This is a genomic window from Mycolicibacterium parafortuitum, from assembly GCF_010725485.1.
Classification (GTDB): Bacteria; Actinomycetota; Actinomycetes; order Mycobacteriales; family Mycobacteriaceae; genus Mycobacterium.
On record NZ_AP022598.1, the window covers coordinates 2460236 to 2572907 of the forward strand.

Genomic DNA, 112672 nt, shown 5'->3' on the forward strand with positions numbered 1-112672 from the left:
GGTCAACGTGTTCGAGAAGCTGCCGACGCCGTACGGCCTGGTCCGGGCCGGCGTCGCACCCGATCACCAGGCCACCAAACGCGTCACGCGACTGTTCGACAGGATCGCAGCCCGGCCCGGGTTCACCTTCTATCTGAACACCGAGGTCGGTGCGCACCTTAGCCACGGCGAACTGCTCGAGCATCACCACGCCGTGCTGTACGCCGTCGGTGCGCCCGACGACCGCCGGCTCGACATCGACGGCATCGGCCTGCCCGGCACCGCGACCGCCACCGAGGTGGTCGCCTGGTACAACGGGCACCCTGAATTCGCCGGTCTGCCCGTCGATCTCAGCGGTGAGCGGGTGGTGATCGTCGGCAACGGCAACGTCGCACTCGACGTCGCCCGGATCCTGACCACAGACCCGGATGCGCTGGCGCGCACCGACATCGCCGACCATGCGCTGGCCGCGCTGCGGCACTCCGCGGTGCGGGAAGTGGTGGTCGCCGCCCGCCGCGGTCCCGCCGCGTCGGCGTTCACCCTGCCCGAGCTGATCGGGCTGACCGCCGCCTGCGACGTCGTGCTCGACCCCGCCGACCACGACCGCGTCCAGGCCGACCTCACCGAGACCGACGGGGCCGCGGATCCGCTGACCCGCGCCAAGCTCGAAGTCCTGGCCAAGCTCGGCAGCTCCGACGCGCCGAGCACCAGGCCCCGGATCCGGCTGGCCTACCAGCTGACGCCGAACAGCGTGCTGGGCGACACACAGGCCGAGGCAGTGGCGTTCACCGTCACCGGATCCGGCGAACGGGTGGAGATCGAGGCCGGGCTCGTGCTGACCTCGATCGGCTACCACGGCAAGGAGATTCGCGGGCTGCCGTTCGATCCCGACGCGGGTGTGGTCCCCAACCGCGGGGGCCGGGTCGTCGACGACGGGGGTGCGCCGGTGCCGGGCAGCTACGTGGCCGGCTGGATCAAACGCGGACCGACCGGGTTCATCGGCACCAACAAATCCTGTGCCGCCGAAACCGTGCACACCCTGGTTGCCGACTACAACGACGGCCGTCTGCCCGAGCCCGTACACGGCACCTCTGCGCTGCACCGGTTCGTGCGCGCCCGGCAGCCCGAGCTGGTCGACGCCGCGGGCTGGAAGGCGATCGACGACGCCGAGGTGGCGCGCGGCGACGGCGTGCGGCCCCGCGACAAGTTCACTTCGGTGACCGAGATGGTCGGCGTCGCGACGAACCTGCCCGCGCCGCCGATGCGTCAACGGCTGTTCGCCGCGTTACGCCGCTGACGATCACTCGGTCGCCCAGTACTGCAGGACATGTTCGAACGCGGTCGGATGCACCGACAGTGCACCCACGTACGGATGCTCGAGCGCGAAGATCAGGTACAACACGAACGCCAGTAGTGCCGCGGTCAGCCCGACGGCCAACGAGTGCACCAGCACATCGCGCGTGCCGAACAGGAACGTGAACGCCATCATCACGCCGCCACCGCCGATCAGCAGCACCCATAGTTCACCGGGCACGTAGGCCTCGCTGCTACTCACCCGCATCTTGCGGGCGGCGCCGAGATCGTTCAGGCGGACGATGGCGTGATCGAAGAACGCGATCTCGTTGCGCGTCTGCGGCTCTACCGCCAGATATGCCAGCCACACGTCGTGGAGTTCGTCGGACTGCTCGGGGACGTACTCACCGCGGTCCATCCGGGGGAATTCCTCGTCGATGACGAACCGCGTGTAATGGATGAGGCTGGCTTCGACCGCAGGCCGTGACACGGCGGGCAACGCTTCGGAGTCACGAAGCAGATCGGCCACCGCGGCCGCCTCCATCCCGCTGGCGTCCTCGGCGTCGGAGAACTGTTCCCACACCACCACGACGACGAACCCGACCAGCACCGCGTACAGTACGCCGCCGAGTTGGAACACCGAACCGGATACGGCGTTGTTGTTCTCCAACCTGCTGTGCGACACCGCTTTACGGAACAGGAAGAGACCACCGACGGACAGGCCGACGACTCCGGTGACCCACAGTGGCACGAGGATCATCGGGGGGATCTGGAGAAGCCACAGCACAGATCAATACCTCGTGTCTGGTGCCGACCGCCGCGGCGCAGTCCGGCAATTATGACCAGAAGGACGTGCTGAGGTCCGGCAAATGCACGGGTTTTGGTCAATTTCCCCACCGCGCTGTCCGACAGAGGTAAGCACAGAACCATGAATTCTGCGCAGTTCGTCGGACGGGTCGGCGGTCTCGCGGTGGCGCTCGGCGTCGGAGCTGCCGCGCTCACCGGGGCCGGGGTGGCATGGGCGGAGGAGGGTTCGGATGCATCCGCGGCCTCCGCGGGCTCCTCGGCTGAATCATCCACTGGGCGAACATCATCAGCCGAAAAACGCGCTGAGGGCCCGATCAAGCCGAGCCGGGACCGCAGTACCGGCCGGGGTGCCGACGGGGAGGGCTCTGCCGTCGCGGATCGCGACACCGACGATGACGGACAGGACACGGCGGACTCCGGGGACCCTGCCGCCGCTGCGACAGGCGCCGACTCCGGCGACCAACCGGTGCGGGCACGCAAACCCCGCCTCACGGTCCGGGCCGGGCAGGATTCGCCGGAAACCGAGAGCGACACCGGATCAGCGGCAGGGTCGCAAGCCGACACGGACCGTGACCCCGCCGCACCCGCCGCAGGCGGAATCGAATCCGCCGCGCGGGACACCACGGCACCCGAAACCCCCGCCGCGAGCACCGCGAGCACCGCGGTCGTGGACCCGCCCCGGGTACCGTCCTGGCGGGCCTACCCGACCGCCCACGATCCCGGCACGGTGGTGACCTGGGCGGTGGACCTGGTGCACAGCTTCTTCGAGGCGGTACTGCAGCCGTTCGCCGCGGGAGCGCCCCGCCCGCCCGCCGATCCGTCGGTCTGGGGGCTGCTGGCCTGGGTGCGCCGGGAGTTGTTCAACGCCTCGCCGACCGCGACCGCCAACCCGCTGCCGTACACCCAGAGCCTCGTCGACGGCGACGTGCTGATCACCGGCAACGTCGGCGTCGTCGACCCCGACGACGACCCGTTGACCTACACGGTGATCGGACGTCCGCACAACGGTGGGACCGTCACCGTCGACGCGGACGGCAACTTCGTCTACCGGGCGATGAACGCGATGGCCGCGGTGGGCGGCACCGACGTGTTCACCGTCGCGGTCAGCGATGAGGCGGCAGGGCTGCACGTGCACGGTCTGGCAGGCCTGCTGCAATTCGTGCCGATCCTGGGCAACTTCCTCAAACCCGGGGGAGGGCACGGCATCACGCGCACGATCACGGTCACGGTGACGCCCGTCGACGGCATCGACCTGTCCCTGCCCGACGACTTCCGCTGGGGCGTCGCCCATTCCGGGTTCCAGGCCGAAGGCGGACCCGGCGTCCCGATCGACACCCGGTCGGACTGGTACCGGTGGGTGCACGACCCGCTCAACCGGCTGCTCGGTCTGGTCAAGGGAGTACCCGAGGACGGGCCGGGGGCGTATCTGACCTACGACGACGATGCCCGGTTGGCGCGCGAAGAACTCGGCATGAACACCTTCCGGATGGGTATCGAGTGGAGCCGAATCTTCCCGAACTCGACTGCGGCCATTGACATCTCCGATGAGGGTGGCGCGCTGAGCCTCGACGACCTCCAAGCGCTCGACGCGCTGGCCGACGCCGGCGCGGTGGCCCACTACCGCGACGTGTTCGCCGCGTTGCGCGCCCACGGCCTGGAACCGCTGGTCACCGTCAACCACTTCACCCTGCCGGTGTGGGTGCACGACCCCGTCGTGGCGCGTCCGCTGATCCAGCTCGGGTTGCCCGTCGACGCCGCGGGCTGGCTGTCGCCGAAAACCGCCGCCGAGTTCGAGAAGTACGCGGGCTACCTCGCGTGGAAGTTCGGAGATCAGGTCGACAACTGGGCGACCGTCAACGAGCCGTTCCCGCCGGTGCTGACCGAATTCCTGGCGATCCCGGGCGTGGTGCCGAACTGGCCGCCGGGGGTGCTACGGCCCGACCTCGCCTCGACGTTCGTGGTCAACCAGGCGATCGGGCACGTCGCGGCCTACGACGCGATCCACGCCTGGGACACCACCGCCGCGAGCGAGGGCGGTCCCGCGGCGTTCGTCGGTTTCACCCACAACATGATCCCGGCGCGGCCGGCCAACCCGGTCAACCCGCTCGACGTCGCGGCCGCCGACGCATGGAACCACTACTACAACACCTGGTTCCCGAACGCGGTGATCGACGGATGGGTGGACGTGAACTTCGACGGCATCAAGTCCGCCGACGAGATCCGTCCCGACATGGCCGACAAGGTCGACTTCCTCGGCGTGCAGTACTACGGCTCGCAACCCATGGTCGGCTTCGGCGTCGCCCCGGTGCCCGGCTTCCCGTTCCTGCGCGGCTTTCCGATCCGGTGCTCGGCCGAGGAGTCGACGTGCAGCGACTTCAACCAGCCCACCGACCCGGGCGGCTTCCGGGAGGTGCTCGAGCTCGCCGCGTCGTACGGGAAACCGTTGTGGATCACCGAGAACGGCATCGCCGACGCCGACGATTCCAAGCGGCCGTCCTACATCGTCAACCACATCGCGGTGGTGCAGGACCTGGTGACCCACGGAACCGACATCCGCGGCTACACCTACTGGTCCTTCGTCGACAACCTGGAGTGGGCGGAGGGCTACGACCTGAAGTTCGGCCTCTACGGCTCCGACCCGGACACCCCTGAGCTCGAACGCATCCCGAAGCCGGCCAGCATCGCCGCGCTGGCCGGGATCACCACCGCCAACGGGCTTCCCGCGGCGCTGCTGCAGGCCTACCTACCGCGCTAGCCCGCGCCGCCCATCTGCGCCATCACGTCGTTCATGTCGACCTCGCGCACGGTCTCGGCCAGCGACCACTGGTGGCCGAACGGATCCCGCACCACGCCGTAACGGTCACCCCAGAACTGATCCTCCAAGGGGTTCACCACGGTGGCGCCGGCATCCAGCGCCCGCTGGAAGCGCCCTTCCACATCGGGGCCGTGCAGGTGGATGGTCACCGAGGAGCCGCCGAGAGCGACCGGTGTGCTCGAGCGGCCGTCGCAGAACTCGGGGAAGTCGTCGTTGAGGAAGACCATCGCGCCGTTGATCTGGAACGCCGCGTGCATGATCTTGCCCTCGGGGCCGGGCAGCCGCGCCATCTCGACCGCACCGAACGCCTTGGCGTAGAAGTCGAGTGCCGCCGCGGCGTCGCCGACGACGAGGTGCGGGACGAGCATGGGCGTGTTGGCTTCAGCGGGAACCGCCATCTGAATTCTCCTGACCGGGTAGGGGTGGGACGCCAGTGCAGACCAGCGGCCGCGGCAAAACTCATCGCGGCCCACACCACCACCCTCAGACCACGGAGAACCCGGCGGGCAGCCCGGTGCGGCCGGTCAACGCGAGCAGCAGCGTCGGCCCGGTGCCGAGCGCGACGCCGATCCGCGCGGCCAGCGCCGCGGCGTCGGCGAGTACCTCGACGGGTGGGGTCACGTCGAGCCCCACCGCCCTGGCGATGTCCAGACCGTGCACCGCCAGCTCGAAGGTGCGCGTCGGCAGGTAGCTGCTCAACCGGATGCCCTGCCCGCCGATCACCTCGATCAGCGGGTCGTCGTCGACGGCGTCGAGCTCGCCCAGCACCGTTGCCACCAGCGCGTCGATCTTCCCGACAGGATCGGCCCCCAGGTCGCGCGCCGCCTGCCTGCCCCGTTCGACGATGGCCGCGGCATCGGCGCCGGCCATGTAGTCCTGCACCCAGACGTAGTAGCCGACGGCGTCGGCGACATCCTCGCGCGGTGCCGGGGCCCGCAGGTAAGTGCTCACCGTGACCAGGGAACGGGAGGTGTGGCCGACGAGGTCGCGCACGCTCCATTCACCGAGGCCGGGATCGTCCCAGCGGGCAGCCGGGATCTGGCGCACCAATGCCGCGAAACCGTGTGCCGCCGAAGCGAACACGTCACGCGCCGGCGTCACCGTCATTGCCCGGCGAGTGTGTCCCAGCCCTCGACCGATTCGGGGCTGCGGGGCTCGGGGCCGACGTAGATCGCCGACGGCCGGACCAGCTTGCCCAGCCGCTTCTGCTCGAGGATGTGCGCGCACCATCCCGCGGTGCGGCCACAGGTGAACATCGCGGGCATCATCTTCGGCGGGACCTGCGCGAAGTCCAGGATCACCGCCGCCCAGAACTCGACGTTGGTCTCGATCGCCCGGTCGGGCCTGCGCTCCCGCAGCTCGGCGAGCGCGGCCTGCTCCAGCGCCGCGGCCACCTCGTAGCGCGGTGCCTGGAGACGCTGCGCCGTCGCGCGCAGCACCCGCGCCCGCGGATCCTCGGCGCGGTAGACGCGGTGCCCGAAGCCCATCAGCTTCTCGTTGCGGTCCAAGATGCCCTTGACCACCGCGCGGGCGTCGCCGGTGCGCTCGGCCTCCTCGATCATCGGGATCACCCGCGCCGGGGCGCCGCCGTGCAGCGGGCCGCTCATGGCGCCGATCGCCCCGGACAGCGCCGCGGCGACGTCGGCGCCGGTCGACGCGATCACCCGGGCGGTGAAGGTGGAGGCGTTCATGCCGTGCTCGGCGGCGCTGACCCAGTACGCGTCGATCGCCTCGACATGTCGCGGATCGGGCTCACCCTGCCAGCGGGTCATGAAACGGGCTGTGACGGTGTCGCATTCGTCGACGCGGCGCTGCGGCACCGCAGGCTGGTAGATACCGCGGGCCGACTGCGCGACGTAGGACAACGCCATCACCGATGCGCGGGCCAGCTGATCGCGCGCGGTCTCGTCGTCGATGTCCAGCAGCGGCGGATAACCCCAGATCGGGGCCAGCATCGCCAGGCCGGCCTGCACGTCGACCCGGACGTCGCCGCTGTGGATCGGCAGCGGGAACGGCTCGGCGGGCGGCAAGCTCCGGCCGAACTTCCCGTCGACCAGCAGCGCCCACACGTCGCCGAACGTGACCCGGTGCGCAACCAGGTCCTCGATGTCGACGCCGCGGTAGCGCAGCGCGCCGCCGTCCTTGTCCGGTTCGGCGATCTCGGTCTCGAACGCCACAACGCCCGCCAAACCCGGGTTGAAGTCCTTCGGCACCGCAGTCGTCATGCGCAGATTGTCGCACCCGCGTCGGCGGGCCGACCTGCCAGCTCCGCGGGCGTAGCGTTTGTCGCGTGGGCACTTCTGATCACCTGGCGCGGATGCGCGTCGAATACGGGTCGGCGGAGAAGGACGGCAGCGGCGATCTGGACGCCGACTGGCTCGGAATCGGCTGGGTCGCACTACTGGAGAAGTGGATGACCGAGGCCGGCGAGGCCGGGGTCGCCGAACCCAACGCGATGGTCGTCGGCACCGTCGACGCCGAGGGTAGGCCGGTCACCCGGACGGTGCTGTGCAAGAGCGTCGACGAGTCGGGGATCTCGTTCTACACCAACTACGACTCCGACAAAGGGCAGCAGTTGGCGATACACCCGTACGCGTCGGCGACGTTCCCGTGGTACCCGCTGGGTCGGCAGGTGCATGTGCGCGGCCCGGTCACCAAGGTCACCTCAGAGGAGACGGCCGACTACTGGCGCAAGCGGCCGCGCGGATCGCAGCTGGGGGCGTGGGCGTCGCAGCAGAGCCGCCCGATCGAGTCCCGCGACGCGTTGATGCGCCAGCTGGCCGAGGTCACCGAACGCTTCGCCGGTGTCGACGAGGTCCCGGTTCCCCCGCATTGGGGCGGCTACCTGATCGCGCCCGAGGTGGTGGAGTTCTGGCAGGGCCGGGAGAACCGGGTGCACAACCGGATCCGGGTGCGCGGGGGCCGCGTGGAACGCCTGCAGCCCTGAGTGCGGGCGGGCGAACAACGCCGGGCGAGGCCAATTGGCGTGAGGTGACAAATACCCCTCGGGGGCGGCTGTGTGCGGGTTAGCATCCGACCGTGGCTGAGTCCAGGGGGGAGCCGATCCTCGGCTTGCGGGAACGCAAGAAGCGTCGCACCCGCGCCACCCTGATCGACGCGGCGGTGGGGCTCTGCGTCCGGCAGGGCTTCGACGCGACCACTGTCGACCAGATCGCGGCCATCGCCGACGTATCGCCGCGGACCTTCAGCCGCTACTTCGCCACCAAGGACGCGATCGCGCTCGCGCTCATCGACGAGGTGCTCGACGTCGCGGCCGTCGAACTGGCCCGGCAGCCGCGCGAGATCCCGAACTTCGAGGCTTTGCGGCGCGCGTACGTCGCAATGGCCCGCAACACCGGGTTGGCCGCCGACGGCGAGCTGACCTCGGATCGGCTGTTGCAGATCCTGCGGATCGTGACGACCTCGGCCACTCTGCGGCAGGTGGTGCTCGAGTACCGGGCGACCGATGTCGACAAGGCGATGGCCGAGCGGATGTCCACCACCGTCGACGACCGCCGGGTCAAATTGATGGCCGCCGTCTGGGGTGCGGTGCTGATCACCGCGACGGCTGATCTGGCGGCCAGGGCCGAGACCGGGATCGACATCGATGCCGTCGTCACGGCGTTCGAGGACACCTACCGCGAGTTCACGGGCGAAATCGTGGGTATAGGACAGCCCGTCTGACGTCGTACCTGCCCCCCGCAGGGCACGACTCCCGGAATGGGACTACCTTCTGTAGTGCAGACTCCGCGACTTGAGCGACATACCCGACAGACCTGAAGGGATCCCAGTGGCCGATAACGCCGAAGCCGGGCAGGAGCACGCCAAGCTGGTCTACCCCGGCGGCGAGCTCGAACTCGACATCGTCAAAGCAACCGAAGGCGCAGACGGCATCGCGCTCGGTTCGCTACTGGCCAAGAGCGGCTATACGACGTTCGACGGCGGGTTCGTCAACACCGCGTCGACCAAGAGCGCCATCACCTACATCGACGGTGACGCCGGCATCCTGCGCTACCGCGGCTACCCGATCGAGCAGCTGGCGGAGAAGTCGAACTTCATCGAGGTCAGCTACCTGCTGATCTACGGCGAGCTTCCGACGGCCGAGCAGCTGGAGGACTTCACCACCCGGATCCAGCGGCACACCCTGCTGCACGAGGATCTCAAGCGGTTCTTCGACGGTTTCCCGCGCGACGCGCACCCGATGCCGGTGCTCTCCAGCACGGTCAACGCGCTGAGCGCCTACTACCAGGATTCGCTGGACCCGTTCAACCCGCACCAGGTCGAGCTGTCGACGATCCGGTTGCTGGCCAAGCTGCCGACGATCGCGGCGTATGCGTACAAGAAGTCCGAGGGGCAGCCGTTCCTGTACCCGGACAACTCGCTGACGCTGGTGGAGAACTTTCTGCGGATGACGTTCGGCTTCCCGGCCGAGCCCTACGAGGTCGACCCCGAGATCGTGCGCGCGCTGGACATGCTGTTCATCCTGCACGCCGACCACGAGCAGAACTGCTCGACGTCGACGGTCCGGTTGGTGGGTTCCTCCCAGGCCAACCTGTTCACGTCGATCTCCGGCGGCATCAATGCGCTGTGGGGTCCGCTGCACGGCGGCGCCAACCAGGCGGTGCTGGAGATGCTGTCGAAGATCCGGGACGGCGACGACGACGTCGCGACCTTCGTCAAGAAGGTCAAGAACCGCGAGGACAACGTGAAGCTGATGGGCTTCGGTCACCGCGTGTACAAGAACTACGATCCGCGCGCCCGCATCGTCAAGGAGCAGGCCGACAAGATCCTCGGCAAGATCGGCGTGCAGGATCCGCTGCTCGACATCGCCAAGGAGCTGGAGGAGATCGCGCTGACCGACGACTTCTTCGTCGAGCGCAAGCTCTACCCGAACGTCGACTACTACACCGGCGTGATCTACCGCGCGATGGGCTTCCCGACCCGGATGTTCACGGTGCTGTTCGCGCTCGGCCGGCTGCCGGGCTGGATCGCGCACTGGCGTGAGATGCACGGCGAGCCGAACAAGATCGGCCGCCCGCGGCAGATCTACACCGGCTACACCGAACGCGACTACAACGGCATCGACACCCGCTCGTAGCCCGTACCCGGCACTGGCACCGCGAGCGCCCGTGTCTGCACGCAGGCACGCCGCCACCGGTGGCACCCGACGTCCGCTCGCGCCCGGGCGAACGTCACACCACGGTCACTTGCCCGCCGTTCAGTTGTAGTTCCACAATAGTTGTGTGAATACAACTGTCGGTGCGATGACACCCAGGCGCAAGGCCGTCATCCTGGTCTCCTGCTGCCTGAGCCTGCTCATCGTGTCGATGGACGCGACCATCGTCAACGTCGCGATCCCGTCGATCCGCACCGACCTGTCGGCGTCGTCGGCCCAGATGCAGTGGGTCGTCGACATCTACACGTTGGTGCTCGCGTCGCTGCTGATGCTGTCCGGGGCCACGGGGGACCGGTTCGGCAGGCGGCGGGTGTTCCAGATCGGGCTCACGATCTTCGCGCTCGGCTCGCTCGCCTGCAGCCTGGCGCCCACCATCGACACGCTGATCGGCGCCCGCTTCCTGCAGGGTATCGGTGGCTCGATGCTCAATCCCGTTGCGCTGTCCATCATCTCGCAGATCTTCAGCAAGCCCGTCGAGCGGGCACGAGCGCTGGGCATCTGGGGTGGCGTCACCGGCATCTCGATGGCGGCGGGCCCGATCGTCGGCGGTCTGCTCATCGAGACCGTCGGCTGGCGGTCGGTGTTCTGGATCAACCTGCCGATCTGCGCCGCCGCGATCATCCTGACCGCGGTGTTCGTTCCCGAATCGAAGTCCGCGACGATGCGCAACGTCGACCCGATCGGACAGACGCTGGGCGTGCTGTTCCTGTTCGGCATCGTCTTCACCCTGATCGAGGGCCCGGCGCTGGGCTGGACGAACCCGCGAGTGCTCGGCATCGCCGCGGCGGCCGCGGTCGCGCTGGTGGCATTCCTGCGCTACGAGTCCCGGCGCCACGACCCGTTCCTGGACCTGCGGTTCTTCCGGTCCATCCCGTTCACCACCGCGACGGTCAACGCGATCAGTGCGTTCGCCGCATGGGGCGCGTTCCTGTTCATGATGTCGCTGTACCTGCAGGGTGAGCGGGGTTTCTCCGCGATGCACACCGGGCTGATCTACCTGCCGATCGCGATCGGCGCGCTGGTCTTCTCGCCGCTGTCGGGACGCCTGGTCGGGCGCTACGGTGCCCGCCCCTCCCTGGTCACCGCGGGCCTGATGATCACCGCGGCGGCAGTGATGCTGACGTTCCTGACCGCGACGACGCCGGTGTGGTGGCTGCTGGTGGTGTTCGCCGTCTTCGGTATCGGGTTCTCGATGGTCAACGCGCCGATCACGAACGCCGCCGTGAGTGGGATGCCGCTCGACCGGGCGGGTGCCGCGTCGGCGGTGACGTCGACCAGCCGCCAGGTCGGTGTCAGCATCGGGGTGGCGCTGTGCGGTTCGGTGGCCGGTCCGGCGATGGCCGGCGTCGCCACCGACTTCGCGACCGCGGCAAGGCCGTTGTGGTTCATGTGCATCGGCCTGGGCCTGTTGATCCTCGGGCTCGGGCTGTTCTCGACGTCGCAGCGCGCGATGCGTTCGGCCGAGCGGCTCGCCCCGCTGGTCGCCGGAACCCCGGTCGGAGGTGCCCATGTCCGGTGAATCCCTGGCCGACGAGGTCTGGCGGGACCTGGCCGCATTCGTCCACGATCACCGCGACAGCTGGAAGAAGGCGGTGGTGGAACGTACGGGACTGCCGTTCAGCAGGGTGCGGATCCTGATGCGGCTGAGCCGCGCACCGATGACGGTCAAGCAGATCGCGGCCGCGGCCACGGTCGACGCGCCGGCGGCCACCGTCGCGGTCAACGATCTCGAAGATCGCGGGCTGGTGGTGCGTCGGGTCGATCCGTCGAACCGCCGCTGCAAGACGGTGTCGCTGACCGACGCCGGCCGCGCGATGGTCCGCGAGATCGACGCGGTCCACGATCCGGCGCCGGTCGGGGTGGCCGACCTGGCACCCGACGAGCTGGCCGTCTTGCGGCGGCTCGTCGACCGGTTGAAGGGCTAGCGGCCCAGCACGGCCATCGCCGCGTTGTGCCCGCCGATCCCCGACACCGCACCGCCACGGCGAGAACCTGAGCCGCACAACAACACCCGGTCGTGCGCGGTGGCGACGCCCCAGCGCTGGGCGGGCGTCTGCAGCGGTTCGTCGTCCTCGGCGAAGGGCCAGTCCAGCGCGCCGTGGAAAATGTTGCCTCCGGTCATTCCCAGTGTGTCCTGCAGATCGGCCGTCGTCTTGGCTTCGATGCACGGCCGGCCGGCGGCGTCGGTCAGTATCACGTCTTGAACAGGTTCGGCCAGAACAGAATTGAGTGAGTCCAGCACCGCGGCGGTCAGGATGTGGCGAATCTGGTCCGGCGGCGTGCCCACCGTCAGCGTGTGCGGGGTGTGCAGGCCGAACACCGTCAGGGTGTGTGCCCCGCCCTCGCGCAGGGTCGGCGACAGGATGGACGGGTCGGCCAGTGAGTGGCAGTAGATCTCGCACGGCAGCGGCTCGGGCACCGATCCGCCGACCGCCTGCCGGTAGGCGTTCGCGAGCTGGCTGTAGTTCTCGTTGATGTGGAATGTTCCGCCGAAAGCCTGTTCCGCGGTGACACTTTGATCGCGCAGCCGGGGCAGACGCCGCAGCATCAGGTTCACCTTGATCTGTGACCCCGGTGCGATGTCGGGTTCGTCCTCGCCGAGCAGACGTGCCAGCACGGCCGGGGTGACATTGGCCAGCACCCGCTCGGCGGCGACTCGATGGTCGCCGTCGCCGTCGCGGTAACTCACCTCGCCGTCCGGGGTGATCGCGTAAACGTCTGCGCCGGTGCGGATCTGCGCACCGAAGCGCGTCGCGGCCGCCGCGAGCGCGCCGGTGACCGCGCCCATACCGCCGATCGGCACGTCCCATTCGCCGGTGCCCCCGCCGATCAGGTGGTACAGGAAGCACCGGTTCTGGATCAGCGTGTCGTCGTCGAGCCCGGCGAACGTGCCGATCAGCGCGTCGGTCGCCATCACGCCGCGGACCAGGTCGCTGGACACCGCCGCGGTGATGGCCTCGCCGACGGGCTGATCGATCACGTCGTGCCAGGCCCGCTGCGCCTCCGGTCCGCCGTCGGCCGCCACCGCGGTGCGCAACTCCGATCGTGTGCGCAGTGGCTCGGTCAACGTCGGCCACATCCGTGCGGTGACGGTCGCGCAGCGGCGGTAGAACTCGGTGAACCCGGCCTCGTCGGCGGCGGCACCCACGGCGCCGAATGTCGAGGACGGTCCGACCAGCAGGCCGGTGCGCCCGCCGGTGGCGGGGTCGGGCGTGTAGGACGAATACCGCCGGCGGGCCAGCCGGACCTGCGCGCCGAGGTCGTCGACGATGCGCGGCGGCAGCAGGCTGACCAGATACGAGTAGCGGGACAGCCGCGCGTCGACGCCGTCGAACGGATGCGCCGACACCGCCGCACCTCCGACCTGGGCGAGGCGTTCGAGCACCAGGACGCGCCGGCCTGCCTGGGCCAGATAGCCGGCCGCGACCAGGCCGTTGTGCCCGCCTCCGACGATGACGGCATCCCAGTGCGAGGTCTCCATGAAGCCCTTCACGCCTTGGTGCCCGCCCGTGCGCAGGCCATCTGCGCTGCTTCGGTGTGGCTGTTCAATTCGGTTGCGGCGTTGTTGAACCGGTCGACGTCGACGCGCAGACCCATCAGCAGAAGCAGCTTCACCGCGCCCATCGACCACGTCCGCATCGGCGCGGCGACATCGGGCTGCAGCCCGGGCACCCGCGACGCTTCCACTGCCAGAGACGCAGCCTCACGCAACCCGGCACGCCCGTAGGCGTTGTTCTGCGCGACGATCGGGTCGAGATAGTCGGGGTTCTTCTCTCCGATTGCGAGCACGTTGGCGAACTCGCCGTAGCTCAGCGCGGCGGTGTCGAGCGCCCGGGCGAACTGCCGGCACGCGGCGACGGCCTCCGGCGCGGCGTCGACCGGCTCGGGCGGCATCGCGTCGACGGGGGCGGCCGGAAGGGCGGCGACATCGTCGGGTGCCGGGGGTGGCGGGGCGGGCTGGGCTACCCCGACGGGAACCCAGGTCAGCGCCACGACGCACGCCACCGTGCTCGCGGCCAGGATTCGCACCGTCGACGTGATGGCGAACCTCCCCAGATGCGGTGTGGGCCGGGCATTTCGCTCGCGTTTGCGAGCCGAAGCCCTGACCGGCAACGCCGCGTGCATTAAAGTCACTCCGTACAGTCCCCGGGCGTTTGCTGTCGAGAAACCCCGGGGCTCGATCATTCTAGCGATGTCGATTCTGGGGGAAGGCACTCCTGCATGCGTTTTCGGGCCGTTGCGGCGACCTGCTCGGTGCTGGTCGCAGTGCTGGGGGTGACCCCACCGGCGGTGGCCCAGCCGGTGCCGCCGCCGGATCCCGTGGCGCCGGCCTCCGAATCTCTTCCGCTGTCACCCGACGTCGTCGCCTCCGCGCCGTCGGGCCGTCTGACGACCCCGGACGGCTGGGAGTTGACGGTCGGAGCCAAGGACGAGACCCAGGTCGCAGTGGCGCCGCTGACCACGGCGCTGACGTCGCGTGAGTACGTCGTCGGCGGCACGTTCACCGCAACGGTGACCGGGACGGGTGCGACGAAGCTCAGCGGGGGTTCGCTGGTCGTCGGCTACCGGATCGGGTGCGGCATCGTCGGTGGTCCGGTGGAGGTGTTCGCCACCACCGGGGCGACCCCGCGGTTCGGTATCGACGCGGTGCTGGGCGAGGTGATCGTCCCGTTCAACAACCAGATCAAAATCAACCTGCGGCCCGGAACCGTGACGTTGGTTCCGGTGGGGGAGAAACAGTTCAAAGGCTCCGACGCCCGGGTGACGGTCACCGGGTTCCGGATCAAGACCGACGGGTGCGTCGGGCAGTCGTTCATCCAGTCGTACGCGACGCTGACCGTGAACACCACGGACACCTCGGACATCGTCACGTACGCCGGCCAGGTCAAGGTGGTCTGACGTGAGGACGGCACAGGTGTGGGGCGCGCTGGCGACGGCGGCTCTGCTGTGGGCGCCGATACCGGTCACGTCCGCGCAGCCCGCCGACCCGGAGGTGCAACCGGTGGCCGAACTCGCCCCGCCGCCCGACGGCGCGGTGCCGTCCGGTCCGCCCGGCACGGTCGTGACACCGGACGGTTGGGAACTGTCTGTATCGGCTCGCGACGAAACCCAGATCGCGGTCGCACCGCTGACCACCGCGCTGTCGTCGCGCGAGTACCTGGTGGCCGCGACGTTCGAGGGCAGCGTGTCCGGTGACGGCAGCATCCCGACGACCGGCGGAACGCTGGAGGTCGGCTACCAGATCGGTTGCGGCATCACCCTCAACGTCGTCAAGCTCAACGGCTCCGCGGGGATCACGGCGCGACTGCACCCGCTCACCAGCTCGGTCGACTTCCCGGTGACCGCGCAGATCGAGGTGTTCCCGCAGCCGGGTGAGGTCACCACCGTCCAGCTGACCCAGAAGTCGTTCGAGGGCACCCGCCCCCGGGTCACGGTCAAGGACGTCCGCATCAAGGTCGACGGCTGCGTCGGACAGTCGTTCCTGCGGTCGTACGCGGTGCTGACCAGCTCCACCGACGCGGCCGACGACATCGTCGCCTACTACGGCGTCACGAAGGCGGTCTGAGATGCGTTGGCGTGCGGCGGTATCTGTCGGGATGCTGGGTGCCGGCCTGATGCTCGCCCCTTGCGTGGGTGCGCAGCCGGCACCGGCGCCGGCACCGCCGCCTGCCGATCCGCGGTTCCCGCTGGCGCAGAGCGATGCGCCCGCCCAGATCGCGGGCGGACTGCCCGCGCTGCCCGACCTGTCCGGGCAGACCCCGAACGAGTTCCTGCTCGGTCAGCACGCCGCGCCCGCGCCGCCGGGCCAGGCGCCGGTCGCACCGATCAACCTGAACCCGTTCAACAACACCTATCTGCTGCCGCAGCACCTCGTGCCGTCGGCGCCCGGGCAGGGCGAACTCTTCGGTATCCCGCCCGGTCAGGAACTCGCCGATGCAAATGGGATGGAATTCCTGAAGCGGCTCTACGACACTTATCGGGCGGGCGGTCTCGAGGGTGGGCTGCTCGGCCAACGGGGGCTGGACTCATTGAACAAGCCGCTGCCCGTCGAACCACCACCGCACCCGTGAGGACTGGGATGAAGATCAACAGGTTGGGGCGTTCGTCGGTGGCCGCGGTGTCGGCGGTGTGCCTGGTGGTCCCGGCGGTGACGTTCGAGGTGGCGCCGAGGGCGGCAGAGGCCGTCACCGAGCACGTCGTACCGGCGTTGGCCTCGCTCGTCGCGCCGCGGGACCAGTTCACGGTCGCACCGTTTCCCGGCTCGGGCATCTCGGATCTCGGCGGCACACCGGCGCCGAAGGTGGTCGTCGAACCCGTGCCCGCGGCGTCGGTGGACGGCTCATCGCGACCCGTGCTGGAGCCGTACGTCCTGGTGCAGGAGACCGGTGTCGAACTCGTCGACCCCCGCAGCGGCCACCGGGCCTCGGCCGCGGCGCTGACGCCGGCGGATTTCCTCAACGCGATGACCGCGGCGGGTTACCTGGTGGTGGCGGTGCCGTCGCTGTTCGTGACGATCCCGTTCCAGCTTCTCACCGGGCAGAGAGCGGCGATCACGAAGTCACTCAACCAGATCATCCAGGCCGCCAACGCGATACTGAAACTGGTCAACAAACAGATTCCGCCGATTCCGGTGCCGCCGACCCCTCAGACCGCAGGATTGGCGTCAGGGCCGGCAGCTCTCGATGAGGTACCGGACCGTGAGCCGGTCGGCCAGAACGAATCCGATAGCGGTGACCAACCCGACCGTGGTATCGACCGCGCGGAGGCGCCCGCGCCTGGCGGGGCGGCAGCGGCATCCTCCGGGGAGGCCGGACGCGTCCCCGTGCAGCCGGGACCTGCGGCCGAATCGGACGACAGCGACGACGCGGCCGCGGATGAGCAGGACGTCGCCGAGGACCGCGATTCGGCCGAGGATCGTGATGTGGCGGAGTCGGCGCCCGTGACGAAGGACGGCGACAGCGACGGCGACACCGAGACCGACCGTGACGACGATGCCGGGCGCACGCCCGGCAAGCCGGCCACCGACCGCGAATCGGCGAAAGCCGGGACATCCGGCTCGCCCGGCGAGTGATATGTGAGGGTGAGAAGAACCGTTCGCTCGGAGAGGAGCGCCATGGCGCGCATATGGGCGGCCGCCGCGGCCGCCACAGGCATGATCACCGCAGTCGCCGTCGCACCGATCGCGGTCGCGCAGCCGTCACTGCCGCAGGCCGGAAACGAGACCCCGGGCGCGACGATCAGGCAGCTGACCCAGGCCGGCTACGACGTCGAGGTCAACTGGGTCGCCGGGGAACCGTCGAACATCCCGCTGTCGCAGTGCACCGTCACCCGCATCGACACGTCGGCGCCGCCGACGGCCTGGGTCTCGGTCAACTGCCCGCCGGACGGTTCGCAGTAGCCCTCAGTTGAGGTAGCCCTCGACCTCGCCCTCAGGCCGCACCGACGCGCTGTCGGGATCGCCGCCGCTGTCGCGCAGCGCGCGGCGCTGACGCAGCAGATCCCAGCACTGGTCGAGTTGCGTCTCGACCGATTTGAGCCGGGCGTGTTCCTCGCTCGCGTCGATCTCGCGGTGCTGCAACCGGTCGCGCAGTTCACGCTCCTCGGCGACGAGCTCGTTGACGTATTTCAGGATGTCTTGGTCACTGGCCACCATCCCAGTGTGCAGTGCTTTCCAGGACCCGGCTGCGGTCTAGGGTGAGCGAATGGCTACCAAACCAGAGATCGAGTTCCCCGACGGCCCGGCACCCACCGAGTTGGTGATCGAAGACCTCGTCGTCGGCGACGGTGCGGAAGCCGTGCCGGGTGCCAACGTCGAGGTGCACTATGTCGGCGTCGAATACGACACCGGCGAGGAGTTCGACAGCTCGTGGAACCGGGGCGAATCCATCGAGTTCCCGCTGCGCGGACTCATCCAGGGATGGCAGGACGGCATCCCCGGGATGAAGGTCGGCGGCCGCCGGAAGCTGACGATCCCGCCGGAGCAGGCCTACGGACCCGCGGGCGGCGGGCACCGGCTGTCCGGAAAGACGCTGATCTTCGTCATCGACCTGCTCGGCACCCGCTGACCGGACCCGCGAAATTGCATTCCGGCAGGGCCTCACTCGCAATAGTTCTGCCGGGACGCAGTTTCGGGGGCAGCTAGCTCGGCGGCGGCAGGCACAGCAGCAGCCGCGCGCCGCCGAGCGGGCTGGCCTGCAACGAGGCGGTGCCGCCGTGCAATTCGGCCTGCTGGGCGACCAGCGCCAGGCCGAGGCCGGACCCGGAGTGCGATGCCGTCGACCCGCGCGAGAATCTTTCGAACACCACGCGGCGTTCCTCTTCGGGCACACCGATCCCGTCGTCGTCGATCGCGATCTCGACGCCGTCCCTGGAGCTGACCGCCGACAGCTGCACCCGGGTGGCGCCACCGTGTTTGACCGCGTTGGCGATCGCGTTGTCCACCGCCAACCGCAACCCGGTCGGCAGCCCGACGATGATGACCGTCGGCGCGGGCACCAGTGACACCTCGAGATCGGGGTAGACGCGCATCGCGTCGTGCGCGGCGCGGTCGAGCAGCTCGGTGATGTCGACAGGGACATGGTCGTCCTCGGTGGACAACTCACCCTGGGCCAGCCGCTCCAGCGCGCCGAGGGTCGCCTCGATCCGCGACTGGGTGCGGATCACGTCGCCGAGCACTTCCTGGCGGCCGTCCTCGGTGAGTTCCAGCGTCGCGAGCACCTCGAGGTTGGTGCGCATCGCGGTCAGCGGGGTGCGCAGCTCGTGTGCCGACACCGACGCGAAGTCGCGCGCCGACGTCAGCGCCGCCTTGGTGCGGTCCTGCTCCCGCCACACACGCTGCACCAGTCCCTTGATCGCCTCGGCGATCTCGACGGCCTCGGTGGCCCCGCGGACGTCGATGTCGGGATCCTCGTCGCCCGCGTCGATCGCGCTGGTCTGCCGGGCCAGCTGCTTGAACGGACGCACAGCGAACGCGGCCAGCACCCATCCGCTGACAGCCGCGGCGCCGATCGCGAGTGTGCAGATGATCAGCACCCGACGATGCAGGTTGTTGATGTCGGCGATGGTCGCGTCGTAGGTGGCGCCGACGGCCAGCGACATCGGTTGCGGTCCCGCCAGCGCCACCGTGCGTACCCGGTACCGCACCCCGTCGACATAGGTGTCGGCGTAGCCGGGCTCGAGTTCGGGCAGGACCACTTCCGAATTGGACGCCGTCTGGCCGTCGCGGCGCACGGTGATCACGACGTCCTGGTCGTTGGGTGACGGCGGGATCTGGTCGAGGCCGCGCGGCAGGAACGGGACGACGAAGCCGGCGGCCTCGTCGAGGCGACGGTCCAGCCGTTCGTTCCACGCGTCGGTGATGCCGAACCACACCACCGCCCCGGCGATGACGACGACGATCGCGCCGGCGATCGCGCTGGTGAACGCGACCCGCTGCCGCAGCGACGGGGTGCGCCGGAAGAACCGCGACAGCGCGACCACGCGGCTGCCTACTGCTGCCGCAGGACGAATCCCACGCCGCGGACCGTGTGCAGCAGCCGCGGCGCACCGTTGGCCTCCAGCTTGCGCCGCAGATACCCGATGAACACGTCGACGACGTTGGTGTCGGCGGCGAAGTCGTAACCCCACACCAGCTCGAGCAGCTGTGCGCGTGAGAGCACCGCGGTCTTGTGTTCGGCCAGCACGGCGAGCAGGTCGAACTCGCGCTTGGTCAGGTCGACGTCGACGCCGTCGACGCGGGCGCGCCGGCCCGGGATGTCGACCTCCAGCGGTCCGACGGTGATGGTCTCCGACGAGAACGTCGCGGTCGACCCGCGCCGCCGCAGCAGCGCCTTGACCCGCGCGACCAGCTCGGCCAGCACGAACGGTTTGACCAGGTAGTCGTCGGCGCCTGCCTCCAGCCCGGCGACCCGGTCGTCGACCGAGGACCGCGCCGAGAGCACGCAGACCGGTACGTCGTTGTCCATCGCCCGCAGCGCGGTCACCACCGACACCCCGTCGAGGACCGGCATGTTGATGTCGAGGACGATCGCGTCCGGCCGGGTTTCGGTGGCGCTGCGCAGCGCCTCCGCACCGTCGACGGCGGTGAAGACGTCGAAGCCGGACAGTCGCAGGCCGCGCTCGAGCGAGGCGAGGACGTCGGGATCGTCGTCGACCACGAGAACCCGGGGTGAGCCCGAACCACTGTCCATGGACGCAATCTTGCCCGATGAATCGACGCCCTCGTGGGAGGCGGTGCCCGCGGATTGCGGGGAACTGATTGGCGAATGCGCCATTCGGCCCTCGACGTTTGCTCAACACTGATCTTCAACCTGTTCATCGGGATCGTCCTCAACGCGATGGAGGAGGCGCGGATCAGGGATCGTGAAGAGCACGAGACCCGCGATCTGCTCGCCCGCCTGCGCGGTGCGCGAGAGGCGTTGGAGGACGCCGAACGGGAACTGCAGAAAGCGCCGCGCACGATCACCTGACCAGCTGGGAAGCCGTTGACCTCAATGTTTGTTGAGGTTCTACGGTGATTACATGAGCTTGGAAACGGTTGCCCGGCAGAGCCTCTACCGGCAGACCCATGCGCGCTCCGGTGACCTGCACGCGCTGACCGATCGTCGGCTGCTGCGCCGTATCTGGCGGTTCGCGGCACGCCATCACCGCCGGCTGAGGGTGTTCCTCGCGGTCAGTGTGGCGGGTGCGGTGCTCACGGTGGCGACCCCGCTGCTGGCGGGCCGCGTCGTCGACGAGATCACCGGCGCGGGCAGCGCAAGCGTCGTCGTGCTGCTCGCCGCGGTCATCGCCGCGGTCGCCCTGGCCGAGGCCGCGGTGGCGCTGCTGACGCGGTGGCTGTCGGCGACGATCGGTGAGGGTCTGATCCTGGATCTGCGCACCGCGGTCTTCGACCATGTGCAGCGGATGCCGGTCGCGTTCTTCACCCGCACCCGCACCGGTGCGCTGGTCAGCCGGCTCGGCAACGACGTGATGGGTGCGCAACGCGCGTTCTCCGACACGCTGTCCGGCGTCGTGTCGAACATCGTCACGCTGACGTTGACGCTGGCGGTGATGCTGAGCATCTCGTGGCAGATCACCGTCGCGTCGCTCGCCGTGCTTCCCCTGTTCCTGATCCCGGCGCGGCGAATCGGGTCGGCGATGGCCCGGCTGTCCCGGGAGGCCGCCGCGCACAACGCCACGATGAACACCCAGATGACGGAGCGCTTCTCGGCGCCCGGGGCGACGCTGGTGAAGCTGTTCGGTGACCCCGCCGCGGAGTCCCGCGAGTTCGGGCTGCGCGCCGGGCGGGTGCGCGACATCGGGGTGCGCACCGCAATGCTGCAGTCGACCTTCATGAACTCGCTGACGCTGATGTCCGCACTGGCGCTGGCGCTGGTGTACGGGCTGGGCGGCGCGCTGGCGATCGGCGGGCACCTGCAGGCCGGCGCGATCGTGTCGCTGGCGCTGCTGCTGACCCGGTTGTACGCGCCGTTGACGGCGCTGGCCAACGCGCGGGTCGAGATCGCGACGGCGCTCGTCAGCTTCGAGCGGGTCTTCGAGGTCCTCGACCTCGTGCCGCTGATCCGGGAACGGCCCGGCGCCGTCGAGGTGCCGCGCGGCCCGGACGGGGATGGCGTCGCCGTCGAATTCGATGACGTGCACTTCTCCTATCCCGCCGCCGACCGGGTGTCGCTCGCCTCGCTGGAAGAGGTCGCCGAACTCGACGACCGCGGCGGCGAGGAGGTGCTGCACGGCATCTCGTTCACCGCCGAGCCCGGACAGGTGGTCGCGCTGGTCGGGCCGTCGGGCGCGGGGAAGTCGACGATCGCGGCGCTGCTGGCGCGCCTGTATGACGTTCAGTCCGGTGCCATCCGGCTCAACGGCACAGACGTCCGCGACCTGACGTTCGCGTCGTTGAAGGCGACCGTCGGAATGGTCACCCAGGACGGCCACCTGTTCCACGAGTCGATCCGGTCGAACCTGCTGCTGGCGGCCCCGGATGCGACCGATGACGAAATCTGGGAGGCGCTGCGCCGGGCCCGGCTGGACGACGTCGTCGCCGCGATGCCCGACGGGCTGGACACTGTGGTCGGTGAGCGCGGCTACCGCCTCTCCGGTGGGCAGCGGCAGCGGCTCACCATCGCGCGGGTGCTGTTGGCCGCCCCGCAGGTGGTCATCCTCGACGAGGCGACCGCATCGCTGGACTCCGAGTCCGAGGCCGCGGTGCAGCAGGCCCTCGCCGAGGCGCTGGCCGGGCGGACATCGCTGGTGATCGCCCACCGGCTCTCGACCGTGCGGGCCGCCGACGTGATCCTGGTGGTCGAGGACGGCCGCATCGTCGAGCGCGGCAGTCACGACGACCTGCTCGCGCGCGGCGGCCGCTATGCCGATCTGTACCGCACCCAGTTCGGCCGCACCGCCCGGCGCACCGGCCCGCATCCGAGTTTCTGCGCCAGGAGCGCGTTGTCGGCAGGCGAGTTAACCGCTTGCGGGCAATGGGAAGATGTTCTAAGTGGCTGACTCCCGAACCGACACCTTGCACGCGACGCCCGCGATCGGGCCGCCGCCGGCCGAGGTGAAGCCCAGCTCGGATCTGTGGCGAATGCTGCCGTACCTGTTGCCCTACCGCGGCCGCTGGATCGCGATGATCGTGATCGCGCTCGCGAGCCTGGCCGCCACGATCTCGATCCCGTTGATGACCAAGGCGGTGATCGACGGTCCGGTGCGCCACCAGGACGAGCAGGGTCTGTGGCTGCTCGGCGCCGCGGCGGTCGGGATCGGGATCACCGAGGCCGTGCTGTGGTTCATCCGGCGCTGGCTGGCCGCCCGCGCGACGATGGGTGTCGAGGCCGACATCCGCAACCAGCTCTACGCGCGGCTGCAGATCCTGCCGATGTCCTTCCACGGCCGGTGGCAGTCCGGGCAGCTGTTGTCGCGGATCATGAACGACCTGAGCACGATTCGGCGCTTCATGTCGTTCGGCCTGATCTTCTTGATGCTCAACGTCCTGCAGATCACCGTGGTCACCGCGATCCTGCTGGCGATGTACTGGCCGCTCGGGGTGGTCGTGCTGATCTCGATCGTGCCGATCACGCTGACGGTGCTGCACTTCCAGCAGGAGTATACCCGGCTGTCGCGGCTGGCGCAGGATCAGGCCGGCCACGTCGCCACGCACGTCGAGGAGTCCGCGCTCGGGCTGCGCGTGGTGAAGTCGTTCGGCCGGGAGGACTACGTCTACGAGCGGTTCGACGAGCAGCTGACCGACCTGTACGACACCCAGGTCGCCCGCGTGTCGGTGTCGGCGAAGTTCTGGACGCTGCTGGAGGTGATCCCGAACCTGACGCTGATCGTGGTGCTCGGATTCGGCGCGTACGCCGCCGGACACGGTCAGGTCACCATGGGCACGCTGGTCGCGTTCATCACGATGATGCTGTCGCTGGTGTGGCCGATCGCGTCGCTGGGTTTCCTGCTGTCGATGACCCAGGAGTCGTTCACCGCGGCCAACCGGATCGCCGAGATCTTCGACGCGCCACGGGAGATCACCGACGGCCCGCGCGACCGGACCCCCGAGGGCGGGCGGCTGGAGCTCGTCGACGTCGGGTTCAAGTTCCCCGACGCCGGGGACTGGGCTCTGCGTCACCTCACCGTCACCGTGGAACCGGGGGAGACGCTGGCGTTGGTCGGTGCGACCGGTTCGGGCAAGTCCGTTCTGGTCGGGTTGTTGTCACGGCTCTACGACGTCACCGAGGGTGAGATCCGCATCGACGGCCGGGACATTCGTGAACTGTCGTTGTCGGCGCTGCGCCGGGCGGTGGCCACCGCGTTCGAGGACCCCACGCTGTTCTCGATGTCGGTCGAGGAGAACCTGAAACTCGGCCGCCCGGACGCGACGGACGACGAGGTGCGCCAGGCCGTCGAGATCGCCGCCGCACAGTTCGTCTACGACCTGCCGTTCGGGTTGGACACCCGGATCGGTGAGCAGGGGATGAGCCTGTCCGGCGGTCAGCGCCAACGGCTTTCGCTGGCCCGGGCGATCCTGGCCCAGCCCAGGATCCTGGTGCTCGACGACACGCTCTCGGCGCTCGATGTGCACACCGAGGCGGTCGTCGAGGAGGCGCTGCGGCGCATTCTGCACGAGGTCACCGGGATCGTCGTCGCCCACCGCGCGTCGACGGTGCTGCTGGCCGACCGGGTCGCGCTGCTGCAGAACGGCACCGTCACCCACGTCGGCACCCACGCGCAGCTGCTCGCCGAGGTCCCCGAATACCGGTACCTGCTGGCCGCCGACGACGAGCTCGACGACGGCAGCGAGCGCGAATGTGATTGGGAGAGCGACGAAGAACGGGCCCGGCTGGATCGCGAGGTGCTCGAGGGCGACGTGCGGGAGCGAGAGATGCTGGAGCGCCGGTCATGAGTGGAGGTACCGACTGGCGCGGCAAGTTCGACGAGAGCGCGGACCTGCCGATCGACGAGAGCGTGCCGAGGCGGCGGGAGGCCCGTGCGCTGCTCGGCTCGCTGCTGCGGCCGTACCGCTGGGTGCTGGTGGTGCTCGCCGTCGTCGTCGTGGTGGAGAACCTGGCCCGGCTGTCGGTTCCGATCCTGGTGCAGAAGGGAATCGACGACGGCATCCCACCGCTGCTGGAGGGCGGGTCGGCGGCCACGCTGCTGACGATCGTCGCAGCGCTGTGCGGGGTCGTCGTGGTGCAGGCCTGCGGCCGGATGTACTTCCTGCGCCGGTCCGGCCGGATCGGGCAGAAGGTTCTGCTCGAACTGCGGCGGCGGGTGTTCCGGCATTTCGGCCGGCTGGACCTCGCCTTTCACGACCGCTACACGTCCGGCCGGGTGGTCAGCCGGTCCACCAACGACGTCGAAGCGATCCAGGACATGCTGGAGACGGGCTTCGACAGCCTGATCACCGCGGTGCTGACGATGGTGGGCACCGCGGTGCTGTTGGTGGTGCTCGACGCGAAGCTGGGCTTGATGTGCCTGGCCGCGTTTCCGGTTCTGGTGCTGCTGATCTGGTGGTTTCACCGGGAGTCGTCGAAAACCTACCGCGAGGTCCGCGAGATCTCGGCGTTGGTGATCGTCCAGTTCGTCGAGACGATGACGGGCATCAAGGCCGTCCAGGCCTACCGCCGCGAGCCCCGCAATCAGGAGATCTTCGAAGACGTCGCCGACCGCTACCGGGTGATCAACGAGCGCACCTTCCAGCTGCTGGCGGTGTTCATGCCGGGGGTGAAGCTGGTCGGCAACCTGACCACCGGAGTCGTGTTGCTCTACGGCGGATTGCGGGTGCTCAACGGGGAGATGACGATCGGGACCCTGGCGGCGTTCCTGCTGTATCTGCGGATGTTCTTCGAACCCATGCAGGAGATCTCCCAGTTCTTCAACACCTTCCAGTCCGCGTCCTCGGCGCTGGAGAAGCTCGCGGGCGTGCTCGCCGAGAAACCCGGCATCGGTGATCCGGCCGAACCGGCCGACATCACCGACGTGCGTGGCGAGATCGCGCTGCGCGACGTGGAATTCGAGTACGTGCCCGGCAGGCCGGTGCTGCCCGGGCTCGATCTGGTGATCCCCGCGGGCCAGACGGTCGCGCTGGTCGGCACCACCGGTGCGGGCAAGACCACGATCGCGAAGCTGATCACCCGGTTCTACGACCCGGGCTCGGGTTCGGTGACCCTCGACGGCACCGACCTGAAGGACATCGCGCAGGCCGAACTGCGCCGTCACGTCGTGATGGTCACGCAGGAGAACTTCATGTTCGGCGGCACCATCGCCGACAACATCAGGTTCGGCCGCCCCGACGCCACCGATGCGCAGGTGCGCGGGGCTGCCGAGGCGGTGGGTGCGCACACGTTCATCGAAGCACTGCCCGACGGTTACGACACCGACGTCGCCAAGCGCGGCGGACGGCTGTCGGCGGGTCAGCGGCAGCTCGTCGCGTTCGCGCGGGCGTTCCTCGCCGATCCGGCGGTGCTGATCCTCGACGAGGCGACCTCGTCACTGGACATTCCCAGTGAGCGCCTGGTGCAGCGGGCGCTGGAGACCGTGCTGGCCGACCGGACCGCGGTGGTGATCGCCCACCGGCTCTCGACGGTGCAGATCGCCGACCGGGTGCTGGTGCTCGAGCACGGCCGCATCATCGAGGACGGCCCTCCCGACGAGCTGATCTCGCGCGAGGGCGGCCACTACGCGGCGCTGCACCGCTCCTGGGTCCAGTCCCTGGCCTAGCACCCCGCTCTCTGCGCCCCGCCCGTTCGCGAGAGTGCCCTCACGGTCGTGAAATCCGCGTAGGCACTACCGTGAGCGCACTCTCGCGAGACCGCTCACCGGAACTCGGCGAAGAACGCGCTCACGTCGTCGACGAACAGCTCGGGCTGCTCGAACGCCGCGAAATGTCCGCCGCGCGGCATCGTCGTCCACCGGGTGATGGTGTAGTTGTCCTCGCACCAGTGCCTCGGCGAGCGCAGGATCTCTTTCGGGAACGACGCCACCCCGGTCGGCAGCGTGACCGCCGCACCGCCGCTGAACGCGTTGAAGCTCTCCCAGTACAGCCGCGCCGACGACGCACCGCTGCCGGTGATCCAGTACAGCATCACGTTGTCGAGCAGCTCGTCTCTGCTCAGCACGTTCTCCGGGTGCCCGTCGCAGTCCATCCACGACCAGAACTTCTCGACGATCCAGGCCATCTGCGCGACCGGTGAGTCGACCAACCCGTAGCCCAGCGTCTGCGGCCGCGTCGACTGCTGCTTGGAGTAGCCGGAGTCCCACTTCTGGTAGTAGCCAAGCCTTTCCAGCGCGGCCTGCTCGTCGGGGCTGGGGTCCGACAACCCGCGCGGCGGACGCCCGAACGGCATGTTGGTGTGGATCGCGACGCAATGCCCGACGTTGCGGCCGATCTGCGTCGTGACCGCCGCACCCCAGTCGCCGCCTTGCGCGCCGTAGCGCTGGTAGCCCAGCCGCACCATCAACTCATCCCATGCGGCGGCGATGTGTTCCACACCCCAGCCGGTGGCGGTGGGTTTCCCGGAGAACCCGTAGCCGGGCAGCGACGGGCAGACGACGTGGAACCCGGCCTCGTTCAGCGGCTCTATCACCTTCGTGAACTCGACCACCGAACCGGGCCAGCCGTGGGTGATGACCAGCGGGAACGCATCCTCGCGCGGCGACCGGCTGTGGATGAAATGGATGTCCAGCCCGTCGATCTCGGTGGTGAACTGGTCGAACCGATTGAGTGCGGCTTCCCTTGCGCGCCAGTCGTATTCGTTGAACCAGTAGTCGGTGAGCTGTTGGGTGTAGGCCAGCGGGATGCCCTGGCTCCAGTCGTCGACGCACTCGGGTTCCGGCCAGCGGGTGCGGTGCAGGCGATCTCGAAGGTCGGTCAGGGCCGAGTCGGGGACGTCGATGCGGAATGGCTGAATGTGGGCCATGCCACATCCTGACATCCGGATAATCGGCAGGTGTGGGGACCCCGGCGCTCATCCTGATCGCGGCCGCGACGCTGGCCATCTGTGTCACGCTCGGCGGTGCGCTCTACGAGGTGCTGGTCGTCGACCCGGCCTGGCCGAAGCGTCCCGGCATCATCCAGGCGCACAACGGCGGCATCTCACGCGTGCGGTTCTGGGTCCCCGCACCGGTGATCTTCGAGGTGCTGCTGGTGCTGACCTTGATCGTCACCTGGGGCACGCCCCGGGTCGGCCCCGCGCTGCTGGTGGCGCTGCTCAGTCATTCGGCGATGCGGTTGTGGACGTTGCTCGACCTGCTGCCCAGGGGAGTCGAGTTCGAGCGGAAGGATCCCGCCGACGTCGACGAGGCCGCGGCGGTGCGCTGGACCAGACGCAACATGGCCCGCATCCCGCTGTTGCTGGTGACCTCCGGCGCGATGCTGGCCGCGCTCGCCGTGGCGTGACGCTCAGGGTTCCAGCTCGCCGAGCATCCGGCTCTCGATGGCCGCCCGAGCCGGCGCGGGCAGCACGATTAGCCCCGCCAGCTCTTTCTGCGCCCGCCCGTACGCGCTCTGGCGCTCCTGCGGCGTCGCGCCGTCGTCGGCAGCCAGCCGTAGCAGATGCTGGGCACGGGACAGTCGCTCCTGGTCTTCGACCGAGAAATCGCTGCGACGTTTCCGGATCGCCTCGGTCTCGGCGGCGTCGAACGCGGCGACGTAGTCGCTGACGGCGTCGCGATAGGCGAGCTGGGCGTCGCGATCGTCGAGGATGTCGTCGATGGTATTGGGACGCAACAGGTCCGCTCGGCTCTTGGCGCGGTGAAAGTCGAGTGTCAGCGGTTCGCGCATATCCGTCATGGCCGGGAAATCGAGGAGTTTGGCGACGTCCACCTCGTAGGACAGCCAGCGTTGGTCGGTGGCGTCGTGGCGGTGCAGGACCTTGGCGATCTCCCGCCTGTTTGTTTCGGTACGTGCCTGATTCGTCGCGCTCGCGTTAGCCAGGGCGATCTTCGTCTGCTGTTTGATGCGATATCGCTCCAGGCGGCGCTGTGCACGACGTTCGCCGGCGGCGGCGATTCCCTTCACCGCGCCGGCGATGGTGCCGCCGAACACGAAGATCAGCCACCAGAAGTTCCCCACCAGCTCGACGAGCGTGTGCACATCCCCAGAATGCCACCGGCGCGTGTGGTGGGATTGGCTGGTGGCAGACGCAGCAGCCCAGGAACCCGCGATCGCCGCGCGGGCGATCACGAAGCGGGGCCCGTCGGGGCCGGTCTACGGCCCGGTCGATCTCGACATCGTCGCGGGCGGACTGACGGTCCTGGTAGCAGCTCCTGGCGTGGGCCGCGACGCGTTGCTGCTGACGTTGGCCGGACGGATGCGGCCCGATGCGGGCACGTTGCTCGTCCTGGGCCGGAGCCGGATCCGGGACATCTTCGACGGAGCCGCGCTGGCCGCGATCGACGGTGTCGACGAGCTCGCCGAAACCGCGACCGTCGGGGATCTGATCACCGAGAAGCTGCGCTGGGATGCTCACTGGTACAAAGTCGTTCGGCGGGCCGACGCGCGCGCACTGACCCGGGTGTGCGGGCCGGTGTTCGGGGATCTGCCGCTGCCGCCGCTGTCGGAGGCCGCCGGGGAACTCAGCGAGCTCGACGCGATGCTGCTGCGGATCGCGCTGGCGAACACGCGCCGTCCCCCGCTCCTGGTGGCCGGCGACATCGAGCAGGTCACCACCGACCGCGACCGCGAGCAGTTGATCGGCCGCCTCGTCGCGCTCGGCGAACACCAGACCGTCGTCACCGCCAGTGCCAACGGCGTGACCACCGCGGGGGTGCGAAACATCGTCGTCGAGGACCGATCTCGGCACGCGGCGGCGACTCAGCAGGAAGGGCAGGCCTGATGGCGCTCGCAGGAATGTCGATGGGTACCGACATCAAGCGGTACTTCCGGGGCACGCTGCCGCGGATCGCGCTGATCACGGTCATCGTGATGCCGCTGTTGTACGGCGCGATGTACCTGTGGGCGTTCTGGAATCCGTTCGCCGAGGTGAACAAGGTTCCGGTGGCGCTGGTCAACGAGGACCGCGGCGCGTCGGCCCAGGGGCAGCAGCTGCGGGCCGGTGACGAGGTCGCGCAGGCGCTGATCGATTCCGGCCAGCTGGATCTGACTCAGATGTCCGCGCAGGATGCTGCCGACGGGGTGGCGCGCGGCGACTACTACTTCTCGATCACGCTGCCGGAGGATTTCAGCGATGCCGTCGGATCGCCGTCGGGCGGTGACCCGCGGCAGGCCCAGATCCGGTTCACCTTCAACGACGCCAACAACTACCTGGCGTCGATCATCGGCCAGAACACGTCGCGCGAGGTCGTCAACCAGATCAACGCCAAGATCGGCGAGCGCACCGTCGGCACGGTGCTGACCGGGCTGACCGACGCCGGCCAAGGGCTCGGCCAGGCCGCCGACGGGGCCCAGCAACTCGCGACGGGCCTGGACGCCGCCAACGACGGAGCCAAGCGACTCGCCGGTGGCGCGGACACGCTGGCCTCGGGTCTGAACAGTGCGAAGTCCGGATCGGCCCAATTAGCTTCGGGAACAAGGCAACTCGCGGGCTCTGTCGACCAGGTCGCTGGACCTCTGCTGGAGACCCTCGACCGGGTCGGAGGGCTGGGCCTGAACCCCGATGACGTCGCGATCGCCGCCCAGCACCTGTCCTCGGCGGTCCGTTCCACCACCGACCGGCTCGCCGCGCTGAACATCAACAGCGCCCAGGCCGCCGCGATCGTCGACCAGGCCGTGGGGTTCCTGCAGGCCAACCCCGATCCCGCGGTGCGCGATGCCGGGCACGCCCTCGCCGGCGCGCAGCGTCTGCTGCGGGCGCAAGGTATCGACCCGACCACCGATGAGGGGCTGATCCGGCTGCGCGACAGCGCGTCCCGGCTGGAGAACGAGCTCGGCGATCCCAACAGTAAGTTGCGGGTTTTCCTGACCCGGGCGCTGGACGGGGGACTGCGCGCCGACGTCGCGAAACTCCGTGACGGGGTCGACGAGCTGAACGCGGGCGCTCAGCGCCTCAGTGCGGGCCTGGTGCAGTTGGCCGATGGTGGGCACCAGCTCTCCGGTGGGGCACATCAACTCGCCGACGGTACGGAGAAGCTGCAGTCCGGCGGCCAGGAGCTGGCCACCAAGCTGCGCGAGGGCAGCACCCAGGTCCCTTCGTGGACGCCAGAGCAGCGCACCGAGGTCGCCCAGACGCTGGCGGCTCCGGTGACCGCGGACCTGGTGACCCATAACCCCGCACCCACCTTCGGTACCGGCTTCGCCCCGTTCTTCATGCCGCTGGCGCTGTTCATCGGTGCGTTGATCGTGTGGATGTTGCTGTCGCCGTTGCAGTCCCGGCCGATCGCCAACGGCCTCGGGGCGTTGCGGGTGGTGCTGGCGTCGTACTGGCCCGCGCTGATGATCGTGGTCTGCCAGGTCGTGGTGATGTACGCGGTGGTGCACTTCGGCGTCGGACTCCAGGCCGTGCACCCGCTGGGGACGGTCGGGTTCCTCGTTCTGATCGGTGGGGCGTTCCTGGCGCTGATCCAGGCCTTCAACGCGCTGTTCGGCGTCGCGGTCGGCCGCGTGGTGACGCTGGCGTTCCTGATGCTGCAGCTGGTGTCGGCGGGCGGCATCTATCCGGTCGAGACGACCGCGAAACCGTTCCAGATCATCCATCCGTTCGACCCGATGACCTACGCGGTCAATGGGCTGCGTCAGCTCACCGTCGGTGGCATCGACACGCGGCTGTGGGTCGCGGTCGCGGTGCTGACGGGGTTGACCGCCGCCTCGATGGCCGCCAGTGCGTGGGCGGCCCGACGCAACCGCCGCTACACGATGGACCGACTGCGACCACCGATCGAGGTCTGACCCTTGGGGGTCTCGCCCCGCTGATGACTTTGCTGGCGTTGGGTGTCATGGCGCTGTGACGTACCCGCAGGCCCGACCGGCCGTTGTGGCGAGGCTTCCTGGCGTGATCGGCCGCTTCGATGTTCAGCTAACTGTCTGTGGCCGTGAACTCGCCGCCGGCGAAGGGGCGCCGCCATGTTCCGACACAGATTTGCCACGTCAGACGCCTGATGTCGCAACCGTCAAATTTGTCAGTTCGGTATAGACCAAAAACTTACTCAGTAGTCAGAAAATGCTTGAAAATGCGAACATCAAAACTTACTTCGGAGTAATGTCCCCGTGGCCTTGATCAGATCGACAAATGGGAGCCATATGTACACCACCCTCCGCCCCTACGCGACCGCCGGTATCGCGTTGCTCGGCGCGAGTGCCATCGCCGTCGCCCCCGTGGTGGCAACCCCCCAGCTGACCGACGTCCGGGTGGCAGCCCCCGGCGTGGCGCTCAGCGCCGCGATCGATCCGCTGACCCCGCTGCTCGACCTCTTCAACACCTCGGAGACCAACTTCGCGGGTCTGGTCAATGCATGGCTGGAGGCGCCGGCGCCGGTGCTGCAGCAGATCATCGCCAACCAGATCAGCTACGTGGGTCAGCTCCCCGACATCGGCGCGATCCTGGAACAGATGGGCGCCAACGTGGTGGCCGCGGCACAGGCGCCGTTCGCCGAAGACCTGAGCTCGATGGCGGAGATGCACCAGGTCATCTACGACATGATCCTCAACGGTATCCCGGGGGCGATCGAGCCCGCGCCGCCGCAACTGGTGCCGCTGCTGAAGTTCACCACCACCTACCTCAGCGGTGCGCTCGTCGGGTTGGCGGGCCTGGTGATGAACCCGGTGCTGGCGTTGGGCGGCGGCATCCACTCCGTCTTCGCGAGCCTCACCGGCGAGAACCCGGACATCGCCGCCGCGATCAACACGCTGATCAACATTCCGACCGCAATGGTCGACGCGTTCCTCAACGGCGGGCAGACGATGAACGTCACGCCGCTGCTGACCGCGCTCGGGATGGAGCTGCCGATCCCCGGTATGGAGGTCGATCTGGCCTTCGGCGGTCTGTTGAGCGCCGGCGGTTCGATGTTCAACAGCCTCAACCTGGTCTTCGGACCCGGCGACGTGGTTCCCGGCCAGGGCGCGGGCTTCATCGGGTCACTGATCGCGCTGACGAAGGTCATCGCGCAGGCCATCGGCTGGGACGGACAGGGCAATCCGCTGGCTCCACCGCTGAACACCTCGACGCTGCGTCAGGCCGCCGACACGTCGTTGATCGCCGGCGACACCGTGACGCTGCCGGTCGCCGCAGACGTCGTCGAAGAGGCGGCGCCGGGCGGTCAAGGTCTCGAATTCTCCACGCAGCCCGTGGTTTCGGTGGAGGAGGAGCCGGCCGTCGACGAGACCGCGGTCATCGGTGACGACGCACCCGCCGAGGAACCGCCGGTCGACGAGGCGCCGGTCGAAGAGGATGCACCGCTCGACGAGGATCTGACCGACGAGGACGTCACCGACGAGAAGGACGCCGACGAGGATGCCGCTGACACGGACTCCGGCGCGGACGACTCTGCTTCGGACGACTCCGCCTCTGACGACTCGGGTTCGGACGACTCGGGTTCTGAGACCGGTGGATCGGCCGACTCGGGTTCGGGCGCTGGCGGATCCGACGACTGATCTGCGCTGAGGTCGGCGTGGTCTTCGGTATCCCCCGCCGAAGACCACGCCGGCCTTTCGGCTTTCAGGCCAGGCCGATGCGGCGGTACCGCTCCAACCTGGCGGCCAGCCGCTCGCCGTCCGGCACCGAGCGCAGCAGGTGCAACTCCCCGGCGATGGTCGCCGACAGGCGTTCGATGAACGCGCGGGGTTCGTCGGCGGCGTCGGGATGTTCGGGGACCACCGCGTCGACGATCCCGTCGCCCAGCAGGTCAACCGACCGGATACCCTGTGCCGCAGCAAGTTCCGGCGCGTGGTCGACATCGCGGAAGACGATCGCGCTGGCCCCCTCGGGTGGTAGCGGCGCCAGCCAGCCGTGCAGTGCGGCGAGCACCCGGTCGGCGGGCACCATCGCCAGCGCCGGGCCGCCGCTGCCCTGGCCGAGCAGCACCGACACCGTCGGGGTGTCCAGCGTGACCAGTTCGGCGAGACAGCGGGCGATCTCACCGGCCAGCCCGCCCTCCTCGGCCTCCGTCGACAGCGCGGGGCCCGCGGTGTCGATGACCAGAACCAGCGGCAACCTCAGGCTCGCCGCCAGCGCCATGCCGCGCCGCGCCTCCCGCAGCGCCGCCGGCCCGACCAGCCCGCCGACCACACGCTGCTGGCCGAGCACCACCGCGGGCTGTCCGCCGAAGCGGGCCAGCGCCAGCATCATCGTCGCCGACTCGCCCTGCCCGGTGCCCGACAGCAGCACCCGCTCGGTGGCGCCGTGGCGCAGCAGGGCGCTGACACCGGGCCGGTCGGGGCGGCGCGAGATCTCCACCGAGTCCCAGGCGGGGATGTCGGGGAGGACCTCGGGGGCGGGTACGGCGGGCGGCGCACCGGGCGGGTCGGCGACCACCTTCAGCGTGCGGTCGATCGTGGCGCGCAGCACCTCCAGGGACACGACCGCGTCGATGACGCCGTGGCGCTGCAGATTCTCCGCTGTCTGCACGCCGGACGGGAACGGCTCACCGTAGAGGTGTTCGTAGACCCGCGGGCCGAGGAACCCGATCAACGCGCCCGGTTCGGCCGCGGTGACATGCCCGAGCGAACCCCACGACGCGAACACCCCGCCGGTGGTCGGATGACGCAGATAGACCAGGTACGGCAGGTGCGCCCGCTTGTGCAGTTCGACGGCCGCGGCGATCTTGACCATCTGCAGGAACGCGACGGTGCCCTCCTGCATCCGGGTGCCACCCGAACTCGGCGACGCCAGCAGCGGCAGCCCCTCGGCGGTGGCGCGTCGCACCGCGGCGGTGATCCGCTCGGCGGCCGCCACCCCGATCGATCCGGCCAGGAAATCGAACTCGCAGGCCACCAGCGCCACGCGGCGGCCGAACACCGTGCCCTCCCCGGTCACGACGGACTCGTCGAGGCCGGTGGCCTCGGCCGCGGCGGCCAGTTCGTCGCGGTACTCGGCGGACGTCACGATCGGCACCGGGGCCGAGTCCCAGCTGACGAAGGAGCTCTCGTCGAGGACGGCGTCGCGCAGGGCGAGGGCTCCGATCCGGCTCATTCGAGAAGGCTAACTACTCTGGGCCCATGATTGGAGTGACCCGAGACGGCCACGTGCTGACGTTGGAGTTGCAGCGCCCCGAGCGCCGGAACGCCCTCAACGTCGAGATCGTGGAAGGTCTGCGCGAAGCGATCGAGAAAGCCGCCACCGAGGACGTCCGCGCGATCGTCCTGACCGGGGCGGGGCACGTGTTCAGCTCGGGGGCCGACCTGTCCGGTGGCCAGGGCGTCGCCGACGAGTTGCCCGAGAAGGCCAAGGCCCTGAATGTGGCGATCGACAAGGCGCCCGTGCCGGTGATCGGCGCGATCAACGGTCCGGCGATCGGCGCCGGGGTGATCCTGTCGATGATCTGCGACCTGCGGGTGGTGGCCCCGGACGCATACTTCCAGTTCCCGGTCGCGAAATACGGTATCGCGCTGGACAACTGGAGCATCCGGCGGCTGACATCGCTGGTCGGCGCCGGCCGGGCCCGCGGAATGCTGCTGGCCGCCGAACGGCTGACCGCCGACGTCGCGCTGCAGACCGGCATGGCCAACCGGATCGGCACGCTCGCCGACGCGCAGGCCTGGGCGCAGGAGATCGCCGGGTTCGCGCCGCTGGCGCTGCAGCACGCCAAGCGGGTGCTCAACGACGACGGCGCCTACGAGGAGCCCTGGCCCGCCCACAAAGAGCTCTACGACCGGGCGTGGGGCAGTCACGACATCATCGAGGCCCAGGTGGCGCGCATCGAGAAGCGCCCGCCGAAGTTCAAGGGCGCCTGATGGTGGCGCGGTCGGCTCTGCGCTACGGCTTCGGGACGGCGTCGCTGTTCGCCGGCGGATGGGTGCTGCGGGCTCTGCAGGGCACGCCGGCCGCGCTGGGGGCGACGCCCGCCGAGATCGCCCCGGGGGCGCGGCGCTCACCGCACTACAGGGTCGGCAAGTTCGTCAACCTGGAGGCGTCGTCGTCGGGGCTGCCGATGGACCGGGAACTGCAGCGCAAGCTGCTGCGCGACCTGGCCAACGCCGGATCGGCCGGTAAACCGCCCGCACCGATCCCGCTCAAGGATCCGCCGACGCCCGAACCGGCCGCGGCCGACGCCGCGGCCAGCTGGTACGGCCACTCCAGCGCGCTGATCGAGGTCGACGGTTACCGCGTGCTGGTCGACCCGGTCTGGAGCCAACGGTGCTCGCCGTCGCGCACCGTCGGACCGCAGCGGTTGCACGACGTCCCGCTGCAGCTGGAGGCGCTTCCCGCCGTCGACGCGGTGGTGATCAGCCACGACCACTACGACCACCTCGACATCGACACGATCATCGCGCTGACCCACACCCAGCGGGCGCCGTTCGTGGTGCCGCTCGGGATCGGCGCGCACCTGCGCAAATGGGGGATCCCGGCGGGCCGGATCGTCGAACTGGACTGGAACGAGGGGCACCGGATCGGCGACCTGACGGTGGTCTGCACTCCTGCCAGGCACTTCTCCGGGCGGCTGTTCTCCCGCGACACGACGCTGTGGGCGTCGTGGGTGATCGCCGGGCCGACGCACAAGGCGTTCTTCGGCGGCGACACCGGTTACACCAAGAGCTTCGCCGACATCGGCGCCGAACACGGTCCGTTCGACCTGACGCTGCTGCCCATCGGCGCGTACCACCCGGCGTTCGCCGACATCCACATGAACCCCGAGGAGGCGGTCCGCGCCCACCTCGACCTCACCGACCCGCACACCAGCGTGCTGGTGCCGGTGCATTGGGCGACGTTCCGGCTCGCGCCGCATCCGTGGGCCGAGCCGGTCGAACGCCTGGTGGCCGCCGCCGAACTCGACGAGGTGCGGCTGGCGGTGCCGATCCCCGGTGAGCGCGTGGTTCCCGGCTCGACATTCGAGCCGTGGTGGCGGCTGTAAGCCGCGGCGACCCAGTACCGTGCTGATCATGAATCCACTGGCTGGGCTTAATGGCTCCTCGCGCAAGCGCTCGTCGGTGTTAGGCGCGCTCGCCGCCGTCGCACTGCTGGCCGGATGCACCGCGGGCAGCGAGGCACCCGCCCCCACGAGCACCGCGGCGCCCGACCGGGCCCTCTCGGACGTACCGCCCCCGCTGGTTCCGGCGCTGCCGTTGCCCGAGAACGCCGTCGCCGATGCGGTCGCGAAGCTCGACGGGCTGGCCGAGGAACTGATGACGAAGTCCGGTATCCCCGGTATGGCGGTGGCCGTCGTGCACGGCGGAGAAACGGTGTACGCCAAGGGTTTCGGAGTCAAGAACAACACCCTGTCGGACGGCCCGGACAACAAGGTCGACGCCGACACCGTGTTCCAGCTCGCGTCGCTGTCCAAACCGCTCAGCGCGACGGTGGTGGCGGCCCTGGTCGGACGCGGCGACGTCGGCTGGGACACTCCGATCGCGTCCCGGCTGCCATGGTTCGCACTCTCCGATCCCGCGGTCACCCCGATGGTCACGGTCGGCGACATGTTCTCGCATCGGTCCGGGCTGCCCGACCACGCCGGAGACCTACTCGAAGACCTCGGATACGACCGGCGCCAGGTGCTGGAACGGCTGCGCGACCTGCCGCTGCGCCCGTTCCGGACCTCCTACGCCTACACCAATTTCGGGCTGACGGCCGGCGCCGAGGCGGTCGCGGCCGGGGCGGGGAAGAGCTGGGAGGACCTGGCCGCGGAGACGCTGCTGCGCCCGCTGGGCATGGAGTCGACCAGCTATCAGTTCGCCGACTACGCCGGTCGCCGGGATCGGGCGGTCGGGCACATCCGCATCGACGACGAATACCAGCCGCGCTACGTGCGGGACGCGCAGGCGCAGTCGCCGGCAGGCGGAGCCAGTTCGTCGGTGACCGACATGACCCGGTGGATGGCGATGGTGCTCGCGCAGGGCAATCACGCCGGCAACCAGTTGATCGACCCGAACGCGCTGCTGCCCGCGATCACCCCGCAGGTCACGTCGTCACCGGCCACCGAACCGGCGATGCGCGCGGGCTTCTACGGGTACGGCTTCAACGTGGGCACCACCTCGGCGGCTCGGACCCAGCTCAGCCATTCCGGCGGGTTCGAGCTCGGCGCGGCCACCAACGTACTGTTCCTGCCGTCTGCCGACGTCGCAATCGTCGCGCTGACCAACGCGACCCCGACCGGCATCCCGGAGACACTCACCGCGCAGTTCGCCGATCTCGTCCAGTTCGGGGAGATCCGCCAAGACTGGTATGCCCTGTACGACAAGGCTTTCGCCGACATGAGCAAGCCACTCGGATCGCTGGTGGGCCAGCAGCGCCCTGCCGATGCGCAGACCCACGGCCCGCTGGACGCCTACACCGGGGTCTATCAGAACGCGTACTGGGGACCGGCGACGGTCACCGAACGTGACGGCGCCCTGGAGCTGGCGCTGGGTCCGCGCGGCGTATTCGACCTGCAGCCGTGGAACGACAACGTCTTCACGTTCGCGATCTCGTCCGAGAACGCGCCTCCCGGAACGGTTTCGACGGCGACCTTCGAGGGCGGCGCGCTGCGGCTGGAGTACTTCGACGAGGAAGGCAACGGGGTGTTCGTCAAATGAGTGCCGCTCCGGCACCGAAATCCACCTTTTGCAGACGAAGTGCGAGTAACCGTCTGCAAAAGGTGGATTTAGGGACGATTGATCCGCCACCGGCCGGACGATCACGATGAGCGCGCCCAGCGACAGCCGGATCACCGGGCTCTCCGACGACGAGGTCGCCGCCCGCGTCGCAGAGGGCAAGACCAACGACGTCCCGACCCGTGCCGCGCGCAGCGTCTCGGAGATCGTCAGGGGCAACGTCTTCACCCGCATCAACGCGATTCTCGGCGTGCTGTTCGTGATCGTGCTCTCGACCGGGTCGGTGATCAACGGCGCGTTCGGTCTGCTGATCATCGCCAACAGCGCGATCGGCATCATCCAGGAGTTGCGCGCCAAGCGCACACTGGACAAGCTCGCCATCGTCGGGCAGGCGAAGCCGTTGGTTCGCCGGCAATCCGGGACACAGCCGCGTCCGCCCAGCGAGGTCGTGCTCGACGACGTCATCGAGTTGGGTCCCGGCGACCAGATCGTCGTCGACGGCGTGATCCTGGAGGAGGCGAACCTCGAGGTCGACGAATCGCTGCTGACCGGTGAGGCCGATGCGATCGCCAAGGACGCCGGCGATCACGTGATGTCGGGCAGTTTCGTCGTCGCGGGCACCGGCGCCTACCGCGCCACCAAGGTGGGCCGGGAAGCGTACGCGGCCAAGCTCGCCGAGGAGGCCAGCAAGTTCACGCTGGTGAAATCCGAACTGCGCAACGGCATCAACCAGATCCTGCGGTTCATCACCTATCTACTGGTGCCCGCCGGTGCGCTGATCATCTACACCCAACTGTTCACCACCGGCGCGGGCTGGCGGGATTCGGTGCTGCGCATGGTCGGCGCGCTGGTGCCGATGGTGCCCGAAGGTCTGGTGCTGATGACCTCGATCGCGTTCGCGGTCGGCGTGATCCGGTTGGGACGCCGGCAATGTCTGGTCAACGAGTTGCCCGCCATCGAAGGGTTGGCGCGGGTCGACGTGGTGTGCGCGGACAAGACCGGGACGCTGACCGAGAACGGCATGCGGGTCAGTGATGTGAAGAAGCTCGACGGTGCCGAGGTGGCGGATGTGCTGGCGCAGTTGGCCGCCGATGATCCCCGGCCCAATGCGAGCATGGCCGCGATCGCCGAGGCCTACGCGATGCCGCCGGGCTGGACCGCGACGGCCACCGCACCGTTCAAGTCGGCGACCAAGTGGAGCGGAACGTCCTACGCCGAACACGGCAACTGGGTCATCGGGGCCCCCGACGTACTGCTCGATCCGGGATCCCCGGTGGCGGAGGAGGCGGAACAGATCGGCGCGCAGGGCCTGCGGGTGCTGCTGCTCGGGTCCAGTGACCGGCCGGTCGACGCGCCCGACGCCCCCGGCGTCGTCACCCCGGCCGCGCTCGTGGTGCTGGAGCAGCGGGTCCGGCCCGACGCCCGCCACACCCTGGATTACTTTGCCTCACAGCACGTGTCGATCAAGGTGATCTCCGGGGACAACGCCGTGTCGGTGGGGGCGGTGGCCGGATCGCTCGGGCTGCAGGGCGAGACGATGGACGCCCGCAAACTGCCCGACCAGCCGGAGGCGCTGGCCGACACGCTGGAGGAGTGCACGACGTTCGGCCGGGTACGGCCCGACCAGAAACGCGCGATGGTGCACGCGCTGCAATCCCACGGGCACACGGTGGCGATGACCGGTGACGGCGTCAATGACGTGCTCGCGCTCAAGGACGCCGACATCGGTGTCGCGATGGGGTCGGGCAGCTCCGCGTCCCGCGCGGTCGCGCAGATCGTGTTGCTCGACAACAAGTTCGCCACCCTGCCGTATGTCGTCGGCGAGGGTCGTCGGGTGATCGGCAACATCGAACGCGTCTCGAACCTGTTCCTGACCAAGACCGTCTACTCGGTGCTGCTCGCGGTGCTCGTCGGATTGGCCGGTTTGTCGTCCGCGATCTTCGACACCGATCCACTGCTGTTCCCGTTCCAGCCGATCCACGTCACGATCGCGGCGTGGTTCACCATCGGGATCCCGGCGTTCATCCTGTCGCTGGCGCCGAACAACGAGCGCGCCCATCCCGGGTTCGTGCGCCGCGTGATGACGTCGGCGCTGCCGTCCGGGCTCGTCGTCGGGATAGCGACGTTCACGTCCTACCTGCTGGCCTACCAGGGCCGGGCGGCCAGCGAGACCGAGCAGACGCAGGCGTCGACGGCCGCGCTGATCACGCTGCTGGTGTCGGCGATCTGGGTGTTGGCAGTCGTCGCGCGGCCGTACGAGTGGTGGCGGGTGCTGCTCGTGGCGGTGTCCGCGCTGGCCTATGTCGCGATCTTCAGCATTCCGTTCGCCAGGGAACTGTTCATCCTCGATCCGTCGAATGTGGCGACGACGTCCACGGCCCTGGCCATCGGTGTCGCCGGCGCCGCCGCGATCGAGGTGATCTGGTGGGCGCAGGGCCGTGTACTGGGCGAACGGCGCAGATTGTGGCGCGCCGCCGATGGGTAAAGTTCTTCCATGGGATTTTTGGATAAGGCCAAGGATCTTCTGTCGAAGAACGCCGACAAGGTCGACACGGTGATCGACAAGGCCGGCGATCTCGTCGACAAGAAGACCCAGGGCAAGTACGCGTCCACCGTCGACAAAGTGCAGGACGCCGCCAAGAAGGCGGTGGCCGACAAAGCCGGTCAGTGGCCCGGCCAGGGGCACACCGAGGGGCAGGCGCCGCCACCCGCCCCACCTCCGGCGTCTCCGCCTCCGCCTCCGCAGCAGCCCCCGACCGCACCGCCCACGTCGTAGGCAGATGGCAAAACTCTCGGTTTCGGTCGACGTACCGCTACCGCCGGAGAAGGCGTGGGATGCGGCCTCGGATCTGTCCCGGTACAAGGAGTGGCTGTCCATCCACCGGGTGTGGCGGTCGAAGCTGCCCGAGGTCATCGAGAAGGGCACGCAGCTCGACTCGATCGTCGAGGTCAAGGGCATGCCGAACCGTATGCGCTGGACTGTCGTGCACTTCCGGCCGCCGGAGGCGATGACGCTCAACGGTGACGGCAAGGGCGGCGTCAAGGTGAAGTTGATGGGCAAGATCAAGCCCAGCGCGCAGGATGCGGATTCGTCGACCGTCACGTTCGACATCCACCTGGGCGGGCCCGCACTGTTCGGCCCGATCGGGATGGTCGTCGCCGGTGCCCTCAAGGGGGACATCCAGGAGTCGCTGAACCGGTTCAAGACCGTGTTCGGCTGACCGCGAGCAGACGCGAACTCGCACGCTTCGGCGTCTGAACACGCGATTTTGTGTCTGCTCGCGGAACGGACCCGGGGCGCTCAGCTCGCCTGCGACGCGACAGACGCGATGGCGGCCTCGATGTCGGTGTCGCCGGAGATCAGTTCGAACGTCTTACCCGCGGTGTCCGGGGCATCGAGCACCGCGACGAGTACCGCGGCCACGTCGGCGCGCGGGATCTTGCCGCGTCCGGTGTTCTCGGCGATCGACACCTTGCCGTTCGCCGGATCGTCGGTGAGCTGACCCGGACGGACGATCGTGCTCAGAAGTGCTGTGCGAGAACGGATCATGTCGTCGGCGGCCCCTTTGGCCCGTAGATAGGCGACGAAGACCTCGTCGGCAGCGTCGTCGGGGGTGTTCACATCGGCGCCCATCGCGGAGATCATCACGTAGCGCGGCACTCCGGCGGCTTCGGCGGCATCGGCGAGCAGGATCGCCGCATCGCGGTCGACGGTCTCCTTGCGGGCGACGCCGCTGCCCGGGCCCGCGCCGGCGGCGAAGATCACCGCGTCGGCGCCGCGCAGGTGCGACGTCACCACGCCGTTGGTGGTGTTCTCCAGGTCGACGACGATCGGCTCGGCGCCGGCCCCCCGCAGATCGTCCTGATGGGCGGGGTTGCGGATGAAGCCGGTGACCGAGTCACCCCGCGCGGACAGGAGTTTTGCCGTGATCAGCGCGATCTTGCCGTGCCCGCCCGCGATGACGACTCGCATGTCCTACCTCCGAGGTGAGGGACGGCCCGGCGCCGCCCCGACGTGCTCTACGTACCCACCCGGGCACCTTTGCCCGCGAGCAGACACAAACTCGCACGATTTTGGGCTGAACCGTGCGAGTTTGTGTCTGCTCGCGGTCAACGGAGCTGTCGGCGCACCAGCTTGCCGAATTCGACGGCCGAGCGGCGCACCGATGCGAACTCCAGCGACACCAGCAGGGTGTCCACCATCGCGAACGGCAGCGTGGTGGCGACCACGCCCCGCCCGTACTCCAGATGCCAGGAGCCGGGGTGGATCGTCAGACCGCGTGCGTGGCCGCGTTCCAGGCAGGTGTGTCCGCCCGGCAGCAGCGGGGGCAGCGGGGTGGTGGCGTCGGACTCCACATCGTAGGAGTCGATCTGCCCGGCCAGCAGGAACTTGTGGATGTCGATGTGTTTGTAGCGGCCGGAGAAGCCCTGGGTGCCGGTGGGGGATCCGAAGATGACCAGGTATTCGCGCGGGCTGAAGTACAGGAACCGCACCTTGCCCAGCACCCCGCCGGCCTTGCTGGCCACCCACCTACCGGGTGTCGGATCGATCAGCCCGGGGTAGTTCTCGGCGAGCAATTCGATTGTGCGGGTGATCAGTTCACCGTTGTACAGGGGTAGTCCCACCGCACCCTTGGTCACCTGGTGCAGCACGACGGGGTCGATGCGGTAGGTCATCGGTCGGACTCCATGGGCAGGGTTGTGGTCGCCGGCAGCCCCACATCGAACACGCTGGCGGCGGCGGTCATGGCACGTTTGTCGCGAGCAGGGTCAGGGGCAGACCGAGCACCGACAGGTCGATCTCGTCGAGATAGGTTCCGTCGCCGGAGAATTGCTGCCGGAACCGGGTGACTCCGCCGTAGCGGTCGGTGACCTTCTCGCCCTCGGCAGCGTCGGGGATACGCAGCACTACGGTGTAGACGCCGTCGCCGTGGCGGTCGAGGAACTGGGTGACCGAGGCAGCCACAGTCGCGTCGGAGCCGGCGATCGGGCTGATCAGCTCGATGCCGCGGTCCCAGTCGAGCTGGACCCGGATGCCGAGTTCGGTGAGTTCGGCGGCGTTGAACCGGAATCCGAGGTCGGTGAACATCGCCGTGGCGTGCTGCCAGCGCTGCGGGTCGACGGCGAACACGACGTGGTGCAGGCCAGGCTCGGCGGTCATGAGCGGACCAGCCCGCGGGGCCGGATCAGGCCGAGGTCGAGGTGGGTGAGCCAGCCCGGCGGCCCGTCGCAGACATCGGGGATCGCGTTGACGGCGCCCATCGCGGTCCAGTCGTAGCCGGGGTGGGTCATGGTGCCGTCGGGCTGCCGCACCCCTTTGAGGGTCAGCCCGGTCGGCGGGTCACCGTCGATGACGATCTCGTAGCGTGTCTCACCCCAGTCCCATGCGGGTTCGAGCAGGTCGGGGCCGGCGGTGACGTAGATGGCGTGGAAGACGATCAGCGGCTTGCCGTCCACCCACGCGGTCCACTCGTGGCGCTGCGCGGCGACCGTCCCCTTCGGGATCGCCCCGTCGGGGTGCGGGATGTCGGCCGCGGCGGTCGCGACGTCGATATCGGCGGCGGTCACCTCGTCGATGGTCACGCCGAGCCCGTCGGCGATCATGTGCATGGACTGGGCGAAGAACGGGACTGCGAGGCCCAGGATGGTCGGCTCGGACAGGAACCGTTCTTTGTCCTTGCCGAATCCCATCCAGTCGATGTGGTCCATCGGCGCGTCCTTGAGCACGTCGACGACCTCGTAGACGTTGACGGTGTCGACACGGCTCATCACGCGGGCCAGGGTCAGCGGCAGCAGGTCACCGGCGTAGCCGGGGTGGATGCCGCCGCCGTGGAACGACGTGCCGCCGTCGTCGCACGCCGCGCGGATCTGCTCGGCAGGGTCCCGGAAATCGTTGCCGGGGTAGAAGAACCCCGCCGTGGTGACCACATTCTTTCCGGAACGCAGCAGCCGGCACACCGTGTCGACATCCATGATGACCGGGGTGTAGAAGACGCAGTCGGCGTCCGTCGCGATCATCGCGTCGATGTCGTCGGTGGCGGTCACACCGGTCGGGCCGATCCCGGCGATCTCACCGGCGTCCTTGCCCACCTTGTCCTTGCTGTGCACCAGCACGCCGGCCAGTTCGAACACGGGGGACGCCGCGAAGTGCCGGATGCCGACCTGTCCGACGTCGCCGGTCATCCACTGGATCACCCGGTAGGTCTTGTCTGGCATCTGTGTTCTCCTAGTACGATCCGGTCAGCGGGACACTATGGTCGTTCATCGCGACCGCTCAGAGGCGGTGAACACGACTGGTACCGAACGGAATCCGCGGGTTACCGAGTTACCGTGGAATTTCGCCTGCCGGTCCGGGGCGAGGATGAAATCGGGCATGCGGGTCAGCACGCGTTCCAGGCCGACCTGGAACTCCAGCCGCGCCAGGTTCGATCCGAGGCACCGGTGCACCCCGGCGCCGAAGCCGAGGTGACGGTTTTCGCGGCGGTCGAGGATGCACCGGTCGGCGTCGGGAAACTGCTGTTCGTCGCGGTTGGCCGACGCGTAGTTGACGATCATCGATTCGCCGGGCGCGAATTGGCAGCCGCTCACCTCGACGTCCTTGGCCACGGTGCGCGGGATGCCGTGGATAGAGCCGGCGAAGCGGATGAATTCCTCGACGGCGCGGGGGAGCAGGTCGGGTTCGGCGATCAAGCGGTCCCGCTCGGCCGGGTTGGTGGCCAGGTAGTGATACGCGAACGACATCGCGCTCGCTGTGGTTTCCAGGCCGGCCTGCACCAACAGCATCGCGTTCGACACCACGTCGCCGAAAGCCAGCTTCTCGCCGTCGATCTCGGCGGCCAGCAGCACGTCGATCATGTCGTCGCGGGGTGGCTGGTCCAGTCTCGCGGTCACCGCATCGTGTAGATGCCGATACAGCCCGCCCCAAGCGGTCATCCGGTCTTGCTCGGTGGCGCCGTTGAGCGCGGTGTCGGTGAGCTCGACGCACAGCGGGACATCGTCGACCGGCATACCCAGCAGAAACTTGAAGAACACGATGCCGGGCTGCCGCCACGCCACCTCGGCGAGGTCGCCCGCTCCGTCTTCGATGAATTCGTCGATCAGCCGGTCGGTTTCGGTGCCGATCTCAGGGCGCAGGGCCTTCATCCGGGCGGGGGAGAAGTACGGGTTGAGCACCTTGCGGAACTTCTGCTGCCGCGGCGGGTCGAGGGTGATCACCAGATCGCCTGTGAGCCGCTCGGCCCCCTCCGGGGTCGGGTTGCTGGAGAAGTGCTCCCAGTCCTGCAGGATCTGCACGCATTCGGCGTACCCCACCGCAACCCAGGCGCCCTCGGGGTTGGACGGTAGGAACGGCTTGTCGGTGCGCGCGAACGGACCGTTGCCGCGCATCACCGAGTACACGTCGTACAGGAAATCGTTGTCGTTGAAGTCCGCGTGCCGCAGATCCCAGTTCTCGGCGTGCTTTTCGGGTGTCCCGGTCACGGCGCCCCCTGTCCGGCGGCCTGACGCGCCGCTTCTCGTTCCTCGTGAATCCGCACCAGTTCCCGGAATCCGATCCGGTGGTACTTCGGGACCGGCTGGATCCCCCACTCGTCCTGGGCGGTGTCCTTGCCCTCCGCGCCTTCGGGCGGTCCGAGCGGCGGATAGGGCACCTGGCATTCGAGCTTGTCGTCGGAGTAGCGCACCTTGAGCAGCTCGCTGCAGATCTCGGTGAGGCTCAGCGTCGGGTAGCCGTAGTAGACCGCCATGAACGGCAGCGTGAACGCGCCTTCGATGACCAAGGCGACCAGGCAGACGAGCACCGCGCGTTTGATCCACTTGTGCATCCGCGCGTAGTACGGGGTGGTGCCCGGGGGGAGGTCCGGGGTCTTCTCCTCGGTGTTCTCCACAGAAGTCGTCACAGTTGAACTCCTTTAGTCCGAGAAGATCTCGCGGTTGACCGTGTGCAGATACGGGATGGCCAGGAACGGGGTGATGTAGAAGATGTCGTAGAGCCACCAGCCGATGACCGGGAACACGACGCCGGCGTAGCGCACGTCGGCGTACATGGTCATGTTGAACACGTAGAGGCACCAGATGAGCACGCCCATCCAGCAGGTGATGATCATCCACTGGTGACCCCAGCGCTTCATCTGCAGGAAGCCGATCGCCGCGGCGCAGCGCATCGCGAAGACGGTCAGGATCATGCCGAACACCATCGACTTCTCACCCGGTGCGGCGGCGCCGCCGATCCAGGCTTCGTTGTAGTGCCAGAAGTAGCCCGCGTCGAACATCGCGCCCCATCCGACCATCAGCACCCGGTTGATCAGGGTGTGGTTGGCGACCAGATCCAATGCCCACCCGAGGCTGTTGAGCATCCCGTCGATGAGCACCAGATACCCGATGAGCGTGACGATCATCGGCCGCACCGACAGTCCGGCCCGCAGCGCCTGACGCTGCAGCCACACTCCGCGCATGAAGATCGGAAGCCCGATCAGCCCCGGCGCCCACATCCCCATCAGCGCGGCGCCGGCGATCATCCACTTGTCGGCGCGGCGCTGGGCCTGACGTGACTCCTCGTGGTGCTCTTCGAGGTTCACCGACCCGGTGACTGGAACGGACGCGGTGACCTTCGGGGCCGACTTGCGGTTGAGCAGTGGGATGTTCACAGATCCCACCAGCCGCGGGTGAACGACATGTACAGCTGGATCAAGAACATCGTCAGCAGGTATCCGTAGATCACGACCTGCAGGATGATCAGTGCCTTCTTGCGGTTCTTTTCCTTCTGATCGACCATCTCGTCGGTTCCTTCCTAACGGTTCGGGCTCTGGCTGTCGGCGCCGGCGAGGCTGGCCGCGGCCACCTCGCGCAGGCCTTCGGAGAGCGCACCGTCGCTGGACAGCGGTGCGAGTACGCAGGCCTCAGCCGCCTCCAGTTCCGTTGCCCCGGCGGCGATCAGCTGTGCCGCGGTGACCAGCACGCGGGTCGAGGGCGGTTCGTAGTGGAACGCTTCGTCGGCGGTGCGGATCGCGGTGGCACAGCGGACCAGTCGCTCGGCGGCGGCCAGGTCGATACCGGCCTCGGCGACGATCACGTCCGCTTCCCGGTCCGGCGGCAGGTAGTCCATCGCCAGCGTCACGAATCGCTGCCGGAACGACGGTTTGAGCTCCTTGAGGGAGCTGCGGTAGGCGGGGTTGTAGGAACACACCAGCATGAAGTTCTCGGGCGCCTGGACCACCTCGCCGGCACGGTCGAGATACAGCGTGCGCCGGTGGTCGGTCAGCGAGTGCAGCACTGCCAGCGAGTCGTGGCGGGCCTCGACGACCTCGTCGAGGTAGCAGATCGCGCCGGCTTTCACCGCTCTGGTCAGCGGGCCGTCGGTCCACACCACGTCCCCGCCGGTGACGATGAACCGCCCGACGAGGTCGGAGCTGGTCAGGTCGTCGTGGCAGCTGATGGTCACCACGGGGCGGCCGAGAAGCAGCCCCATGTGTTCGACCAGGCGGGTCTTGCCGCAGCCGGTGGGCCCGGTCAGCATCACCGGCAGGCGCTGCCGGTAGGCCTGCTCGAAGAGTTGCACCTCGTTGCCGTTGGCGAGGTATGTCTGGTCGGTCATGCTGCCACCAGCTCCTTGTGGACATGGGCGAGGACACGGGGAAGGTCCTCGATGCGGCGGATACGTTGAGAACGCTTGGGGCCGAACACTTCCGGCAATGGGTCGACACGCACCGGGCCGATCCCGACGTAGTACATCGACACCCCGGCGTCGCGCGCCTCCTCGACGGCGTGCGCGGCGTCGGCCCAGGCGTAGCGGCCCTCGTAGCCTTCGTCGGAGATCAATCCGTCGCCGATCACGATGAGCAGCCGGCGTTCGGAGGGTTGCGCGAGCAGCCTGCTGGTCAGGTGGCGCAGGGGGGCACCGAGCCGGGTGTAGCCGCCGGTGGCCAGGCCCAGGCTGCCGGGTGGGACGAACCGGCGCTCGGAGAAGTCCTTGAGGCAGGTCACCTCGACGCGGTGGCGGGTGTTGCCGGTGAACACGAAGATGCCGTGGCGTTCACGCGCGCTGGTCATCGCCCGCGACAGCGCATCGGCGCAGGCGAGTTCAAGCTTGAAGACGGTGCCACCGTGCACGCCGAGCGACGAGCTACCGTCGAGCAGTAGCGCCGAGGTGACGTCGCGGCTGGCGGGTAGTAGTTCACGGAAGATCCTGGGTTCGACGGCCTCTCCGGTGGCCACGTCGATGTAGTGGCCGACGTACTGGTCGACGTCGAGGTCGGACCCGTCCTCCAGGCGGTTCTTCATCGCGCGGTGGGTGTCCTTCTCGAACCACCTGCGCACGTCGACGGCGACCGCCGCGGTGCCGCCGGCGCGACCCTCGTGGGGGCGTTCCAGGACGGCGACGTGATCGGGCATGAAGCTGTCGGTCCACGCGTTCCATTCCGGGTAGGGGATGCCCGGGCGGTGTTCGGGGGTGATGTCGAGGTCGTTGTCCTGCGGTCGGCTCGGCGGGGGCAGGTTCGGGTTGCGGACACCGCCGTCACCGCCCGCGGGTACGGAATGTGGTTGCGGGGCCCGCTTCTGGCTGGTGGTCCACGGGAGACGGCCGAATGAGCGGCGCAGCTTGTCGGTCAGTCCCTGCGGCACCGTGTACGCCCGCGGTAGACGCCCGATCAGCGGGTCGACCGCCAGGTCCGCACCGGTGCGTGCCAGCGCGATGGCGCGGTCGAGCATCTGCCTGCCGTCGGTGTCCGCGTCGGCGGGGGTGAGATCGGGTAGTACACGAGCGAACTCGGGAAGCAGACCCGGCCACGCAGTGGCGATCCAGCCGAGCGCGACACCCGCTTCGACGAGGTGCAGTGCGGTGAGCTCCCGCGCGGACAGTTCGTTGAGGCGGTAGTCGGTGACTCTTTCCTTCGACGGTGCGCACTGCAGGGCCACACCGCAGGTCAGTGTGCGACGGTTCCAGTCCCGCGCCCGCACCGGGTACGGGACGTGCACGACGTCGAGCATCGAGCTCAGACCGAACTCACGCTGCTGCCCGGTGACCAGGTGCGCGCCGGTGCGACGCTGCCGGCTGAGGGCGACCGCGGTCAGTGAACAGCTGCGCTCGACCGCCATCGCGTGGGCATCGGAGAGTTCGGGCATCGGTGTCGTCGCGCTCAGAAGGTGCCGATGTTGGAGAACATCCAGTACCAGAACCAGATGATGAGTCCGGTGCCGCCCCAGGCGGCAACGTAGCGCAGGATTTCCCAGATCCATCCTGTCATGTCAATTCTCCTCGGGCGTAGGATGCTTCGGTCATCTGGCCTCCAGTCCTCGTCGGGCGGTGGTGATCAGGTTGGCCAGCATCGCGTCGCGGATGTCACCGCGGGTGACGGTGGTCAGCACTCCGTAGATGCCGAGTAGGAAGAACGCCGCGCTGTAGAACGCGTCGATCTCGGGCTGGATCTCGCCGTCGCCGCGGGCTCGCTCGATCTCACCGACCAGCAGCACGATCAACGGGTGATCCGACCACTCGTCGCTGCTCGGCCGGGTGGGCGAGAAGTGCAGCGCCAGCAGCTCTTTGAACAGCAGCGCGCCGAATCTCTGCTCAAGCCCCGAGATCAGCACGACCATCTTCGTCAGCGCGGAGCCCAGATCGTGCGCGGAGTCAAGATACCGGGCGAAGTCGGCGGCCATCCGCGCCTCCTCACGCTGTTCCAGCTCCAGCAGGACGTGCTCCTTGCTCGGGAAGTGGAAGAAGAAGGTGCCGTGCGCGACGCCGGCAGCCGACACGATCGCGCCCACATCGGCGCCCGCCATACCCGAGGCCTGGAACTCGGCGATCGCGGCGCCGAGGATCCGTTCGCGTGTCTGTAGTCGGCGCAGCTCCCGTGCGGTCTGGCGTACCTGTGGGCTCATGGTCAGTCCGTGAAGATCTCGCGGTTGACCGAATGCAGGTACGGGATGGCCAGGAACGGGGTGATGTAGAAGATGTCGTAGAGCCACCACCCGACCACGGGCAGGACGACCCCGGCATAGCGCACGTCGGCGTACATCGTCATGTTGAACACGTACAGGCACCAGATCACGATGCCCATCCAGCAGGTGATGATCATCCACTGATGACCCCAGCGCTTCATCTGCAGGAAGCCGATGCCCGCGGCGATGCGCATCGTGAACACGGTCAGGATCATCCCGACCTCCATCGCCTTCTCTGCCGGTCCCGCGGCTCCACCGATCCAGAGTTCGTTGTAGTGCCAGAAGTATCCGGCGTCGAACATCGCGCCCCAGCCGTTCAACAGGATTCGGGCCAGGATGGTGTGATTGGCGAAGGTGTCGAGGGCCCAGCCCACGGTGTTGATCGCGGCATCGATGATGACCAGATAGCCGATCAGCGTGATCAGCATCGGACGGACCGACAGCCCGTCGCGCTGTGCTTTGCGCAGTAGCCACACCCCGCGCAGGAACAGCGGCAGTCCGAAGATCCCCAGCGCCGCGGTGCCGATCAGCAGGCTGCCGGAGATGAGCCATTTGTCGGCCTGCCGCTGTGCGAGCCGGGACGCTTCCATGTGTTCGTCGAGGCCACTGGCCGACGCGCGCACCGGGGGATCGCTGCTGCGACCACGCCCGCGGTTCAGCGCCGGCAGGTTCATGGATACTGACTATAGTCAGTATCCTGACTCAGTCAACATCCCTCCGCATCGGCCCCGAGCAGACGTGAGATCGCGTTAATTCACCTCTGGATACGCGAGTTTGCGTCTGCTCGCGCCGGTAGCGCGCCCTTGATCCGTTCCTGTCTATTGACTTAAGTCAGGGCTAGTCGTTAGATGGGCTCACCTCGATGAGGAGGAACCACGTGGCGCTCGAACAGTTCAACCTGGACGGACAGGTCGCGATCGTGACCGGCGCGGGCAAAGGCGTCGGCCAGGGGATCGCGCGGGTGCTGGCGGAGGCAGGTGCCACCGTAGTCGGCACCGCAAGAACGGAATCCGACATCGTCGCGACCATCGCGGGGATCGAGGAGTCCGGCGGTAAGGGCCTGGCGCTGGTCGCTGACGCGATGAGCAGACCCGACGGCGAACGTGTCGTCGGCACGGCCGTCGACACGTTCGGCCGGATCGACATCCTGGTCAACAACGTCGGCGGGTCCACCTACGCGCGCTTCCTCGACATCACCGACGAGGACTTCCGGCACACGTTCGACTGGTGCGTCACCTCGGCCTTCATCATGAGCCAGCTGGCGGCGCCGCACATGCTCGACGCCGGGCACGGGTCGATCATCAACATCTCGTCGGGCTCGGCCAGGTTCGGCATCCGGGCGTTGACCGCCTACTGCGTCGCCAAGGGCGGCCTGGAGGCGTTGACCCGCGCGATGGCACAGGAACTGGCGCCGAAGATCCGGGTGAACGCGATCGCGCTCGGCTCCTTCGCGACCGACGGTCTGCAGGGCAGCCTCGACATGATGCCGGGGTCCCTGGAGAAGATGATGGAGTCCACTCCGTTGCACCGGCTCGGCAACGTCGAGGACCTCGGCAGGTTGTGTGTGTACCTGTCCACCCGCGACTGCTATGCCACCAACGCGATCTTCCATGTCGACGGCGGTATCGACTCGAACAACTCGCCGCTGCCCATCCCCGACTACTGAGCGGAACGGTGTCCCAGTGCGCAGAGTGGTTCAGTTCTCGACCGGCAACGTCGGGCAGCATTCGCTGCGCGCGGTGATCGGCCGCCCCGATCTGGAACTGGTCGGCGTGCACGCCGCGAACCCGGGGAAGATCGGTAAGGATGCCGCGCAACTGTGCGGGCTGACGGAGCCGACGGGAGTGCTTGCCACCGACGACCTGGACGCGCTGATCGCGTTGCGGCCCGACTGCGTGGTGTACACCGCGCTCGGGGAGACGCGGCCGATGGAGGCCCTCGAGCAGATGTGCACGATCCTGGCCGCCGGGATCAACGTCGTGGGCACCTCGATGGTGTGGCTGGTGACCCCGCGGCAGCTCGACGACTGGCTGCGGGTTCCCCTCGAAGAGGCGTGCGCCAAGGGGAATTCGTCGCTGTACGTCAACGGCATCGACCCCGGGTACTCCGGTGACACCGCGGTGCACGCCGCACTGAGCCTGGTGACGCGCGCCGAGTCCGTGACGATCAAAGAGGTCTTCGACTACGGCAACTACGACGACGCCGAATACACCGGTGCCGCGATGGGATTCGGAACCGCACCCGACGACGACCTGCCGATGGCGTTCCTGCCCGGGGTCATCGTCGCGATGTTCGGCGGCCTCGTGCGCAACCTCGCCGCCGCGCTCGGTGTCGAACTCGACGACGTGCGGCAGAGGTTCGAGCCGTGGTACACCCCGGAGCGCATCGAATGCGCGATGATGACCGTCGAACCGGGCCGGCTGGCCGGTGTGCGTTTCGCGGCCGAGGGCGTGCGCGACGATCGCCCCGTGATCACCGTCGAGCACACCACCCGGCTGACCCCGGCGGCGGCGCCGGATTGGGAGTACCCGCCGAACGGGCTGGACGGCGTGCACATGGTGATCGTCGAGGGCGAACCGCGCATCGAGTTGACGACGCATCTGTCGCACCCGGTGCTCGACGTCACCGAGGCGGGGTGTGTCTCGACCGCCGCACGCGCGGTCAACGCGATCGACTGGGTGTGCGATGCGCCCGCGGGTTTGATTGCGCTGGAGGACATCCCGCCGACGGCGATGATCCGCGGCCTGATGTGGTGAGTGCGTCCGGCTAGAGCCGGGTCCGCAGGATGGTGGCCACGACATCGTCGCGTGACTGCGGCCGGCCGAAGAAGAAACCCTGCGCCATCGGAAAACCCATCCCGCGCAACACCGTGGCCTCGTGCGCGGTTTCGACCCCCTCGACGATGATCGGCAGCGACAGCGCATCCCCGAGCCCGGCGACGGCCTGCAGGAACGGCGGTGCCGAAGTCGACACCGAGCTGATCAACGACGTGAACGAGCCGTCGAGTTTGAGCAGGTCGGTCGGGAGCTTCTGCAGTCTGCTCAACGACGAGTACCCGGTGCCGAAATCGTCGATGGCGATCCGGATACCGTGGTTGCGCAGGTCGTGCAGCGCCAGGATCGACGCGGGCCGGTCGACGTCGATCACACTCTCGGTGACCTCGAGGATCAGCTGTCCGGCACGCCAGCCGGTCGCGGCGAGCACGCCGATGACCCGGTCGACGTAGCCCTTCTGCACCAGCTCGAGCCCGGACACGTTGACGCTCAGCGACAGCCGCATTTCGGGTGCCTGGCGCTGCATCCACTCGGCATCCAGGCATGCGCGGTGCAGCACGTAATGGTCGAGGGCGGCGATCAGGTCGTTGTCCTCGGCGACCCGGATCACCTCGGCGGCGGTGAGGTCGGGATGGAACTCCGGAGACCACCGCAGCAGCGCCTCGACTCCGACGACGGTGTCGCCTTCGCTGAGCCGCACGATCGGCTGGTAGCGCACGTCGATCGTCTCGGCCGCCAGTGCGTCACGCAGCTGCACCGCCAGCGTCGGCAGGTGCGAGGACTCCAGCATCGTGCGGTTGCGCCCGATCGACCTCGCGCGGCGTAGCGCGGTGTTGGCTCGCTCGAGCACCGGCGACGCGGTCTCGCCGACATCCCACGCGCTCACCCCGGCGGAGAAATCCTGGGCCGTCGCGGCCCGCAACCGCTGCACGTACGCGACGGCCTCCTGTTCGGAGGTCGCAGGCAGCATCAGCACGAACTCGTCGTCGTCGCGGCGCGCGAGGATCTGTCCGGGGTGCAGCAGCCGCTGCCACGGCGCGACGAGCTGATGCATCAGCGTGTCCACGGCCCGGTTGCCGAACTCGTCGTGCACCGCGGCGTAGTTCTCGATGCTGATCACGATCACCGCGGGGCCCGATCCCGCGGCGTGGGCCCTGCTGATCTCGGCGCCGATCAGCCGTTCGAACCCGCGTCGGTTCGGCACGCCGGTGGCGGTGTCTAGTTCACCCTTGGACACACTGCGGCCGAGGACGATGATCAGGATCCCGACCGCGGCCGTGGTCGCCGAGGTCAGCAGACCCGCCCACCACGGCACCCCGTCGGCGGCGTTCAGTGCGCCCATACAGCAGGCGATCGCGATCGTCAGATACACCGCCGCGGTCGGCCACGCGACGAAGAACGCGCCACAGGCGATGAACACGTACAGGGTCGCGATCGCGACGGCGACGAGCCCGTCGGAGATCGCCACGGAGACGGTGATCTGGATGGTGGCGGTGAAGACCAGCAGGTGGAACTGCCACAGTGTGACCCGCGATCCGCGCGCGAGGACCACGATCCCGACGGCGAACGCGAGCGCGGCGTTGACGTAGTGAATGACGGCGGCTTTGCTGTCGGCGGCGGCCAGCGGGGTGATCAGCGCGACGACGACGCCGCCGAAAATCAGGCAGACTCCCGCGGTCCTGGCCCAGAGGGTCGGGGTCGCGATCCCTGGCCACCTCTGAGCGCGCTGTACCGCGGCCCAGACGGCCCGCACCCACCCCACGGCGTCATGGTAACGCGCGAGGCCGCTCCGATCGTGCCGCTTTGGCGCTATTGCAACCGCTCGCGCAGGTCCCGCTTGAGAACTTTGCCGTAGCTGTTCTTCGGCAACTCCTCGACGAACAGATAGCGCTTCGGGCGTTTGAACCGCGCGATGCGCGCCAGCAGGTGCGCGTCCAGTTCGGCGGCCGTCACGTCACCGACGACGAACGCGACCACGACCTCACCCCACTCCTCGTCCGGTGCGCCGACGACGCCGGCCTCGACCACGCCGGGATGCTCCAGGAGCACCTCTTCCACCTCGCGCGGATAGATGTTGCTGCCGCCGCTGATCACCACATCCTTGGAGCGGTCTCGCAGCGTCAGGTATCCGTGCGCGTCGAACGAGCCCATGTCGCCGGTGCGCAACCAGCCGTCGGTCAGCGTCGCGTCGGTGGCCGCCGGGTTGCGCCAATACCCCGACATCACCACATCGCCGCGGCACACGATCTCGCCGATCTCGTCGACCCCGGCGACCGACCCGTCCCCGCGCACCACCGCGACGTCGACGCCCGACCGCGCGTAGCCGACCGAACCGAGCACCGCGTCGGACGCGTCGAAGTGGTCGTGCCGTCGGAGGCCGGTGATCGTCATCGGGGCCTCGCCCTGGCCGTACAGCTGTACGAAGACGGGCCCGAACGCGGCCATCGCCTTCTTCAGGCTGTCGACGTACATCGGTCCGCCGCCGTAGACGATGGTGCGCAGGCCGGCCGGGCACGACCGCCCGGTCTGCACCAGCCGGGCGACCATCGTCGGGGCCAGGAACGCGCTGCAGCCCGGGTGCCGGCCACACAGGTCGAGGAATTCGTCGGGATCGAATGCGCCGGAGGCAGGCACCACCTGGCGGGCGCCGCGCGAGACATACGGCGGCACATACAGACCCGAGCCATGTGACATCGGAGCCCCGTGGATCAGGCTGCTGCTCTCGTCGGGTGCGTCGAAGTCGGCCAGGTGCGACACCGTCATCGCCATCAGGTTGCGGTGCGACAGCATCGCGCCCTTGGACCGCCCGGTGGTGCCGCTGGTGTAGAACAGCCACGCCAGCGACCCCGGATCGGTGGTGCGGGGGACCGCGGACGGCTCTGCGGCGCAGCGGCTCTGATAGTCCTCGGATCCGATCACCTCGATCGGCGTCGAGGTCACGCCGGTGAGCTGCCCGGCGATCTTCGGTGACGCGAGCACCAGCGCGGCACCGGAATCGTCGAGTATCTGCGCCATCTCGCGGGCGTGCAGTTTGTAGTTCAGCGGGACGAACACGCGCTCGGCGGCCCAGATGGCGAACATCAGCTCGATGATCGCGGGGCTGTTCTCACTGGCGACCGCGATGCGGGCCCCCGGCTCCAGCGCGCGCAACGACCCGGCCAGCCGCAGCACCCGTTCGCGCAGCTCCGACCAGGTATGTACCTGCCGCTCACCGTGATACACCGCGCCGCGGTCACCGTGCCGCGACGCCGTCTGGTCGAGCAGCGCGAACAGGTTCATCACGAATCTCCGCGCGCGACCCAGTCGGAGTTCAGTGCGAAGTCCGACAGGTACTTCGTGGTGCTCCAGCCGCCGTCGACGACGATGGTCTGCCCGTTGATGAACTCGCCGCCGTCGGAGCACAGGAACGCCACCGTCGACGCGATGTCCTCGACGCGGCCGAGCCGCTGGTGCGGGGTCATCTCGGTGTTGATCTTGCGGAACCGCTCGTCTTCGAGCCGGGTGGCGACCATCGGGGTCAGCGTCACGCCGGGCGCCACCGCGTTACACCGGATGCCCTGCGCTCCGTACTGGCATGCAATGTGATTGGTCAGTGCGGTGAGCCCGCCCTTGGCCGCCGAGTACGCACCGCCGCGCAGTCCGCCGACCACCGCGAACGTCGAGGTCACGTTGATGATCGCCGACCCCGGCTGCATGTGCACGATCACGTCGCGAGCCAGCCGGAACGGCGCCCGCAGCATGATGCCGAGGAAGTGGTCCAGCGTCTCGTCGTCGGTCTCGTGAAGCGGTTTAGGGCTGCCGATCCCGGCGTTGTTGACCAGGAAGTCGATCCGGCCCCACCGCTGCAGCGCCGCGGACACGATCCGTTGCGGTGCGTCGTCGTCGGTCAGATCCACCGACAACGTCGCGATCCGGCCCGGCTCAGGAGCCGCCTTCTCCAGCTCGGCGAGCCGCTCGGCGTCGCGGCCGGTGCCCAGCACCGCCATACCCTGCTCGGCGAGCTTTGTCGCACAACCGAATCCGATACCGCTGCTGGCGCCGGTGACGATCGCTACCTGGGGCGAATGCACTCTAGGACTCCTCGGTCAGCTGGGCTTTGATGACGTGTTTGAGTACCTTGCCCGCGTCGTTCTTCGGCAGCGCGGGCACCACGGTGACCTGCTCGGGCACCTTGAACTTCGCGACACCGCGGGACACCAGGAAATCCTTCAGCACGGCGACGTCCGGTGCGGTGGACCCGGCGGGGACGAGTGCCGCGCAGGCCCGTTCGCCGGTGCGCGGGTCGGGGATGCCGACGACCGCGATCTCGGCGATGTCCGGATGTGTCGCGAGGATGTCCTCGACTTCTTTGGGGGAGATGTTCTCGCCGTTGCGGATGATCAGGTCCTTGGCGCGGCCGGTGACCACGAGGCAGCCGTCCTCGGTCAGCTGGCCGAGGTCTCCGGTGCGGAAATAGCCGGCCTCGTCGAAGGACTCGTGGTTGTCCTCCGGGTGCAGGTAGCCGGTGAACATCTGCGGACCGCGCGCCCGGATCTCACCGTCGACGACCCGGATCTCGGCGATGCCGGGCCGCCCGTCGGTGTCGGCGGCCAGTGCGATATCGTCGAGGGCGCCGACGGTCGTCACGGGAACCTCGGTGGATCCGTAGACGCGGCTCACCGCCGCCTTGTCGAAAAATTCTGTGGCGCTGCGGATCAGCGACGGCGGCACCGATGCGCCGCCGCAGATGAACACCTTCAGGTCGGGCAGGCCGGTGCCGGCGCGCTGTGCGGCGGCCAACAGCCCGGTCAGGAACGGGGTGGCGCCGGCCATATGGGTGCAGCGGTGCTCAGCCATCAGCGCCACCGCGGCATCGGGATCCCAGCGCTGCATCAGCACGGCCTCGGTACCGAGCAGCAGCGGGCATTCGAACGCGTAGATCGAGCCGCCGATGTGGGCGATCGGTGACGGGACCAGGAAGGTGTCCCCGGCGTCGATGCGCCAATACCTGCCGAGTTGGGCGATCAGGGCGGCCAGTGAACCATGGCTGTGCAGAACACCTTTGGGTCGCCCGGTGGTGCCGGAGGTGTACATGATCATCCGGGTGGCACCAGGGTCGAGCACCGGCAGCTCACCGCCTGCGGGTTCGGCCAGCAGCTGGGACAGGGTTGTTCGGCCCGCGACGGCCTGCCCGGCGCCGCCGCGCACCACGACCACCTCGGGCGGCGAATCCAGGCCGGTGACCACGCGGTCGAGCATCGCGGCGTAGTCGTGTCCGCCGAAGCTCTCCGGGATGAAGATCGCCCGGCTGTGCGCATCGGCGAGGATGAACGACAGCTCGTGGTCGCGCAGCGACGGCAGGATCGGGTTGACCACCATGCCGGCCAGCGTCGCGCCGAGGTAGATCACCGCCGCCTCGTGCCAGTTCGGCACCGTGAACGATACGACGCTGCCGGACGGCATGCGACGCAGCAGCGCGTGTGCGAGACCCGTTGCCGCCGAGAGCAGGCCGGCGCAGGTCAATGCCGCGGTGTCATCGCGGACCAGGACACGGTCCGGGGTGTCGCGTGCGGCGGCGTGCAGCGCGTCGGCCAGCGTGATCACGGGGTATCGCGCACCCGTCGCATCGTCATCGCGTGCCGGAACCGCGACGACGGGTGGGTGTTGACCGTCACCTGGGCGATCTCTCCGTCGGAGGTCGTATATGTGCGCTTCATCCGCAGCGCGGCGGTACCAGGCGAGATCTGCAGGTGCCCGGCGAGTTCGGCGTCGACCACCACCGCCGAGATCTCCTGATGCACCTCGGCGATGCTGACCCCGAACAGATCCTCGATCAGTGGGAAGATCGGTCCGGTGTGGCGCTGCAGGTGTCGGCCGACCGCGGCGAAGCTGCGGTTGATGAAGTACTCGGTCCGGCAGAACGGCGCGGTCTCGTCGTCGATGCGGCGGTAGCCGCTGACCGCCAGCCATTCGGCTCCGGGGGCGAGTCCGGTCAGCTCGGCCAGCGTCTCGTCGATGGTGACCATCGATGTGGTCTCGATGGCGAACCGGGCACCCTGGGCGAACGCGAGCAGATCGTCGATCGCGACGACGTCCTGCGCATACGCGGTGGTGCTGGCCCGCGGCACCACCAGGGTGCCGGCTCGGGGCCGTGACGCGACCAGGTTGTCCTCGCGCAGTCGGCGCAGCGCCTCGCGAACGGTGTAGCGGCTCACCGCGAACCGCTCGCAGAGTTCGTGTTCGGTGGGCAACTGCGAACCCACCGGATACACACCGTCGACGATCTCCTTGCGCAGGGTGCGTGCCACCTGCAGGTAGCGGTGATCCCCGGCCGCGGTCGTCAATTCTGCCCCCGGGTCATCGCCGAGCTACAGCCAGCACGCTGCCGTCGCCGTCGGCGGACACGTACAGCGTGCCGTCGGGGCCGGCGGTGACGCCGGCGAACGGTCCCTGCGGACCGGAGAACGGCGGCATCCCCTTCAACGGTTTCGGCTCGACACCAGGTGGTGGACCGACCGGCAGACCTCCGGCGATCGTCGTGCGCGCCTTGGTGGTCAGATCGAACTCGACGAGTTCCTTCGCGGCGGCGTCGACGATGTAGAGCTTGCCGTCGCGTACGTGGATGCCCTGCGGGCAGGCCAGACCGTCCACCAACGTGTCCACCCCGCCCGGGGTCAGCCGTACCACGCGGCCCGCGCCGGATTCGGCGACCAGTGGCGCGCCGTCGGGATCGATCGCGACACCGACGGGTTCGGCGAGCCCGGCGGCCAGCGTCTCGACCGTGCCGTCACCGATGCCGCCACGCAGCGCCAGCACCCGCCCGGTGCCGAGCTCGGCGAACACGATGGTGCCGTCACGGTCCACGTCCACGCCGTAGAGCTGATCGAAATCCGTGGCCAGGTAGTCGGTTTCGCCGTCCTGCGGGCGGTAGCGGGCCACCTGACCGCCCGAGGTGGTGACGACGAATTCGCCGCCTCCGGCGGCATTGGCGAATTCGCCGCCTCCGGCGGCGGTGGTGACCCCGCGCAGGAACCCCGGGTAGCCGGGGGAGAACAGCATTCCGACGGTGTGCAGCCCGCCGTCGGGACCCACGGTGTAGAAGTAGGTGCCGTCGGCCACGTAGAGCCGGCCGCCGGACACCGTCAGATCCAGCGGCCAGTTGAGCCCGCCGGGCAGCAGCGTCGAGGTCTGGCCGTCCCGGTCGATCTCGGTGATCTCGCCGGTGAAGTTGGACACCAGCAGCCGGCCGTCGACGAACGTCAGGTTGTCCAGCCCCGGGTTCAGTTGCGCGAGGACGGTTTTCTCGCCGGTGCGGGGGTCGATTCGCAGCACCTGGCCGCTGGCCACCTGGGTGGACACTATGGTCCCGTCGGCGTCGAACTTCACCGCGTCGGGCACTCCGAGATCGGTGGCGACCCGCTGTGGCTCGCCACCGGCGGGATCGACGCGCCAGATCTCGTTGGCCGTCATCAGCGGGTAGTACAGCAGTCCGTCCGGGCCGACCTCCATCGCGTTCGGCGACGGCAGATTCTCCAGCAGGATCCGCGGCGCCCCGCCGTCCAACGGCAGTTCCATCAACCGGCCGCCGTCTCGGCACTCGCCGACGAACAAGCGGCCCTGGTGCACCGTGATGCCGTTCGCGCACGGCAGGTCGTCGCGCAGCACCCGGGTGTGCCCCGCACGGTCGCGGGCACTGACCCGGCCGTCCATCACCTCGGTCGCGAACAGCGTTCCGTCGTCGCCGAACGCGACGTCGTCAGGGGCGATGATGTCGCCACCTTTGGCGCTGACGGTCTCCAGGCGGCCGGACGTCGGGTCCAGCGCGGTGATCTGGCTGCCGGTGACCTGCGCGATGTACACCCGCCCGTCGGGTCCGGTGCGCAACCCGTTGGCCCCGAACAGGCGGCTCGGGGCGGTGACGGGACGAAGCTCCCAGCCATCGGCGACGGATGGGGACGGCGCGGCGTACCGGGCGTTCATGAACTCGGACGTTAGCAAGGCGCAATAGTCCAGACAATAGCGGCGCATCGGCGGCCGAAGCGCCCTTGACGCTGACATAACCGCTGCGGAATAGTGTTCTGCAATATGCAGAGTCACATTATTTGTCCGGACCAGTGACGTGGCAGCCGGTATCTCGCTGAGTCTCGAGGGCCGCGTCGTGATCGTCTCCGGCGCCGGTGGCGGCGGCATCGGGACCACCGTCACCCGGATGGCGGCCGAGGCGGGGGCCACCGTGGTCGCGGTCAGCCGCTCGCAGGACAACCTCGACGCGCACGTCGCTCCGCTGGCCGCCGACGGACTGTCGGTGGTGCCGGTGGCTGCCGACGCGTCCACCGACGACGGCATCGCCACCGTGTTGTCGGCGGTGCGCGGACTCGACGGCGACCTGTACGGGTTGGTCAACATCGCGGGTGGCGCGGCGCCGTCGACGTGGATGCCGGCCACCCGCGTCACCCGCGACGACTGGCGGGCGCTGTTCGCCGCGAACCTGGAGACCGCGTTCTTCATGAGCCAGGCCGTCGCGGCCGAACTGCGCGACCGGGGCCGCAAGGGATCGATCGTGTCGGTCTCGTCGATCAGCGGCATGAACACCGCTCCGTTCCACATCGCCTACGGCACAGCCAAAGCCGCGATCGTCGCGATGACCCGCACGATGGCCGTCGAACTCGCGCAGGCCGATATCCGCGTCAACGCCGTCGCGCCCGGGGTCACCGAGACCGCCGCCTCACGCATGTACGTCGACGAGGACCCCGAGCGCGACCGCACCGCGATCGCGATGGGGCGCCGCGGCACCCCCGAGGAACAGGCCGGCGCGATCCTGTTCCTGCTCAGCGACCTGTCTAGTTACATCACCGGCCAGACACTGCTGGTAGACGGCGGCTTGAACCTGAAGTGGAGCCACCTCGGCGCGGACAACACGTCGCTGTTCCTCAAAGACGAGTCCTTCCGACAAGTGATCAGCCGGCATTGAGCCGGCACTGAAAGGAAGATCGATGACCCACACCGGATCCGACCTGGACGCTGCGATCGGCGTCGACGGCGTCCCCGACGACTCGACCGGCATCGTCGCCGAGGATCTGTCCGAGCCGGTGACCATCCCGGTCGAGGCCTACACCTCCGAGGCCTACGCCCGTGCCGAACGGGACAGGTTGTGGCGCAAGGTGTGGCAACAGGTCGGCCGGGTCGAGGAACTGCCCGAGGTCGGCAGCTACCTGACCTACGACATCCTCGACGACTCGATCATCGTGGTCCGGACCGGACCCGAGACTTTCGCAGCGCACCATAACGTCTGCATGCATCGCGGCCGCCGGCTCGTCGACACCCCGGAAGGGGCGAAGAACGCAATCGGCCGGGCCCGCAAATCGTTCGTGTGCGGATTCCACGGCTGGACCTACGGACTGGACGGAACCTGTACGCACATCCGCGAACAGGACGACTGGAAAGGCGTGCTCACCGAACGCAACACCCACCTTGCGCCGGTACAGGTCGACACGTGGGGCGGCTGGCTGTTCGTGAACATGGATCCCGAATGTGAACCGCTGGCGGACTACCTGTTCCCGGCATCGAAAATCCTCGAACCGTTCGGCCTGGAGAACATGCGCTACAAGTGGCGCAAGTGGCTGTACTTCGACTGCAACTGGAAGGTCGCGCTGGAGGCGTTCAACGAGACCTATCACGTGTTCACCACCCACCCCGAGTTCAACAAGTTCGGCGAATTCAAGGGCTGGGCGAAAGCCCAGGGCAAGCACAGCAACATCGGCTACGACGCGCCCAAGGACATGGAGGCGACCAAGTCCAAGATCCGGCTCGGCACCGGTGACGACCCGCGCGTCTCGACCGCCGAGATGCAGATGTACACCTGGGAACAGACCAACGCCACCACCACCGAGACGCTGGTGAACGCCGCCAAGCGTCTGGTCGACGAACTGCCCGAGGGCACCCCGCCGGACAAGGTGCTCGAACACTGGCTGGCCTCGGCGCGCCGCGACGACGAGGCGCGCGGGGTGATCTGGCCGACGATCCCGCCGGACATCCTGGGCCAGAGCGGCACGGCGTGGCAGATCTTCCCGAACCTGCAGGTCGGGCAGGGGCTGACCACTGCCTTGTGTTACAGCGCGCGACCCGACCCGGGCTACCACCCGGACAAGTGCATCTTCGAGGTCGCCACGCTGGAGTTGTTCCCGAAAGGTCAAGAGCCGCAGACCGAGTGGGAGTACACCCCGAAGGAGTCGCCGAACTGGCTGTCGGTGCTGCCGCAGGACTTCTCGAACATGGCCGCGGTCCAGCAGGGCATGAAGTCGGCCGGGTTCGCGGGCACGCTGCCCAACCCCTACCGCGAACGCAGCACGGTGAACCTGCACTACCAACTGTCCAAGTACATGGGCACCGGAGCACCCCGAGAGCTTTAGCGAATCCCCCTGCGTAGAGGAGAGACTGTGAACGATTGCGGGCCCACTGAGACCCCCGTCGACATCGACATCCCGGCGCTACGGGAGAAGTACGCCGCCGAGCGGGCGAAGCGGTTGCGGCCCGACGGCGGTGATCAGTACCTCGAGCTCGAGGGGGAGTACGCCGAGTTCTACGAGGTGGACCCGTACACGCCGCGCACCGAGCGCGACCCGGTGGTCGAGGACGCCGACGTGGTGATCCTCGGCGGCGGGTTCGCCGGGCTGCTGGCCGGGGCCTACCTGAAAAAAGCTGGTGTGACCGGGATCCGGGTCATCGAGATGGCAGGCGACTTCGGCGGTGTCTGGTACTGGAACCGGTTCCCGGGCATCCAGTGCGACAACGACGCGTACTGCTACATCCCGCTGCTCGAGGAGCTCGGTTTCATGCCGAGCAAGAAGTTCGCCGACGGTGCCGAGATCTTCGGCCACTGCCGCAACATCGGAAAGCACTTCGGGCTCTACGACGGAGCGTTGTTCTCCACTCAGGTCCGCGAACTGTGGTGGGAGGACGGTACGCAGCGCTGGCGGATCAGCACCGACCGCGGTGACGACATCCGGGCCCGCTTCGTCGTGATGGCGCAGGGTTCGTACAACCGGCCGAAGCTGCCCGGCATCCCCGGCATCAAGGAGTACCGGGACGCCGGCGGTCACGTGTTCCACTCCGCGCGCTGGGATTACGACTACACCGGTGGCGACGCCGATGGCGGTCTGCACAAGCTCGCCGACAAGCGGGTCGCACTGGTCGGCACGGGCGCGACCGGGATCCAGCTGGTTCCGCACCTCGGCCGGGATGCCCAGCAGCTGTACGTGTTCCAGCGCACGCCGTCCTCGGTTGATGCGCGCACGAACCCGCCCACCGACCCGCAGTGGGCGGCGTCTCTGCAGCCCGGCTGGCAGGAAGAGCGCAAGCGCAACTTCCACAACTGGTCGCCGTTCGTCGGGGTGGTATTCGGTGAACCGGACCTGGTGTGTGACTTCTGGACCGAACTGGGCCGCAACCTGACCGCGCGGATCTCCGCCCTGCCCGACCCCGCGGCCGTCACGGTCGAACAGATCATGGAGTTCCGGGAGGAGGAGGACTACAAGATCATGGAGCGGCTGCGCCGCCGCGTCGCCGAGATCGTCGAGGATCCCGAGACCGCTGAGGCGCTCATGCCGTACTACCGGTTCATGTGCAAACGTCCGACCTCCAGCGAGCACTACCTGGCAACCTTCAACCGCCCCAACGTGACGCTGGTCGACGTCTCGGAATCCAAAGGGGTGGAACGCCTCACCGACAAGGGCATCGTCGCCAACGGCGTCGAGTTCGAGGTCGACTGCGTGATATTCGCCAGCGGGTTCGAGATCTCCACCGAGATCCGCCGCCGGTTCGCGATCGAATCCATCACCGGCCGTGGCGGCCTGTCCCTGTTCGACCACTGGCGCGACGACTACAAGACCCTGCACGGGATGACCAGCCGCGGGTTCCCGAACCAGTTCTTCATGGGCTTCATCCAGGGCGGCGTGTCGGCGAACACCACCGCGATGTTCGAGCAGCAGGCCCAGCACATCGCCTACCTGATCGCCGAGGCGCAGAAGCGCGGCGCGACCGTCGTCGAGCCGACGCAGGAGGCGCAGGACAACTGGGTGCGCACCGTACGTGAACTGTCGATCGACAACTCGGCGTTCGAACTGTCCTGCACACCCGGCTACTACAACAACGAGGGGCGTGGCGGTGCGGTGCGCAACGGCGCCTTCCTCGGTGACTTCTATTCGCCCGGCTTCTACGCGTTCGACGAGCTGATCGACCAGTGGCGCAAACAGGGTGATCTCGAAGGCCTGGAACTTTCGTGACCGACGCGATGACCGACCACCGATTCGACGGCCGTGTCGCGGTCGTCACCGGTGCCGGACGGGGGCTGGGCCGCGCCTATGCGCTGATGTTCGCCGCCGGCGGCGCCAAGGTGGTGGTCAACGACGTCGGCGGTAGCCTCACCGGGGAGGGCGCCGACGCGGGCCCGGCACAGGCCGTCGTCGACGAGATCACCGCCGCGGGAGGCGCCGCGGTCGCCAGCACCGACTCGGTCACGACGGCCGACGGCGGCGCAGCGATCATCGACACCGCCCGCGAAACCTTCGGCGGTATCGACATTCTCGTGCACAACGCCGGCAACGTCCGGCGTGGATCACTGCGTGAGATGAGCTACGACGACTTCGACGCGGTGGTCGACGTCCACCTGCGCGGTGCGTTCCATGTGGTGCGGCGGGCGTTTCCGCTGATGTGCGACAACGGCTACGGCCGTATCGTGCTGACGTCGTCGATCGGCGGGCTGTACGGCAATCACGACGTCGTCAACTACGCGGTCGCGAAAGCCGGTGTCATCGGGCTGTCCAACGTCGCCGCGCTCGAAGGCGCCGCCCACGGTGTGACGAGCAACGTCATCGTCCCGGCCGCGGTGACCCGGATGGCCGAGGGCATCGACACCTCGGCGTACCCGCCGATGGGGCCCGAGCTCGTCGCGCCCGCCGTGGGATGGCTGGCACACGAAACCTGTTCGGTGACAGGCGAGATCTTCATCGCGCTGGCGGGCCGGATCGCCAGGGCGCTGATCGCCGAGACCCCGGGGGTGTATCAGCCGTCGTGGAGGATCGGCGAGGTCGGTGCCCGCATCGGCGAGATCCGGGACTTCGGTGAGCCGGTGGTCTTCCCGGTGGTGCCCAGCGGGCACAACGACCACATCGGCTACAGCTTCGCGATGGCCGCGCAGGAGACCGATGAGCGCTCGCGCGAAGAGAATGTGACCGCCCATGGCTGACACCGGACCGCTCGCGGGGATCCGCGTGGTCGACCTGACCGCAATGGTGATGGGCCCGTACTGCACGCAGATCATGGCCGACATGGGTGCCGATGTCGTCAAGATCGAGCCGCCGGAAGGTGACAACACCCGCTACATCTCGGTCGGCCCGGTCCCGGGCATGAGCGGGGTGTTCGTCAACGTCAACCGCGGCAAGCGCAGCGTCGTGCTGGACCTGCGCAGCCCCGAAGGCGGCGCCGCGATGCGCGAACTGGTGCAGCGCGCCGACGTGTTCATCCATTCGATGCGGGCGAAGGCGATCACCAGACTCGGTCTCGGCTACGCCGATGTCTCGGCGCTGAATCCGTCGATCGTCTACACCAACTGCTACGGCTACGGCAGGCGAGGGCCCGAACGCGACCGCCCCGCCTACGACGACACCATCCAGGCCGAGTGCGGACTTCCCGCGGTACAGAAGCAATTGACCGGCGAGGCCGACTACGTCGGAACCATCATGGCGGACAAGGTCGCCGGGCTCACCGCGCTCTACGCGACGATGATGGCGTTGTTTCACCGGGAGCGGACCGGGGAAGGCCAAGAGGTAGAGGTCGCGATGTTCGAGACGATGGCCTCCTTCATGCTGGTCGAACATGCCAACGGTGCCATGTTCGACCCCCCGCTGGGTCCCGCCGTGTATCCGCGCACCGTCGCGCCCAACCGTCGGCCGTACCGCACCAAGGACGGCTACATCGCCGCACTGATCTACAACGACAAGCACTGGAATGCGTTCGTCGCTGCCGTGCAGCCGGCATGGGCGTCGGCGTCCTACGCGACGCTGGAGGCGCGGGCACATCAGATCGACATGGTGTACGGGCTGGTCGCGCAGACGCTGGCCGAACGTACCACCGCGGAGTGGCTGGACCTGTTCCGCGAGTTGGAAATTCCCGCCGCGCCGCTGAACACACCCGACGCGCTGTTCGACGATCCGCATCTGAACGCGGTCGGATTGTTCGAGACCGTCGACACCCCGCACGGACCGGTGCGCTTTCCCGGTGTGCCGACCTGGTTTTCGCGCACACCGGGCAAGGTCCGCGGCCCCGCACCGGAACTGGGCGCCGACACCGGCGCCGTGCTGGCCGAACTCGGCCTCGCTCTGGGCGAACAGGAGCAGGTGAGCTGATGGACTTCGACATGGGTAAGCGTGCGGGTGACCTGCGACGCGAGTTGCGTGCGCTGGTCGACGAGCATGTCCCCGAACACTTCCTGGGTGCGTTCACCGACGACCCCGCCGATCTGGAAACCGCGCAACAGTTCTGCCGCACGCTGGCCGAGCACAACCTGCTGTGCATGGCGTGGCCGGAGGAGTTCGGCGGCGGCGGTGCGTCGGTGTGGGAGCAGACCGTGGTGCGCGAGGAGATGTGGGCACACCACGAACCCCGCGGCGCGCAGTACATGGGCGTGAACTGGGTCGGGCCGATCATCATGCGGCACGGCACCGAAGAACAGCAGCGCAGACATCTGCCGCCGATCGCCGCGGGCCAGGTGATCTGGTGTCAGGGCTTCTCCGAACCCGAGGCGGGATCGGATCTGGCGTCGCTGCGGACCTTTGCGCGGCCTGCCGCTGACGGAACAAGCGGCTGGCTGGTCAGCGGCCAGAAGATCTGGACGTCGTACGCGACGATGGCGCAGTGGTGCTTCCTGCTGGCCAGGACATCCAGGGTGGGCGAGGGGGCTACCCAGAAGAAGCAACAAGGTCTGACCATCTTCCTTGTGCCGATGGATGATCCGGCGATCACCGTGCGGCCCATTCGCACCATGTTGGGGCCGCACCACCTCAACGAGGTGTTCTTCGACGATCTGCGCGTCACCGAGGCCGACGTGCTCGGCACGGTGGACCAAGGCTGGTCGGTCGTGCAGGACGTGATGTCGTTCGAGCGGGTCGGCATCGCGCGGTACGCGAGGTGTGAACGGCTGCTGGCCGCGGCGCCGAGCGTGCTCGGGCAGCGGTGGGAGTCGCTGTCCGGTGAGCTGCGGGGCCGCTGGATCCGGATGCTGACGCACTGCCGCCGCGCCCGGCTGCTCGCCTACCGGGTGGTGGAGTTGCAGAGCAGCGGGCGGATCACCCCCGGTGATGCCGCCGCCTACCGGATCGCCGTCACCAAGCTCGACCAGGACAGCGCCGAGGTGCTGTCCGACATCGCTGCCGAGGTCCGCCACGACGACCACCGCGCCGCATGGTTCCTCGGCGAGGTCGAGGACCACTGGCGCTACTCCCAGGCCTCCACGGTGTCGTCGGGAAGCATCGAGATGCAACGAATTCTGCTGTCCCGCGCGATGCTGAGCGGAGCTGCGAAATGATCCTCGACCTCAGCGACGATGCCCTCGAGTACGGCAGGCAGGCGCTGCACGCGTTCGAGTCTGCGGGCGGCGACCGCCTCGTCGAGCAGGCCGAAGCCGATCCCGCGACCCGCGGGGCGCTCGTCGGCCCGGTACTCGACGGGCTCGGCGCCTGGGACCTGGACCCGCGCGACGACGCCGACACCCTCGAAGCCGCCGCTGCGCTGTGCCGCAGCGCGGGATACTGGGCACTGCCGTACCCGCTGGCCGAACGCCTCGCCAGAGCGGGTGACCTGGACGCCGACGGACTCGTGGTGGTCGGCGGAGCCAGGCCGGCCGCACCGCTGGCCGCGGTCGACCTACGCTGGGCCACCGTCGATCTCGACGGGCACCGTGCCATGGTCACCGGACGCGGACCCGCCGGGCCGGGGTTCGTCACCGAACTCGAACTCGCTCCCGCCGGGGACGGGCCGGCCCGCGACATCGCGCTCGCGCTGGTACTTCCGTGCTGGACGCTGCTGGGCATGCTGGACCGCGCGATCGCGCTGACCGTCTCACACGTGAGCCTGCGCAAGCAGTTCGGTCAGACGCTGTCGTCGTTCCAGGGCGTCCAGTTCCAGCTCACCGACGCCGAAGTGGAGCGCAGCGGGGTCGACATCCTCGCCAAACACGCGTTGTGGAGCATCGCGTCCGACCAGCCGCACGCCGTCGACGACGCGCTGGCTTTGCGGCTGGCCGCGATCGAAGCCGCCGACGTCGTGTTCCGGGTCTGCCACCAGCTGCACGGCGCGGTCGGCTTCTGCGACGAGACGACGCTGTCGTGGCTGTCGCGCTACAGCCAGCCGCTGCGCCGGCTGCCGTTCGGATTGTCCTCCACGCGTGAGCATCTCACCCGCAGCGCCGGGCGGCGCGGGCTGTCGGGGTTGTTCGCATGAGCGACCTGGAGGAGTTCCGCGCCGAGGTCCGCGCCTGGTGCCGCGAGCACGTCCCACCCGACTGGCGCGCGACGCAGACCGGCGTCGACGACGAGGAGTTCGTCCGGTTCCAGAAGGCATGGTTCGCCGAGTTGCACAGCGCCGGGTATGCGGTGCCGCACTGGCCCGCCGAATGGGGCGGCGGCCTGCCGGTCGACAAACAGGTGGTGCTCTACCAGGAACTCGCCGCCCACGACGCCCCGAGGCTGGTGCTCGCGTTCGTCGGGATCCACCACGCCGCCTCCACGCTGCTCGTCGCCGGCACCGACGCACAGCGCAGGCGTCACCTGCCCGCCATCCTCGACGGCGAGATCTGGGTGCAGGGCTTCTCCGAACCGGAGGCTGGATCGGACCTCGCGGCGCTGCGCACCACCGCCCGCCGGATCGGCGACGAGTACCTGGTCAGCGGCCAGAAGCTGTGGGCCAGTGGAGGAATGCACGCCGACTGGTGTCTGTTGCTGGCGCGCACCGACCCCGATGCACCGAAGCGGAAGGGCATCTCGTATTTCCTGCTGGACATGACCACGCCGGGCGTCGAGGTCCGGCCGATCCGCAACGCGATCGGTGACGCGCACTTCTGCGAGATCTTCCTCGACGAGGTGCGCATCCCGGCAGGCAACCTGATCGGGGCCGAGAACGCCGGCTGGCAGGTGGCCCAGGAGACGCTGGGTGCCGAGCGGGGCATGACCATGCTGGAGCTCGCCGAACGCCTCGGCAACGCCGGGTTCCGCCGGCTGGTCGAGTCCGCGCCGCTGGACGACCCGATCGTCGCCGACCGGCTCGCCGCGTTCGAGACCGAACTGACCGCGCTGCGCGGCATGTGCAGGCGGATCGTCGAACACGGCGCATCGGGTCCGGCCGACGCATCCGTGGTGAAGCTGTACTACAGCGAACTGCTGCAGCGACTCACCGACTTCGCCGCCGAGATCGGAGGTCTGCCCGCCCACACCGTGCTGACCAAACCGATGTCGAGCGGATGGGAATCCGGCTCCTGGGTACTGGATTTCATCGGCTCATGGGAGTGGACCATCCCCGGCGGCGCCAGCGAGATCCAGCGCACGATCATCGCCGAACGCGGGCTCGGACTGCCGCGAGAACCGAGTGTGGCATGACGGGATTCGAAGAGTTCCACGACGAGCTGCGCACCGTCGCGGCGGACATGCTGGCCAAGGACAGCCACCCGGACTGGGCCGTGCTCGCCGACGCCGGATGGACCGGGCTGGAGGTGCCCGAAGCGCTCGGCGGGGCCGGCGCGACGTTCGCCGAGTCCGCGGTCCTGCTCGACCAGATCGCGCGTGCCGCGGCCACCACCGGTTATCTCGGCGGCGCAGTGCTCACCTGCGGTGTGCTGAACATGCTGGTGCCGAACGACTTCCGGGACCAGCTGCTGACCGCGGTCGCCTCCGGTCAGAATCGGCTGGCCGTCGTCACGGGAGACTTCGTGCTGTCGAACGGGCGGTTGAGCGGCCGTGCAGGATTCGTGCCCGACGCCCTCGGCTGCGACCGGCTACTCGTGGTCGCCGGCGCCGAGGTCGCCGTCGTCGCCGCCACCCAACTGGCCATCGCGGCCCAACCCGTCGTCGACGAGACCCGCCGGCTCGCGACGATCACCGCCGATTCGGCGCAGGTCGAGGACATCGCCGTGTTCAGCGGCGATCCCGCCGAGGCGGTGGACGCGCTTCGGCACCGGGCCGAGGTCGCGATCGCGTGCGACAGCCTCGGCCTCGCCGAGCAGATGCTCACCGCGACAGTCGATTACGTCAAGGTGCGGCACCAGTTCGGTCGGCCCATCGGATCGTTTCAGGCGGTCAAGCACGCGTGCGCCGACATGCTCGTCGCGATCGAGGTGGCGCGGCGGCTCGTCGCCGACGCCGTGGCCGCGGTGAGTGAAGGCGCCGACGCCGCGGTGCCTGCCGCGATGGCGAAATCGCACGTCTGCTCCGCCGCCGTCGACGTCGCCGGCAAAGCCATGCAGCTGCACGGCGGCATCGGCTACACGTGGGAAAGCGGAATCCACACCTACCTCAAACGCGCCACGCTGAACCGGTCGCTTTTCGGTTCACCTGCCGCTCATCGCAAAAGACTCTCGCAGCGCTACCACTAGAAGGAGAACTCATGGGCGTTCCCGTGTACAAACGCATTCTGGACCTGTTCGAGGCCGAGGGCGTCAACACGCTGTTCGGTATCCCCGACCCCAATTTCGTGCACATGTTCACCGAGGCCGACGCCCGCGGCTGGTCCGTCGTCGCACCCCACCACGAGCTGTCGGCCGGATTCATGGCCGAGGCGGCGTCGCGGATGACCGGTGCCCCGGGACTGTGCATCGGGACGCTCGGACCGGGCATGGCCAACATCGCCGGTGCGATCCAGTGCGCACTGGTCGAGAACTCGCCGGTGATCTTCCTCGGCGGACAGCGCGCCCGCATCACCGAACGCCGGGTGCGGCGCGGCCGCATCCAGTTCGTGCAACAGGAGGACCTGTTCAAGAACTCGGTGAAGTTCAGCAGCTCGATCGAATACGCCGACCAGACCGACGAGATCATCCGCGAGGCCATCCGCCGCTCCATGTCCGGCACCCCGGGCCCCTGCTACATCGAGTTCCCGTCGCACGTGATCCTCGAAGAGCTCGACGTCGCCGCCCCGCTGGCACCCGAGCGCTACCGCCTCGTCAACCAGGGAGCCGGCGAGCGCGAGGTCGCCGAAGCGGTCCGGCTGATCAAGGCCGCGGAGAACCCGGTCCTGTTGGTGGGCCACGGCGTCCACACCTCGCGCACCCAGGACCAGGTCCGCGAACTCGCCGAGCTGATGGCGTGCCCGGTGATCCAGACTTCCGGCGGCACCTCGTTCATCCCCGGCCTGCAGGACCGCACCTTCCCGTACCTGTTCTCACCGGCCGCCAACGAGGCCGTCGAGAAGTCCGACCTGTGCGTCGCGCTGGGCACCGAGCTCGGCGAACCGATGCACTACGGCCGCACCCAGCACTGGGCGGGTAACGACGCGAACCGTAAATGGATTCTGGTGGAACAGGATCCGACGGCAATCGGGGTGAACCGGCCGATCGACGTGCCGCTGGTCGGCGATCTGCGCGGTGTGGTGCCCCAGCTGGTCGACGCGCTGCGGGACAGCCCCCGCACGCCGACGCCGGACCTCGACGCACTGATCAAGGCCGATGCCGCCGAGCTGGCCCGGGTGGCCGAGGAGGCGCCGGCAGGGCGCGCGCCGATCCACCCGGCGCGCTACGTCGTCGAGGCGACCAAGGCGTTCGACGAGCACTTCACCGACGGCATCCTCGTCCGCGACGGCGGCGCCACGGTGATCTTCCAGTGGACCTACTCGCAGACCAAGCCGCGCGACGTGATCTGGAACCAGAACTTCGGCCACCTCGGCACCGGTCTGCCGTACGCCGTCGGAGCCTCGGTCGCCGAAGGCCGTAAGCGTCCGGTGATGCTGCTGACCAGTGACTCGGCGTTCCTGTTCCACATCGCCGAACTGGAGACCGCGGTGCGGGAGAACCTGCCGCTGGTCTGCGTCGTCGGCGTGGACCACCAGTGGGGTCTGGAGGTCGGGGTGTACAAACGCACCTTCGAGCAGCCGTCCCCGCAGCCCGGCGTGCACTGGAGCAAGGACGTCCGGCTCGACAAGGTCGCCGAGGGCTTCGGCTGCCACGGCGAGTACGTCGAGAAGGACGACGAGATCGGCCCGGCCATCCAGCGCGCGTTCGCCAGCGGCAAGCCCGCGGTCGTCCACGTCTGCATCGACCCGAAGGCGAACTCCGAGGAAATGCCGAAGTACGACCGATTCCGGACCTGGTATGCAGAAGGCACCCAGTAGGCCCGTGTTCCAAGGAAGAGTGGATGCGGTCGGACCGCGAATTGAGGAGACGTCATGCGTGAATATCTGAAGCACTACATCGACGGTCAGTGGGTCGACCCGATCCGGCCCAACGCCCTCGAGGTCGACAACCCGGCCACCGAACAGATCTCCGGCAAGATCGCGCTCGGCTCGTCGGCCGACGTCGACCTGGCCGTCACCGCGGCGCGGCGGGCGTTCGGCACCTGGGCGCAGAGCACCCGCGAGGAGCGCCTCGATCTGCTCGGCGCGATCATGGGCGAGTACCAGAAGCGCGCCGCCGAACTGGCCGACGCCGTCAACGAGGAAATGGGCGCGCCGCCGTCGCTGGCGTCCGGGCCGCAGGTCAATCTCGGCATCGGCCACCTGGCCACCGCGATCGACGCGCTGAAGAACTTCGCGTTCGAGGAGCAGCACGGCAGCACCCTGGTGGTCAAGGAACCGATCGGGGTGTGCGGGCTGATCACTCCGTGGAACTGGCCGATCAACCAGATCGCGTGCAAGGTGTTCCCGGCGCTGGCCACCGGCAACACCATGGTGCTCAAACCGTCGGAGGTGGCGCCGTACTCGGCGCAGATCTTCACCGAGATCCTCGACACCGCAGGCGTTCCCGCGGGTGTGTACAACCTCGTCTACGGTGACGGGCCCGGGGTGGGCGCCGCGATCTCCAGCCATCCCGATATCGACATGGTGTCGTTCACCGGATCCACCCGGGCGGGCATCGAGGTGGCCCGCAACGCCGCCCCGACCGTCAAGCGCGTCACCCAGGAACTCGGCGGCAAGAGCCCGAACATCGTGCTCGACGACGACGACTTCGCCAAGAGCGTGGCCGCCGGCACGTCGGTGATGATGGTCAACAGCGGCCAGAGCTGCAACGCGCCGTCGCGCATGCTGGTGCCGAACTCCCGGATGGACGAGGCGATCGCGGTCGCCCGCGACACCGTCGCCGCGGTCAAGGTCGGCGACCCGAGCGACAAGACCGCGATCGGACCGGTCGCGTCGCGGGCGCAGTTCGAGAAGATCCAGGGCCTGATCCAGAAGGGCATCGACGAGGGCGCCACGCTCGTCATCGGTGGCCCCGGCCGGCCCGACGGCATCGACAAGGGCTACTACGTCAAGCCGACCGTGTTCGCCAACGTCACCAACGACATGACGATCGCGCGCGAGGAGATCTTCGGCCCGGTGCTGTGCATCCTCGGCTACGACGATCTAGACCAGGCCGTCGAGATCGGCAACGACACCGAATACGGGCTGGCCGGCTATGTTTCGGGCGCCGACCTGGAGCAGGCCCGCGCGGTCGCCCGCAGGATCCGTGCCGGTTCCGTCGCGATCAACCACGGCTTCGACATGGCCGCGCCGTTCGGCGGCTACAAGCGCAGCGGCAACGGCCGCGAGTGGGGGCCGTTCGCATTCGACGAGTTCCTCGAGGTCAAGGCCGCCCTGGGCTACGCGCCCGCCTAGCGGAGGCGAATGTACGGTTTCTGACGAACACCGGCCCAAACCTGGTCAGAAACCGTACGCTCGGCGCCGTGGCGGCCGAAAAGTACGAGTACGGAATCGATTTCGACGCCGTCGAGGCGCTCGACTTCCACACCCACGTGGAGGTCGACAGCCACGGCCACCACGCCTACGACGAGGTGCTCGTCGAGGCGACCGCCAAGTACTTCAAGATGGCCGACGGCCCGGCCGCCACCGTCGATGCCCTCGCCGACCTGTACCGCCGCCACAACAGCGCCGCGGTGGTGTTCACCATCGACGCCCGGCACGGGATGCGGCACGCGCCGAACTCGATCGAGGATCTGGTCGCCGGCGCCGCCCGCAACAACGACGTGCTCATCCCGTTCGGCAGTGTGGACCCGTTGCAGGGCCGCCGCGCTGTGCACCGGGTACACGAGCTCGTCCGCGATTACGGGGTCAAAGGTTTCAAGTTCCACCCGAGCATGCAGGCATTCGAGCCGAACGACCGGGCGTACTACCCGATCTACCACGCGGTCGCCGAAGCCGGGGTGCCTGCGCTTTTCCACACCGGCCAGACGGGGATGGGGGCCGGGCTGCCGGGCGGGCACGGCATCAAACTGCGCTACAGCGATCCGATGCTGCTCGACGACGTCGCCGCCGACTTCCCGGAGCTGACCATCGTGATGGCACACCCCGCGGTGCCGTGGGTGGACTCCCAGATCGCCATCGCGGGCCACAAAGCGAACGTTTTCATCGACCTTTCCGGCTGGAGCCCGAAGTATTTCCCGCCGCAACTGGTGCATGCGATGGGTAGGCAGTTGCGGGACAAGGTGTTGTTCGGGACCGACTTCCCGTACATCCAGCTCGACCGGTGGCGGCGCGACTTCGACACGCTCGACGTCGATCCGGCTGTCCTTCCGCTGGTCTACAAACAGAACGCGCTGCGCGTGCTCGGTCTGACGTCCTAGCAGCTCAGGCCTTCTTCAGCGCCGACGGCTTGTGCACGGCGTCGCGGCCGCTCCCGTCGCTGCGCACCCGGTACTGCGGCTCCTCCTCGGACGCCCGCACGGTCCGCCCAGCTGCCTCGGTGTCGGCGGTGATCTTCTCCTCGACGGTGCCTTCGACGGTGCGGCCGTGGCTTCGCCAGCTGACCTTGTCGCCTTTCGCGAAATTTTCGTCGCTCACAACGATGTTGATTCCCGGTAGCGGGAGTGGTTACTCGTGGAGTAGATGTGTAGAACGAGGATGAATATGGTGGTCGTTACTCGGGAATTACGAGGGGGACCATGACGAAATTTCCGAATGCGTTTCCGAACGTGGTGGTGACCGGTGTCGCCATGACCACGGCGCTGGGCACCGACGCCGAGTCGACGTGGCAGGCCCTGCTGGACGGGCGCAGCGGTATCCGTCTGCTGCAGGACTCCTTCGTCGAGGAGTTCGACCTGCCGGTTCGGATCGGCGGGCACCTGTTGGAGACGTTCGACGAGAAGCTGACCCCGGAAGAGAACTACAACCTGTCGTACGTGCAGCGGATGGCCGTCGTCCTCAGCCGCAGGGTGTGGGAGAACGCCGGGTCACCCGACGTCGACCCGAACCGGTTGGCCGTGTCGATCGGCACCGGCATGGGCGGTATCGAGGAGCTCGCGTTCGCCTACGACCATCTGCGCGAAGGCCGGCTCGACGAGGTCAACCCGACGACGGTGCAGCAATACGCGCCCAGCGGCCCGTCGGCGGCGGTCGCCGTCGAACGGCACGCCCGGGCGGGTGTGCTGGCCCCGGTCTCGGCGTGCGCGTCGGGCTCCGAGGGCATCGCGCAGGCGTGGCGGCAGATCATCTTCGGTGACGCCGACGTCGCGATCTGCGGCGGCGTGGAAGCCCGCATCGAGGCCGTGCCGATCGCCGGCTTCGCGCAGATGCGCATCGTGATGTCGACGAACAACGACGACCCCGAGGGTGCGTGCCGCCCGTTCGACAAGGACCGCGACGGGTTCGTGTTCGGTGAGGGCGGGGCGCTGCTGGTCATCGAGACCGAGGAGCACGCCAAAGCGCGCGGGGCGAAGATCCTGGGACGCCTGATGGGGGCCAGCATCACCTCCGACGGCTTCCACATGGTCGCCCCCGATCCGAACGGTGAACGTGCCGGCTACGCGATGTCCCACGCGGTCGAGCTGGCCGGGTTGACGTCCAGCGACATCGACCACGTCAACGCGCACGCCACCGGCACCACCGTCGGCGACGTGGCCGAGAGCATCGCGATCAACAAGGCGCTGGGCGGGCACAAACCGGCCGTGTACGCGCCCAAGGGCGCGCTCGGCCACTCGGTGGGCGCGGTGGGTGCCGTCGAGTCGATCCTGACGTTGCTGGCCTTGCGCGACGGGGTCATCCCGGCGACGCGCAATCTGCGCAACCTCGATCCGGAGATCGACCTCGATGTCGTCAGCGGCGAGCCCCGGCGCGGGCATTACGAGTACGCGATCAACAACTCATTCGGCTTCGGCGGCCACAACGTGTCGCTGGTGTTCGGGCGCGCGTGAGCTGCTGATCACGCCTTGACGAGCGTGAACTGTCCCAGCTCGCTGATCCCGCGCTGGAAGAAGTCGCTGCAGCCGGTCAGGTACTTCATGTACCGCTGGTAGACCTCTTCGGAGGTGGCGGCGACGGCCTCGTCGTGGTGGGCTTCGAGCGCCTCGGCCCAGGTGTCGAGCGTGCGCGCGTAGTCCTTGTTCAGGAATTGCGTCTGCTCCAGCGTGAACCCGGCCTCGGCGGACAGTTCGACGATGTTCTCCTCGCCGGGCACCGATCCGCCCGGGAAGATCTCCTTGGCGATGAACCGCATGAACTTCAGGTCCGACATCACGATCGGGATGCCCAGTTCGGGCCACTTCTTCAGTGGGTGGCCGAGGATGGCCTGCAGCAGGAAGCGTCCGCCGGAGGGCAACACGCTGCTGCACATCTTGAAGAACGGCGCGTAGCGCTCCTGCGGGAAGGCCTCGATCGCCTCGATGCTGATGATGCGGTCGACCGGTTCGTCGAACTGTTCCCAACCGCGCAGCATGATCCGGCGCGACCGCTCGGTGTCCACACCGTCGAGCAACTCCTGGGCGAACTTGCACTGATTGCGGCTCAACGTCAGCCCGATCACGTTGACGTCGTACTTCTCGATGGCGCGGCGCAGCACCGAACCCCACCCACAGCCGATGTCGAGCAACGTCATCCCCGGTTCGAGGTTCAGTTTGCCCAGCGCCAGGTCGATCTTGGCGACCTGAGCCTCGGCCAGTGTCATGTCGTCGCGCTCGTAATAGGCGCAGCTGTAGGTGCGGGACGGATCCTGGAAGAGGCCGAAGAACTCGTCGGAGAGGTCGTAATGCGCCTGTACTTCCTCGAAGTGAGGCGTCATGTCGTCACCCGAGGGGGGCTCCGCCGTTCTCCTGGTCATCCCCGACCGTCCTCCATTTCGTTTCGCCGCTACGCGACCGATTCAGGTAACGCGTGTGGCCAAATTACTACACCGCTCACGGTCACCTTTTCTCCAGCGTGAACTGGACGACGTCGGTGTAGCCCTCGCGGAACAGGTCAGCGCAACCGGTCAGGTACTTGTAGAACCGCTCGTAGATCTCCTCGGAGGTGATCGCGACGGCCTCGTCCTTCTTGTCCTTGAGGTTCGCGGCCCAGGCGTCGAGGGTCTTGACGTAGTGCGGCTGAAGGTGCTGTTCCAGGGTGACGGTGTAGCCGTTGCGCTTGGCGGCGTCGGTCACCTGAGCGGCCAGCGGTAGACGGCCACCGGGATAGATCTCGTCCATGATGAATTTGATGAAGCGCACCTTCGACATGGTCAGCGGCAGCTTCTTGGCCTTGATCTCTTCATCGCTGGGAATGATGATCGTGTGCAGCATCTGCACGCCGTCGTCGGGCAGCCAGCTGTAGGTGTTCTTCATGTAGTCGTCGTACTTGTTGAAGCCGAAGTGCTCGAACGCGCCGATCGACACGATCCGGTCGACGTGGGTGTTCGAGCCGTCGAACTCCTCCCACGGCTGCAGCCGAACCTCCATGCTGCGGGTGGTGTCGATGTTCGGGAACCGGTTCTGCTCGATGTGCTGCTTCTGGTTCTCCGACAGCGTCAGGCCGATGACGTTCACGTCGTACTTCTCGACGGCGCGCTGAATGGTCGAGCCCCAGCCGCACCCGATGTCGAGCAGCGTCATCCCCGGCTCGAGGCCGAGTTTGCCCAGGGACAGATCCACTTTCGCGAGCTGTGCCTGCTCAAGCGTGTAGTCGTCCTTCTCGAAGTACGCGCAGCTGTAGGTCTGCGACGGGTCCTGCCAGAGCTTGAAGAAGTCGTTGGAGATGTCGTAGTGGAACTGGACTTCCTTCTTGTCCGAGCCGCGCGTCTCGGCCGCGGACTTCGCCAACCACGCCGACTGGGCGGTGGCGTCGGGCTGTTCGGTGGAAGTGTTCGGCATGAGGCCCCATCCTGTATGCAGTCTGATCTCACGATCATGTGCGGCTCGGCTGTTGGCTCAACTCGGCCTTCGCCCGCTTCCAGGTGCGCACCCGATCCGCACGCACACACGGCGGTTGGGCCGACCATACCTGCCGGGCCAGTGGTGGGTCGAGTGGGCTCGCGACCGGCGCCACGGGATCTTTCACCGGTACCGCGGTGCGCGCAGACCGCGCGGGCGGGCCAGGATGGGGGTCATGTCGGACAGTGCCGAACCCCAGAGCCCGAAGACCGCCGTGACGCCGAAGATCTATGTCAAGGCGTGCATCAACGGTGCACGCACCCCCGATCAGCACCCGAACCTGCCGGTCACCCCCGAGCAGCTCGCCGCGGAGGCCGTGGCCGCGCATGCCGCGGGTGCGCGGGCGGTGCACATGCATCCCAAGGACCGCAACGGGGTGGATTCGCTGCGCGCCGCCGAGGTCGACGCCGCGGTCGCTGCGGTGCGGCACGCCGTGCCGGGCCTGCCGCTGGGTGTGACGACCGGGTTCTGGGCGCTGCCCGACGCGGGTCGGCGACTCAAAGCGGTCGAGGAGTGGAGCGTGCTGCCGGACTTCGCGTCCCTGAACTGGCATGAGCCCGGGTCCCCGGAGCTGGCCGAGTTGCTGCTCAGCCGCGGGCTGGGCGTCGAGGTCGGCATCTTCCACGTCGAGGCCGCGCGGTCCTGGGCGGCTTCGGACATCAAGGATCACTGCATGCGGGTGATGATCGAGCTGGGTGCTGACGGCGACGTCGCCACCGCGGACGAGATACTGGACCTGGTCGCGGCCGCCGGGTCGCCCGCGCCGGTGCTGCTGCACGGTCTGGATGAAAGCTGTTGGCCGCTGCTGGAACACGCCGGGGTCCGCGGTCTGCAGACCCGCATCGGGATGGAGGACACCCTGGTGCTGCCCGATGGGTCGGTGGCCGACGGAAACGCCGCGCTGGTCGCGGCCGCGGTCGAATTGCTCAGTCGGTAGGGGCGCCGAGCGCGAAGTCGGCGAAGTCGAATCCGGGCACGACGACGCAGCTGACCAGACACGGTTGGTCGTCACGGGGGCGAGCCCGCTGCCAATGCCCCGGCGGCACCACGAATTGCGGGCTCTCGCCGGCGAGGATGTCGGCGCCCAGCAGATGCGTTTCCGCGGACTCCTGGTGTTGTCCCACCTCGAGGAGGAGCGGGCCACCCGAGTGGTACAGCCACAGCTCGGCGCTGCGCACCGTGTGCCAGGCCGACTGCTGCCCCGGCATGAGAAGGAAAAGGATCGCGGTTCCCGCGCTGCGGCTGCCGGAGTAGTCGGGCGGCAGCACCGACTGCGGCACGGTCAGGTCGCTGCGCCAGGTCTCCCGAAACCATCCGCCCTCGGGGTGAGGGGAGAGGTCGAGCCGACGCGCCCATTCGGGAAGATCGCTCATCGGCTCACCCTAGTAGTCTTGCGCGCATGTCTCGCGCGCTTCCGGGGTGGCTTGTCGCGCTGTGCGCGTTGTCGGTCGCGGTGTGCGGCTGGCTGCCGTGGCTGACGTCGGCGGAGGGCGGGGGCCGGGCCAACGCGATAGGCGGCGTGGCGGGTGCGATGCCGGTGCCACCGCCGGGATTCGGGGTGGGGCAGCTGATCGTGCTGCTGTCCTCGACCCTGGTGGTCGCCGGTGCGATGGCTGCCCGGGGCATCTCCGGACGGCTGGCTTCGACGGCAGCGCTGGCGATCTCGGTGGTGCTGGTGGTGCTGGCGGTCTGGTTCTACCGGCTCTACGTCTACCCGCCGGTGACGGCGGGATACGGCCTCTACGCCGCGGGCGGCATCGCGCTGGTTGCGGTGCTGCTGTCGGTGTGGGCGATGCTCGCGGCGTGGGCTTCCCGATGAGCGCTTGCGCGAAGAGCAGAAGATCCCGATGAGCGGTTTCGTGCCGCCCGTCACCCTGACGGGGCGGCGCTGGGTGTCGCTGGAACCTCTTGTCCGCGAGCACCTTCCGGAGATCGAGGCGGCAGCCGCCGACGGTGAGCTCGGCGGGCTCTGGTTCACCGCCGCGCCGAGGGCCGGCGCGGCCGCCGACTGGCTCGAGGTGAGAATGGCGGCGCAGTCGCCGGACACCGGACTGACGTTCGTGGTTCGGGGCCGCGACGGTGCGCTGATCGGGTCGTCGAGCTACCTGAACGTCGACGGCCCGAACCGGCGACTGGAGATCGGCGCCACCTGGTATGTCGACGCGGTGCGGCGCACCGGTGTCAACTCCGAGACGAAGCTACTGATGCTGGCCCACGCGTTTGACGAGTTGAACTGCGTCGCAGTGGAATTCCGCACCCACTTCTTCAACTCGGTGAGCCGCGCCGCGATCGAGCGCCTTGGTGCCAAGCTCGACGGTGTGCTGCGTAGCCATCAGCTGTTGCCGGACGGATCACGCCGCGACACCGTCGTGTATTCGATTCTGGACATCGAGTGGCCGGCCGTGCGGTCCAACCTGGAATTCCAGTTGGACCGGCACGGCTGACCGGTCGCAATCACCCGGCGTCGACGGTCGTCGCTTCGATCGACGTCTGCGACCCGGCGTGGTTGATCTCGATCTTGCGCGGCTTGGCCTTCTCGGCGACCGGGATCGTCACCGTGAGCACGCCGTTCTCGTAGGTGGCCGAAATCGCCGAGGTGTCGATGCCGTCGCCGAGCGTGAGCTGACGACGGTAGGTGCCGTAGAAGCGTTCACTGGCCAGCCATTGAGCGGAGTCTTCGGAACGCGCGGTGCGGTGCGCCGAAATCGTCAGCATGCCGTTGTCGACGTTCACGTCGACCGACCCGGGATCGACACCTGGCAGGTCGGCGGTCAGTACGTAGTGGTCGTCGACCTTGCACAGATCCATCGGCATGAAGCGCGGTGCGCGGTTGGTTCCGGTCTGGCTCGCGACGAGGCCTCGGGTCAGGGCGTCGAAATCACTGAATGGATCAAAGCGAAGCACAGCAATCCACCTCCCTGTGTCACTCAGAGCCCGCCACCCTGGCGGGCGACCAAATCACTGTGCACCAGCGAGATTAGCACTCGAGCCAGGGGAGTGCCAGTCCGATTTCAGGTCAATTTCTTCCGGCCCGCGCCACATCCGCGACGCGTCACGGCACCGCGACGATCTGGGCGGCACGCAGCCGCTTGCCGCAGTGATCGCAGTCGAGCGCCGGGGTGAAGGTGTGCCCGCACGCCGTATGGGTCAGCACCACCGCGGGGCCTTCGGGGGACGGGAACCAGCGTTGTGCCCACGCCAGCGCGCACACCAGTACCGGAAAGAACGCCAGCCCCTTGTCGGTCAGTTGGTAGCGCCCGTCGTCCTGGACGAGGATGCCCTCGTCGGTGAACACCGACAGCCGCCCGGCGATGGTGGTCGGTGGCGCACCCAGCTGAGCCTGCAAGTCGGTGAACCGGCTGACCCCGACGAACGCCGCGACCAGCAGTGCGAACGCCCACCGGTCGCCGACCACGCTCATCGTCTGGGGGAACAGCAGCGCGGCGCCCGAGCGCCTGGCGCTGGAGCGCCGGCGGTTGCTGCCCGACGGGATCGACCGCTGCCAGGATCCGCTCGGCCCCCACTGCGCGGCAACGTCTTTCCCGCCGGCGGATGCACCGCACGTCCGGCAGGTCGTGACGGGCTGGAACGCGCTGGCGCACGCCGAGTGGAACATGTGGGGCAGCGGTTCGGCGTGCTCGGGCACCCACCGGCGTTCCCATTCCCAGATCGAGGTCAGCATCGGCCACAGCGATCGTCCCTTGGCGGTCGGCAGGTACTCCGACCGCGGCGGGTTGCTCTGGTACTGGCTGCGTTCCAGCAGTCCGTCGGCGGTCAGCGACTGAAGCCGACCCGACAGCACGGCATTGGACACCGGCAGGGCGGCCTGGAAATCGCCGTAGCGCCGCGCGCCCAGAAGCGCGCGCTGCACGATGAGCAGCGTCCACTCGTCGCCGAGCAGGCTCAGCATCCGGGCGACGGCGTTGGGCGCCTCGGGCAACTACAGGCCGATCGCGCCGGCAGCGGAGTCGCTCTCGCGCCACCGCGGGAGATCCGATCCCGGTGCCCACGTGGAGTGGGTTCCGCTGGAGATGCGCTCCGGCAGTTGCAGTTTGACCACCGGGCCGTCGCCGACCCGGGCGGCGTCGAACACCAGGCAGTAGGACGCGTCGGTGTTCATGTCGGTGGTGAGGGTGACGAGGTAGCCGTCGTCCTCGCCCGAGCCGCCGACGCGGGGCGCCATGGCCGTCTCACTGCCGAACACGCCGTCCTCGAACGTGTACCTCTGCTCGGCGCCGGTGTGCAGGTCGTGTTTGACGAGCCCGTCGAACAGGAACCAGCCGGGCTTGCCGGTGGCCGCGTAGGTGTAGCGGTACGGCCGCCCCGCGTACCCGGGGTTGATCATGCCGAACTCGGTGAGACTGTCCGACAGTCGTTCCTCACGGGCCTGTCCGGTCTTGAGGTTGAAACGCCAGCGGTGCAGCCGGGTCTGCATGCCGTCCAGCGACAGACTGCGAAAGATCTGGCGGTACTTTCCGCTCATCCCGTTGTCGACGCCCTCGGTGGGTTCGGGGTCGCCCTGGAAGAACCCGTCGAGCACGATCTCATCGCCGTCCTCGTAGGCGTTCGGGAAGTGCAGCACGTAGGTCGGGTCGGTCTCGAACCACATGATCTGCGACGAGTCGCCGCGGCGGGGGACCACCGCGAAACGCGACGGCACATCGCGGTGGAACCGCGGAAGGTGGATGTTGTGCTCGAGCAGCGACGCGTCCCAGAACAACGGAAAGTCGTTGAGGATCACGTAGTTCTCGGTGAAGGCCATGTCGTGCGGCAGGCGTGGGCCGGGCAGCGGGACGTCGACGTTGTGCACCACGTCGCCGGCGGCGCTGACCACGCCGTAGCGCATGAACGGCGCCTGCTTGCTGTAGTTGAAGAACAGCAGTTCGCCGGTGTGGTCGTCGACCTTCGGATGCGCGGACACTCCCCAGTCGTTCGGGAAGCCGCCGTTCCAGTCCTCCTTGCCGAGCGCGTCGCCCGAACACGGGTCGATCTTGTACAGGTCGCCGCACTGGTAGTGACTGGTCAGCGCCACACCGCGATGAACGATCACATCGGTCGACGACGCGTCCTTCATCAAGGTCCGTGCGCCCCAGCCGTAGTCGACTTTGGCCGCTTCGATGGGCTCGGCGATACCGGGCCAGAGCGGGCCGCCGGCCTCGTCCTCCGCGGCCACGCCGTCGGTGCGCACGAATCGGTTGCGATAGAACGCCTTTCCGTCCCGGAACCCGACGATGTGCAGCATGCCGTCACCGTCGAACGGGTGGTAGTACTTCAACGCCGGGTGCAGCGGGTTCTCGGTGTTGCGCAGGTAGACCCCGTCGAGATCGGTCGGGATCCGGCCTTCGACGACGGGCAGGTCATCGTGGTCCCATTCGGTGGTCTGCGGACGCCACGGCCCGGTGCGGTACGGGTGGTCGTCGTCCTCGGGCAGCGTCGACAGGAACTTTCCGACGACCTCGGGATGGGTGCTGATGCTCATCTGTTCTCCTCGGGCGAGCGCTCGACGGTCAGCGTGCGCTGCCGACGACGAAACTGACGGTGGTGGCGGTGCTGCCGCCGAAGTTCAACGTGCCGAACGTTTTCGCGTTCTCGACCTGGTATTCGCCGGCGGTGCCGCTGACCTGCCGCGCCGCGTCGAGCAGCATCCGCACCCCGGAGGCCCCGACCGGGTGGCCGCCGCCGATCAGTCCGCCGCTGGGGTTGATGGGCAGTCGACCGCCGATCGCGATCTCGCCGTGCTCGATCGCCTGCCAGGACAGGCCTGGTTCGGTCAGTCCGATGTGGTCGATCGCCAGGTACTCGCTGGGGGTGAAGCAGTCGTGCACCTCGAAACCGTGTACGTCGTCCAGGGTCACCCGGGCCCGGCCGAACGCGTCCAGCACCGCGGCGCGGACGTGCGGGAACACGTAGGGGCCCGCGGCGGAGTGCTTGAGCTTCTGGTGCAGGCCCAGCCCGACGGTGCGGTGCCCCCAGCCCTCGATGCGCCCGATCGGCCGCGCGGTCGGGTGGTCCTTGAGCCAGGTGTCGCTGACCAGGACGATGCCTGCGCCACCGTCGGTCAGCTGGCTGCAGTCCAGCCGGCGAAGAACACCGTCGACGACGGGGTTGAGGGTATCGTCGGCGGGCGGCGGGGACGGCACCGACCACTCCCTGGTCTGGGCAAGCGGGTTGGCGCGGGCGCTGGTGAAGTTCAGGTCGGCGATGGCACGCAGGTGCGTCTCGTCCAGGCCGTAGCGGCGGTCGTATTCGGCGGCGACCGCGTTGAACATGTGCGGCCACATGTATTGGGCGTCCTGGCCCTCGTGTCCGGTCCACGCCGCAGCACCCAGGATCGACGTCGCGGTGTCGCCCGGCACCGTCTTCTCCAGCTCGACGCCGACGACCAGCGCGCTCGGGTACGCCCCGGAGCGCAGATCGGCGATCGCCGCCAGGGTCGCCACGCTGCCGGATGCGCACGCGGCCTCGTGCCGGGACGCCGGCACGTCCCACAGCCCGTCGACGACGGTGGCAGGCATGGCACCGAGATGTCCCTGGTGGGTGAACAGTTCCCCGAACGCATTGGCGACGTGCACGACGCCGATCTCGGCGGCGTCGATTTTCGCGTTCTGCAGCGTCTCAGTCACGACCTCGCGGGTCAGGTCGGCGAAATCCAGGCCCTCGCGCTCGTAGTTGCGGGCAAAGTCGCTCTGGTAGCCACCCAGGATCCAGATGTCGTCGGTGGAGCTCACCACCGCACCGTACTACAACTAACAGAGTGACTGTGCCGACGGGCGGCCTCGCCGGCTTCTTGGCTGAACCGACGAGACCTTGACAGGGACTGTGGTGACACCGTCTCCCGTCCCACGCCTGCATTGCCCACCTCCCCGTGGCGCAAACCCCGAAGTCACCCTGCAATCACAAAGCGTCAAGATGGGTATCTCCGTGATCATGAACGAGCTTCCCACCCACGAGCTCGCCCGGCGGATGGCCGAGTTGGCCCGTCTGGTCGCCGCTCCTCGCCGTGTCGAGGAGGTGCTTTCCGACGTCACTGCCGAGGTCATGGCGCTGATACCCGGCACCGACGCCGCCGGGGTGCTGTTCGTCGGCAAAGCGGGCCGGTTCGAAACGGTCGCCGGCACCTCCGAGCTGCCGCGCCGCCTCGACGAGCTGCAGATGCTCTACAAGGAGGGGCCGTGTCTGGACGCGGCGCTCGACGAGCTGGTGGTGCGGACCGACGACTTCCGGACCGAGGGCCGCTGGCCCCGCTACGCCCCGGCAGCTGTCGAGATCGGGGTGCTCAGTGGCCTGTCGTTCAAGCTGTACACCAGCGGGCAGACCGCTGGCGCGCTGAACCTGTTCGCGCTGCGGCCGAACGCGTTCGACGAGGAGGCCGAGACGGTCGGGGCGATCCTGGCCGCGCATGCCGCCGCGGCGGTCCTGGCCAGCCGGCAGAGCGAACAGCTCGAGTCGGCGTTGTCCTCGCGTGACCGCATCGGTCAGGCCAAGGGCATCATCATGGAGCGCTACAACATCGACGACGTCGCCGCGTTCGACATGCTGCGCAGGCTCTCCCAGGACAGCAACACCAAACTCGTCGACATCGCGTCGAAGGTCATCGAGACCAGGGGGACCTGAGGTCCCGCATGGATGAGCCCGCCCCCGGCGGGGCGCCGGGGGCGGGCGACTCGGGGTCGCCGAGTCTGTCTATGGGGAAACGGCGGGCCGGGTGCTCTTGAGCGATGCCACCCAGTCGGCTTCGTGGCCGGGGTCGGGGAGTAGCCGGCCGAGTTCGACGGCGAACCGGGCCGGACTGCTCTGGAACACCACCACCACCCGGTCCTCGGGCACCGAAGCGAATTCGGTTACTGTCGAAGCGATTTCGAGCGCGAGACGGCTGGTCTCCTCTTCGTCGTGCCCTTCGCGGACCCAGCCGTTGACCAGCACCGGGGCGGCGGGCCTCCCGCCGGCGTAGACGTTGTCGACCGGCAGCTCCTGGTAGACGACGTTGACGTAGGTGGCGGGCACGTGGTTGATCTCGGAGTGGATGCGGCCGATCTCGGCGGCCAGGCTCGCCTTGGTCTGCGAACTCAGCGTTCCCACGGTGGTGGTCAGCGTGTAGACGGGCATGATCATCAGTCCTTTCGGGTGGCTCGGGCGCTTCAGCTCAGGCCCGCGTCCTGCGGACGGGTGGGGGCGACGATCACGGTGGGTCCGTCGGCGGCCACCGCGGCGGCGAACTCCCGCTCGAGTTCAGCGGTGTCGTTGACCGTCACCGCGCGACAGCCGAATCCCTTTCCGAGAGAGGCGATGTCAAGGCCGGGCAGTTCCAGGCCCGGGACGTTGGGGGTCTGCTCCAGTTCGGCGAAGGACTTCAGCACCGAGTACTCGCCGTTGCGCAGCACCACGAACACGATCGGCAGCTTGTGCTGTGCGGCGGTCCAGATGGCCTGGATGGAGTACTCGAAGGAGCCGTCGCCGATGGTCGCGACGACGGTGCGCTCGACGCCGCGTTCGCGGTCACCGAGCGCGATGCCGACCGCGCCCGGCACACCCCAGCCGATGCCGCCGCTGCCGGTGGCGAAGAAGCTGGCCGGCTGCGTGGTGGGCAGCCACCGCTTCTGGTCGAGCATCGTCGAGGTGGATTCCATGACGACCACCGCGTTGTCGGGCTTGTACGTGCCCAGCACCTGGTAGACGGCATTGGCGGTCATCGGGGCGGTGGTCTCGGCCTGCTCGACGGGGATCGGGGACAGCGGAGGCGTCACCGCCGCCTGGTCGTGGGCGTCGATCATGTCGATCAACTCGTCGAGCGCGACCTTGACGTCACCGAGCACGCTGTCGCCGACCGGCGCCACGGCCGACAGGTGCGGGTCGGCGGTCAGCTGCAGCAGTTCGGTGCCCTCGGGCAGGATCTCGCCGGCGATGTAGGGGTAGTAGCGGAACACCTGCGCGCCGACGACGATGACGAGGTCGTGCCCGTAGACCGCCTGGTTGACGCCCGCGATGGACATCGGCAGCTGACCGGCCCACAGCTTGTGGTTCTCCGGGAACGAGATCCGGTCGGGCAGAGCGGTTCCCAGCACGGGGGCGCCGAGCTTCTCGGCGAATGCGACACCGGCGTCCCAGGCTCCGCTGCGGTCGACCTCGGGTCCGATCACCAGCAGGGGGTTCTTCGCGCGGTTGATCCGGTCGGCGAAGTCGCGCAGCCGGGCGCGGTCGGGTTCGGTGTGATGGCTCGCGGTGCGGACCACGGCGGGGCCGAGTGCGGGCTTGTCCCAGTCGTCGAGCGGGATGGACAGGAATACCGGACCCATCGGCGGCTGCATCGCCACGATGTAGGCCTGCATGAACGCCGCGGGCACATCCTCGGCGCGGGCCGGTTGATAGGCCCACTTGACCCAGGGCTGCGGCATCATCGTCTCGTCGCGGTTGGCCAGGTACGGGTCCATCAGCAGCATCTCGCGGGTCTGCTGGCCGGCGGTGACGATCATCGGGGTGTTCGACTTGTACGCCGCGACCAGGCTTCCGATCGCGTTGCCGGTGCCGGCGGCGGTGTGCAGGTTGACCAGCGCGGGCTTACCGGTGGTTTGCGCGAAGCCGTCGGCCATCGCGAGCACCGAGGCTTCCTGCAGCCCCAGCACGTAGGTGAAATCGTCGGGAAAGCTCTTCAGAAAGGTTTGTTCCGTCGATCCGGGATTGCCGAAAACTGTTGTCAAACCCAGCTTCCGGAGCAGATCGTAGGTGACTTCGTGGACGGTCTTGGCATCGGACATCGGACTCACCGGCTTTCCTGTGGATGGTGGTGACCTGCGATCGGCTGGCCGCAAGTTCAGTGAGAACTCTGGTCTGGATCACCGGTGAAGTCGTCAACGGTGACCACCATCTACAGCTGTGGAAAACGGCAGAGACGACTACCTGCTGGCCGGTAGTCGTCTCTGCGGTCGGTGACTGTGGGGCTTGTGAACGCAGCGGACCTCGATCCCGTGCACAGGGCCCACAATCGCGGTGCGGTGCCGTTCGTTCAGGCGTCCGGCATGCCGGCCGGCGGCAGACCGCACCGGTTCCGGAAGTCGGTCATCGGCGCGCGGATGCCCGACAGATCCGCCTCGACCGTGGGATTCGCATCCAGGTATGCGTCGACTTTGGCGCGGCGTTCGTCCGGGGGCAGGCCGCGCAGGCCGCTGAAGAACCCGTTCACGTCGGGGTGGGTGAACATGTAGGCCGACAGCGACGCCGAGACGCCGGACAGGATTCCGGCCTGGTCCCCGATGGAGCAGTTCGGTGGCGGTGGCTGGGACGCTGCGAGCGCACTGTTGAAAAGTAATGCGGCACCGGCGATCACCATCGCACCCGCGGATCGGACGAGAACAGACATTCCTACTCCTTCTACGGTCAGGTCAACGGATCGCTAGTTTCCGAATGCGGAGCCGCCGCCGTACTCGACGTCGTAGCGCTCGCGACGGGGCGTGAAGACGATGTCGAGGTCGTCGTCGTAGCACCACACATCCAACTCGCACCATGGATATTCGGTAGGTATCGGCGCCATCGGAGTGGCCGTCGCCGCGGGGGCGGACAGGATGGCTGAAGCAACGCACCCGGTAGCCAGAAACGGTATCGCGTAGCGGGGTTTCGGCATCGTCTACCTCCCAACCGTTCGGCGTCGTCGACGCGGGTCGAGGCTAAATTTGCCGGTGGCGTCAGGGGAGGACATCCCCCGGAACGGGTGAAATCGCGAGGTCACTTCCGTGCAGCGGTCCCGGCGAAGACGAAATCAGCCCCCGGCCGAAAGCCGGGGGCTGTTCTCGTTGAGTGGAAGCTGCGCGTCAGTTCATGTTCCACGGCTCGCCGTAGGTGCTGACGCTGTCGCCGGTCGAGGAGATCAACCGGGCGAACGGACGCAGCAGCACACCACCGGCGGCGCCGGTCACGGTGCCGTGAGCGTTCGAGACGACAACCGAACCACCGGGGCCGGCGACGTCGACCGAGAAGGTCGCGACTTCCTGGATGCCCGGGCCGTTACCGAGGTCGGCCGAGATCGAGACACCGGGGAACAGCGGCGGCGTCACGACGGAATTGAGGAAGCCGAAGTCGGGGTCACCGGCCGGGACGAAGCCGAAACCGTCGTAGGCGATGTTCGGGGTGGTGTAGCTGAAGTTGATGCCGACGCCCAGCGACCAGGGGAAGCCGACCTGGTAGCCCAGCTCCAGGGTGCCCTCGAAGTCGTCGGCGCCTTCGCCGGCCACGATGTAGGTCGCCTTGCCGGAGTGGAACCACTCACGGGTCAGGCGGTTGCGGTCGAGGGGGAAAACACCGTTGAGGAACGTGTCCCACTGCTGAACTGTCAGCGTGCGGCCCTGGCCGTCGACGACACTCAGCTCATTGTCCAGACCGGCGTTGGAGGTGCCAGTGCTCACGAACAATGCCGCGATGGACGCCACCATCGCGATCAGCACCCGAGCGATTGTCTTCATGATCTCCCTAAATAATTAGGTTTGGCGAAGCCCCGAGTGGGGCCTCCGAGATGTCCGTGGCTGGCATTGCTTCTAAACCACACACCACGTAAGCGCTTCATGTGATGTCGGTTGAAACCCACATGTCGTTCTTGCGATTCGCTCCTCGTTGACACGAGGAACATAACGGGGAGATATCCGACCGGCAACGCGTGGCCCCGACGGTGTGGGCCGGGATGTGTCGTTACGCGCCACCTGCTGAACATTTCCGCCTGTCCCTAGCCCCTTCCTTTGCGGCCGGCGATGCGGTCGAGATGCGTCGCTCTTTGTGACCCTGGCATCGGCGTAATCGGCGTCGACTGCGGATCCGTTACCCGGTAGCGAGTGCGGATCGTCAATGGATGCCAGGTCAGTCGTGGTGGCGTGGCATCGGGCGTTAGAGATCGCCCTCCAGAATCCGCGTACCGATACGACGAAACGCGCCGACGTCACTGCGTGATACCCCGGGAATCGAGTCCGGGCAACGGTGTTCATCAGATCCCGGATCAGGCAAGCGGACTCGGCTGCGTCAATTTTTTGTGTGACGTAAATCACAAATTGACACATCAGCCGAGCTTATGGGGGGCGAGGCGATCGTCGACCGCGTTGTTCACCGGGACTGTAATTGTGGCGGTCCGGGGTGGATTCAAAAATGCCCATCGGGCGCGTCGTTCACGCCATACGGCAATTTCGACGGAAGTAGCTGTCAAGGATCAGCCGAAGCAACTGTCAAGCATCACCCGAAACAGAAATGTCAGGCATCACCCGACGCAATACACAGCAAAAAGTGCCCCCGGCAGGATTCGAACCTGCGACACCGGCTTTAGGAGAGCCGTGCTCTATCCCCTGAGCTACGGGGGCATTGCGCTGGGAGCTTACCTGCCGGACGGGCGCAGCCCACAATGGCGATCCGGCAGGTATGGCAAAAGTGTCAAAACCTGGCGTCGTGGCCGGTAGCGTGCCTGCTGTGGAGCTGACACTGCAACGCATCGGCGCCTGGGCCGGCACGGTCATGATCCTTCTCTACGGCGCCAGCTTCTCCGGTATCGCGCAGCTGTTCCCGCCGCTGTCGCCGGCATCCTCACCCGATGAGATCGCGGCGTTCTTCGTCGAGCACAAGCTCTGGATCCGCTTCGGGGTGTCGGGTGCGCTGCTGTCGGCGGTGCTGGCGCTGCCGTTCCTGGCGGTGATCGTGCTGCGGATCCGCCGTGTGGAGGGCGGCTGGGGCATGCTGTCGATGACCCAGCTGATGGCTGCGACGGTGTTCGTTCCGGCCCTGCTGTTCCCGCAGTTCTTCCTCGGCGTCGCGGCCTACCGCCCGGAGGAGCGCTCGGCCGAACTGACCCAGGCGCTCAACGACGTGTTCTGGCTGTGGTTCATCGGGATCGTCGGCACCATCATCATCCAGAACATCACGCTGGCTATCGCCGCGTTCATCGACAAGACCGACCCGCCGACGTTCCCGCGCTGGTACGGCTACCTGAACCTGTGGGTCGCGACGCTGTCCCTGCCGGGTTGCGTGGTCGTGGTGTTCAACGACGGGCCGCTGGCCTGGAACGGTGTGTTCGCGTTCTACATCCCGGGGCTGGTCCTGGTGGTGTGGCTGTTCGCCACCACCGCGGTGATCTCGAAATCGGTCAAGGCCGAGCAGTCGGCCCGCTCGGCCGGAATCGCCGAGGCTCAGCCGGCGTGACGGAGACATCCTCACCGCCGCGCGGTGCGCGGCGGATTCCCGGCGAGAGCGGCACCTGGGTCTTCCTGTTCGGCGACATGCTCGTCTTCGGCGCATTTTTCGTCACCTTCCTGGTCGAACGAGCCGCCGCACCAGAGGTATTCGACGATGCCCGCACCACGCTGCACATCGGTGTCGGCGTGCTCAACACCCTGGTGCTGTTGACGAGTTCGCTGTGTGTGGTGTTGGCGCTCAACGCGTTACGGGCCGGCATGTGGCCGATCGCGACCAGGGCGGTCGCGGCGGCGATCGGCTGCGGTGCGCTGTTCATCGCTCTGAAGGTCTACGAGTACGTCTCCCTCGGCACCGCGGGTCACGGCCCCGGCGCCAACGACTTCTACCTCTACTACTTCATCCTGACGGGTCTGCACCTGTTCCACGTGTGCCTGGGCATCGGGGCGCTGTCCTTCGTGCTGAGCCAGACCCGCCGCCGAGCGCTCGCGCGAGGAGCCGACGGTTTCCGCGCCGAATTGAGTGTCACCCGGACCGCTCTGGTCGAAGGCGCGGCATGCTTCTGGCATCTGGTGGATCTGCTGTGGATCTTCCTGTTCGCACTGCTGTACCTGGTGAGCTGATGGCTGTTCTGACCCTGCTGAAGAACCGCGCCGGTGCCAGCTGGCTGTTCCTGGTCGCCGCGACCGTCGTCTCCTGGGCGGTGGGCGCCGAACACGGCACCGGCTCGACGGTGGCCGTGCTGGTACTGGCCATCGCCGCGATCAAGGTGCGACTGGTCGGCCTCGACTTCATGGAGCTGCGGCACGCCCCGATCCCGCTGCGTGCTGCGTTCGAGGCCTACTGCGTCGGGATCTGGGCGTTGCTGTCCGCGCTCTATCTCTGGCTCTGACGCAGCACCTCGATCACCTTGCCGAACGCCTCGGCGTGGCGCATCTGCACGATCAGGTAGCTGATGCCGTAGACGTCGCGATACCGGATGATCTGCTCGGCGATCCGCTCGGTCGACCCGGACAGCACGCCCGGATGCCTCAGCAGTTCCTCGTCCGACAGACCCGGCAGCGAGATCCGGGGGATCGTGAGGTCGGGCCGGCCCGAGCCGTCGACCGGCATCGCGGTGATGGCGAGGTTGAGCTCCAGATCGTCGAACCGGTCCCCGGCCGCGTCCCGGACGAACGTGATCCGCTCGGCCAGCGGGTCCCGGTCGGCGGTTGCGGCGCGGTCACCTCCGGTGAACCCGATGATGTCGGCGACGCGCGCCGCGGTGCGCAGTACCCGATCCCCGTTGCCCGCGATCATGATCGGCACGTCCGGCAGCTGCGCGGCCATGTACTCGGCGGTCGTCTTCAGGTGGTCGACGCGTTCACCCGCGCTCGGGAACGGGATCCCGGCGGCGTCGAATTCCTCCATCACGTACCCGGTGCCCAGCCCGAGTTCGAACCGGCCGTCGCTGAGGGTGTGCAGCGCCTCCACGTCGCGCGCCAGCAGCGCTGGACGGTAGAACGCCGAGTTGACCACGAAGGTGCCGACGCGCAGCGTCGAGGTCGCCATCGCGATGGCCGTCAGCACCGGGAACGGCGCGGGGCCACCGAGGTGGTCGGGAACCTGCAGGACGTCGAAGCCCAGCGCTTCGGCACGGCGCGCGCTCTGTTCGAGCTCGGTGCGCGACCGGACCCGGGTGACGCCGACGCCGAAGCGGAATTCCTTTGCCACATTGTGATCGTAGGGGCAGGTTTGAAGCGGAATGGGCTGGGGCATATACGCATCGGCTTTCATCACCCCGATCCGGCCCGTCGTCGAACCATCCGACGGGCCGGATCAATATTTTCGACAGTGATCAGCGGAGACATGACAGAGATCCCCACGCTCGGTATCGAGGAGGAGTTCCTCCTCGTCGATCCGGGAACCGGCCAGCCGGTCGCGCTCAACCGCGAGGTCGCCGACCGCGCCGCGGCCGGCGGCGTCGACCTGCAATTGGAGCTGACCAGCTGTCAGGTCGAGACCGCCACCGACGTGGTCCGGACCACCGGTGATCTTCGAGACCAGCTGGTTCATCTGCGCCGCACCGCGGCCGACGCCGCCGCCGACGCCGGCGCGCGACTGCTCGCCGTCGGGCTGCCGCCCACGCTGCCGCATGAGTTCCCGGTCACCGACACCCCGCGCTACCGCGACATCGGGGAACGGTTCGGCATGATCGCCCACGAGCAGGGCATCTGCGGTTGCCACGTGCACGTCGCGGTGCCCGACCGCGACGCCGCCATCGCCGTCGGCAACCGGTTGCGGCCGTGGTTGCCGCTGTTGCTGGCGTTGACCGCGAACTCGGCGATCTACCGCAACGCCGACACCGGTCACGCGAGCTGGCGTTCGGTGCTGTGGGCGCGCTGGCCCAGCGCGGGCCCGCCCCCGAACTTCGCGTCGGCCGACGAATACGACGCGGCCGTGCAGATGCTGTGCCATTCCGGGGTGATCCGCGACGACGGCATGGCCTACTGGGATGTCCGGCCCTCTGCGCGCTTCCCGACCGTCGAGGTGCGTGTCGCCGACGTGCCCGCGACGGCCGACGAGACGGTGCTGTTCGCGGCGCTGGTCCGGGCCTGCGTGATGACGGCCCTCGACGACGAACGCCGCGGCGAGCCGGTGCGGCCGCTGGCGCCGTACGCGCTGAAGGCCGCATATTGGAAGGCCGCCCGCAACGGCGTCGACGGCGACGGCGTCGATTTGGACGACCACGCCGCCGCGCCGATACCGGAGTTGCTGGCGCGTCTCGTCGAGCGCGTCGGGCCCGCGCTGGACGCCGCCGGAGACCGGGAACTGGTCACTGACGGGCTGGCCCGGGTCGCCGAATGCGGCAACGGCGCCAGCCGCCAGCGGCGGGCGTGGGCTCGCCGTCACGATGTGGACGACGTCCTCGCCGAGGCTGCCGCCGCGACGCTGGAGACCTCCTGAGCGGCGGGGTCAGATCAGCGGCAGTTCGGCGAACACCGGGCTGGTGGGCCGCGTCGAACCGCCCGGCGGCTCGATCGTGAACGCCAGGGTCTGCGACGACCCGAGATCGGGCAGCACCGCCGTGGTCGACGGGGCCACCGATTCGGAGTCCATCGTTCCCGCCGAATGCGGCCCGTCGGCGCCGACCAGCCACATCTGGTACACCGTGCCCGGTTCTGGCGGGGTGACGTTGTTCATCACCAGCACACCGGAATTGCGCTCGCGGGAGAACACCACCGTGGCGGTGCCGCCGCCCGGGATCTCCCCGGAGACCGTCCGGACGTCCGGGGCGGCGAAGATCTGCTCGGCGGGGGAGATCGTCGTCGCGGGCCGCAGCGTGTAGCCGGCGACAAGCGCCCCGACTCCGATCACCACCGCCGCCGCGGCGGACAACACCACCCGCGACCACCGCCGCGACCGCGGCTGGGCGGGCAGCTTGACCACGCGGTCGTCGGCGATCTCGTTGAGGATTCTGTCTCGCAGGTCGGCCGGTGGCTCCACCGCGGTGGCGGCCGCGAGTGCCGCCATCGTCTCGCGTACGGCGCGCACTTCGGCGGCGAACGCGTCGGCGGCTTCGCGCGGCGCCCCGGCGAGTTGCCGGTCGATCGCCGCGGCTTCGGCGTCGCTGACCGCGTACAGCGCATACGGCGTGGCCAGCGACAGCAGGTCACCCTGTGGATTCGTCATGCCACCCCCAAACATCTACGCAGGCCCCGGATTCCGTCACGCATCCGGGATTTGATGGTTGCAAGATTCGTGGCGAGCCGCTCGGACACCTGAACGTAGGTCAGACCGTCGTAATACGCGAGGTGGATGCACTCGCGTTGGGTGTCGGTCAGCGAGTCCAGGCAATCTGCCACCCGCTGCCGCTCGTCGCGCAGGATGGCGGTGTCCGAGACATGGTCGGTCGGCGGCTCGGTGGTCGCCGCTCCGTAGCGGGCATCGCGTGAGCTCGCCGCCTCCTCGGAGCGGACACGGTCGACCGCGCGCCGGTGCGCCAGCGTCAGCAGCCAGCTCAGCGGCGAACCGGCCGACGGGTCGTAGCTGGCCGCGGTGCGCCACACCTGGAGATAGACGTCCTGGGTCGTCTCCTCGCTGTAGCCGGGATCGCGCAGCACCCTGGAGACCAGGCCGAACACCCGTGCCCGCGTCTGGTCGTAGAGGGCCGCGAAAGCTTCGGCGTCACGCTGGGCCACCTGGCGCAACAATGCGTCGAGTTCGGCGGTCACGAGCGGTAGCCTAGCCCGCACCAGCGTCGATATTGTCACTGTGCGCATCGCAGCGCGGACCGCCGCGACGGACGCGCCCCCACCGGGACCCCTTTCAGCCGCAGCATGACGCCCTGGATCCGCATGCTCAGCGCGTCCATCAGCGGGGCCGCCGGCGCCAGCAGTTGCAGCGCGACGATCTGGCCGGAGGTCGCCGGTCGCACGTCACCACGCACCGTCGCGACGAACGCGGGCGTGTCGCCGCGATGCGACGAGATCTTGATGTCGAGTCGTTCGGCGGGTTCGGGTGCGCGCACCAGATAGTGACCGCCGACGCCGTCGACGGTCGAGGTGGGAAACCTCTTGTCGACGATCGCGGGGTGATCATCGCCCGACGGCGGAAGCAGATACGCGTGCCGTTCCCCGTGGGGGTTCTGCACCTCTGCTACGACGCACCGCAGCACCCCGTTGGCGTCGTGGCACCAGTACAGCGTCAGCGGGTTGAAGGCGAAACCCAGGACCCGCGGCTGCATCAGCGCGGTGATGCGACCGCCCGGCAGGTCGATGCCCTTGCTCTCCAGGAACGCATCCAGCCGGCCGCGCAGGGTGTCGACGTCGGCGCCCCACAGGTGATCGCGGGCCTCGAATCGGGCGAACGGACGCAGCCACCGCGGGACGCGGGGCAGCGCGTCCAGGTCCACGAACCAGCTGTAGCTGCTGCGCTCGAAATAGTGCTGTACGGGGTGTCGCCGCAGGTGGGTGATCCGGGTGCGGTACAGCGCCGCGACCCGGGCGCCGGGTGCCGTGACGTCGCGCGCCGGCCGGAGGGTCGTGCGCCGCGGCGGCGCCGGGGCCGCGACCGCCGGCCGAGTGGCGGTGCAGGTGGGGTTCACATCCTGTATTCGGAGCCGGCGGCCGCCCGGATGGGTGCGGAGGCTAACCGGGGCAGTACACCGCGGTGAGCACCGCCAGCCGGGGGTCGTTCGCGAGGGAGGTGACCCCGGGCGTCCCCTGGGTGAAGGTGGCCGCGACGGCCGGGTGGCCTACCGCGGCAACGGCGATGCTGTGGTAACCGGGCAGATCGCCGCCGTGGCCCCAGACCCTGATCCCGCAGACGAGATCGATACTCACCAGCCCAAGTCCGTACCGGAACTGGGGTCCGTGCAGCGGCCACGCGACGGTGTCCATCATCTGCTCGAGCTCTGCGGGTCCGACGACGCGGCCGTCCAGCAGCGCCGCGATGAACTCGGTGGTGTCCTCGCCGGTCGAGACCAGCGCTCCCGCCATGTAGTAGCCGGAGGGTTCGGCGGCGGTGACGTCGGTGCGGCGGCCGTCGACGGTCTCGTAGCCGTGTGCCATCGGTGCCGACAGCCCGGTGTCGCCGGCGTCGGGGAAGTAGGTGTGTGTCAGGCCCAGCGGGACGATGATGCGCCGGGTGATCTCGTCGGCGGCAGGACGGCCGGTGACGGCCTCCAGGAGGAGTCCCGCCACGACATAGTTCGTGTTGGTGTACACCGGCACCGGTCCGCCGGGTGGCACCCCGGGTTTGGCGAGGGCCTGCGCGACGTATTCGCGTGCCGACACCGGGCGGTCCGGGGGCTCGGTGGTGTCGTCGAAGTACTCCGGTAGCCCGCTCTGGTGGCGGAGCAGGTGACGCACGGTGATCGCGTTGCCGTCGATGCTGGCACCGTGCAGCAGCCCCGGCAGATACGTCTCGACGGGTGTGTCGAGATCGACCACGCCCTCACCGACGAGCTGCAGAACTGCCGCCGCAACAAAGGTTTTGGTGATGCTGGCGATGCGCACGCGGGTGTCGGGACCGAATGGCGCCTCGGTCGCGGGGTCGGCGAATCCCGCCGACATGGTCGTGACGGTCGCGCCGTTCCTGACCGTCGCGATTGCGCCGGCGAGGTCGTCACGGGCCACGGCGGCCTCCAGTGCGGAGTCGACGGCGGATGGTTGCGCGTGGGCGACCGGCGCGACGAACCCGGCGACGAGCACGCCCGCGGCGAGCGCGCACCGCATCAGTGCGACAGCCGATCCCACGACCGTGCGGCGGCCACCAGACCCTGAACCAGGGCGGAGGTGGCCGGTGACAGTCCGTCGTCACCGGGCAGCGCGCTGCGGGGGCTGGTACCGCGAACACGGGCCGACAACTCCAACTGGGTACCGCCGCCACGGACACGGTTGACCGGGTTGTCGGGGTGCAATCCCCGCAATTCCCGGGGGATCGACCCGAGATCGGTGACGACCCGATAGCCGGGAATGTCGATGCAGCGCTTCAGGTGTGCGGCGAGTTCACGGTTGCCGCCACCGGCGAGCAGGTGCGTGCTGCGACCGATGCGGCCGTAGCCGTGCAGCGACACCGCGACGTCGACGTGGTCGAGGAACTCCGCCAGCCGCGCCGACTGTGCGGGGTGGTAACGCGCGGACGGGAGGTGGTGCGGGTAGTGATCGGGGTGGCGCACCACGTAGACCGACGCGCCCGCGGCGTCGGCGGCGCGTTCGGCGATGACGTCGGTCATCTGCTCGAGGCCGCCGCCGTGGATGGCCAGGAAGCCGAACCGGGACCGCAGCGTCATCTCCTCGGTGACCGCGGGGTCGTCGAGCAGTTCTGAAAGTGTCTGCGGCCCTGCTGATCCCAGTCGCTCGCGGTGTTGCGGCCAGTGCGCGGGATCCCAGCGTTCGAGGAATTCGATCCATCGTCGGGGCAGGCCGTGGTGGTGTGCGCCGTCGAGGATGCGCTCCAGGTAGCCGGGGCGGGGAGGTCCGGGTTCGACGCGGTGATCGATGTAGACCCACGCCGGGGCCGGGCCGCTGTCGGTGTGCACGGTCATCTCGTCGCGGCGGTAGCGCACCGGTACGCCTTCGGCGCTGTCGAGGGTGGCCAGATCGCGGTCGGACACCTGCCACACCACGCCGTGCACCTCGCCACCGGCGAACGGTTCGATGGTCGCCACGCCGCGCTCGTTGATCAACCAGTCGTGGTCGGCGAGCCTGGCGCGACGGGGGTGAGACGCATCGGGACAGCGGTCGGCCATCTGGCGCACACAGAGATTGGATCCGTACGCAAAGTAGCTGTGCCGACCGACCGGTGTGTGCGCGCGGTCCGTGACCTGGGGAGACAATCGCTGTCCTTAAGTATCGGGGCTGTCCGTCGTCGACGATCGCAAACTCTCAATTTTAGGCCGATTTCACATGGGTTGCCGCATTTGCTAGAAATGCAAGAATCGGTATTTGTTCGGGATAGTCGAGGGGGGTCGGATGTCCGCCGTAGTCGCCGGGTCGGTAATCGCCGTCTCGGGTGTTCTTGCCGTCAACGCCGGTGTGGTGGCGGTCGGATGGGCCAACCAGCGCCGGCAGCCCAAGCCCACCGACCGGCCGTATCGCCGCGGCACCAGCAGTCCCGGTGGGTACACGATTCTCGGCGTCGTCCTGACGCTGCTCGTCGCAATCGTCGGCGGCATCGTCCTCGGTGTGGTCGCGGACCCGGGTTAACCCCAGACGGTCAGGTAGATCAGCACGACGTTCAGCGCGGTGATCAAGCCGGCGACCGCCCAGCCGAGGAGTGTGGTGACGCGGTGGTTGGCGTCGGCGCCCATCAAGTCACGATCGGCGGTCAGTCGCACCAGCGGGATCAACGCGAACGGGATGCCGAACGACAACACGACCTGTGAAAGCACCAGTGCGCGACTGGGATCGATGCCGATGGCCAGGATGGCCAGCGCGGGCAGCAGGGTGATGAGACGGCGTGCCAGCAGCGGCACCGAGCGCCGGAGCAGGCCCTGCATGATCATCGCGCCGGCGTAGGCGCCGACGGACGATGACGCCAGACCTGAAGCCAGCAGGCCGATCGCGAACAGCAGGGCGACCGTCGAACCCAGTGTGTTCTCGACGGCGGCGTGCGCCCCCTCGATCGAGTCGGTGTCGGCCACGCCCTGCAGGTTGGTCGCCGCGACCAGCAGCATCGACAGGTTGACCGCACCGGCGACGAGCATCGCGATGCCGACGTCCCAGCGCGTGATGCGCAGCAGAGTCCGTCGTTCGGGGCCGGGCGCGGGGTGCCCGTGGCGGTCGCGCGCCAGGCCGGAGTGCAGATACACCGCGTGGGGCATGACCGTCGCGCCCAGCATCGCGGCGGCGAGCAGGATGCTCTCGGCGCCGTCGAACCTTGGGATCAGGCCCTCGGCCGCGTCGGCCAGCGGCGGGGGCGATGCGAACAAACTGGTCAAGAAGCCGATCGCGATCACCATCAGCAGCCCGGTGATGACCCGCTCGAACATCCGTTGGCCGCGACGGTCTTTGACGAGTAGCAGGACCAGCGACACCGCACCCGTGATCACCCCGCCGACCAGGAGCGGGAGATCGAACAGCAGGTACAGCGCGATGGCCCCGCCCACCACCTCGGCGAGATCGGTTGCCATCGCGACCAATTCGGCCTGGACCCAGAACGAGAGCCGGGCCGGGCGCCCCATCCGTGCCCCCACCGCCTCCGGCAACGACCGCCCGGTGACCAGTCCGAGCTTGGCGGACAGGTACTGCACCAGGCAGGCCATCAGGTTCGCGACGACGATGACCCAGACCAGCAGGAAGCCGAACTGCGCTCCGGCGCTGACGTTGGCCGCGACATTGCCGGGATCGACGTAGGCGATCGCGGCGACGAACGCGGGCCCGAGCAGCAGCCACCGCCGCTGCGGACGGACGTTCTGAACCACGGCACCCCTCTTCTATCCGAGCTGTCGAATAGAAAAGTTAGGTTAGCCGAAACCTTAGGGTCGGGCTACCGCGGGGCCCGGCTCACCAAGGGCCGAGCCCGTAGGCGCCGACGAGTGGCCAGAAGCCCATGCCGTTCCAGCCGCCGTAGTTCCACGGCGGAGGCGTGGCGATGATCTGGGTGCTGCCGTTGGTTTCGCAGAAGGTGACCGTCTGGCCGACTTTCGAGCAGTCCGGAGCCGCGCCGGCGGTGGGTGCCGCCGCGATCGCCAGGAACCCCAGGCCCGCGGCGAGCCCGGCGAGATACCGCACGACGGTCGTCACGCGATCAGAAGATGTACGGGCCGTAGCCTTCCCACGGGAACATGCCGCCGCCGTACCACGGCGTCGCGTAGATCCCGGGGGTCGAGCTGATCTGGGCGTTGCCCGGCGACTCGCACACCTCGGTCCGTCCTCCGGCGCCGCTGGAGGTGGTGGAGCAGTTCGGCTGCGCGAGCGCCGCCGGTGCGGCGGCGATCGCCGCGGCAGCGCCACCGGCGACGAGGAAAGCGGCGAGGGTGCTCATGCGAGCCTTCATTTCAGGTTCCTTCCAGCGAGTTTCAAGCCTCAGCGTACAGACCTTTGCCCGTAATGGGAGGTAACTTTCGCGCAGTCACAATTCCGGGCGACGCCTCGATCACCGCCGGGATCGCGTTGACGACTCGGGCCGCGGTCGCGACCAGCCCCGCGTGGTTGTGGTCGCCGTTGGGGCTGCTCAGACAAAGGTCCAGCGCATAGGACGGTTCGCCGGTGATCTCGATCCGGTAGGAGCCGCCGTGCTGAGCCGGTTGCGGCCAGTCCGGGCACAGGTCGTCACGCAGCCGGGTGACGTGTTCGAGGACGACGGCGATGTTTCCGTCCTTGATTCCGCGCACCTCGAATCGAATTGCTGCGGTGGTGCCTTCCTCGATACGCCCGGCCGCGATGTCGAATGTCTCGGGGGCCGGAACCCGTACGTGCGTCTCGTTCACCTCGTCGAGTTCGATGCCCAGTCCCGCGGCCAGTTGCCGCACCACCGAGCCCCACGCCAGGCTCAGTACGCCGGGCTGCAACAGCATCGGCGTCTCGTCGAGTGAGCCGCCGAAGCCCATCACGTCGAACATGACGGCCGCGCTGTCGTAGGTGTCGTAGTTGATGATCTCCATGCAGCGGATCTGCCGGATGTTCTGGCAGGTCCCGGCCAGCGCCATCGGCAGCAGGTCGTTGGCGAAGCCGGGGTCGATGCCGTTCACGAAGATGCTGGCGTTGCCCGCTTTTGCCGCGTCTTCGATCGGGGCGATCATCTCGTCGGGCAGCACGCCCCATGGGTGCTGCAGGAACACCGCGCTGCTGCCGACGACGTTGATGCCCGCGGCCAGGATGCGGCGGTAGTCCTCCAGCGCGTCGGGCAGCCGGTTGTCGGCCAGCGCGGTGTAGACCGCGCATTCCGGCCTGGTCGCCAGCACCTCGTCGAGGTCGGTGGTCGCGCGGATGCCCGTCGTATTCTGCAGTCCGGCAAGCTCGGCGGCGTCTTTGCCGGCCTTGGACTCCGAGGACACCCACACCGCGGTGAGCTCGAAACGAGGGTCGGTGATGAGCTGTGCGAGAGCGTGCTTGCCGACGTTCCCGGTACCGATGGCCGCGACTTTGATCGCCATGACGGGGGCTCCTTACAGATCGGGGATGGGGAGTTCGAGGTTCGGGACGGTGAGGCCGCCATCGACCTCGAGGGTCTTGCCCGTCAGATACGCCCCGGCCGGGGACGCGAGATACACAGCGGCAGCGGCGATGTCGAGTGGATCGCCGAGCCGCTTCATCGGGGTGGCCTGTTCCATCGGGGTGCGCAGCGCGTCGTTGCTCGCCACGATCTCCAGCGCCGAGGTCAGGATCGATCCGGGGGCGATCGCGTTCACCCGGATCCGCGGGGCGAGATCGAGCGCCGACAGTCGCGTGTAATGGGCGAGCGCGGCTTTCGCGGTGCCGTAGGCGGCGAAGCCACGGCCCGCAAGGCGGCCCATCGTCGAGGTGATGTTGATGATGCTGCCGCCGCCGGAGTGCTCGAGCATCAGTGGGACGGCGGCGGTCGTCAGCGCATGCGCGGTCGCGACGTTGAACGTGAACGCGTCACGGATGTCCTTCGTCGACGTGTTCAGCAGCGCGTTGGGCATGGTGCCACCGACGTTGTTCACGACGATGTCTAGCCTGCCGAAGGCGTCGACGGCCTGCTGCGCCAGCGCGGCCGTGTCCTCGGGCCGGGCAAGATCGGCGACGACGATGTGGGCGCGCCGCCCGACGCCGGCGACCTGTTCGGCGACCGCCTCCAGTTGCGACTGCGTGCGGGCGGCAATGACCACGTCAGCCCCGGCTTCGGCGAACGCGACGGCCATTGCGGCGCCCAGGCCGCGGCCGGCCCCGGTCACAATCGCCACCTGATCGTCGAGCCGGAACCGGTCCAGAATCACGCGCGTCTCCATTCGCCGTCGGTGGGTCGCCGCGGGTCACGCTAGCAAGGCCATGCGGCCCGCGGAAGCGCTTTTTGGAACACGTTCTATTTTCGTTCGAGTTCTGCATCAGGGTCGTTGTCGCGAGTTATCCACAGCCCTGTCGCAGAAGTCGGCCGTGGTCCGCATTTCTGTCGGAGGTGCCGCCGAGCATCGGCGCATGGACTACCCGTTCATCGGTGCCGAGGCGCTGGCCGCCGGTGTGCTCACGCGTGGCCAACTCCGATGGAACCACCGCGCCGTACTGCCCGGCATCTATCTGCCCAAGGACGCCGAGGCGGATGTCGTGTCCGGAGCGCGGGCGGCGTGGTTATGGACGGGTCGCAGAGGAGTCGTCACGGGCAGGGCCGCGGCTGCGCTGCACGGGGCGAAGTGGGTAGACGCACGGACGCCGGTCGAAGTCATCACCGCACACACCCGGCCCCGGCGCGGGGTTATCGTGCGGGAAGAACGGATCAGCGCCGACGAGATCACCGCTTTCGGCGACATGGCGGTCGCGACGCCGGCCCGTACGGCCCTCGACCTGGCCCGCCATCTTCCGCGGGACGTGGCCGTCGCCCACCTCGACGCGCTCGCCCAGGCGACAGGCGTCACCGCCTCGGAGATCCTGGACGTCGCGGCGAGATACCCTGGGGCGCGCGGAATTCAGAGGGCTCGCGCGGCTCTGGCGTTGATGGATGCGGGCGCGCAATCACCTCGCGAGACGCGGCTGCGCCTGCTGCTGATCGATGCTGGTCTCCCGGCGCCGCGTACACAGATCCGCATCAGCGACGGGGTGCAGGAGGTGTTCCTCGATATGGGATACGACGAGCCGAAGGTCGGTCTGGACTACGAGGGGTCGCACCACAGCACAGAGCGCAGCCAGTACGTCCGCGATATCGGGCGAGCGGAGTTCATCGACCGGCACGGGTGGATCGACATCAAGGTGGTCGCCGAACACTCGCGACGGTTCATCCTGCACCGCGTGCGTGAGGCGTTCGAGCGGCGCGGCTGGTCACCGCCGAAATCTGCGTCAGGGTCGTGATCGGGGCCGTTGAACGACCCTGGTGCAGAAGTCGCGAAGATCAGCTCTTCTTGGCGGCGGCTTTCTTGGCGGGGGCCTTCTTCGCCGCCTTCTTCGCCGGAGCCTTCTTCGCCGCCTTCTTCGCCGGAGCCTTCTTGGCGGGCTTGTCGCCGTCGTCGGTCGAACTCGAGCTCTGCTGTTTGCGCGCCTTCACGCTGGCTTCGAGTTTGGCCAGCAGGTCCGAGACGTCCTCGGTCTCCTCGTCGAGCTCCTGCGGTTGCTCCTCGGTGGTGAACGCTTCGCCGCCTTCGAGTTTCGCCTGGATCAGCTCGTGCAGCTGTTCCTGGTAGTCGTCGTGGTAGCGGTCGGGGTTGAAATCGTCGGTCATCGAATCGACGACCTGACTGGCCATCTTCAACTCGGCGGGCTTGACCTCGACCTTTTTGTCGAGCACCGGGAAGTCGGGGTCGCGAATCTCGTCGGGCCACAACAGCGTGTGGATCATCATCACGTCACGCTTGCTGAAGTCCTTGACCCGCAGCGCCGCCAGTCGCGTCTTGTTGCGCAGCGCGAAGTTCACGATCGCGACGCGGTCGGTCTCGGCGAGCGTCTTGGCCAGTAGCACATAGGACTTCGCCGACTTGCCATCGGGTTCCAGGAAGTATGAGCGGTCGTACATCAGGGGGTCGAGGTCGCTCGCCGGCACGAACTCCAGGACCTCGATCTCGCGGCTGCGTTCCTCGGGCAGCGTGGAGATGTCGTCGTCGGTGATGATCACCGTCTGGCCGTCGTCGGATTCGAAGGCCTTGGCGATGTCGCGGTACTCGACCACCTCACCGCAGACCTCGCAGACCCGTTTGTAACGGATCCGGCCGTTGTCCTTCTCGTGGACCTGGTGGAACTTGATGTCGTGGTCCTCGGTGGCGCTGTACACCTTGACCGGGACATTGACCAGGCCGAAGGCGATGGAACCCTTCCAGATGGACCGCATCAGCCCAGTATGTCCGATGCCACCGCCCGATCGCGGGTGACACGATCAGGCAGGTCGGCACCGGGTTTGGCGACCGTGAGCGCCGATGTGAGGGTCGCGGCGCGCACCGCGGCGGTCAGCGCCTCGACCCCGATCCGGCGCAGTCGCGTCCGCTGCTGCGCCCCTAGTAGATCCGCCGACCACAGTGCGTCGATCAGCCCGGCCATGTACGCGTCTCCGGCCCCGACAGTGTCCACCACCTGCACATTTCCGGCAGGTACCCGCACGGCGCCGTCGGCACACATCGCGATCGAACCTTCGGCGCCGAAGGTCACGACGACGATCGAGGGCCCCAGGGCGAGCCAGGATTCGGCGACCTCCTCAGGGGTCCGCGCCGGGTCCAGCCAGTGCAGGTCCTCGTGGCTGACCTTGACGACGTCGGCGCGCTCCAGCAGCCGGTCGATACGTGACCGGGCCGCGTCGGCGTCGTCGATCAGCGCGGGGCGAATGTTCGGGTCGAAGGTGAACGTCGCCGACAGATGGTAGGTCTCGACCAGCGCTTCGGTGGCCAGGCAGCCGGGTTCGAGCACCGCGGCGATGGATCCGGTGTGCACCACCAGCGGCGGTGCGACCTCGGGCGTGCCGGTCAACGCCCAGTCGATGTCGAAGGAGTAGGTCGCCGAGCCGGCGGCGTCGAGCACGGCGCGGGCGGTTGCGGTGGACGCCGCGGTGTCGCTGCCCGGAACCAGTTGCGCACCCGAGGATTCGACGTAACGGGTGATGCGTCGGCCGCGGTCATCGGTGCCGATGTGGGTCAGGAAGTCGACGTCGCGGCCGAGCCGGGCCAGGCCGACGGCAACGTTGAGCGGGCTGCCACCGACGTGCTCGGTGACCTCGCCGCCGCGTTCGACGATGTCGATGAGTGCCTCGCCGATGACCAGTGCCCGCATGGTTTCGACGCTACCGCGCGCGAAGCGGGTAATACCGTTGTGTGGTGGACCGTTATGACCGGGTGAAGCTGACCAACCCGGACAAGGTGCTGTACCCGCCGACGGGAGGACGCCGAAAGGCCGTCACGAAAAGAGAGGTCTTCGAGTACTACGTCGACGTCGCGCAGGCGATGCTGCCGCACATCGCCGGGCGGGCCGTGACCCGCAAGCGGTGGCCCAACGGGGTGGCGGAGTCGTCGTTCTTCGAGAAGCAGCTGGCGTCCTCGGCGCCGGACTGGCTCGACCGCGGCACCGTCAAACACAAGTCGGGCACCACCACCTACCCGGTGATCGACACCGTCGAGGGGTTGGCCTGGATCGCGCAGCAGGCCGCGCTGGAGGTGCACGTGCCGCAGTGGCGGTTCGTCGACGGACACCCCGGACCCGCCACCCGGATCGTGTTCGATCTGGATCCCGGCGACGGGGTGACGTTTCGCCAGCTTTGCGAAGTCGCCCACGAGGTGCGGGATCTGATCACCGACATCGGGCTGACGACGTTCCCGTTGACCAGCGGCAGCAAGGGCCTTCACCTCTACGTGCCGCTGGCGGAGCCGATCAGTTCGCGCGGCGCCTCGGTACTGGCCAAACGCGTGGCCCAGCAGCTGGAACAGGTCATGCCCAAGCGGGTCACCGCGACGATGACCAAGAGCCTGCGCGAGGGCAAGGTGTTCCTCGATTGGAGCCAGAACAACGCCAACAAGACCACCATCGCCCCGTATTCGCTTCGCGGACGCGAACATCCGACCGTCGCCGCGCCGCGCACCTGGGACGAGATCGAGGACCCGGATCTGCGGCACCTGACCTTCGACGAGGTGCTCGACCGGCTCGAGACAGACGGTGATCTGCTCGCAGAGCTGGACCCGCCGTTGCCGGCCACCGACAAGCTCACCCGCTACCGCAGCATGCGGGACCGCACGAAGACGCCGGAGCCGGTACCCGCCGAGCCGCCCGAGACCGGCGCCAACGACAAGTTCGTCATCCAGGAGCATCACGCGCGGCGGCTGCACTACGACTTCCGGCTGGAGCGAGACGGTGTGCTGGTGAGCTGGGCGGTGCCGAAGAACCTGCCCGAGAGCCCGTCGGAGAACCACCTCGCCGTGCACACCGAGGACCACCCGATGGACTACATCGACTTCGCCGGGGAGATTCCGAAAGGGGAGTACGGCGGCGGCGAGGTCTACATCTGGGACACCGGCACCTATGAGACCGAGAAGTTCCGCGACAATCCGCCCGACGGACCCGCCAAGGGTGGCGAGGTGATCGTCACGCTGCACGGCGAGAAGATCGACGGCCGGTATGCGCTGATCCAGACCGACGGCAAGAACTGGCTCGCGCACCGGATGAAGGATCAACCGAAGCCGACCGCCGGGGACCTCGCGCCGATGCTGTCGACCGAGGGGTCGGTGCAGAAACTCAAGAAGTCGCAGTGGGCGTTCGAAGGCAAATGGGACGGCTACCGGGTGCTCGTCGAGGCCGACCACGGACGGCTCACGGTGCGATCGCGCCGAGGCCGCGACGTCACCGGCGAGTATCCGCAGTTCGAGGCTGTGGCCGCCGACCTCGCCGACCACCACGTGGTCCTCGACGGCGAAGCGGTGGCGCTCGACGAGTCCGGGGTGCCGAGTTTCGGTGAGATGCAGAACCGGGCCCGCTCGACGCGGGTGGAGTTCTGGGCCTTCGACATCCTGTTCCTCGACGGCCGGTCGCTGACCAAGGCGAAATACACCGACCGACGAAAGCTGTTGGAAGCCTTGGCCGAAGGTGGCGGCCTGATCGTTCCCGATCCGTTGGACGGTGACGGGCCTGAGGCGCTGGAAACCGCGAGATCCCGACGGTGGGAAGGCGTGGTCGCCAAGAAGCGAGACTCCACCTACCAGCCGGGACGGCGGTCATCGGCGTGGATCAAGGACAAGATCTGGAACACCCAAGAGGTGGTGATCGGCGGTTGGCGCCAAGGCGAGGGCGGACGCAGCAGCGGTATCGGGGCGCTGCTGCTCGGGATTCCCGACGGAGACAGGCTGCAGTTCGTCGGGCGGGTCGGCACCGGGTTCACCGACAAGGCGCTGGCGTCGCTGAAGAAGACGCTGGAACCGCTGCACACCGACGAATCACCCTTCGCCTCAGAGCTTCCCAAGCAGGACGCGAAAGGGGTGACGTACGTGCGGCCGGAGCTGGTGGGGGAGGTCCGCTACAGCGAACGCACCTCCGACGGCAGGCTTCGGCAGGCGAGCTGGCGCGGGTTGCGCGACGACAAGACGCCCGACGAGGTGCGCTGGGAAGGCTAGCGGGAGATCGAGCGCGTCATCTCCGCGAGACCGGTCGCCAGATCCACCCTCGGTGTATAGCCGAGTTCGCTTCTGGCCGCGGTGATGTCGTAGCTGCGGTCGCGGCCCATGAATGCGGTGATCCAGTTCGTCAACGCCGGCGGTTCCGGTCGGCGCAACAGGCGTGCCCCCGCATCCAGCAGCGCGCCGAGCGGGGCCGCCACCGTGCTCGGCACGCTGCGGGCCGCACTGACGTCGACACCTCTGGTCGCCAGTAGCGGGGTGAAGAGGTCACGTGCCGGCATGGGTGTGCCGTCGGTGACGTAGTACGTGCGACCGGCCTCGCCGCGGGTGAGGGCGAGCCGGGCCGCCTCGGCGAGGTTGTCGACGTGCACGAAGTCGACGATGTGGCTGCCGTTGTCGATCCAGCTGAACCGGCCGGCTTCCACCGCGGCGACGAATTCGTCCAGGGTGGACATGCCCGCGCTCCAGATGAACGGCGGTCGAAGCGCGACCGTCGTCATCGTCGGTGTGACCGCGCTGAGCAGCACGCGCTCGGTGTCGAGCTTGATGCGGCTGTAGGCGATGTTGGGCCGCCCCTCGTCGGTGTGCTCGTCGACGATCGGTGCACGCTGGGTGCCGGTCGCCACGCTCGCGGCGCTGATCAGCACAAATCTCGTGACCCCGGATGCCGCGGCGATTCGATGAAGGGCGACGCTGGGTTCGAGGTTGGCCCGGCGGAAGACCTCGTCGCGTCCCCAGAACGCCATGTAGGCGGCGGCGTGCACGACAGTGTCGGCGCCGTGCAGCGCCGACGTCCACTGCGGTCGGTCACCGTCGAGCAGTTCCGCCAGATCGCCGGGAACCGGCTCGGCCCCGGCCTGGCCGACGAGGTCGGCGGCGGCGTCCGTGCGGGCGAGCGCACGCACGCCGTGTCCCGCACCGACCAGGCTCCTGATCAGCCGCTGCCCGACAAAGCCACTGCCACCCGTGACGAATACATGCATTTCGATCCCCAATCATTCCATGTCAAATCATTTGAGCTCAAACTATATGGACGCTGATAGTATTCCGTCAACATGAAGGAAGCGACGGGTGGACGCGCGGCGTCAGGTGCATCGGCGCAGCGGGCGGGACGCCTGGCCGATGCGTTCGGGCGCGCGGGCAAATCGGTGGTGCGAGCCTTTGACGATCGTCTGGGAGAGCACGGCGTCTCGACCCCGAGATCGAAGTTGCTCGCCGAGGTGGCCCGGATGCAGCCGGTCAGGCTCGCGGATCTGGCCCGGGAAGTGGGAGTCAGCCAGGGGACTGCGTCGACGCTCGTCGAGGCGCTCGTTCGCGACGGGCTTGTCGCCCGACGCGTCGACGAGAACGACCGCCGTGCAATACGTTTGACGACCACGGCGGAGGGGGAGGCGCAGGCGCGAAACTGGCTGCGCGACTACGTCGTCGTCGCCGGCGAGATCTTCGGTTGCCTCACCGCCGACGAGCAGCGTGAGCTGACCCGGCTCCTTGACCGGATCGCGGAGTCTCTCGACCCCCCGGCAGGCTGAGCTGCTACGCCAAAGTGTCGGCGATCGCGACGACCAGGCCTCCGGTCATGAATGCGACGATGACGGCGACCAGCGCGCTCGTGCTGAACGATGGGATGAAACGTCTTGCCCCTGTGTCTATTTGGCCTGAACCGTGATATCGGTGAGTGAGCGCATGGCCTTTCCCCCGCTTCAGTAGCGCTCGGTTGACCGGGTAGGCCGCGAAGAACGCTGCGCTCAGGGCGATCATCATGCCGATCCAGAAGACCGGGTTGACCAGTCCGGCGTTCATCGCACCGGGTATCGCCGCCATCACCAGATTGTCGACGATCTCCATCGTCAGGATCGACAACGTATCGGCGGCCAGCACCACACCCAGGGCGGTTCCGAGCGCCAGGCCGGCCTTGAGCAGCGGAAGTGTGGACAGCGAGTAGCCGAAGAAGAACGCCAGCGCCACCGCGAGCGAGATGGTGGCGAGATTCGACAGGCCGAAAGCCGTTCCGATCATCAGCCCGACGATTTCGCCGATCGCGCAACCGGTCAGGCAGTGCAACGTCGCGCTGACGGCCATCTGGTTGACGTTGCCCATCTCGTGATGGTCGTGGTGATCCTGGTCCTCCATCGTGCGCCTCCGTTCCGACTGTGCGCCGATACCCCCTGGGGGTATAGTTGAGGCTACGCCTGCCGAAAGTTGCGGACAAGAGTGTCCTGCCGGCGCAGCGGCGACGATGAGGCGCGCTCACGCCGACGCGGCGAGCGCCTCCTGCAGTCCGCGCGTTGCCAGCACATCGGCCAGCTCGTTGTCGGCGATACCGGAATGTCCCTTCACCCAGAACCATTCGACCCGGTGCTGCGCGCATGCGGCCCGCAACCTGCGCCACAGGTCGGCGTTCTTCACCGGCTGCTTGGCAGCGGTCAACCACCCGTTGCGTTCCCAGCCGAGCACCCACTGGGTGATGCCGTTACGGACGTAGGTGCTGTCGGTGTACAGGTGCACCGATACCGGCCGGGTCAACGCCTCCAGCGCCATGATCGGCGCGGTGAGTTCCATCCGGTTGTTACTCGTCTGTCCCGGTTCGCCGCCGAACATCTCCCGGACGTGGTGGCGGTGCCTCAGCACGGCACCCCAGCCGCCGGGGCCGGGGTTGGGCCGGCAACCGCCGTCGGTGTGGATTACCACGACGTCCTCGGTCGGGCTGGTCGCGGCGGTGTCGGTCACCCGCCGAGGATAGGCGTGACGCTGTCGGGGGTGCTCATCGACTCGCCGAGATGAATGCCGTCGGCACCGACATGCCGACCTCCCGGTGCCGTAGCGTCGTGATGCGTCGGCCCGGTTGCACGGCATCCTTGACCGGGGTGACGTGCGCACCGAAGAACGCCGCGGTCGCATCGATGTCGGCGACGGTGAACGTGACACCCCACAGCGTCGACGGGCCCGCTCCGGCGTCGCCCGGAGAGCCGACGACCTCGAGGATCACCTCACCTAGGCGGAAGAAGATCTGCCGGACCGCGCGCCCGCCGAGCTCGGCGTCGCGCTCGCGCCGCGGGGCCACGCCTATCGCCGCGAGCGCCTCGACGGTCCGGCCGAGATTCGGCGACAACAGCACGACGTGATCGATCGCGATCACACCGTTCGGATGCGCGACCGGACCGGTGGCGATCGTCGCCGCGGACGTGGTCGGCACGCCGTCGACGTCGCAGAAAGCCTCTCGTTCCAGCCCGTCCACCGCCCAGCCGGCGATACCTCTGCCCTCGGCGCCGAGCCGGATCCCGACGCTTCCGACTCGGCACACGCCGGCGTCGACGGTGAACCCGGCCCGTGTCCAGACGTCTTCCGAGTCGGCGATTGCCAACCCGGTGAGGGTGACGGCCACGCGCGGATCAGGCGGTGAAGACGTCGATGGGCTTGCCGATGGCGAGCATCACCAACGGGATTCGCCGGCTCGTCGACTGCTGATAGGCGATGTAGGGCGGATAGAGGTGCGTCATGTAGGCCCAGACGTCATGGCGTTCCTCATCGTCGGGCTCGCGCCACTCCGCTTCGAAGGCCTCGGTCGCCACCTGCACGTCGACGGTCGAACTCGCGCG

The 112672-nt window shown here is 68.2% G+C and carries 115 protein-coding genes and 1 tRNA gene (2 of these 116 cut by a window edge); 54 read left to right on the forward strand and 62 right to left on the reverse strand.

The features are described 5' to 3' along the window. A protein-coding gene (locus NTM_RS11740) for an FAD-dependent oxidoreductase (RefSeq protein ID WP_163766372.1) crosses the window boundary here: on the forward strand, positions 1–1276 show its 3' portion. The gene continues 410 nt to the left of window position 1, outside the view; 1276 of the gene's 1686 nt are visible here — the last part of the coding sequence; its start codon lies off the left edge, out of view; it ends in the stop codon at positions 1274–1276. A gap of 3 nt (positions 1277–1279) precedes the next feature. On the opposite strand, the gene NTM_RS11745 is transcribed toward NTM_RS11740, so the two are convergent. After that, positions 1280–2059, reverse strand: a complete 780-nt coding sequence (locus tag NTM_RS11745; RefSeq protein ID WP_163766373.1) for a bestrophin-like domain — start codon at positions 2057–2059, stop codon at positions 1280–1282. Positions 2060–2200: 141 nt separating this feature from the next. Between NTM_RS11745 and NTM_RS11750 the strand changes: the two genes are divergently transcribed. Then, positions 2201–4834, forward strand: coding sequence for a family 1 glycosylhydrolase (locus NTM_RS11750; RefSeq protein WP_163766374.1), 2634 nt, complete (start codon positions 2201–2203; stop codon positions 4832–4834). Here the strand turns inward: NTM_RS11750 and NTM_RS11755 are convergent. The 3 genes from NTM_RS11755 to NTM_RS11765 all read right to left on the reverse strand — a co-directional run bounded on the left by NTM_RS11755 (position 4831) and on the right by NTM_RS11765 (position 7119). Further along, positions 4831–5292 (reverse strand): VOC family protein, encoded by a 462-nt coding sequence (locus NTM_RS11755; RefSeq protein ID WP_163766375.1) that lies wholly within the window; start codon positions 5290–5292, stop codon positions 4831–4833. The two genes, NTM_RS11750 and NTM_RS11755, sit on opposite strands and share 4 nt — an antisense overlap. 85 nt (positions 5293–5377) lie before the next feature. Then, the gene (locus NTM_RS11760) at positions 5378–6001 is read right to left on the reverse strand and encodes a maleylpyruvate isomerase family mycothiol-dependent enzyme (protein WP_104862292.1); all 624 of its coding nucleotides are present in this window, start codon (positions 5999–6001) and stop codon (positions 5378–5380) included. Then, positions 5998–7119 (reverse strand): citrate synthase 2, encoded by a 1122-nt coding sequence (locus NTM_RS11765; protein ID WP_104862291.1) that lies wholly within the window; start codon positions 7117–7119, stop codon positions 5998–6000. Before NTM_RS11765 ends, NTM_RS11760 begins: the two co-directional genes overlap by 4 nt. 65 nt (positions 7120–7184) lie before the next feature. Here NTM_RS11765 and pdxH point away from each other — a divergent pair, with 65 nt between their 5' ends. The 5 genes from pdxH (at position 7185) to NTM_RS11790 (ending at position 11995) form a co-directional block, all read left to right on the forward strand. Continuing rightward, complete coding sequence (gene pdxH / locus NTM_RS11770) at positions 7185–7841, forward strand: pyridoxamine 5'-phosphate oxidase (protein ID WP_272955228.1); 657 nt, start codon at positions 7185–7187, stop codon at positions 7839–7841. Positions 7842–7933: 92 nt separating this feature from the next. Beyond that, positions 7934–8578: a TetR family transcriptional regulator gene (locus NTM_RS11775; RefSeq protein WP_163766376.1), complete on the forward strand. Its 645-nt coding sequence runs from the start codon at positions 7934–7936 to the stop codon at positions 8576–8578. A gap of 106 nt (positions 8579–8684) precedes the next feature. Next, positions 8685–9992, forward strand: coding sequence for a citrate synthase (locus tag NTM_RS11780; protein ID WP_104862288.1), 1308 nt, complete (start codon positions 8685–8687; stop codon positions 9990–9992). Positions 9993–10158: 166 nt separating this feature from the next. Next, a complete protein-coding gene (locus tag NTM_RS11785) occupies positions 10159–11589 on the forward strand; it encodes an MFS transporter (RefSeq protein ID WP_163766377.1) in 1431 nt (476 codons plus the stop codon). Beyond that, a complete protein-coding gene (locus tag NTM_RS11790; protein WP_163766378.1) occupies positions 11579–11995 on the forward strand; it encodes a MarR family winged helix-turn-helix transcriptional regulator in 417 nt (138 codons plus the stop codon). The genes NTM_RS11785 and NTM_RS11790 overlap by 11 nt, the downstream gene beginning before the upstream one ends. Here the strand turns inward: NTM_RS11790 and NTM_RS11795 are convergent. Together NTM_RS11795 and NTM_RS28820 are read right to left on the reverse strand one after the other, a co-directional pair. Next, entirely contained in the window at positions 11992–13551 is a 1560-nt protein-coding gene (locus NTM_RS11795; RefSeq protein ID WP_163769457.1) for a phytoene desaturase family protein, read from the reverse strand. The genes NTM_RS11790 and NTM_RS11795 overlap by 4 nt on opposite strands. Before the next feature lie 8 nt (positions 13552–13559). Next, a complete protein-coding gene (locus tag NTM_RS28820; protein WP_232079693.1) occupies positions 13560–14195 on the reverse strand; it encodes an Rv2240c family protein in 636 nt (211 codons plus the stop codon). Between the two features lie 96 nt (positions 14196–14291). Between NTM_RS28820 and NTM_RS11805 the strand changes: the two genes are divergently transcribed. From NTM_RS11805 to NTM_RS11825, 5 genes are all read left to right on the forward strand, one after another. After that, complete coding sequence (locus tag NTM_RS11805; protein ID WP_163766379.1) at positions 14292–14969, forward strand: MspA family porin; 678 nt, start codon at positions 14292–14294, stop codon at positions 14967–14969. Position 14970: 1 nt separating this feature from the next. Next, on the forward strand, positions 14971–15636 hold the full coding sequence (locus NTM_RS11810; protein ID WP_163766380.1) for an MspA family porin: 666 nt from the start codon (positions 14971–14973) through the stop codon (positions 15634–15636). Between the two features lie 64 nt (positions 15637–15700). Then, positions 15701–16141 carry a hypothetical protein gene (locus tag NTM_RS11815; RefSeq protein WP_232079694.1) on the forward strand — a complete coding sequence of 147 codons (441 nt, stop codon included), beginning with the start codon at positions 15701–15703 and terminating at the stop codon, positions 16139–16141. 8 nt (positions 16142–16149) lie between these two features. Then, positions 16150–17142, forward strand: coding sequence for a hypothetical protein (locus tag NTM_RS11820; RefSeq protein ID WP_163766382.1), 993 nt, complete (start codon positions 16150–16152; stop codon positions 17140–17142). A 42-nt stretch (positions 17143–17184) separates the two neighbouring features. Beyond that, positions 17185–17469, forward strand: a complete 285-nt coding sequence (locus NTM_RS11825) for a hypothetical protein (protein WP_104862281.1) — start codon at positions 17185–17187, stop codon at positions 17467–17469. A 3-nt stretch (positions 17470–17472) separates the two neighbouring features. Here the strand turns inward: NTM_RS11825 and NTM_RS11830 are convergent, their stop codons facing one another. Beyond that, positions 17473–17721, reverse strand: a complete 249-nt coding sequence (locus tag NTM_RS11830) for a DUF2630 family protein (protein ID WP_104862806.1) — start codon at positions 17719–17721, stop codon at positions 17473–17475. A 52-nt stretch (positions 17722–17773) separates the two neighbouring features. Between NTM_RS11830 and NTM_RS11835 the strand changes: the two genes are divergently transcribed. Then, positions 17774–18136, forward strand: a complete 363-nt coding sequence (locus NTM_RS11835) for an FKBP-type peptidyl-prolyl cis-trans isomerase (protein ID WP_083144571.1) — start codon at positions 17774–17776, stop codon at positions 18134–18136. A 73-nt stretch (positions 18137–18209) separates the two neighbouring features. On the opposite strand, the gene NTM_RS11840 is transcribed toward NTM_RS11835, so the two are convergent. Both NTM_RS11840 and prrA read right to left on the reverse strand, forming a co-directional pair. Next, positions 18210–19550: a HAMP domain-containing sensor histidine kinase gene (locus NTM_RS11840; RefSeq protein ID WP_163766383.1), complete on the reverse strand. Its 1341-nt coding sequence runs from the start codon at positions 19548–19550 to the stop codon at positions 18210–18212. An 8-nt stretch (positions 19551–19558) separates the two neighbouring features. Beyond that, on the reverse strand, positions 19559–20260 hold the full coding sequence (prrA, locus tag NTM_RS11845) for a two-component system response regulator PrrA (protein ID WP_083144573.1): 702 nt from the start codon (positions 20258–20260) through the stop codon (positions 19559–19561). Between the two features lie 75 nt (positions 20261–20335). Between prrA and NTM_RS11850 the strand changes: the two genes are divergently transcribed. The 4 genes from NTM_RS11850 to NTM_RS11865 are packed head-to-tail and all read left to right on the forward strand — an operon-like array spanning position 20336 to position 26282. Beyond that, on the forward strand, positions 20336–20539 hold the full coding sequence (locus NTM_RS11850) for a hypothetical protein (RefSeq protein WP_232079695.1): 204 nt from the start codon (positions 20336–20338) through the stop codon (positions 20537–20539). A 52-nt stretch (positions 20540–20591) separates the two neighbouring features. Then, positions 20592–22571 carry an ABC transporter ATP-binding protein gene (locus tag NTM_RS11855; protein WP_163766384.1) on the forward strand — a complete coding sequence of 660 codons (1980 nt, stop codon included), beginning with the start codon at positions 20592–20594 and terminating at the stop codon, positions 22569–22571. Next, positions 22564–24465, forward strand: coding sequence for an ABC transporter ATP-binding protein (locus NTM_RS11860; protein ID WP_104862278.1), 1902 nt, complete (start codon positions 22564–22566; stop codon positions 24463–24465). The genes NTM_RS11855 and NTM_RS11860 overlap by 8 nt, the downstream gene beginning before the upstream one ends. Then, positions 24462–26282: an ABC transporter ATP-binding protein gene (locus NTM_RS11865; RefSeq protein WP_163766385.1), complete on the forward strand. Its 1821-nt coding sequence runs from the start codon at positions 24462–24464 to the stop codon at positions 26280–26282. The genes NTM_RS11860 and NTM_RS11865 overlap by 4 nt, the downstream gene beginning before the upstream one ends. A 95-nt stretch (positions 26283–26377) precedes the next feature. On the opposite strand, the gene NTM_RS11870 is transcribed toward NTM_RS11865, so the two are convergent. Continuing rightward, entirely contained in the window at positions 26378–27481 is a 1104-nt protein-coding gene (locus NTM_RS11870) for an epoxide hydrolase family protein (RefSeq protein WP_163766386.1), read from the reverse strand. Between the two features lie 32 nt (positions 27482–27513). On the opposite strand from NTM_RS11870, the gene NTM_RS11875 reads away from it, so the two are divergent. Next, positions 27514–27960, forward strand: a complete 447-nt coding sequence (locus NTM_RS11875) for a hypothetical protein (protein ID WP_163766387.1) — start codon at positions 27514–27516, stop codon at positions 27958–27960. A 3-nt stretch (positions 27961–27963) separates the two neighbouring features. Here the strand turns inward: NTM_RS11875 and NTM_RS11880 are convergent, their stop codons facing one another. Next, positions 27964–28656 carry a hypothetical protein gene (locus tag NTM_RS11880; RefSeq protein ID WP_163766388.1) on the reverse strand — a complete coding sequence of 231 codons (693 nt, stop codon included), beginning with the start codon at positions 28654–28656 and terminating at the stop codon, positions 27964–27966. 40 nt (positions 28657–28696) lie between these two features. Between NTM_RS11880 and NTM_RS11885 the strand changes: the two genes are divergently transcribed. From NTM_RS11885 to gjpA, 3 genes are all read left to right on the forward strand, one after another. Then, the gene (locus NTM_RS11885; protein WP_163766389.1) at positions 28697–29398 is read left to right on the forward strand and encodes a P-loop NTPase family protein; all 702 of its coding nucleotides are present in this window, start codon (positions 28697–28699) and stop codon (positions 29396–29398) included. Continuing rightward, positions 29398–31407 (forward strand): YhgE/Pip domain-containing protein, encoded by a 2010-nt coding sequence (locus tag NTM_RS11890; RefSeq protein WP_163766390.1) that lies wholly within the window; start codon positions 29398–29400, stop codon positions 31405–31407. Before NTM_RS11885 ends, NTM_RS11890 begins: the two co-directional genes overlap by 1 nt. Before the next feature lie 351 nt (positions 31408–31758). After that, positions 31759–33108 (forward strand): outer membrane porin GjpA, encoded by a 1350-nt coding sequence (gene gjpA / locus NTM_RS11895; protein WP_163766391.1) that lies wholly within the window; start codon positions 31759–31761, stop codon positions 33106–33108. Positions 33109–33172: 64 nt separating this feature from the next. Here gjpA and NTM_RS11900 read toward each other — a convergent pair whose 3' ends face one another. Further along, positions 33173–34645, reverse strand: a complete 1473-nt coding sequence (locus tag NTM_RS11900; protein WP_163766392.1) for an acetyl-coenzyme A carboxylase carboxyl transferase subunits beta/alpha — start codon at positions 34643–34645, stop codon at positions 33173–33175. A gap of 26 nt (positions 34646–34671) precedes the next feature. Between NTM_RS11900 and NTM_RS11905 the strand changes: the two genes are divergently transcribed. From NTM_RS11905 to NTM_RS11930, 6 genes are all read left to right on the forward strand, one after another. Next, on the forward strand, positions 34672–35406 hold the full coding sequence (locus NTM_RS11905; RefSeq protein WP_104862270.1) for an enoyl-CoA hydratase: 735 nt from the start codon (positions 34672–34674) through the stop codon (positions 35404–35406). After that, positions 35406–36524 (forward strand): MBL fold metallo-hydrolase, encoded by a 1119-nt coding sequence (locus tag NTM_RS11910; RefSeq protein ID WP_163766393.1) that lies wholly within the window; start codon positions 35406–35408, stop codon positions 36522–36524. The genes NTM_RS11905 and NTM_RS11910 overlap by 1 nt, the downstream gene beginning before the upstream one ends. 28 nt (positions 36525–36552) lie before the next feature. Continuing rightward, positions 36553–38181, forward strand: coding sequence for a serine hydrolase (locus NTM_RS11915; protein ID WP_163766394.1), 1629 nt, complete (start codon positions 36553–36555; stop codon positions 38179–38181). A gap of 106 nt (positions 38182–38287) precedes the next feature. Beyond that, positions 38288–40684 carry a cation-translocating P-type ATPase gene (locus tag NTM_RS11920; protein ID WP_163766395.1) on the forward strand — a complete coding sequence of 799 codons (2397 nt, stop codon included), beginning with the start codon at positions 38288–38290 and terminating at the stop codon, positions 40682–40684. Positions 40685–40693: 9 nt separating this feature from the next. Beyond that, entirely contained in the window at positions 40694–40975 is a 282-nt protein-coding gene (locus tag NTM_RS11925; protein WP_163766396.1) for an antitoxin, read from the forward strand. A gap of 4 nt (positions 40976–40979) precedes the next feature. Then, positions 40980–41420, forward strand: coding sequence for a type II toxin-antitoxin system Rv0910 family toxin (locus NTM_RS11930; RefSeq protein WP_163766397.1), 441 nt, complete (start codon positions 40980–40982; stop codon positions 41418–41420). Between the two features lie 80 nt (positions 41421–41500). Here the strand turns inward: NTM_RS11930 and NTM_RS11935 are convergent, their stop codons facing one another. The 12 genes from NTM_RS11935 to NTM_RS11985 form a co-directional block, all read right to left on the reverse strand. Further along, entirely contained in the window at positions 41501–42172 is a 672-nt protein-coding gene (locus NTM_RS11935; protein WP_163766398.1) for an NAD(P)H-binding protein, read from the reverse strand. Between the two features lie 137 nt (positions 42173–42309). Beyond that, on the reverse strand, positions 42310–42876 hold the full coding sequence (locus NTM_RS11940; RefSeq protein ID WP_104862264.1) for an isomerase: 567 nt from the start codon (positions 42874–42876) through the stop codon (positions 42310–42312). Between the two features lie 67 nt (positions 42877–42943). After that, positions 42944–43360, reverse strand: coding sequence for a VOC family protein (locus tag NTM_RS11945; RefSeq protein ID WP_163766399.1), 417 nt, complete (start codon positions 43358–43360; stop codon positions 42944–42946). Then, the gene (locus tag NTM_RS11950) at positions 43357–44415 is read right to left on the reverse strand and encodes an NAD(P)H-dependent amine dehydrogenase family protein (protein WP_163766400.1); all 1059 of its coding nucleotides are present in this window, start codon (positions 44413–44415) and stop codon (positions 43357–43359) included. Before NTM_RS11950 ends, NTM_RS11945 begins: the two co-directional genes overlap by 4 nt. Positions 44416–44460: 45 nt before the next feature. After that, positions 44461–45678 carry a cytochrome P450 gene (locus NTM_RS11955; RefSeq protein WP_163766401.1) on the reverse strand — a complete coding sequence of 406 codons (1218 nt, stop codon included), beginning with the start codon at positions 45676–45678 and terminating at the stop codon, positions 44461–44463. Continuing rightward, the gene (locus tag NTM_RS11960) at positions 45675–46097 is read right to left on the reverse strand and encodes a hypothetical protein (RefSeq protein WP_179963925.1); all 423 of its coding nucleotides are present in this window, start codon (positions 46095–46097) and stop codon (positions 45675–45677) included. The genes NTM_RS11955 and NTM_RS11960 overlap by 4 nt, the downstream gene beginning before the upstream one ends. Positions 46098–46109: 12 nt before the next feature. Then, the gene (locus NTM_RS11965) at positions 46110–46844 is read right to left on the reverse strand and encodes a hypothetical protein (RefSeq protein ID WP_435405088.1); all 735 of its coding nucleotides are present in this window, start codon (positions 46842–46844) and stop codon (positions 46110–46112) included. Further along, positions 46841–46972, reverse strand: coding sequence for a hypothetical protein (locus tag NTM_RS29000; protein ID WP_272818853.1), 132 nt, complete (start codon positions 46970–46972; stop codon positions 46841–46843). Before NTM_RS29000 ends, NTM_RS11965 begins: the two co-directional genes overlap by 4 nt. A 15-nt stretch (positions 46973–46987) precedes the next feature. Next, complete coding sequence (locus NTM_RS11970; RefSeq protein ID WP_163766402.1) at positions 46988–47791, reverse strand: CbbQ/NirQ/NorQ/GpvN family protein; 804 nt, start codon at positions 47789–47791, stop codon at positions 46988–46990. After that, positions 47788–49320: a nitric oxide reductase activation protein NorD gene (locus NTM_RS11975; protein ID WP_163766403.1), complete on the reverse strand. Its 1533-nt coding sequence runs from the start codon at positions 49318–49320 to the stop codon at positions 47788–47790. Before NTM_RS11975 ends, NTM_RS11970 begins: the two co-directional genes overlap by 4 nt. A gap of 153 nt (positions 49321–49473) precedes the next feature. Further along, positions 49474–50076, reverse strand: coding sequence for a TetR/AcrR family transcriptional regulator (locus tag NTM_RS11980; RefSeq protein WP_163766404.1), 603 nt, complete (start codon positions 50074–50076; stop codon positions 49474–49476). A 2-nt stretch (positions 50077–50078) separates the two neighbouring features. Next, complete coding sequence (locus NTM_RS11985) at positions 50079–50810, reverse strand: hypothetical protein (RefSeq protein WP_163766405.1); 732 nt, start codon at positions 50808–50810, stop codon at positions 50079–50081. Between the two features lie 203 nt (positions 50811–51013). Between NTM_RS11985 and NTM_RS11990 the strand changes: the two genes are divergently transcribed. Together NTM_RS11990 and NTM_RS11995 are read left to right on the forward strand one after the other, a co-directional pair. Continuing rightward, the gene (locus tag NTM_RS11990) at positions 51014–51802 is read left to right on the forward strand and encodes an SDR family NAD(P)-dependent oxidoreductase (protein ID WP_163766406.1); all 789 of its coding nucleotides are present in this window, start codon (positions 51014–51016) and stop codon (positions 51800–51802) included. Between the two features lie 16 nt (positions 51803–51818). Further along, complete coding sequence (locus NTM_RS11995) at positions 51819–52892, forward strand: NAD(P)H-dependent amine dehydrogenase family protein (RefSeq protein ID WP_163766407.1); 1074 nt, start codon at positions 51819–51821, stop codon at positions 52890–52892. Between the two features lie 10 nt (positions 52893–52902). Here NTM_RS11995 and NTM_RS12000 read toward each other — a convergent pair whose 3' ends face one another. From NTM_RS12000 to NTM_RS12025, 6 genes are read right to left on the reverse strand one after another with little or no spacing between them, the layout of a single operon-like run. Next, positions 52903–54672 (reverse strand): putative bifunctional diguanylate cyclase/phosphodiesterase, encoded by a 1770-nt coding sequence (locus NTM_RS12000; protein ID WP_163766408.1) that lies wholly within the window; start codon positions 54670–54672, stop codon positions 52903–52905. 47 nt (positions 54673–54719) lie between these two features. Next, positions 54720–56189, reverse strand: a complete 1470-nt coding sequence (locus tag NTM_RS12005; protein WP_163766409.1) for an acyl-CoA synthetase — start codon at positions 56187–56189, stop codon at positions 54720–54722. Continuing rightward, positions 56189–56980 (reverse strand): SDR family NAD(P)-dependent oxidoreductase, encoded by a 792-nt coding sequence (locus tag NTM_RS12010; protein ID WP_083144609.1) that lies wholly within the window; start codon positions 56978–56980, stop codon positions 56189–56191. The genes NTM_RS12005 and NTM_RS12010 overlap by 1 nt, the downstream gene beginning before the upstream one ends. Position 56981: 1 nt before the next feature. Further along, positions 56982–58493 (reverse strand): AMP-binding protein, encoded by a 1512-nt coding sequence (locus tag NTM_RS12015; RefSeq protein WP_163766410.1) that lies wholly within the window; start codon positions 58491–58493, stop codon positions 56982–56984. Beyond that, positions 58490–59233 carry a GntR family transcriptional regulator gene (locus NTM_RS12020; protein WP_104862250.1) on the reverse strand — a complete coding sequence of 248 codons (744 nt, stop codon included), beginning with the start codon at positions 59231–59233 and terminating at the stop codon, positions 58490–58492. The genes NTM_RS12015 and NTM_RS12020 overlap by 4 nt, the downstream gene beginning before the upstream one ends. A 13-nt stretch (positions 59234–59246) precedes the next feature. Then, positions 59247–60869, reverse strand: coding sequence for a Vgb family protein (locus NTM_RS12025; protein WP_163766411.1), 1623 nt, complete (start codon positions 60867–60869; stop codon positions 59247–59249). 139 nt (positions 60870–61008) lie between these two features. Here NTM_RS12025 and NTM_RS12030 point away from each other — a divergent pair, with 139 nt between their 5' ends. From NTM_RS12030 to NTM_RS12085, 12 genes are all read left to right on the forward strand, one after another. Next, on the forward strand, positions 61009–61860 hold the full coding sequence (locus NTM_RS12030; RefSeq protein WP_163766412.1) for an SDR family NAD(P)-dependent oxidoreductase: 852 nt from the start codon (positions 61009–61011) through the stop codon (positions 61858–61860). Positions 61861–61882: 22 nt separating this feature from the next. Beyond that, on the forward strand, positions 61883–63298 hold the full coding sequence (locus tag NTM_RS12035) for an aromatic ring-hydroxylating oxygenase subunit alpha (protein WP_163766413.1): 1416 nt from the start codon (positions 61883–61885) through the stop codon (positions 63296–63298). 27 nt (positions 63299–63325) lie between these two features. After that, positions 63326–65170 carry a flavin-containing monooxygenase gene (locus NTM_RS12040; protein ID WP_163766414.1) on the forward strand — a complete coding sequence of 615 codons (1845 nt, stop codon included), beginning with the start codon at positions 63326–63328 and terminating at the stop codon, positions 65168–65170. A gap of 8 nt (positions 65171–65178) precedes the next feature. Further along, positions 65179–66132 carry an SDR family NAD(P)-dependent oxidoreductase gene (locus tag NTM_RS12045; protein WP_163769458.1) on the forward strand — a complete coding sequence of 318 codons (954 nt, stop codon included), beginning with the start codon at positions 65179–65181 and terminating at the stop codon, positions 66130–66132. Beyond that, positions 66125–67291, forward strand: a complete 1167-nt coding sequence (locus NTM_RS12050; protein ID WP_163766415.1) for a CaiB/BaiF CoA transferase family protein — start codon at positions 66125–66127, stop codon at positions 67289–67291. Before NTM_RS12045 ends, NTM_RS12050 begins: the two co-directional genes overlap by 8 nt. Further along, positions 67291–68469, forward strand: coding sequence for an acyl-CoA dehydrogenase family protein (locus tag NTM_RS12055; RefSeq protein ID WP_104862245.1), 1179 nt, complete (start codon positions 67291–67293; stop codon positions 68467–68469). The genes NTM_RS12050 and NTM_RS12055 overlap by 1 nt, the downstream gene beginning before the upstream one ends. Further along, positions 68466–69383: an acyl-CoA dehydrogenase family protein gene (locus tag NTM_RS12060; RefSeq protein ID WP_163766416.1), complete on the forward strand. Its 918-nt coding sequence runs from the start codon at positions 68466–68468 to the stop codon at positions 69381–69383. Before NTM_RS12055 ends, NTM_RS12060 begins: the two co-directional genes overlap by 4 nt. Further along, positions 69380–70534, forward strand: a complete 1155-nt coding sequence (locus NTM_RS12065) for an acyl-CoA dehydrogenase family protein (RefSeq protein WP_163766417.1) — start codon at positions 69380–69382, stop codon at positions 70532–70534. Before NTM_RS12060 ends, NTM_RS12065 begins: the two co-directional genes overlap by 4 nt. Further along, a complete protein-coding gene (locus NTM_RS12070) occupies positions 70531–71526 on the forward strand; it encodes an acyl-CoA dehydrogenase family protein (protein WP_163766418.1) in 996 nt (331 codons plus the stop codon). The genes NTM_RS12065 and NTM_RS12070 overlap by 4 nt, the downstream gene beginning before the upstream one ends. Positions 71527–71537: 11 nt before the next feature. Then, entirely contained in the window at positions 71538–73253 is a 1716-nt protein-coding gene (locus tag NTM_RS12075) for a thiamine pyrophosphate-binding protein (protein WP_163766419.1), read from the forward strand. Between the two features lie 54 nt (positions 73254–73307). After that, positions 73308–74732, forward strand: a complete 1425-nt coding sequence (locus tag NTM_RS12080; RefSeq protein ID WP_104862240.1) for an aldehyde dehydrogenase family protein — start codon at positions 73308–73310, stop codon at positions 74730–74732. 68 nt (positions 74733–74800) lie between these two features. After that, a complete protein-coding gene (locus tag NTM_RS12085; protein ID WP_163766420.1) occupies positions 74801–75697 on the forward strand; it encodes an amidohydrolase family protein in 897 nt (298 codons plus the stop codon). A gap of 4 nt (positions 75698–75701) precedes the next feature. Here the strand turns inward: NTM_RS12085 and NTM_RS12090 are convergent, their stop codons facing one another. After that, positions 75702–75914: a hypervirulence associated TUDOR domain-containing protein gene (locus tag NTM_RS12090; RefSeq protein WP_163766421.1), complete on the reverse strand. Its 213-nt coding sequence runs from the start codon at positions 75912–75914 to the stop codon at positions 75702–75704. Between the two features lie 101 nt (positions 75915–76015). Between NTM_RS12090 and NTM_RS12095 the strand changes: the two genes are divergently transcribed. Further along, positions 76016–77263, forward strand: coding sequence for a KasA/KasB family beta-ketoacyl-ACP synthase (locus NTM_RS12095; protein WP_104862237.1), 1248 nt, complete (start codon positions 76016–76018; stop codon positions 77261–77263). A gap of 8 nt (positions 77264–77271) precedes the next feature. Here NTM_RS12095 and NTM_RS12100 read toward each other — a convergent pair whose 3' ends face one another. Together NTM_RS12100 and NTM_RS12105 are read right to left on the reverse strand one after the other, a co-directional pair. Then, positions 77272–78165, reverse strand: a complete 894-nt coding sequence (locus NTM_RS12100) for a cyclopropane mycolic acid synthase family methyltransferase (RefSeq protein WP_104862236.1) — start codon at positions 78163–78165, stop codon at positions 77272–77274. An 82-nt stretch (positions 78166–78247) separates the two neighbouring features. Beyond that, positions 78248–79189, reverse strand: a complete 942-nt coding sequence (locus NTM_RS12105) for a cyclopropane mycolic acid synthase family methyltransferase (protein WP_104862235.1) — start codon at positions 79187–79189, stop codon at positions 78248–78250. Between the two features lie 235 nt (positions 79190–79424). Between NTM_RS12105 and NTM_RS12110 the strand changes: the two genes are divergently transcribed. Further along, entirely contained in the window at positions 79425–80186 is a 762-nt protein-coding gene (locus NTM_RS12110) for a 3-keto-5-aminohexanoate cleavage protein (RefSeq protein ID WP_163766422.1), read from the forward strand. Here the strand turns inward: NTM_RS12110 and NTM_RS12115 are convergent. Beyond that, positions 80176–80622, reverse strand: a complete 447-nt coding sequence (locus NTM_RS12115; RefSeq protein ID WP_163766423.1) for a cupin domain-containing protein — start codon at positions 80620–80622, stop codon at positions 80176–80178. The two genes, NTM_RS12110 and NTM_RS12115, sit on opposite strands and share 11 nt — an antisense overlap. Positions 80623–80648: 26 nt before the next feature. Here NTM_RS12115 and NTM_RS12120 point away from each other — a divergent pair, with 26 nt between their 5' ends. Together NTM_RS12120 and NTM_RS12125 are read left to right on the forward strand one after the other, a co-directional pair. Beyond that, positions 80649–81068 carry a hypothetical protein gene (locus NTM_RS12120; RefSeq protein WP_104862233.1) on the forward strand — a complete coding sequence of 140 codons (420 nt, stop codon included), beginning with the start codon at positions 80649–80651 and terminating at the stop codon, positions 81066–81068. Between the two features lie 28 nt (positions 81069–81096). Continuing rightward, complete coding sequence (locus NTM_RS12125) at positions 81097–81693, forward strand: GNAT family N-acetyltransferase (RefSeq protein ID WP_104862799.1); 597 nt, start codon at positions 81097–81099, stop codon at positions 81691–81693. A gap of 10 nt (positions 81694–81703) precedes the next feature. Here NTM_RS12125 and NTM_RS12130 read toward each other — a convergent pair whose 3' ends face one another. From NTM_RS12130 to NTM_RS12145, 4 genes are all read right to left on the reverse strand, one after another. Further along, complete coding sequence (locus NTM_RS12130; RefSeq protein ID WP_104862232.1) at positions 81704–82153, reverse strand: Hsp20/alpha crystallin family protein; 450 nt, start codon at positions 82151–82153, stop codon at positions 81704–81706. A 148-nt stretch (positions 82154–82301) separates the two neighbouring features. Further along, positions 82302–83159, reverse strand: a complete 858-nt coding sequence (locus NTM_RS12135) for a winged helix-turn-helix transcriptional regulator (RefSeq protein WP_163769459.1) — start codon at positions 83157–83159, stop codon at positions 82302–82304. Positions 83160–83189: 30 nt separating this feature from the next. Then, complete coding sequence (locus tag NTM_RS12140; RefSeq protein ID WP_163766424.1) at positions 83190–84728, reverse strand: carotenoid oxygenase family protein; 1539 nt, start codon at positions 84726–84728, stop codon at positions 83190–83192. 28 nt (positions 84729–84756) lie between these two features. Further along, positions 84757–85977 (reverse strand): acetyl-CoA acetyltransferase, encoded by a 1221-nt coding sequence (locus NTM_RS12145; RefSeq protein WP_163766425.1) that lies wholly within the window; start codon positions 85975–85977, stop codon positions 84757–84759. A 199-nt stretch (positions 85978–86176) separates the two neighbouring features. On the opposite strand from NTM_RS12145, the gene NTM_RS12150 reads away from it, so the two are divergent. Beyond that, positions 86177–86863: a GAF and ANTAR domain-containing protein gene (locus NTM_RS12150; RefSeq protein WP_163769460.1), complete on the forward strand. Its 687-nt coding sequence runs from the start codon at positions 86177–86179 to the stop codon at positions 86861–86863. A 69-nt stretch (positions 86864–86932) separates the two neighbouring features. Here the strand turns inward: NTM_RS12150 and NTM_RS12155 are convergent, their stop codons facing one another. The 6 genes from NTM_RS12155 to NTM_RS12180 form a co-directional block, all read right to left on the reverse strand. Beyond that, a complete protein-coding gene (locus tag NTM_RS12155; RefSeq protein WP_104862795.1) occupies positions 86933–87355 on the reverse strand; it encodes a tautomerase family protein in 423 nt (140 codons plus the stop codon). 32 nt (positions 87356–87387) lie between these two features. Beyond that, positions 87388–89001 (reverse strand): benzoylformate decarboxylase, encoded by a 1614-nt coding sequence (mdlC, locus tag NTM_RS12160; protein WP_163766426.1) that lies wholly within the window; start codon positions 88999–89001, stop codon positions 87388–87390. A gap of 248 nt (positions 89002–89249) precedes the next feature. Next, entirely contained in the window at positions 89250–89603 is a 354-nt protein-coding gene (locus tag NTM_RS12165) for a heme-binding protein (RefSeq protein WP_163766427.1), read from the reverse strand. Between the two features lie 33 nt (positions 89604–89636). Continuing rightward, positions 89637–89864, reverse strand: coding sequence for a hypothetical protein (locus NTM_RS12170; RefSeq protein WP_163766428.1), 228 nt, complete (start codon positions 89862–89864; stop codon positions 89637–89639). A 187-nt stretch (positions 89865–90051) separates the two neighbouring features. Further along, positions 90052–90699: a porin MspA gene (gene mspA, locus NTM_RS12175; RefSeq protein WP_163766429.1), complete on the reverse strand. Its 648-nt coding sequence runs from the start codon at positions 90697–90699 to the stop codon at positions 90052–90054. A gap of 806 nt (positions 90700–91505) precedes the next feature. Then, positions 91506–91578: transfer RNA gene (locus tag NTM_RS12180), tRNA-Arg, on the reverse strand. A 151-nt stretch (positions 91579–91729) separates the two neighbouring features. Between NTM_RS12180 and NTM_RS12185 the strand changes: the two genes are divergently transcribed. Genes NTM_RS12185 through NTM_RS12195 form a run of 3 tightly spaced genes read left to right on the forward strand, consistent with a single transcriptional unit; the run spans position 91730 to position 93293 of the window. Beyond that, the gene (locus NTM_RS12185; protein ID WP_170312014.1) at positions 91730–92410 is read left to right on the forward strand and encodes a hypothetical protein; all 681 of its coding nucleotides are present in this window, start codon (positions 91730–91732) and stop codon (positions 92408–92410) included. Further along, positions 92407–93024 (forward strand): cytochrome c oxidase subunit 3, encoded by a 618-nt coding sequence (locus NTM_RS12190; RefSeq protein WP_163766431.1) that lies wholly within the window; start codon positions 92407–92409, stop codon positions 93022–93024. The genes NTM_RS12185 and NTM_RS12190 overlap by 4 nt, the downstream gene beginning before the upstream one ends. Continuing rightward, positions 93024–93293 carry a cytochrome C oxidase subunit IV family protein gene (locus NTM_RS12195; protein ID WP_104865687.1) on the forward strand — a complete coding sequence of 90 codons (270 nt, stop codon included), beginning with the start codon at positions 93024–93026 and terminating at the stop codon, positions 93291–93293. The genes NTM_RS12190 and NTM_RS12195 overlap by 1 nt, the downstream gene beginning before the upstream one ends. Here the strand turns inward: NTM_RS12195 and NTM_RS12200 are convergent. Next, the gene (locus NTM_RS12200; protein ID WP_104865688.1) at positions 93278–94114 is read right to left on the reverse strand and encodes an LLM class F420-dependent oxidoreductase; all 837 of its coding nucleotides are present in this window, start codon (positions 94112–94114) and stop codon (positions 93278–93280) included. The genes NTM_RS12195 and NTM_RS12200 overlap by 16 nt on opposite strands. A gap of 135 nt (positions 94115–94249) precedes the next feature. Here NTM_RS12200 and NTM_RS12205 point away from each other — a divergent pair, with 135 nt between their 5' ends. Further along, entirely contained in the window at positions 94250–95347 is a 1098-nt protein-coding gene (locus NTM_RS12205) for a glutamate--cysteine ligase (RefSeq protein ID WP_104865689.1), read from the forward strand. 9 nt (positions 95348–95356) lie between these two features. Here the strand turns inward: NTM_RS12205 and NTM_RS12210 are convergent, their stop codons facing one another. From NTM_RS12210 to NTM_RS12230, 5 genes are read right to left on the reverse strand one after another with little or no spacing between them, the layout of a single operon-like run. Then, entirely contained in the window at positions 95357–96073 is a 717-nt protein-coding gene (locus tag NTM_RS12210; protein WP_163766432.1) for an anti-sigma factor, read from the reverse strand. Beyond that, the gene (locus NTM_RS12215; RefSeq protein ID WP_435405089.1) at positions 96070–96663 is read right to left on the reverse strand and encodes a sigma-70 family RNA polymerase sigma factor; all 594 of its coding nucleotides are present in this window, start codon (positions 96661–96663) and stop codon (positions 96070–96072) included. Before NTM_RS12215 ends, NTM_RS12210 begins: the two co-directional genes overlap by 4 nt. Beyond that, positions 96651–97487, reverse strand: a complete 837-nt coding sequence (locus NTM_RS12220; protein WP_163766433.1) for a DUF1365 domain-containing protein — start codon at positions 97485–97487, stop codon at positions 96651–96653. The genes NTM_RS12215 and NTM_RS12220 overlap by 13 nt, the downstream gene beginning before the upstream one ends. Before the next feature lie 43 nt (positions 97488–97530). Further along, on the reverse strand, positions 97531–98640 hold the full coding sequence (locus tag NTM_RS12225) for a serine hydrolase domain-containing protein (protein WP_232079696.1): 1110 nt from the start codon (positions 98638–98640) through the stop codon (positions 97531–97533). Continuing rightward, on the reverse strand, positions 98619–99722 hold the full coding sequence (locus tag NTM_RS12230) for a poly-gamma-glutamate hydrolase family protein (protein ID WP_104865693.1): 1104 nt from the start codon (positions 99720–99722) through the stop codon (positions 98619–98621). The genes NTM_RS12225 and NTM_RS12230 overlap by 22 nt, the downstream gene beginning before the upstream one ends. Before the next feature lie 136 nt (positions 99723–99858). Here NTM_RS12230 and NTM_RS12235 point away from each other — a divergent pair, with 136 nt between their 5' ends. Continuing rightward, complete coding sequence (locus tag NTM_RS12235; protein ID WP_104865694.1) at positions 99859–100092, forward strand: hypothetical protein; 234 nt, start codon at positions 99859–99861, stop codon at positions 100090–100092. On the opposite strand, the gene NTM_RS12240 is transcribed toward NTM_RS12235, so the two are convergent. The 5 genes from NTM_RS12240 to NTM_RS12260 all read right to left on the reverse strand — a co-directional run bounded on the left by NTM_RS12240 (position 100089) and on the right by NTM_RS12260 (position 103787). Next, positions 100089–101309, reverse strand: a complete 1221-nt coding sequence (locus NTM_RS12240) for an Nramp family divalent metal transporter (RefSeq protein ID WP_104865695.1) — start codon at positions 101307–101309, stop codon at positions 100089–100091. The two genes, NTM_RS12235 and NTM_RS12240, sit on opposite strands and share 4 nt — an antisense overlap. An 82-nt stretch (positions 101310–101391) precedes the next feature. Beyond that, a complete protein-coding gene (locus NTM_RS12245) occupies positions 101392–101631 on the reverse strand; it encodes a hypothetical protein (protein ID WP_163766434.1) in 240 nt (79 codons plus the stop codon). Between the two features lie 4 nt (positions 101632–101635). After that, positions 101636–101872, reverse strand: a complete 237-nt coding sequence (locus NTM_RS12250) for a hypothetical protein (RefSeq protein ID WP_435405090.1) — start codon at positions 101870–101872, stop codon at positions 101636–101638. Between the two features lie 34 nt (positions 101873–101906). After that, positions 101907–102983 (reverse strand): NAD(P)H-dependent amine dehydrogenase family protein, encoded by a 1077-nt coding sequence (locus tag NTM_RS12255; protein WP_163766435.1) that lies wholly within the window; start codon positions 102981–102983, stop codon positions 101907–101909. A gap of 12 nt (positions 102984–102995) precedes the next feature. Continuing rightward, on the reverse strand, positions 102996–103787 hold the full coding sequence (locus NTM_RS12260; RefSeq protein ID WP_104865765.1) for an SDR family oxidoreductase: 792 nt from the start codon (positions 103785–103787) through the stop codon (positions 102996–102998). A 199-nt stretch (positions 103788–103986) separates the two neighbouring features. Here NTM_RS12260 and NTM_RS12265 point away from each other — a divergent pair, with 199 nt between their 5' ends. Then, positions 103987–104850: a type IV toxin-antitoxin system AbiEi family antitoxin gene (locus tag NTM_RS12265; protein WP_163766436.1), complete on the forward strand. Its 864-nt coding sequence runs from the start codon at positions 103987–103989 to the stop codon at positions 104848–104850. Positions 104851–104890: 40 nt separating this feature from the next. On the opposite strand, the gene ku is transcribed toward NTM_RS12265, so the two are convergent. Both ku and NTM_RS12275 read right to left on the reverse strand, forming a co-directional pair. Further along, positions 104891–105820 carry a non-homologous end joining protein Ku gene (ku, locus tag NTM_RS12270; protein ID WP_163766437.1) on the reverse strand — a complete coding sequence of 310 codons (930 nt, stop codon included), beginning with the start codon at positions 105818–105820 and terminating at the stop codon, positions 104891–104893. Then, a complete protein-coding gene (locus NTM_RS12275) occupies positions 105820–106749 on the reverse strand; it encodes a carbohydrate kinase family protein (RefSeq protein WP_104865701.1) in 930 nt (309 codons plus the stop codon). The genes ku and NTM_RS12275 overlap by 1 nt, the downstream gene beginning before the upstream one ends. Positions 106750–106790: 41 nt before the next feature. Between NTM_RS12275 and NTM_RS12280 the strand changes: the two genes are divergently transcribed. Further along, the gene (locus tag NTM_RS12280; protein ID WP_163766438.1) at positions 106791–109073 is read left to right on the forward strand and encodes an ATP-dependent DNA ligase; all 2283 of its coding nucleotides are present in this window, start codon (positions 106791–106793) and stop codon (positions 109071–109073) included. Here NTM_RS12280 and NTM_RS12285 read toward each other — a convergent pair. Beyond that, entirely contained in the window at positions 109070–110059 is a 990-nt protein-coding gene (locus NTM_RS12285; RefSeq protein ID WP_163766439.1) for an NAD-dependent epimerase/dehydratase family protein, read from the reverse strand. The two genes, NTM_RS12280 and NTM_RS12285, sit on opposite strands and share 4 nt — an antisense overlap. A 72-nt stretch (positions 110060–110131) precedes the next feature. Between NTM_RS12285 and NTM_RS12290 the strand changes: the two genes are divergently transcribed. Then, positions 110132–110605, forward strand: a complete 474-nt coding sequence (locus NTM_RS12290; protein ID WP_163766440.1) for a MarR family winged helix-turn-helix transcriptional regulator — start codon at positions 110132–110134, stop codon at positions 110603–110605. Between the two features lie 4 nt (positions 110606–110609). On the opposite strand, the gene NTM_RS12295 is transcribed toward NTM_RS12290, so the two are convergent. From NTM_RS12295 to NTM_RS12310, 4 genes are all read right to left on the reverse strand, one after another. Next, on the reverse strand, positions 110610–111155 hold the full coding sequence (locus NTM_RS12295; protein WP_163766441.1) for a DUF4396 domain-containing protein: 546 nt from the start codon (positions 111153–111155) through the stop codon (positions 110610–110612). A gap of 168 nt (positions 111156–111323) precedes the next feature. Further along, complete coding sequence (rnhA, locus tag NTM_RS12300; RefSeq protein WP_163766442.1) at positions 111324–111803, reverse strand: ribonuclease HI; 480 nt, start codon at positions 111801–111803, stop codon at positions 111324–111326. Between the two features lie 34 nt (positions 111804–111837). Continuing rightward, complete coding sequence (locus NTM_RS12305; RefSeq protein ID WP_163766443.1) at positions 111838–112458, reverse strand: VOC family protein; 621 nt, start codon at positions 112456–112458, stop codon at positions 111838–111840. A gap of 7 nt (positions 112459–112465) precedes the next feature. Next, positions 112466–112672: the end of a nitroreductase/quinone reductase family protein gene (locus tag NTM_RS12310; RefSeq protein ID WP_163766444.1), read on the reverse strand. Its footprint extends 264 nt past the window's final position; 207 of the gene's 471 nt are visible here — the last part of the coding sequence; its start codon lies off the right edge, out of view — the gene reads right to left on this strand; its stop codon occupies positions 112466–112468.

Excerpts from the sequence above, each read along its gene's own strand:
- NTM_RS11750 (WP_163766374.1), top strand. The coding sequence starts at position 2,201 with ATGAATTCTGCGCAGTTCGTCGGACGGGTCGGCGGTCTCGCGGTGGCG.
- NTM_RS11755 (WP_163766375.1), bottom strand. The coding sequence starts at position 5,292 with ATGGCGGTTCCCGCTGAAGCCAACACGCCCATGCTCGTCCCGCACCTC.
- NTM_RS11760 (WP_104862292.1), bottom strand. The coding sequence starts at position 6,001 with ATGACGGTGACGCCGGCGCGTGACGTGTTCGCTTCGGCGGCACACGGT.
- NTM_RS11765 (WP_104862291.1), bottom strand. The coding sequence starts at position 7,119 with ATGACGACTGCGGTGCCGAAGGACTTCAACCCGGGTTTGGCGGGCGTT.
- NTM_RS11785 (WP_163766377.1), top strand. The coding sequence starts at position 10,159 with ATGACACCCAGGCGCAAGGCCGTCATCCTGGTCTCCTGCTGCCTGAGC.
- NTM_RS11790 (WP_163766378.1), top strand. The coding sequence starts at position 11,579 with ATGTCCGGTGAATCCCTGGCCGACGAGGTCTGGCGGGACCTGGCCGCA.
- NTM_RS11795 (WP_163769457.1), bottom strand. The coding sequence starts at position 13,551 with ATGGAGACCTCGCACTGGGATGCCGTCATCGTCGGAGGCGGGCACAAC.
- NTM_RS28820 (WP_232079693.1), bottom strand. The coding sequence starts at position 14,195 with ATGCACGCGGCGTTGCCGGTCAGGGCTTCGGCTCGCAAACGCGAGCGA.
- NTM_RS11805 (WP_163766379.1), top strand. The coding sequence starts at position 14,292 with ATGCGTTTTCGGGCCGTTGCGGCGACCTGCTCGGTGCTGGTCGCAGTG.
- NTM_RS11820 (WP_163766382.1), top strand. The coding sequence starts at position 16,150 with ATGAAGATCAACAGGTTGGGGCGTTCGTCGGTGGCCGCGGTGTCGGCG.
- NTM_RS11825 (WP_104862281.1), top strand. The coding sequence starts at position 17,185 with ATGGCGCGCATATGGGCGGCCGCCGCGGCCGCCACAGGCATGATCACC.
- NTM_RS11835 (WP_083144571.1), top strand. The coding sequence starts at position 17,774 with ATGGCTACCAAACCAGAGATCGAGTTCCCCGACGGCCCGGCACCCACC.
- prrA (WP_083144573.1), bottom strand. The coding sequence starts at position 20,260 with ATGGACAGTGGTTCGGGCTCACCCCGGGTTCTCGTGGTCGACGACGAT.
- NTM_RS11850 (WP_232079695.1), top strand. The coding sequence starts at position 20,336 with ATGCGCCATTCGGCCCTCGACGTTTGCTCAACACTGATCTTCAACCTG.
- NTM_RS11855 (WP_163766384.1), top strand. The coding sequence starts at position 20,592 with ATGAGCTTGGAAACGGTTGCCCGGCAGAGCCTCTACCGGCAGACCCAT.
- NTM_RS11865 (WP_163766385.1), top strand. The coding sequence starts at position 24,462 with ATGAGTGGAGGTACCGACTGGCGCGGCAAGTTCGACGAGAGCGCGGAC.
- NTM_RS11870 (WP_163766386.1), bottom strand. The coding sequence starts at position 27,481 with ATGGCCCACATTCAGCCATTCCGCATCGACGTCCCCGACTCGGCCCTG.
- NTM_RS11890 (WP_163766390.1), top strand. The coding sequence starts at position 29,398 with ATGGCGCTCGCAGGAATGTCGATGGGTACCGACATCAAGCGGTACTTC.
- gjpA (WP_163766391.1), top strand. The coding sequence starts at position 31,759 with ATGTACACCACCCTCCGCCCCTACGCGACCGCCGGTATCGCGTTGCTC.
- NTM_RS11900 (WP_163766392.1), bottom strand. The coding sequence starts at position 34,645 with ATGAGCCGGATCGGAGCCCTCGCCCTGCGCGACGCCGTCCTCGACGAG.
- NTM_RS11905 (WP_104862270.1), top strand. The coding sequence starts at position 34,672 with ATGATTGGAGTGACCCGAGACGGCCACGTGCTGACGTTGGAGTTGCAG.
- NTM_RS11910 (WP_163766393.1), top strand. The coding sequence starts at position 35,406 with ATGGTGGCGCGGTCGGCTCTGCGCTACGGCTTCGGGACGGCGTCGCTG.
- NTM_RS11915 (WP_163766394.1), top strand. The coding sequence starts at position 36,553 with ATGAATCCACTGGCTGGGCTTAATGGCTCCTCGCGCAAGCGCTCGTCG.
- NTM_RS11920 (WP_163766395.1), top strand. The coding sequence starts at position 38,288 with ATGAGCGCGCCCAGCGACAGCCGGATCACCGGGCTCTCCGACGACGAG.
- NTM_RS11925 (WP_163766396.1), top strand. The coding sequence starts at position 40,694 with ATGGGATTTTTGGATAAGGCCAAGGATCTTCTGTCGAAGAACGCCGAC.
- NTM_RS11930 (WP_163766397.1), top strand. The coding sequence starts at position 40,980 with ATGGCAAAACTCTCGGTTTCGGTCGACGTACCGCTACCGCCGGAGAAG.
- NTM_RS11935 (WP_163766398.1), bottom strand. The coding sequence starts at position 42,172 with ATGCGAGTCGTCATCGCGGGCGGGCACGGCAAGATCGCGCTGATCACG.
- NTM_RS11940 (WP_104862264.1), bottom strand. The coding sequence starts at position 42,876 with ATGACCTACCGCATCGACCCCGTCGTGCTGCACCAGGTGACCAAGGGT.
- NTM_RS11945 (WP_163766399.1), bottom strand. The coding sequence starts at position 43,360 with ATGACCGCCGAGCCTGGCCTGCACCACGTCGTGTTCGCCGTCGACCCG.
- NTM_RS11950 (WP_163766400.1), bottom strand. The coding sequence starts at position 44,415 with ATGCCAGACAAGACCTACCGGGTGATCCAGTGGATGACCGGCGACGTC.
- NTM_RS29000 (WP_272818853.1), bottom strand. The coding sequence starts at position 46,972 with ATGGTCGATCAGAAGGAAAAGAACCGCAAGAAGGCACTGATCATCCTG.
- NTM_RS11970 (WP_163766402.1), bottom strand. The coding sequence starts at position 47,791 with ATGACCGACCAGACATACCTCGCCAACGGCAACGAGGTGCAACTCTTC.
- NTM_RS11975 (WP_163766403.1), bottom strand. The coding sequence starts at position 49,320 with ATGCCCGAACTCTCCGATGCCCACGCGATGGCGGTCGAGCGCAGCTGT.
- NTM_RS11980 (WP_163766404.1), bottom strand. The coding sequence starts at position 50,076 with ATGAGCCCACAGGTACGCCAGACCGCACGGGAGCTGCGCCGACTACAG.
- NTM_RS11985 (WP_163766405.1), bottom strand. The coding sequence starts at position 50,810 with ATGAACCTGCCGGCGCTGAACCGCGGGCGTGGTCGCAGCAGCGATCCC.
- NTM_RS12005 (WP_163766409.1), bottom strand. The coding sequence starts at position 56,189 with ATGAACCTGTTCGCGCTGCTCGACCAGACGGCGTCGCGGCACGGTGAC.
- NTM_RS12025 (WP_163766411.1), bottom strand. The coding sequence starts at position 60,869 with ATGAACGCCCGGTACGCCGCGCCGTCCCCATCCGTCGCCGATGGCTGG.
- NTM_RS12035 (WP_163766413.1), top strand. The coding sequence starts at position 61,883 with ATGACCCACACCGGATCCGACCTGGACGCTGCGATCGGCGTCGACGGC.
- NTM_RS12045 (WP_163769458.1), top strand. The coding sequence starts at position 65,179 with ATGACCGACCACCGATTCGACGGCCGTGTCGCGGTCGTCACCGGTGCC.
- NTM_RS12050 (WP_163766415.1), top strand. The coding sequence starts at position 66,125 with ATGGCTGACACCGGACCGCTCGCGGGGATCCGCGTGGTCGACCTGACC.
- NTM_RS12055 (WP_104862245.1), top strand. The coding sequence starts at position 67,291 with ATGGACTTCGACATGGGTAAGCGTGCGGGTGACCTGCGACGCGAGTTG.
- NTM_RS12060 (WP_163766416.1), top strand. The coding sequence starts at position 68,466 with ATGATCCTCGACCTCAGCGACGATGCCCTCGAGTACGGCAGGCAGGCG.
- NTM_RS12065 (WP_163766417.1), top strand. The coding sequence starts at position 69,380 with ATGAGCGACCTGGAGGAGTTCCGCGCCGAGGTCCGCGCCTGGTGCCGC.
- NTM_RS12070 (WP_163766418.1), top strand. The coding sequence starts at position 70,531 with ATGACGGGATTCGAAGAGTTCCACGACGAGCTGCGCACCGTCGCGGCG.
- NTM_RS12075 (WP_163766419.1), top strand. The coding sequence starts at position 71,538 with ATGGGCGTTCCCGTGTACAAACGCATTCTGGACCTGTTCGAGGCCGAG.
- NTM_RS12080 (WP_104862240.1), top strand. The coding sequence starts at position 73,308 with ATGCGTGAATATCTGAAGCACTACATCGACGGTCAGTGGGTCGACCCG.
- NTM_RS12095 (WP_104862237.1), top strand. The coding sequence starts at position 76,016 with ATGACGAAATTTCCGAATGCGTTTCCGAACGTGGTGGTGACCGGTGTC.
- NTM_RS12100 (WP_104862236.1), bottom strand. The coding sequence starts at position 78,165 with ATGACCAGGAGAACGGCGGAGCCCCCCTCGGGTGACGACATGACGCCT.
- NTM_RS12105 (WP_104862235.1), bottom strand. The coding sequence starts at position 79,189 with ATGCCGAACACTTCCACCGAACAGCCCGACGCCACCGCCCAGTCGGCG.
- NTM_RS12110 (WP_163766422.1), top strand. The coding sequence starts at position 79,425 with ATGTCGGACAGTGCCGAACCCCAGAGCCCGAAGACCGCCGTGACGCCG.
- NTM_RS12115 (WP_163766423.1), bottom strand. The coding sequence starts at position 80,622 with ATGAGCGATCTTCCCGAATGGGCGCGTCGGCTCGACCTCTCCCCTCAC.
- NTM_RS12120 (WP_104862233.1), top strand. The coding sequence starts at position 80,649 with ATGTCTCGCGCGCTTCCGGGGTGGCTTGTCGCGCTGTGCGCGTTGTCG.
- NTM_RS12125 (WP_104862799.1), top strand. The coding sequence starts at position 81,097 with ATGAGCGGTTTCGTGCCGCCCGTCACCCTGACGGGGCGGCGCTGGGTG.
- NTM_RS12135 (WP_163769459.1), bottom strand. The coding sequence starts at position 83,159 with ATGCTGAGCCTGCTCGGCGACGAGTGGACGCTGCTCATCGTGCAGCGC.
- NTM_RS12140 (WP_163766424.1), bottom strand. The coding sequence starts at position 84,728 with ATGAGCATCAGCACCCATCCCGAGGTCGTCGGAAAGTTCCTGTCGACG.
- NTM_RS12150 (WP_163769460.1), top strand. The coding sequence starts at position 86,177 with ATGAACGAGCTTCCCACCCACGAGCTCGCCCGGCGGATGGCCGAGTTG.
- NTM_RS12155 (WP_104862795.1), bottom strand. The coding sequence starts at position 87,355 with ATGCCCGTCTACACGCTGACCACCACCGTGGGAACGCTGAGTTCGCAG.
- mdlC (WP_163766426.1), bottom strand. The coding sequence starts at position 89,001 with ATGTCCGATGCCAAGACCGTCCACGAAGTCACCTACGATCTGCTCCGG.
- NTM_RS12165 (WP_163766427.1), bottom strand. The coding sequence starts at position 89,603 with ATGTCTGTTCTCGTCCGATCCGCGGGTGCGATGGTGATCGCCGGTGCC.
- NTM_RS12170 (WP_163766428.1), bottom strand. The coding sequence starts at position 89,864 with ATGCCGAAACCCCGCTACGCGATACCGTTTCTGGCTACCGGGTGCGTT.
- mspA (WP_163766429.1), bottom strand. The coding sequence starts at position 90,699 with ATGAAGACAATCGCTCGGGTGCTGATCGCGATGGTGGCGTCCATCGCG.
- NTM_RS12185 (WP_170312014.1), top strand. The coding sequence starts at position 91,730 with ATGATCCTTCTCTACGGCGCCAGCTTCTCCGGTATCGCGCAGCTGTTC.
- NTM_RS12195 (WP_104865687.1), top strand. The coding sequence starts at position 93,024 with ATGGCTGTTCTGACCCTGCTGAAGAACCGCGCCGGTGCCAGCTGGCTG.
- NTM_RS12205 (WP_104865689.1), top strand. The coding sequence starts at position 94,250 with ATGACAGAGATCCCCACGCTCGGTATCGAGGAGGAGTTCCTCCTCGTC.
- NTM_RS12210 (WP_163766432.1), bottom strand. The coding sequence starts at position 96,073 with ATGACGAATCCACAGGGTGACCTGCTGTCGCTGGCCACGCCGTATGCG.
- NTM_RS12215 (WP_435405089.1), bottom strand. The coding sequence starts at position 96,663 with ATGCGCACAGTGACAATATCGACGCTGGTGCGGGCTAGGCTACCGCTC.
- NTM_RS12235 (WP_104865694.1), top strand. The coding sequence starts at position 99,859 with ATGTCCGCCGTAGTCGCCGGGTCGGTAATCGCCGTCTCGGGTGTTCTT.
- NTM_RS12250 (WP_435405090.1), bottom strand. The coding sequence starts at position 101,872 with ATGAGCACCCTCGCCGCTTTCCTCGTCGCCGGTGGCGCTGCCGCGGCG.
- NTM_RS12255 (WP_163766435.1), bottom strand. The coding sequence starts at position 102,983 with ATGGCGATCAAAGTCGCGGCCATCGGTACCGGGAACGTCGGCAAGCAC.
- NTM_RS12265 (WP_163766436.1), top strand. The coding sequence starts at position 103,987 with ATGGACTACCCGTTCATCGGTGCCGAGGCGCTGGCCGCCGGTGTGCTC.
- ku (WP_163766437.1), bottom strand. The coding sequence starts at position 105,820 with ATGCGGTCCATCTGGAAGGGTTCCATCGCCTTCGGCCTGGTCAATGTC.
- NTM_RS12275 (WP_104865701.1), bottom strand. The coding sequence starts at position 106,749 with ATGCGGGCACTGGTCATCGGCGAGGCACTCATCGACATCGTCGAACGC.
- NTM_RS12285 (WP_163766439.1), bottom strand. The coding sequence starts at position 110,059 with ATGCATGTATTCGTCACGGGTGGCAGTGGCTTTGTCGGGCAGCGGCTG.
- NTM_RS12290 (WP_163766440.1), top strand. The coding sequence starts at position 110,132 with ATGAAGGAAGCGACGGGTGGACGCGCGGCGTCAGGTGCATCGGCGCAG.
- NTM_RS12295 (WP_163766441.1), bottom strand. The coding sequence starts at position 111,155 with ATGGCCGTCAGCGCGACGTTGCACTGCCTGACCGGTTGCGCGATCGGC.